The organism is Pseudomonas sp. VS40, from assembly GCF_018587885.1.
GTDB lineage: Bacteria > Pseudomonadota > Gammaproteobacteria > Pseudomonadales > Pseudomonadaceae > Aquipseudomonas > Aquipseudomonas pergaminensis.
Genome location: NZ_JAGYWD010000002.1, coordinates 115344 through 230686, shown reverse-complemented (window position 1 = coordinate 230686; position 115343 = coordinate 115344). Strand labels below are relative to the sequence as shown.

General features: G+C 61.2%; 107 protein-coding genes, 1 tRNA gene and 1 pseudogene (2 of these 109 cut by a window edge). 58 read left to right on the top strand and 51 right to left on the bottom strand.

Annotated features, from left to right (window positions below; all coding sequences use genetic code 11):
* Nucleotides 1-47: the start of a transketolase gene (locus KHP07_RS06130; protein WP_214496786.1), read on the bottom strand. Its footprint begins 790 nt before the window's first position; only the first 47 of its 837 coding nucleotides appear in the window; it begins with the start codon at nt 45-47; the stop codon falls past the left edge of the window.
* Between the two features lie 362 nt (nt 48-409).
* Between KHP07_RS06130 and KHP07_RS06125 the strand changes: the two genes are divergently transcribed.
* The 8 genes and pseudogenes from KHP07_RS06125 to KHP07_RS29455 all read left to right on the top strand — a co-directional run.
* Nucleotides 410-1417: an ABC transporter permease gene (locus tag KHP07_RS06125; RefSeq protein WP_012724867.1), complete on the top strand. Its 1008-nt coding sequence runs from the start codon at nt 410-412 to the stop codon at nt 1415-1417.
* 51 nt (nt 1418-1468) lie between these two features.
* On the top strand, nt 1469-2401 hold the full coding sequence (locus KHP07_RS06120; protein ID WP_034106571.1) for a sugar ABC transporter substrate-binding protein: 933 nt from the start codon (nt 1469-1471) through the stop codon (nt 2399-2401).
* A gap of 15 nt (nt 2402-2416) precedes the next feature.
* Complete coding sequence (locus KHP07_RS06115) at nt 2417-3928, top strand: sugar ABC transporter ATP-binding protein (RefSeq protein WP_214496785.1); 1512 nt, start codon at nt 2417-2419, stop codon at nt 3926-3928.
* A gap of 159 nt (nt 3929-4087) precedes the next feature.
* The gene (locus tag KHP07_RS06110) at nt 4088-4852 is read left to right on the top strand and encodes an SDR family oxidoreductase (protein WP_078048905.1); all 765 of its coding nucleotides are present in this window, start codon (nt 4088-4090) and stop codon (nt 4850-4852) included.
* 17 nt (nt 4853-4869) lie between these two features.
* Nucleotides 4870-5670: an SDR family oxidoreductase gene (locus KHP07_RS06105; protein WP_078048906.1), complete on the top strand. Its 801-nt coding sequence runs from the start codon at nt 4870-4872 to the stop codon at nt 5668-5670.
* A gap of 62 nt (nt 5671-5732) precedes the next feature.
* Complete coding sequence (locus tag KHP07_RS06100) at nt 5733-6686, top strand: sugar-binding transcriptional regulator (protein ID WP_078048907.1); 954 nt, start codon at nt 5733-5735, stop codon at nt 6684-6686.
* Nucleotides 6687-6708: 22 nt separating this feature from the next.
* Nucleotides 6709-7632, top strand: a complete 924-nt coding sequence (gene tal, locus KHP07_RS06095; protein WP_214496784.1) for a transaldolase — start codon at nt 6709-6711, stop codon at nt 7630-7632.
* Nucleotides 7629-7810: pseudogene (locus KHP07_RS29455) on the top strand (AraC family transcriptional regulator); the annotation flags it as partial. The gene tal and the pseudogene KHP07_RS29455, both read left to right, overlap by 4 nt.
* Nucleotides 7811-7877: 67 nt before the next feature.
* Here the strand turns inward: KHP07_RS29455 and aqpZ are convergent.
* From aqpZ to KHP07_RS06075, 4 genes are all read right to left on the bottom strand, one after another.
* Nucleotides 7878-8591 carry an aquaporin Z gene (aqpZ, locus tag KHP07_RS06090; RefSeq protein WP_214496783.1) on the bottom strand — a complete coding sequence of 238 codons (714 nt, stop codon included), beginning with the start codon at nt 8589-8591 and terminating at the stop codon, nt 7878-7880.
* Nucleotides 8592-8725: 134 nt separating this feature from the next.
* On the bottom strand, nt 8726-9910 hold the full coding sequence (locus KHP07_RS06085; protein ID WP_100490431.1) for a sugar transporter: 1185 nt from the start codon (nt 9908-9910) through the stop codon (nt 8726-8728).
* A 140-nt stretch (nt 9911-10050) separates the two neighbouring features.
* A complete protein-coding gene (locus KHP07_RS06080; RefSeq protein ID WP_099491791.1) occupies nt 10051-10410 on the bottom strand; it encodes a hypothetical protein in 360 nt (119 codons plus the stop codon).
* Nucleotides 10411-10496: 86 nt separating this feature from the next.
* Nucleotides 10497-11495: a bile acid:sodium symporter family protein gene (locus KHP07_RS06075; protein WP_099491792.1), complete on the bottom strand. Its 999-nt coding sequence runs from the start codon at nt 11493-11495 to the stop codon at nt 10497-10499.
* A gap of 86 nt (nt 11496-11581) precedes the next feature.
* On the opposite strand from KHP07_RS06075, the gene KHP07_RS06070 reads away from it, so the two are divergent.
* Entirely contained in the window at nt 11582-12370 is a 789-nt protein-coding gene (locus tag KHP07_RS06070) for an AraC family transcriptional regulator (RefSeq protein WP_214496782.1), read from the top strand.
* Nucleotides 12371-12426: 56 nt separating this feature from the next.
* On the opposite strand, the gene KHP07_RS06065 is transcribed toward KHP07_RS06070, so the two are convergent.
* On the bottom strand, nt 12427-13440 hold the full coding sequence (locus KHP07_RS06065) for an ABC transporter substrate-binding protein (RefSeq protein ID WP_214496781.1): 1014 nt from the start codon (nt 13438-13440) through the stop codon (nt 12427-12429).
* Nucleotides 13441-13603: 163 nt separating this feature from the next.
* On the opposite strand from KHP07_RS06065, the gene KHP07_RS06060 reads away from it, so the two are divergent.
* A complete protein-coding gene (locus KHP07_RS06060) occupies nt 13604-14035 on the top strand; it encodes a hypothetical protein (protein ID WP_214496780.1) in 432 nt (143 codons plus the stop codon).
* A 24-nt stretch (nt 14036-14059) separates the two neighbouring features.
* On the opposite strand, the gene KHP07_RS06055 is transcribed toward KHP07_RS06060, so the two are convergent.
* The 9 genes from KHP07_RS06055 to KHP07_RS06015 all read right to left on the bottom strand — a co-directional run bounded on the left by KHP07_RS06055 (nt 14060) and on the right by KHP07_RS06015 (nt 23684).
* Nucleotides 14060-15178 (bottom strand): carboxylate-amine ligase, encoded by a 1119-nt coding sequence (locus KHP07_RS06055; protein WP_214496779.1) that lies wholly within the window; start codon nt 15176-15178, stop codon nt 14060-14062.
* Nucleotides 15179-15183: 5 nt separating this feature from the next.
* The gene (locus KHP07_RS06050) at nt 15184-16128 is read right to left on the bottom strand and encodes a N5-glutamine methyltransferase family protein (protein ID WP_078048917.1); all 945 of its coding nucleotides are present in this window, start codon (nt 16126-16128) and stop codon (nt 15184-15186) included.
* A gap of 10 nt (nt 16129-16138) precedes the next feature.
* Nucleotides 16139-17518, bottom strand: coding sequence for an iron-containing redox enzyme family protein (locus tag KHP07_RS06045; RefSeq protein ID WP_214496778.1), 1380 nt, complete (start codon nt 17516-17518; stop codon nt 16139-16141).
* A gap of 242 nt (nt 17519-17760) precedes the next feature.
* Nucleotides 17761-19503 carry an ABC transporter substrate-binding protein gene (locus KHP07_RS06040; RefSeq protein ID WP_214496777.1) on the bottom strand — a complete coding sequence of 581 codons (1743 nt, stop codon included), beginning with the start codon at nt 19501-19503 and terminating at the stop codon, nt 17761-17763.
* A 32-nt stretch (nt 19504-19535) separates the two neighbouring features.
* Nucleotides 19536-19808, bottom strand: a complete 273-nt coding sequence (locus KHP07_RS06035) for a DUF2160 domain-containing protein (protein ID WP_010209675.1) — start codon at nt 19806-19808, stop codon at nt 19536-19538.
* A gap of 10 nt (nt 19809-19818) precedes the next feature.
* Nucleotides 19819-20619, bottom strand: a complete 801-nt coding sequence (locus KHP07_RS06030; RefSeq protein WP_071491788.1) for a carbohydrate ABC transporter permease — start codon at nt 20617-20619, stop codon at nt 19819-19821.
* 10 nt (nt 20620-20629) lie between these two features.
* Nucleotides 20630-21496, bottom strand: a complete 867-nt coding sequence (locus tag KHP07_RS06025) for a carbohydrate ABC transporter permease (RefSeq protein ID WP_025858174.1) — start codon at nt 21494-21496, stop codon at nt 20630-20632.
* Nucleotides 21493-22590, bottom strand: coding sequence for an ABC transporter ATP-binding protein (locus KHP07_RS06020; protein WP_100490425.1), 1098 nt, complete (start codon nt 22588-22590; stop codon nt 21493-21495). The genes KHP07_RS06025 and KHP07_RS06020 overlap by 4 nt, the downstream gene beginning before the upstream one ends.
* A complete protein-coding gene (locus KHP07_RS06015) occupies nt 22590-23684 on the bottom strand; it encodes an ABC transporter ATP-binding protein (RefSeq protein ID WP_071493336.1) in 1095 nt (364 codons plus the stop codon). The genes KHP07_RS06020 and KHP07_RS06015 overlap by 1 nt, the downstream gene beginning before the upstream one ends.
* A gap of 364 nt (nt 23685-24048) precedes the next feature.
* Here KHP07_RS06015 and KHP07_RS06010 point away from each other — a divergent pair, with 364 nt between their 5' ends.
* Nucleotides 24049-25860 carry a sigma-54-dependent Fis family transcriptional regulator gene (locus KHP07_RS06010; RefSeq protein ID WP_099491798.1) on the top strand — a complete coding sequence of 604 codons (1812 nt, stop codon included), beginning with the start codon at nt 24049-24051 and terminating at the stop codon, nt 25858-25860.
* Here the strand turns inward: KHP07_RS06010 and KHP07_RS06005 are convergent.
* From KHP07_RS06005 to KHP07_RS05995, 3 genes are all read right to left on the bottom strand, one after another.
* On the bottom strand, nt 25857-26789 hold the full coding sequence (locus tag KHP07_RS06005; RefSeq protein WP_214496776.1) for a FecR family protein: 933 nt from the start codon (nt 26787-26789) through the stop codon (nt 25857-25859). The genes KHP07_RS06010 and KHP07_RS06005 overlap by 4 nt on opposite strands.
* The gene (locus KHP07_RS06000) at nt 26786-27328 is read right to left on the bottom strand and encodes a sigma-70 family RNA polymerase sigma factor (protein ID WP_100490423.1); all 543 of its coding nucleotides are present in this window, start codon (nt 27326-27328) and stop codon (nt 26786-26788) included. Before KHP07_RS06000 ends, KHP07_RS06005 begins: the two co-directional genes overlap by 4 nt.
* A 201-nt stretch (nt 27329-27529) precedes the next feature.
* Nucleotides 27530-29647 (bottom strand): TonB-dependent receptor family protein, encoded by a 2118-nt coding sequence (locus KHP07_RS05995; protein WP_214496775.1) that lies wholly within the window; start codon nt 29645-29647, stop codon nt 27530-27532.
* A gap of 223 nt (nt 29648-29870) precedes the next feature.
* Between KHP07_RS05995 and KHP07_RS05990 the strand changes: the two genes are divergently transcribed.
* Complete coding sequence (locus KHP07_RS05990; protein ID WP_177409451.1) at nt 29871-30029, top strand: hypothetical protein; 159 nt, start codon at nt 29871-29873, stop codon at nt 30027-30029.
* A gap of 5 nt (nt 30030-30034) precedes the next feature.
* A complete protein-coding gene (locus KHP07_RS05985; RefSeq protein ID WP_214496774.1) occupies nt 30035-30661 on the top strand; it encodes a helix-turn-helix domain-containing protein in 627 nt (208 codons plus the stop codon).
* Nucleotides 30662-30712: 51 nt separating this feature from the next.
* Here the strand turns inward: KHP07_RS05985 and KHP07_RS29450 are convergent, their stop codons facing one another.
* From KHP07_RS29450 to KHP07_RS05965, 4 genes are all read right to left on the bottom strand, one after another.
* The gene (locus KHP07_RS29450) at nt 30713-31210 is read right to left on the bottom strand and encodes a hypothetical protein (RefSeq protein WP_078048926.1); all 498 of its coding nucleotides are present in this window, start codon (nt 31208-31210) and stop codon (nt 30713-30715) included.
* Between the two features lie 270 nt (nt 31211-31480).
* Nucleotides 31481-31750, bottom strand: a complete 270-nt coding sequence (locus tag KHP07_RS05975; protein ID WP_214496773.1) for a hypothetical protein — start codon at nt 31748-31750, stop codon at nt 31481-31483.
* Nucleotides 31751-31927: 177 nt separating this feature from the next.
* Nucleotides 31928-32641 (bottom strand): hypothetical protein, encoded by a 714-nt coding sequence (locus KHP07_RS05970; RefSeq protein WP_099491802.1) that lies wholly within the window; start codon nt 32639-32641, stop codon nt 31928-31930.
* Between the two features lie 513 nt (nt 32642-33154).
* A complete protein-coding gene (locus KHP07_RS05965; protein WP_177409503.1) occupies nt 33155-33472 on the bottom strand; it encodes a hypothetical protein in 318 nt (105 codons plus the stop codon).
* 358 nt (nt 33473-33830) lie between these two features.
* Between KHP07_RS05965 and KHP07_RS05960 the strand changes: the two genes are divergently transcribed.
* Nucleotides 33831-34697, top strand: coding sequence for a diguanylate cyclase (locus KHP07_RS05960; protein ID WP_214496772.1), 867 nt, complete (start codon nt 33831-33833; stop codon nt 34695-34697).
* Nucleotides 34698-34753: 56 nt separating this feature from the next.
* Here KHP07_RS05960 and KHP07_RS05955 read toward each other — a convergent pair whose 3' ends face one another.
* The 4 genes from KHP07_RS05955 to KHP07_RS05945 all read right to left on the bottom strand — a co-directional run bounded on the left by KHP07_RS05955 (nt 34754) and on the right by KHP07_RS05945 (nt 39078).
* Nucleotides 34754-36763, bottom strand: a complete 2010-nt coding sequence (locus KHP07_RS05955; RefSeq protein ID WP_214496771.1) for an acyltransferase family protein — start codon at nt 36761-36763, stop codon at nt 34754-34756.
* Between the two features lie 671 nt (nt 36764-37434).
* Nucleotides 37435-37614 carry an SGNH hydrolase domain-containing protein gene (locus KHP07_RS29735; protein ID WP_352152393.1) on the bottom strand — a complete coding sequence of 60 codons (180 nt, stop codon included), beginning with the start codon at nt 37612-37614 and terminating at the stop codon, nt 37435-37437.
* Between the two features lie 484 nt (nt 37615-38098).
* Nucleotides 38099-38596 (bottom strand): YuaE family lipoprotein, encoded by a 498-nt coding sequence (locus KHP07_RS29445; RefSeq protein WP_487250806.1) that lies wholly within the window; start codon nt 38594-38596, stop codon nt 38099-38101.
* Nucleotides 38597-38987: 391 nt separating this feature from the next.
* Nucleotides 38988-39078 (bottom strand) — tRNA-Ser (locus KHP07_RS05945).
* A gap of 152 nt (nt 39079-39230) precedes the next feature.
* Between KHP07_RS05945 and KHP07_RS05940 the strand changes: the two genes are divergently transcribed.
* The gene (locus KHP07_RS05940; protein WP_078048997.1) at nt 39231-39902 is read left to right on the top strand and encodes a Bax inhibitor-1/YccA family protein; all 672 of its coding nucleotides are present in this window, start codon (nt 39231-39233) and stop codon (nt 39900-39902) included.
* A gap of 76 nt (nt 39903-39978) precedes the next feature.
* On the opposite strand, the gene murB is transcribed toward KHP07_RS05940, so the two are convergent.
* From murB to KHP07_RS05900, 8 genes are all read right to left on the bottom strand, one after another.
* Nucleotides 39979-40998, bottom strand: coding sequence for a UDP-N-acetylmuramate dehydrogenase (gene murB / locus KHP07_RS05935; protein ID WP_214496770.1), 1020 nt, complete (start codon nt 40996-40998; stop codon nt 39979-39981).
* Nucleotides 40995-41459 (bottom strand): low molecular weight protein-tyrosine-phosphatase, encoded by a 465-nt coding sequence (locus tag KHP07_RS05930; protein ID WP_214496769.1) that lies wholly within the window; start codon nt 41457-41459, stop codon nt 40995-40997. Before KHP07_RS05930 ends, murB begins: the two co-directional genes overlap by 4 nt.
* Nucleotides 41459-42223 carry a 3-deoxy-manno-octulosonate cytidylyltransferase gene (gene kdsB, locus KHP07_RS05925; protein WP_214496768.1) on the bottom strand — a complete coding sequence of 255 codons (765 nt, stop codon included), beginning with the start codon at nt 42221-42223 and terminating at the stop codon, nt 41459-41461. The genes KHP07_RS05930 and kdsB overlap by 1 nt, the downstream gene beginning before the upstream one ends.
* On the bottom strand, nt 42220-42405 hold the full coding sequence (locus KHP07_RS05920) for a Trm112 family protein (protein ID WP_003174668.1): 186 nt from the start codon (nt 42403-42405) through the stop codon (nt 42220-42222). The genes kdsB and KHP07_RS05920 overlap by 4 nt, the downstream gene beginning before the upstream one ends.
* Nucleotides 42406-42429: 24 nt before the next feature.
* Complete coding sequence (lpxK, locus tag KHP07_RS05915; RefSeq protein WP_214496767.1) at nt 42430-43440, bottom strand: tetraacyldisaccharide 4'-kinase; 1011 nt, start codon at nt 43438-43440, stop codon at nt 42430-42432.
* On the bottom strand, nt 43440-43868 hold the full coding sequence (gene pocB, locus KHP07_RS05910; RefSeq protein ID WP_078049001.1) for a flagellar polar localization protein PocB: 429 nt from the start codon (nt 43866-43868) through the stop codon (nt 43440-43442). The genes lpxK and pocB overlap by 1 nt, the downstream gene beginning before the upstream one ends.
* Entirely contained in the window at nt 43865-44500 is a 636-nt protein-coding gene (pocA, locus tag KHP07_RS05905) for a flagellar polar localization protein PocA (RefSeq protein WP_012724911.1), read from the bottom strand. The genes pocB and pocA overlap by 4 nt, the downstream gene beginning before the upstream one ends.
* Nucleotides 44501-44583: 83 nt before the next feature.
* Nucleotides 44584-46809, bottom strand: coding sequence for a DNA internalization-related competence protein ComEC/Rec2 (locus tag KHP07_RS05900; RefSeq protein ID WP_214496766.1), 2226 nt, complete (start codon nt 46807-46809; stop codon nt 44584-44586).
* Between the two features lie 135 nt (nt 46810-46944).
* Here KHP07_RS05900 and KHP07_RS05895 point away from each other — a divergent pair, with 135 nt between their 5' ends.
* Entirely contained in the window at nt 46945-47460 is a 516-nt protein-coding gene (locus KHP07_RS05895; RefSeq protein ID WP_012724913.1) for a DUF2062 domain-containing protein, read from the top strand.
* Here the strand turns inward: KHP07_RS05895 and KHP07_RS05890 are convergent.
* Entirely contained in the window at nt 47457-48827 is a 1371-nt protein-coding gene (locus tag KHP07_RS05890) for a sensor histidine kinase (protein WP_078049003.1), read from the bottom strand. The two genes, KHP07_RS05895 and KHP07_RS05890, sit on opposite strands and share 4 nt — an antisense overlap.
* Nucleotides 48814-49542, bottom strand: a complete 729-nt coding sequence (locus KHP07_RS05885; RefSeq protein WP_099491810.1) for a response regulator transcription factor — start codon at nt 49540-49542, stop codon at nt 48814-48816. Before KHP07_RS05885 ends, KHP07_RS05890 begins: the two co-directional genes overlap by 14 nt.
* Before the next feature lie 205 nt (nt 49543-49747).
* Here KHP07_RS05885 and KHP07_RS05880 point away from each other — a divergent pair, with 205 nt between their 5' ends.
* The 4 genes from KHP07_RS05880 to KHP07_RS05865 all read left to right on the top strand — a co-directional run bounded on the left by KHP07_RS05880 (nt 49748) and on the right by KHP07_RS05865 (nt 54511).
* A complete protein-coding gene (locus KHP07_RS05880; protein ID WP_214496765.1) occupies nt 49748-52501 on the top strand; it encodes a response regulator in 2754 nt (917 codons plus the stop codon).
* A 107-nt stretch (nt 52502-52608) separates the two neighbouring features.
* Entirely contained in the window at nt 52609-53598 is a 990-nt protein-coding gene (locus tag KHP07_RS05875; protein WP_214496764.1) for a 2-hydroxyacid dehydrogenase, read from the top strand.
* A 71-nt stretch (nt 53599-53669) separates the two neighbouring features.
* A complete protein-coding gene (locus tag KHP07_RS05870) occupies nt 53670-54110 on the top strand; it encodes a hypothetical protein (protein ID WP_100490406.1) in 441 nt (146 codons plus the stop codon).
* Nucleotides 54107-54511: an META domain-containing protein gene (locus KHP07_RS05865; RefSeq protein WP_214496763.1), complete on the top strand. Its 405-nt coding sequence runs from the start codon at nt 54107-54109 to the stop codon at nt 54509-54511. Before KHP07_RS05870 ends, KHP07_RS05865 begins: the two co-directional genes overlap by 4 nt.
* Nucleotides 54512-54642: 131 nt before the next feature.
* Here the strand turns inward: KHP07_RS05865 and KHP07_RS05860 are convergent, their stop codons facing one another.
* The gene (locus KHP07_RS05860; RefSeq protein WP_078049009.1) at nt 54643-55104 is read right to left on the bottom strand and encodes a TlpA disulfide reductase family protein; all 462 of its coding nucleotides are present in this window, start codon (nt 55102-55104) and stop codon (nt 54643-54645) included.
* A 115-nt stretch (nt 55105-55219) separates the two neighbouring features.
* On the opposite strand from KHP07_RS05860, the gene arsC reads away from it, so the two are divergent.
* The 3 genes from arsC to KHP07_RS05845 are packed head-to-tail and all read left to right on the top strand — an operon-like array spanning nt 55220 to nt 56584.
* Nucleotides 55220-55573 (top strand): arsenate reductase (glutaredoxin), encoded by a 354-nt coding sequence (gene arsC, locus KHP07_RS05855; RefSeq protein WP_214496762.1) that lies wholly within the window; start codon nt 55220-55222, stop codon nt 55571-55573.
* On the top strand, nt 55570-56184 hold the full coding sequence (gene wrbA / locus KHP07_RS05850) for an NAD(P)H:quinone oxidoreductase (RefSeq protein WP_100490405.1): 615 nt from the start codon (nt 55570-55572) through the stop codon (nt 56182-56184). Before arsC ends, wrbA begins: the two co-directional genes overlap by 4 nt.
* Entirely contained in the window at nt 56168-56584 is a 417-nt protein-coding gene (locus tag KHP07_RS05845) for a DUF2069 domain-containing protein (RefSeq protein ID WP_214496761.1), read from the top strand. Before wrbA ends, KHP07_RS05845 begins: the two co-directional genes overlap by 17 nt.
* A gap of 94 nt (nt 56585-56678) precedes the next feature.
* On the opposite strand, the gene KHP07_RS05840 is transcribed toward KHP07_RS05845, so the two are convergent.
* Nucleotides 56679-57350 carry a DNA-3-methyladenine glycosylase I gene (locus KHP07_RS05840; protein ID WP_105522792.1) on the bottom strand — a complete coding sequence of 224 codons (672 nt, stop codon included), beginning with the start codon at nt 57348-57350 and terminating at the stop codon, nt 56679-56681.
* Between the two features lie 67 nt (nt 57351-57417).
* A complete protein-coding gene (gene ttcA / locus KHP07_RS05835; RefSeq protein WP_014718888.1) occupies nt 57418-58242 on the bottom strand; it encodes a tRNA 2-thiocytidine(32) synthetase TtcA in 825 nt (274 codons plus the stop codon).
* A gap of 261 nt (nt 58243-58503) precedes the next feature.
* Between ttcA and KHP07_RS05830 the strand changes: the two genes are divergently transcribed.
* Nucleotides 58504-59106, top strand: a complete 603-nt coding sequence (locus KHP07_RS05830; RefSeq protein ID WP_078049014.1) for a Yip1 family protein — start codon at nt 58504-58506, stop codon at nt 59104-59106.
* 128 nt (nt 59107-59234) lie between these two features.
* Nucleotides 59235-59729, top strand: a complete 495-nt coding sequence (locus tag KHP07_RS05825; RefSeq protein ID WP_034106983.1) for a SprT family zinc-dependent metalloprotease — start codon at nt 59235-59237, stop codon at nt 59727-59729.
* Between the two features lie 94 nt (nt 59730-59823).
* Here the strand turns inward: KHP07_RS05825 and KHP07_RS05820 are convergent, their stop codons facing one another.
* Nucleotides 59824-61005, bottom strand: coding sequence for a CaiB/BaiF CoA transferase family protein (locus tag KHP07_RS05820; protein ID WP_214496760.1), 1182 nt, complete (start codon nt 61003-61005; stop codon nt 59824-59826).
* A gap of 157 nt (nt 61006-61162) precedes the next feature.
* On the opposite strand from KHP07_RS05820, the gene tusD reads away from it, so the two are divergent.
* The 6 genes from tusD (at nt 61163) to KHP07_RS05790 (ending at nt 64599) form a co-directional block, all read left to right on the top strand.
* Nucleotides 61163-61555 (top strand): sulfurtransferase complex subunit TusD, encoded by a 393-nt coding sequence (gene tusD / locus KHP07_RS05815; protein ID WP_078049016.1) that lies wholly within the window; start codon nt 61163-61165, stop codon nt 61553-61555.
* A gap of 1 nt (nt 61556) precedes the next feature.
* Complete coding sequence (gene tusC, locus KHP07_RS05810; RefSeq protein ID WP_078049017.1) at nt 61557-61907, top strand: sulfurtransferase complex subunit TusC; 351 nt, start codon at nt 61557-61559, stop codon at nt 61905-61907.
* Nucleotides 61907-62185: a sulfurtransferase complex subunit TusB gene (gene tusB, locus KHP07_RS05805; RefSeq protein WP_078049018.1), complete on the top strand. Its 279-nt coding sequence runs from the start codon at nt 61907-61909 to the stop codon at nt 62183-62185. Before tusC ends, tusB begins: the two co-directional genes overlap by 1 nt.
* The gene (locus KHP07_RS05800) at nt 62182-62517 is read left to right on the top strand and encodes a TusE/DsrC/DsvC family sulfur relay protein (RefSeq protein WP_078049019.1); all 336 of its coding nucleotides are present in this window, start codon (nt 62182-62184) and stop codon (nt 62515-62517) included. The genes tusB and KHP07_RS05800 overlap by 4 nt, the downstream gene beginning before the upstream one ends.
* Nucleotides 62514-63515, top strand: a complete 1002-nt coding sequence (locus KHP07_RS05795) for a glycosyl transferase family protein (protein ID WP_214496759.1) — start codon at nt 62514-62516, stop codon at nt 63513-63515. The genes KHP07_RS05800 and KHP07_RS05795 overlap by 4 nt, the downstream gene beginning before the upstream one ends.
* Nucleotides 63516-63603: 88 nt before the next feature.
* Entirely contained in the window at nt 63604-64599 is a 996-nt protein-coding gene (locus KHP07_RS05790) for a glutathione S-transferase family protein (RefSeq protein WP_214496758.1), read from the top strand.
* A gap of 188 nt (nt 64600-64787) precedes the next feature.
* On the opposite strand, the gene cysG is transcribed toward KHP07_RS05790, so the two are convergent.
* From cysG to KHP07_RS05760, 6 genes are read right to left on the bottom strand one after another with little or no spacing between them, the layout of a single operon-like run.
* Entirely contained in the window at nt 64788-66182 is a 1395-nt protein-coding gene (cysG, locus tag KHP07_RS05785) for a siroheme synthase CysG (protein ID WP_028616787.1), read from the bottom strand.
* Complete coding sequence (gene serS, locus KHP07_RS05780; RefSeq protein ID WP_099491822.1) at nt 66183-67463, bottom strand: serine--tRNA ligase; 1281 nt, start codon at nt 67461-67463, stop codon at nt 66183-66185.
* Nucleotides 67464-67479: 16 nt separating this feature from the next.
* Nucleotides 67480-67854 (bottom strand): fluoride efflux transporter CrcB, encoded by a 375-nt coding sequence (gene crcB / locus KHP07_RS05775; protein WP_078049024.1) that lies wholly within the window; start codon nt 67852-67854, stop codon nt 67480-67482.
* Nucleotides 67854-69176: a replication-associated recombination protein A gene (locus KHP07_RS05770; RefSeq protein ID WP_214496757.1), complete on the bottom strand. Its 1323-nt coding sequence runs from the start codon at nt 69174-69176 to the stop codon at nt 67854-67856. Before KHP07_RS05770 ends, crcB begins: the two co-directional genes overlap by 1 nt.
* Nucleotides 69177-69199: 23 nt before the next feature.
* Entirely contained in the window at nt 69200-69823 is a 624-nt protein-coding gene (gene lolA / locus KHP07_RS05765; protein WP_016975527.1) for an outer membrane lipoprotein periplasmic chaperone LolA, read from the bottom strand.
* A gap of 54 nt (nt 69824-69877) precedes the next feature.
* Nucleotides 69878-72286: a DNA translocase FtsK gene (locus tag KHP07_RS05760; RefSeq protein ID WP_099491825.1), complete on the bottom strand. Its 2409-nt coding sequence runs from the start codon at nt 72284-72286 to the stop codon at nt 69878-69880.
* A 497-nt stretch (nt 72287-72783) separates the two neighbouring features.
* On the opposite strand from KHP07_RS05760, the gene aat reads away from it, so the two are divergent.
* The 3 genes from aat to infA all read left to right on the top strand — a co-directional run bounded on the left by aat (nt 72784) and on the right by infA (nt 74546).
* Nucleotides 72784-73464, top strand: a complete 681-nt coding sequence (gene aat, locus KHP07_RS05755) for a leucyl/phenylalanyl-tRNA--protein transferase (RefSeq protein ID WP_078049027.1) — start codon at nt 72784-72786, stop codon at nt 73462-73464.
* Between the two features lie 55 nt (nt 73465-73519).
* The gene (locus KHP07_RS05750; protein WP_078049028.1) at nt 73520-74227 is read left to right on the top strand and encodes an arginyltransferase; all 708 of its coding nucleotides are present in this window, start codon (nt 73520-73522) and stop codon (nt 74225-74227) included.
* A gap of 100 nt (nt 74228-74327) precedes the next feature.
* Nucleotides 74328-74546 (top strand): translation initiation factor IF-1, encoded by a 219-nt coding sequence (gene infA, locus KHP07_RS05745; protein WP_002553999.1) that lies wholly within the window; start codon nt 74328-74330, stop codon nt 74544-74546.
* 258 nt (nt 74547-74804) lie between these two features.
* Here infA and clpA read toward each other — a convergent pair whose 3' ends face one another.
* Nucleotides 74805-77075 carry an ATP-dependent Clp protease ATP-binding subunit ClpA gene (gene clpA / locus KHP07_RS05740; RefSeq protein ID WP_078049029.1) on the bottom strand — a complete coding sequence of 757 codons (2271 nt, stop codon included), beginning with the start codon at nt 77073-77075 and terminating at the stop codon, nt 74805-74807.
* Between the two features lie 29 nt (nt 77076-77104).
* Nucleotides 77105-77473 carry an ATP-dependent Clp protease adapter ClpS gene (clpS, locus tag KHP07_RS05735; RefSeq protein WP_005789091.1) on the bottom strand — a complete coding sequence of 123 codons (369 nt, stop codon included), beginning with the start codon at nt 77471-77473 and terminating at the stop codon, nt 77105-77107.
* Nucleotides 77474-77692: 219 nt separating this feature from the next.
* On the opposite strand from clpS, the gene cspD reads away from it, so the two are divergent.
* Nucleotides 77693-77959, top strand: a complete 267-nt coding sequence (gene cspD / locus KHP07_RS05730) for a cold shock domain-containing protein CspD (protein WP_122683844.1) — start codon at nt 77693-77695, stop codon at nt 77957-77959.
* Between the two features lie 76 nt (nt 77960-78035).
* Here cspD and icd read toward each other — a convergent pair whose 3' ends face one another.
* Nucleotides 78036-79292, bottom strand: a complete 1257-nt coding sequence (gene icd / locus KHP07_RS05725) for an NADP-dependent isocitrate dehydrogenase (protein ID WP_028616796.1) — start codon at nt 79290-79292, stop codon at nt 78036-78038.
* A gap of 493 nt (nt 79293-79785) precedes the next feature.
* Here icd and KHP07_RS05720 point away from each other — a divergent pair, with 493 nt between their 5' ends.
* From KHP07_RS05720 to nuoN, 22 genes are all read left to right on the top strand, one after another.
* Nucleotides 79786-82011, top strand: coding sequence for an NADP-dependent isocitrate dehydrogenase (locus KHP07_RS05720; RefSeq protein WP_078049031.1), 2226 nt, complete (start codon nt 79786-79788; stop codon nt 82009-82011).
* Nucleotides 82012-82233: 222 nt separating this feature from the next.
* Nucleotides 82234-82680, top strand: coding sequence for an NUDIX hydrolase (locus KHP07_RS05715; protein WP_214496756.1), 447 nt, complete (start codon nt 82234-82236; stop codon nt 82678-82680).
* A 59-nt stretch (nt 82681-82739) separates the two neighbouring features.
* Complete coding sequence (mnmA, locus tag KHP07_RS05710; RefSeq protein ID WP_099491827.1) at nt 82740-83864, top strand: tRNA 2-thiouridine(34) synthase MnmA; 1125 nt, start codon at nt 82740-82742, stop codon at nt 83862-83864.
* A complete protein-coding gene (gene hflD, locus KHP07_RS05705) occupies nt 83861-84484 on the top strand; it encodes a high frequency lysogenization protein HflD (protein ID WP_028616800.1) in 624 nt (207 codons plus the stop codon). The genes mnmA and hflD overlap by 4 nt, the downstream gene beginning before the upstream one ends.
* A gap of 125 nt (nt 84485-84609) precedes the next feature.
* The gene (purB, locus tag KHP07_RS05700) at nt 84610-85980 is read left to right on the top strand and encodes an adenylosuccinate lyase (RefSeq protein WP_099491828.1); all 1371 of its coding nucleotides are present in this window, start codon (nt 84610-84612) and stop codon (nt 85978-85980) included.
* Nucleotides 85981-86064: 84 nt separating this feature from the next.
* Nucleotides 86065-87231: a ribosomal protein uL16 3-hydroxylase gene (locus KHP07_RS05695; protein ID WP_099491829.1), complete on the top strand. Its 1167-nt coding sequence runs from the start codon at nt 86065-86067 to the stop codon at nt 87229-87231.
* Nucleotides 87224-87646: a GNAT family N-acetyltransferase gene (locus KHP07_RS05690; RefSeq protein WP_078049035.1), complete on the top strand. Its 423-nt coding sequence runs from the start codon at nt 87224-87226 to the stop codon at nt 87644-87646. Before KHP07_RS05695 ends, KHP07_RS05690 begins: the two co-directional genes overlap by 8 nt.
* Before the next feature lie 228 nt (nt 87647-87874).
* Nucleotides 87875-88612: a secretin N-terminal domain-containing protein gene (locus tag KHP07_RS05685; RefSeq protein ID WP_214496755.1), complete on the top strand. Its 738-nt coding sequence runs from the start codon at nt 87875-87877 to the stop codon at nt 88610-88612.
* 492 nt (nt 88613-89104) lie between these two features.
* Entirely contained in the window at nt 89105-90430 is a 1326-nt protein-coding gene (gene aceA / locus KHP07_RS05680; protein WP_025858968.1) for an isocitrate lyase, read from the top strand.
* 656 nt (nt 90431-91086) lie between these two features.
* Complete coding sequence (locus KHP07_RS05675) at nt 91087-91500, top strand: NADH-quinone oxidoreductase subunit A (protein WP_003219575.1); 414 nt, start codon at nt 91087-91089, stop codon at nt 91498-91500.
* Between the two features lie 10 nt (nt 91501-91510).
* On the top strand, nt 91511-92185 hold the full coding sequence (locus KHP07_RS05670) for a NuoB/complex I 20 kDa subunit family protein (RefSeq protein WP_012724951.1): 675 nt from the start codon (nt 91511-91513) through the stop codon (nt 92183-92185).
* Nucleotides 92186-92257: 72 nt separating this feature from the next.
* Nucleotides 92258-94042: an NADH-quinone oxidoreductase subunit C/D gene (nuoC, locus tag KHP07_RS05665; protein WP_025858969.1), complete on the top strand. Its 1785-nt coding sequence runs from the start codon at nt 92258-92260 to the stop codon at nt 94040-94042.
* 2 nt (nt 94043-94044) lie between these two features.
* Nucleotides 94045-94542 carry an NADH-quinone oxidoreductase subunit NuoE gene (gene nuoE, locus KHP07_RS05660; RefSeq protein WP_003174721.1) on the top strand — a complete coding sequence of 166 codons (498 nt, stop codon included), beginning with the start codon at nt 94045-94047 and terminating at the stop codon, nt 94540-94542.
* The gene (gene nuoF / locus KHP07_RS05655; protein WP_025858970.1) at nt 94539-95894 is read left to right on the top strand and encodes an NADH-quinone oxidoreductase subunit NuoF; all 1356 of its coding nucleotides are present in this window, start codon (nt 94539-94541) and stop codon (nt 95892-95894) included. Before nuoE ends, nuoF begins: the two co-directional genes overlap by 4 nt.
* A 135-nt stretch (nt 95895-96029) precedes the next feature.
* The gene (nuoG, locus tag KHP07_RS05650) at nt 96030-98744 is read left to right on the top strand and encodes an NADH-quinone oxidoreductase subunit NuoG (protein WP_214496754.1); all 2715 of its coding nucleotides are present in this window, start codon (nt 96030-96032) and stop codon (nt 98742-98744) included.
* Nucleotides 98741-99748, top strand: coding sequence for an NADH-quinone oxidoreductase subunit NuoH (nuoH, locus tag KHP07_RS05645; RefSeq protein WP_017137518.1), 1008 nt, complete (start codon nt 98741-98743; stop codon nt 99746-99748). Before nuoG ends, nuoH begins: the two co-directional genes overlap by 4 nt.
* 11 nt (nt 99749-99759) lie before the next feature.
* A complete protein-coding gene (gene nuoI, locus KHP07_RS05640; protein ID WP_003174725.1) occupies nt 99760-100308 on the top strand; it encodes an NADH-quinone oxidoreductase subunit NuoI in 549 nt (182 codons plus the stop codon).
* A 9-nt stretch (nt 100309-100317) separates the two neighbouring features.
* Nucleotides 100318-100821: an NADH-quinone oxidoreductase subunit J gene (nuoJ, locus tag KHP07_RS05635; RefSeq protein WP_017476146.1), complete on the top strand. Its 504-nt coding sequence runs from the start codon at nt 100318-100320 to the stop codon at nt 100819-100821.
* Nucleotides 100822-100823: 2 nt separating this feature from the next.
* Nucleotides 100824-101132 (top strand): NADH-quinone oxidoreductase subunit NuoK, encoded by a 309-nt coding sequence (nuoK, locus tag KHP07_RS05630; protein WP_003174727.1) that lies wholly within the window; start codon nt 100824-100826, stop codon nt 101130-101132.
* Nucleotides 101129-102982 carry an NADH-quinone oxidoreductase subunit L gene (gene nuoL / locus KHP07_RS05625; protein ID WP_214496753.1) on the top strand — a complete coding sequence of 618 codons (1854 nt, stop codon included), beginning with the start codon at nt 101129-101131 and terminating at the stop codon, nt 102980-102982. The genes nuoK and nuoL overlap by 4 nt, the downstream gene beginning before the upstream one ends.
* Before the next feature lie 39 nt (nt 102983-103021).
* On the top strand, nt 103022-104554 hold the full coding sequence (gene nuoM, locus KHP07_RS05620) for an NADH-quinone oxidoreductase subunit M (protein WP_025858974.1): 1533 nt from the start codon (nt 103022-103024) through the stop codon (nt 104552-104554).
* A 7-nt stretch (nt 104555-104561) separates the two neighbouring features.
* On the top strand, nt 104562-106025 hold the full coding sequence (gene nuoN / locus KHP07_RS05615) for an NADH-quinone oxidoreductase subunit NuoN (protein ID WP_028616809.1): 1464 nt from the start codon (nt 104562-104564) through the stop codon (nt 106023-106025).
* A gap of 248 nt (nt 106026-106273) precedes the next feature.
* Here the strand turns inward: nuoN and KHP07_RS05610 are convergent, their stop codons facing one another.
* Nucleotides 106274-107302, bottom strand: a complete 1029-nt coding sequence (locus tag KHP07_RS05610; RefSeq protein ID WP_099491833.1) for an AraC family transcriptional regulator — start codon at nt 107300-107302, stop codon at nt 106274-106276.
* A 203-nt stretch (nt 107303-107505) separates the two neighbouring features.
* Between KHP07_RS05610 and KHP07_RS05605 the strand changes: the two genes are divergently transcribed.
* Nucleotides 107506-108447 carry a SphA family protein gene (locus tag KHP07_RS05605; protein WP_078049040.1) on the top strand — a complete coding sequence of 314 codons (942 nt, stop codon included), beginning with the start codon at nt 107506-107508 and terminating at the stop codon, nt 108445-108447.
* A gap of 196 nt (nt 108448-108643) precedes the next feature.
* Here KHP07_RS05605 and KHP07_RS05600 read toward each other — a convergent pair whose 3' ends face one another.
* Nucleotides 108644-115343, bottom strand: partial view of a filamentous hemagglutinin family protein gene (locus tag KHP07_RS05600; RefSeq protein WP_214496752.1) — the 3' portion only. The gene runs 5345 nt beyond the window's last position; 6700 of the gene's 12045 nt are visible here — the last part of the coding sequence; its start codon lies beyond the right edge, outside the window — the gene reads right to left on this strand; the stop codon is at nt 108644-108646.

The window sequence follows — 115343 nt, the reverse complement described above, 5'->3', positions numbered from 1 at the left end:
CGGGCCTGTTCTTTGATCTGGTGGGCGTCGTACTGGAAGGCATTCATGCAGCGGCTCCTTTGAGGCTGACCACGCGGGGTGAACGTGTGCAAAACTGTGTTTGAATATTTATTCAGCAATGACAATATATTTCTATTTAGACGCCGATCGCTCAGCAGGTCAAGTGAGTGACCGGTGGAAAAATGAAATAAAACCGCGAAATACCCCTCGGACAAACGGCCAAAATCCCACCCGCGCTTATCTATCCCGTGGCTTTGCGCCAGGTGAAAGCAGCGACCTAGAGGCATACTGGAAAAATTAAGCGCTTGACTTTGCCACGGTGTCACTGGAATCTGAATTAACAGTCAAGCACGCATAAATATTCAAGACGCTTGAAAGCACTCCAAAAAAAATAAATCAGGAGAACACTGTGGACGCCAAAGCTATTGTCCAGCACCCGGCCGAACTCAAGCCGCCCCACCGCCCGCGGTTGGTGAAACTGCTTCCCAGCAATATCGGCGGCCCGCTGATCGGCCTGGTGCTGCTGGTGCTGGTTTTCTCCTTCAGTTCCGAATTCTTCTTCTCGCTGCGCAATGGCCTGAACATTCTTGATCAGGTCACGGTGCTGGGCATCCTCGCGATTGGCATGACCGCAGTGATCGTGATCGGCGGCATCGACCTGTCGGTGGGGTCGGTGCTGGCCTTCTCGATGATGATGCTCGGCTGGCTTTACCAGGACCAGGCGGTGCCGCTGGGGTTTGCGATCCCGATCTCGATTGCCAGCGGGATGCTTGCCGGGCTGGTGTCCGGCGGGTTGATCACCTATGCCAAGCTGCCGCCGTTCATTGCCACGCTGACCATGATGTCGGTGGCCCGCGGCCTGGCGAACATCCTCACCGAAGGCCGGCAGATCGTCGGCTACCCGGACTGGTTCACCAGCCTGGCCACGGTGCGTCACTTCGGGTTTCTCTCGGCAACCGTCGGGCTGTTCCTGGTGATGCTGGTGGTGGCCTGGGTGTTCCTGCGCTTTCGCGCCGGCGGCCGTAACCTGTATGCCATGGGCGGCAGCCCGGAGGTGGCGCGCCTGTCCGGCATCAAGGTGCGTGCGATCACCCTGTGGGTGTACGCCATCAGCGGTGCGCTGGCCGGTATCGCCGCCGTGACCCTGGCAGCACGCCTGGACTCTTCCCAACCCAGCGCCGGCCTGAGCCTGGAACTGGACGCCATCGCCGCCGTGGTGATTGGCGGCGCCAGCCTCAGCGGCGGCGTCGGCAGCATCGGCGGCACCCTGGTCGGTGTACTGATCATTGGTGTATTGCGCAATGGTCTGAACCTGCTCGGTGTGTCGCCCTTCATTCAACAAGTGGTGATCGGCGTGGTCATCGCCCTCGCCGTGACCATCGACACCCTGCGACGCCGCTCCAGCACTGCCCGTTAAAACCTGTTCGACAGTTGACACCCTCCAACAATAAAACCAGGAGTCACCGACATGTTCAGCCCCAAGAAACTGCTGTTGGCCACCGCCCTCGCGGCCGCCACCCTCACCGCTGCCGGCACCACCTGGGCCAAGGACCTGACCATCGGCCTGGCCGTGGCCAACCTGCAGGCCGACTTCTTCAACCAGATCAAGCAATCGGTGGAAGCCGAGGGCAAGGCCAAGGGCATCAAGGTGATTACCGTGGATGCCCAGGGCAACTCCTCCACCCAGGTCAGCCAGATTGAAGACCTGATCACCCGCCAGATCGATGTGCTGATCTACATCCCGGCCGGTGCCACCGCCGCCGGTGTGCCGGTCAAGGCTGCGAAAGCCGCCGGTATCCCGGTGATCGCCGTCGACCGCAACGCCCCCGACGCGCCAGGCGATACCTTTATCGCCAGTGACAGCGTGGCCGGGGCCAAGACCCTGGCCGAGTACGTCGGCAAGCTCACCGACGGCAAGGGCCGCATCGCGATCCTGCAAGGCCAGCTTGGCACCACCCCCGAAAATGATCGTGCCAAGGGTTTCGAAGAGGGCTTGAAAGCCTTCCCGGACCTTAAAGTCGTCGCCCAGCAACCCGCCGAATGGGCCCAGGATAAAGGCTTCGCCGTAGCCCAGGACCTGCTCCAGCGTGACCCGAATATCACCGTGTTCTTCGGCCGTGCCGATGCCATGGCCTTGGGTGCCGCCCAGGCGGTGAAAGTCGGCAACCTTGATCACAAGGTCGTGGTGGTCGGTTTTGACGGGGACGTCGCCGGGCTCAAGGCCGTGGAAAGTGGCGTGCTGAACGCGACCATGACCCAGCAGACCCAGAAGATGGGCCGCCTGGCCGTGGCGTCGGCTATCGACCTGAAAGCCGGCAAGGCCGTGCCCAAGGAGCAATTGTTGCCCACCGTGCTGACCACCAAAGAAAACGTCGCGCCGTTCCTGCAACAGCACCCGTAAGCCTTGGAGGTCGTCATGCAAGCAGCAGCCCTGGACACCGCCCACGCCGACGCGGTGCTGTGCCTGCGCAATATCAGCAAGGCCTACGGGCCGGTGCAGGTACTGTCGCAGGTCAACGTGGACATTCGCCCCGGCGAAGTGCTGGCCCTGCTCGGCGAGAACGGTGCGGGCAAGTCAACCTTGTCGTCGATCATCGCCGGGCTGGTACAGCCTGAGGCCGGGGGCAGCATGACCTGGCTCGGCGCGCCTTACGCACCGGCGTCCCCTGGTGCGGCACTGAGCGCCGGGATCGGCCTGATCCACCAGGAAATCCGCCTGCTGCCGCAATTGTCGATCGCCGAGAATATCTTCGTCGGCCGCCTGCCCATGCGTCATGGGCGGGTGGACCGCGAATACATGGAGGCCCAGGCGCAGATCCAGCTGGAGCGCCTGGGGCTCAAGGTGCCGGCGTCGCGCAAGGTCGAAGGCCTGAGCGTGGCGGCCCAGCAATTGGTTGAAATCGCCAAGGCGCTGACCCTCAAGGCCAGCCTGTTGATTCTCGATGAACCCACCGCCGCATTGGGCGGGGAAGAAACCGAGTTGTTGTTCAAACAGGTGGAACGGCTCAAGGCCGAGGGCGTGTCGTTTATCTATATCAGCCATCGCCTGGAAGAAATCGCGCGCATCGCCGACCGCGTGCTGGTGCTGCGCGACGGTCGCCAGATCGCTTTGCACGCCACCGCCCAGGTGCCGGTGCGCGAGCTGGTGGAGCAGATGGTCGGGCGCAGCCTGGAGCGAATTTTCCCAGCCCTGCAAACGCCACAGGAGCGCGTGATGTTGCAGGTCAAGGACCTTACCTGCCGTGAGTTCGCCTTGCACGGCATCGACTTCGACGTGCGCGCCGGCGAAGTGTTTGGCATTGCCGGTGTGGTCGGCGCCGGGCGGACCGAACTGGTGCGCACCATTGCCGGCGCGGCGCGTGATATCCAAGGCCACATGGTGCTGGACGGTGAGGTGCGCCACCTGCGCTCGCCCCACGAGGCGATCCAGGCCGGTGTGGTGCTGGTGCCCGAGGACCGCAAGCAGCAAGGCGTGGTGGTGGAGCACCGCATCGAAGACAACCTGATCTACGGCAACACCGACCTGTTGGATAAACGTGGCTGGGTGTTCCCTGCCCCGCTGCGCGAATTCGCCCGCACGGCGGTGGCGCGGTTGGGGGTGAAGGGTGCGCCGCAGTCGCGAATTTCGAGTTTGTCTGGTGGTAACCAGCAGAAGGTGATCATTGCCAAGTGGCTGGCGCGCAATCCCAAGGTGTTCATCCTTGACGAGCCGACACGCGGCATCGACGTGGGCGCACGGGCGGCGATCTATGAAGTGATCGCGGACCTGGCGGCCAAGGGCATGGCCGTGATTGTGGTGAGCTCGGACCTCGATGAGGTGCTGGGGTTGTCCCATCGGGTGATGGTGATGAGCCGGGGCCGGCAGATGGGGATCCTGGCGCGGGGCGAGGCTACCCCGGTGTCGGTGATGGAAATGGCCACTGCGTAAGTGCCCTGCCCTCATAAACAACGAAGAACCCATGTGGGAGCGGGCTTGCTCGCGAAAGCGGTGTATCAGTCAAAACATCATTAGCTGACCCACTGCTTTCGCGAGCAAGCCCGCTCCCACAGTTTTGATCTGTGGTGTGTTCACTATTGGGAGTCGTTCATGCAACTTTTTAGTCTTCAGGGCCAAGTCGCCTTTGTCACCGGCGCAGGCAGCGGCATTGGCCAGGCGATTGCCGTCGGGCTGGCCGAGGCCGGCGCGGATGTGGCCTGTTTCGATCTACCGGGCAGCCCCGGCATCGCCAGCACCGTCGAACGTATCCAGGCCCTCGGCCGCAAGGCCTTGGCCCTGAGCGGCACGGTCACCGAACGCGCCGCGCTGGATGCAGCGGTAGCGCGCACCGAAGCCGAACTCGGCGCATTGAGCGTCGCCGTCAACTGCGCCGGCATCGCCAATGCCCAGGCCGCCGAAGACCTCGAACTGCAACGCTGGCAAACCACCCTGGACATCAACCTCACCGGCATCTTCCTCAGCTGCCAGGCCCAGGCCGCCGTGATGTTGCCCCGCGGCAAGGGTGCCATCGTCAATATCGCCTCGATGTCCGGCAGCATCGTCAACCGAGGCTTGCTCCAAGCGCACTACAACACCTCCAAGGCCGGCGTGATTCACCTGAGTAAAAGCCTGGCGATGGAATGGGCCGACAAGGGCTTGCGGGTCAATTGCATCAGCCCGGGCTACACCGCCACGCCGATGAACTCGCGCCCGGAAGTCGCCGACCAGGTGAAGATCTTTGAACAGACCACGCCCATGGGCCGCATGGCCAGCGTGGAAGAAATGGTCGGCCCGGCGATTTTCCTGGTCAGCCAGGCCTCGTCCTTCTGCACCGGTGTCGACCTGCTGGTCGATGGCGGCTTTGTCTGCTGGTAACCCTGGGAGCCCTTGTCATGTCGCAACGATTCAGCGGTAAAACTGTCGTGATTACCGGCGCCTGCCGGGGTATCGGCGCCGGCATTGCCGAGCGCTTCGCCCAGGAAGGCGCCCACCTGGTACTGGCTTCCAATGACCTGGAACGCGTGACCTTCACCGCCAACCAACTGGCCCAGGAATACCACGTCGACACCCTGGCCCTGGCCATCGACGTCACCCGTGAAGACGATATCGAAAAGCTCTACCGCGAAGGCCACGCACGGTTCGGCAGCATCGACGTGTCGGTGCAGAACGCCGGCATCATCACCATCGACCACTACGACAAAATGCCTCGCGCCGATTTCGACAAGGTGCTGCAGGTCAACACCACCGGCGTGTGGCTCGGCTGCCGGGAAGCGGCCAAGTACATGGTCAAGCAAGGCAGCGGCCGGCTGATCAACACCTCTTCCGGCCAGGGCCGCCAGGGGTTCATCTACACGCCCCACTACGCCGCGAGCAAAATGGGCGTGATCGGCATCACCCAAAGCCTGGCGCTGGAACTGGCGCGGCATAACATCACGGTGAACGCGTTCTGCCCCGGCATTATCGAAAGCGAGATGTGGGACTACAACGACCGGGTGTGGGGCGAGATCCTCAGCACCGACGAGAAACGCTACGGCAAGGGTGAATTGATGGCCGAATGGGTCAAGAACATCCCCCTGCGCCGCGCCGGCAAACCCTCGGATGTCGCGGGCCTGGTGGCGTTTCTCGCGTCGGACGATGCGGCCTACCTGACCGGCCAGGCGATCAATATCGACGGCGGCCTGATCATGTCGTAAGGGTTTGGTATCCTCATGGCCATTGAGTCATGCCTTTTACTATAAAGAGCCTTGAGGCCTTCATGAGCCAGATCGAAGAACAGCGCCTGATCACCAAGATCGCGAGCCTCTATTACGAAGAAGGGCTCAAGCAGTCCGAGATTTCCGCGCAACTGGACCTGTCCCAATCCTTTATCAGCCGCGCCCTGCGCCGGGCGCTGCAGGACGGCGTGGTGAAGATCACCGTGATGCGCCTGCAAGGCCTGCACCTGGAGCTGGAAACCCAATTGCAACGCCGCTACGGCGTGCGCCGGGTCATCGTGGTGGAAGCCACCGAGCCCGGCAATGACGAGAGCATCAAGCAGGCTATCGGTTCGGCTGCCGCCCACTACCTGGAAACCAGCCTGTCGCCCCAGGACCATATCGGTATTTCGTCGTGGAGCAGCACCATTCGCGCCATGGTTGGCCACTTGCACGCGCAACCCGGCAAACAGGCTGCCCAGGAAGTGGTACAACTGTTGGGTGGCGTCGGCCACAAGGGAGCATTTGAAGCCACCTTGCTCACCCAGCGCCTGGCGACCCTGCTCAACTGCCCGGCGTTTTTGCTGCCCTCGCAAAGCATCGAGCAATCGGTGGAGAGCAAGCAGCGCATCGTGCAGATGGAAGAGGTCAAGGAAGTGCTGCAGCGCTTTGACAGCATCACCCTGGCGATTGTCGGCATCGGTGACCTGGAGCCCTCGCAACTGCTGCGCAACAGCGGCAACTACTACACCGAAGACATGCTGCGCCTGCTTGCCGAACGCGGCGCGGTGGGCGATATCTGCCTGCGCTACTTCGATGCCCAAGGCAAGCCGGTGCTGGAGGAAGACGAAGAATTCGTCGTGTCGGTGGCGCTGCCCAAGCTGCGCGCCATCCACCGTGTGCTCGGCCTGGCCGGTGGGTTGAACAAGGTCCAGGCCATTCGTGGCGCGCTCAAGGGCGGCTACCTGGACATCCTGATCACCGACCTGGACACCGCACAGGCCCTCAACCAATAACCTTTTTTGGAGACCGCCGCTCATGACGTCCAAGCTCGAACAACTCAAGCAATTCACCACCGTGGTCTGCGACACCGGCGACCTGGAAGCCATCAGCCGCCTGCGCCCGGTGGATGCCACCACCAACCCTTCGCTGCTGCTCAAGGCCGCGGCCATCCCGGAGTATGCCGAGTTGCTGCGCGGTGCGGTGAGCCTGTCCAAGGGCGATGTCGACCTGGCCTGTGATCGCTTTGCGGTGTCGGTGGGTTGCGGCATTCTTAACGTGATTCCGGGGCGCATCTCCACCGAGGTCGATGCGCGCCTGTCCTTCGACGAAGAGGCGCTGTGGGCCAAGGCCAACCAGTTGATCGCGCTGTACGACCAGGCCGGCGTGGGTCGCGACCGCGTGCTGATCAAACTGGCCTCCACCTGGGAAGGCATCCGCACCGCCGAGCGCCTGGAAAAGGCCGGGATCCAGACCAACCTGACCCTGTTGTTCTCGTTCGTCCAGGCCGCCGCCTGCGCCGACGCCGGGGTGTTCCTGATTTCGCCGTTCGTGGGCCGCATCTATGACTGGTACCGCAAGCACACCGGCCTGGACTACACCGGTGGCGATGACCCGGGCGTGCAGTCCGTGACGCGGATCTACAACTACTACAAGGCCAATGCCATCAAAACCGTGGTCATGGGCGCCAGCTTCCGTACCCTCAGCCAGATCGAACAACTGGCAGGCTGCGATCGCCTGACCATCAGCCCCGAGTTGCTGCAAAAGCTCGATGAAGACCAGGGCGTGCTGGAACGTCAATTACACCCGGGGGCGGTCGGCGAGTCGCGCCAGCCCCTCAACGAAGCGCAGTTTCGCTGGGGCTCAAACGAGGACGCGATGGCCACCGAGAAACTGGCTGAAGGCATTCGCCAGTTTGCCCGCGACCAGGAAAAACTCGAGGCGGTCCTCGCAGCACTATGAGCCCTGCCCTGCCGCTGAGCCAGCCACGCACCCTGGTGTTCCTGGCCTACCCCCAGATGGCCTGCTCGACCTGACCGGCGCCCAGACGGTGTTCTGGGCCGCCACCAAGGCCATGGCAGAACGCGGCCTGCCGGGTTACGTGATGCACACCGCCAGTCTGGCCGGTGGCCTGACACCCGCCCTCCCTGCGCCGGCCAGCCCACTCCTTGCTGCCCCGGTCAATCCCGAGCGCCCGCCAAAGCTGTTTAGGCGGGCGTTTTTTTGCTGCACTCATCCATAGAGCGTGCGGCTATCGCCCCCATCACCCCGCCCACGATTGGCGCCAGCCAGAACACCCACAGCTGCGCAATGTACTCAGCGCCGGCAAACAGCGCCGGCCCGGTACTGCGGGCAGGGTTCACCGACGTATTGGTCACCGGTATCAGCACCAGGTGAATAAGGGTCAGCGCCAGGCCAATCGCGATCGGCGCAAACCCCGGGACAGCGCCCGGCGCGGTCACGCGCATGATAATGAAGACAAAGAAAAACGTGGCGATCAGTTCGGCCAGCAATGCGGCCTTGATGTCGAAGAGACCGGGGCTGAGCGGGCCATAGCCATTGGCGGCAAAGCCACCCACGGCGAAATCGGGCTGCCCATTGGCGATCAAGTACAACGCAGCCGCGGCGGCAATCGCGCCGGCAACCTGCGCGACGATATACGGCAGCACATCAGTGCCAGGCACGCGGCGCCCCGCCCATAAGCCAATGGTCACCGCCGGGTTGAAGTGGCCGCCGGAAATGCCCCCCACTGCATAGGCCATGGTCAACACCGTGAGACCAAACGCCAGCGCGACCCCCACGAAACCAATGCCCAGGCCGGGAAATGCCGCCGCCAGAATGGCGCTGCCACAGCCGCCGAAGGTCAGCCAGAACGTACCGATAAACTCGGCGGTCAAACGCTTTTGCACAATCGACTCCATTGCTGTTCAAGTGCCGTCACCACAGGGCGTGGGCGGTCCTGGGCGACGGTAGCAATGGGTATCAGAATGGCCTGTAAGACTTGTCTGGCCGTTGAACAGTTGATGCCTGGAACACAAAGCAGATCCAACGCTGCTCAGTCGCGCGCCACGCCCTGGCCATATTTGCGAATCGCCAGGCAGTACCCAATCACTGCCAGCGCCGCCAGCAAACCACCCGCCGCGCCTATCCAGGCGAAGCCGAAGCGGCTGCCAACCCAACTGCCCATAAGGGCGCCGCCGCCGATGCCGATGTTGTAGATGCCGGAGAACATCGCCATGGCCACGTCCGTGGCATCCGGTGCCAGCACCAGCACCTTGGACTGCATGGCCAGGCCGAAGCCCATGATCGCCATGCCCCAGAAAATGCTCAGCACCACCAGGTAGGATTCGGCGCCGCTCAATGGCAGCAGCAACGCCAGGCACGCCGCCAGCAGGAACACTGCGCCGACCACGAACAGGTGCGGGTTGAACCGGTGCACCAGGCTGAACAGCAACGAGCCGATGATGCCCGCACCGCCGAACACCAGCAGGATCAGGGTCACCGCGCTGCCGCTCATGCCGGCCACGCCTTCGACGAACGGTTCGATGTAGCTGTAGGCGGTGAATTGTGCGGTCACGGTCATGGCCGTGAGCACGTACAACGCTACCAGCGCCGGGCGCTTGAACAGCAGCGGCAGGCTGCGCAGCGAGCCGGAGTTCTGGCTCGGCAACAGCGGCAAGGTGCGCGCCAGCCAGAACACCAGCGCGGCAGCGAAGGCGCCGATGACCAGGAACGTGGTGCGCCAGCCCATGGCTTCGCCCAGCAGGCGGCCCAGGGGAATGCCGAGCACCATCGCCAGGGAGGTACCGGTGGCCAGCAGGCCGAGGGCTTGCACTTGCTTGCCTGCCGGCGCCAGGCGTACGGCGAGGGACGCGGTGATCGACCAGAACAGCGCATGGGACAAGGCAATGCCGATACGGCTGACCATCAACAGCCCGAAGCTGGTGGCGACACTGGAGAGGATGTGACTGACGATAAACATGCAGAACAGCACGATCAGCAGCTTGCGCCGTTCGACGTTGCGGGTCAGCAGCATCACCGGCAGCGAAGTCAGGGACACGATCCAGGCGTAGATGGTGAGCATCAGCCCGACGTTGGCAACAGGCATGTCGAAGCTGGCGCCAATGGCGCTGAGCAGCCCGACGGGCACGAATTCGGTGGTATTGAACACAAAGGCGGCCAACGCGAGGGCGATGACCGGTTGCCAATTGGCTTGGGGGGTTGCGGCTGAAATACTCATTGAACGGCGCGGTACTCTGACGTTGATCAAGCGGGAACGGTGATCAAGCGGCCACTCAGGACGAGCGCCGCCGCCGAGCATTCTATAGGTTTCTGGCCCGGCTGTTGACGCTCATCCCGCTCAAAACAACCTCAGTGTTGTCACGGCGCGGTGACAGTCACCACGTAGGCCCCCGATTGAATCGGTTTGTCGAGGGCATCCACCAGCACATACCGTTGGTCGTAATAGCGCCCGTTGCTGCTGTCGGCCACCCACTTGACGTGGGCCGTCGACGTGCCCAGTGCCTGGACGCTGCGCACAGGCTGCACGTCAAGCTGGCTGCCGCGCAGCGCCTGCGGGCACCCCTTCAACTCCAGCGTCGAACCGCCCGACGCGCCCGCGTTGCAACCCGGCTCGACGATGCTGCCGTGAAACTGGATGACGCCTGAGGAGGCTGCCAGGCAAGCCCCCGTCCATAACGCAAGAAAGCCGGTAACCAGTGACAAACGTTTAACGTTCATGACGACACTCCTTCTTGGGCTGTTAAGAAGTAAGTCGTCTGGTCAGACGTTAACTTGAGGTTATTCGTCGCCGTTCGTAAGAAAAATTACGGGTCCACCTGCCCCATCATCTCGGGAATGCTTTCCGGCCGCTTGGCGTAACGCTGGGCCAACGCCGCGCAGACCATCAGTTGGATCTGGTGAAACAGCATCAATGGCAGGATCAGCACGCCCATGGTCGCCCCGGCGAACAGCACCTGGGCCATCGGCACCCCGGTGGCCAGGCTCTTTTTCGAGCCGCAGAACAGGATGGTGATGCGGTCTTCCTGGTTAAAGCCAAAGGCCTTGCCCAGCACGCTGGACGCCACCAGCACCAGGGCGAGCAACACGCAGCAGGCCACCACCAGGCCGCCGAGTTCCCACAATGGGATCTGGTGCCAGATGCCTTCGTTGACCGCTTCGCTGAACGCGCCGTAGACCACCAGCAGGATCGAGCCCTGGTCGACGAATTTCAGCCAGGATTTATTGCGCCCCACCCACTCGCCGATCCAGCGACGGGCGATCTGCCCGGCGATGAAGGGCAGCAGCAACTGCACGCTGATTTTCAGGATTGCGTCGACGGTCGAGCCGCCCTCGCCGTGCACGTTGAGCAGCAGGGTCACCAGCAGCGGCGTGAGGAAAATACCAAACAGGCTGGACGCCGCCGCGCTGCAAATCGCTGCGGGGATATTGCCCCGCGCCAGGGAGGTGAAGGCAATCGCCGATTGCACCGTGGCCGGCAAGGCGCAGAGGTAGAGCATGCCCATGTACAGGTCTTTGCCGATCAACGGCGACAGCACCGGCTTGAGGGCCAGGCCCAGCAGCGGGAACAGCACAAAGGTCAGGCTGAACACCAGCAGGTGCAGGCGCCAGTGGCCGGCACCGGCAACAATCGCCTGACGCGACAGCTTGGCGCCGTGCAAAAAGAACAGCAGCGCAATCGCCAGGTTGGTGACCCAACCGAAGGCCACGGCAGTCTGGCCGCTGGCGGGCAGCAGGGAAGCGAGGATCACCGTGGCGATCAGCGTCAGGGTGAAGTTGTCGGGCAGAAAACGGGGGCGAGTCATAAGCAGGATCTTCCGGGGGTTGCCAAGAGCGTCGTCGCGACTCTAACGTAACGGCTTGTTACCGACTAACGCCAATGAGCCAGTAAATGCCGCCTAAAGGACATGCCAACACCGTGCGCCGCAGCGTGCCCGGGCTTTCCAGCCTGCCACGGCCGGTGTATGGGCGCACCGAATCCTTGCCCAACCGCGCATTGACCCGTCGGCACAGCCACCCGTGGGTGCAATTGTCCTACGCGATCTCCGGGGTGTTGGAGATCCAGACCAGCGTCGGCCGCTTCGTGGCGCCGCCCCAGCGCGCGGTGTGGATCCCGGCGGGTATGCCGCACCGGGTGTTCAGTTCGCCCCACACGGAAATGCGCAGCCTGTACCTGGATTGCAGCGTTACCACCTGGGCGGCCGAGCGCTGTCATGTGTTGGAAGTGAGCAGTTTGCTGCGCGAGCTGATCCGCAGCTTCAGCGAACTGCCGGTGGAATATGCCGAGGACGGGCCGGATGGGCGCTTGGCCCAAGTGGTGCTGGACCAGTTGGCCGCCGCGCCACAGGTGGACCTGATGCTGCCATTGCCGTTGGACCCGCGCTTGCGGCAGATCTACCGCAGCCTGAACCTGCACCCGGAGCAGCAAACCACCTTGGGGCAATGGAGCCAGAAGCTGGGGGTGAGTGAGAAGACCCTCAGTCGGTTGTTCTTGAGTGACACCGGGCTGACGTTCCGGGTATGGCGCCAGCGCTTGCGCCTGCTGACCGCCCTGCCCGCCCTGGAGCAAGGCGAACGGGTGACCGATGTGGCGCTGGGCTGTGGGTATGAATCGACCTCGGCGTTTATCAACGCGTTTCGCCAACAGTTCGACGCCACGCCCGGCGAATTCTTCCGCTGAAACCTGCCCCATTATGTAGGAGCCGGCTTGCCGGCGCCTACAAGTGCGGGGTGGGGTCAGCTGCCGTTGCCGCCGTGGGCTTCTTCGAAGAAGTAGTCTTTCCAGCTCGCGGCCTTGTTTTTCAGCACGCCCAGTGCCTGCAATTGCTCGGCGTAGATGTAGGTACGCTGCGGCACGATGGTGAAGTCGATCTCCGGGTCCTGGACGATTTTCTCCACCAGGTCCAACGGCAGCTTCGACTGTTCTACGCGGATATACGCCTTGGCGGCGGCGGGTTTGTCGGCCTTGATGATCTTCTCGGCTTCGGCCAGGGCGTCGTAAAACGCTTGGTAGGTCTTGGGGTTCTCGTCGTGGAATTTCTGCGTGGTGTACAGCACGTTGAACGTGGCCTGGCCTCCGAGGATGTCGTAGGAACTGAGCACCTTGTGCACGTTCGGATTGAGCAATTCCTGGTACTGGAATGGCGGGCTGGAGAAATGCGCGTTGATTTCCGAGCCCCCGGCAATCAATGCCGCGGTGGCATCGGGGTGGGCCAGGCTGATGGAGATATCGTCAAATTTCTTGTAGTTGGCATCACCGAACTGCTTGGCGGTCTCGATCTGCAGGGTGCGCGACTGGAAACCCACACCGGCGGCGGGCACGGCGATGCGGTCTTTCTCGGTGAAGTCCTTGAGGGTCTTGACGTTGGGGTTGTTGGTCAGCAGGTAGTTGGGCATCGAACCGAGGGAGGCAATGGCCTTGACGTTCTGCTTGCCCTTGGTGCGGTCCCACAGGGTCAGCATCGGCGGCACACCGGCGGAGACCACGTCGAGGGCGCCGGCCAGCAGCGATTCATTCATGGCGGTGGCGCCGGAAATGCTGTTCCACTCCACCTTGATATCCAGGCCCTGTTCCTTGCCGTGCTTTTCGATCAGGTTCTGGTCGCGCACCACGTCTAGGATCAGGTAGCCGATGCCGAATTGCTGGGCGATGCTGATCTTGCCCTCGGCCTGGGCACCGGGGCTGAGCAAGGCACTTGCGGCAGCCAGGGAAGCAGCCAGGAGAGTCAGGGAGGAACGCTTGGAGGTCATGGGGTCTGCCGCGCTTTTGAGAAGGTGAGCGAGGGTAGCCACGATTTTTAAGACAGGAAAAGAATATCGGGTTCTATTGTTATGCAAATAACCCACAAATGGGCGCCCGGCTGTTATTGTGCCGCGCTTTGAAAAGCTACCGAACACTGCGAGGAAATGGCCGTTGAACACTGACGAAAAAATGACCGGGGACCTGTTCGAGGTCGATAAGCGCCTGTCACTCAAGCCCGTGGTGGACCTCAACGCTTATTTGCGCAGCGCGTTCGGCGACGGCCCGTGCACCTGCATTCGCTGCACGGCCAGCCAAGGTGATGAGGCCGGCTATGAGTTTCAGCACACCTTCACCTTCGACGGTAAACCCAGCCAACGCCGCTTCGCCTCCACGGCAGGCAGCGATGTGTTGCAAGCGTTGAAGAAAGCCTGGCTGTCGTACACCAAGGCCGAGCTGCCAAGCAGTGGCTTGTTGACGCTGGATACCGTGAAAGAGTTTGTCGAGCCGCAGTTGCACAAGCGCCTGGCGCCTCTGTTTCTGGCCAGCGGCCTGGTGAAGGACGTGGACGGCGAGCTGCACCTGCAACCCCAAGCCGCCGCCTGATCACACCCCATGTAGGCGCTGGCATCAGTCTCCACCGCAACTCTGGGCCAGCAGGCGGTCGACGACTTGCCGCAGACAGGCTTGCTCATCGGCGCCCGACGCCTGGGCGGTGGCGTGGCAGTGCAGCTGATCGACGGCACTGTTGCCGCACGCCAGCAACCGGCGCAAATCGCCGAATAACGCTGCCTCGCCCATAGACTCGGCGGTGGTCGCGAAGGTGCGTTCCGCCTGTCGCAACCACTGTTCAGCAGTGCCCATTGTGCCCTGGTCATCCAGCGCAAAGGTGCCCGCCGCGCCGTAGCGCTTGGCCTGCCAGCGGTTCTCCTTGAGCAGCCAGCGCGCCTCGGCGGTGAACTCGGCACCGGGCTTCTCCAAGGCGCAGGCGTGGGTGACCATCACCCGAAACAACGTCGCCAGGGCTAAGGCGTCCGCCAGTCGGGGGCAGGCGTCGGTCATGCGCAGTTCCAGGGTTGGATAGCGCGCCGCCGGGCGAATACCCCACCACCCATTGCCATCGGCCTTGATCGCACCGACGCGCTGCAACAAGGCCAGGTAGCGCAAGTACGCCGCCCAATCCGTGAAGTGTTCTGGCACGCCCATGCGCGGCCACTCATCACAGGCCGCTTGGCGATAGCTCATGAAACCCGTGGGCGCGCCGTCCCAGAAGGGCGACGAGCAACTGAGCAGCAGCAATAACGGCAGCCACGGTGAGACCTGGTTCATCACCGCGATGCGGTCGACACTGGCAGGCACCTCGACATGCACATGCAACCCGCAGAGCACACTGCGGCGCGCCACGTATTGGATGTCGTCGAACAACTGCTGGAAATGCGTACGCTCCGTTGACCGTTGCTCACGCCACGCCGCCAGGGGATGGCTGCCGGCACACACCACCCCCAGGCCGAAATCAGCCAGGGATCGGCCCAGGTTGTGGCGCACGGTGGCCAGGTAATCAGCGGCTTCGTTGCTGGCCTTGAACACGGGGGAAGCCACCTCGATCTGGCCCTGGAACATCTCATACGCAAAGCCTTGGCCGATCGCCTGCCGACAGGCCGCCAGCACCGCCGCCGAGGGTTGGCTGACCAGGCTGCGGGTATGCAGATCGGTAATGAAATATTCTTCTTCGATACCAAAGGTGAGCATGGCCGTCAGCGCAAACGGGTGACGGTGAGCGCAACCACGGCAATCCGTTCCACACGTTCGTAGCCGGGCTTGGCCAACTCTTCGCCAAATACGTCGGGGTCCAGTTCGCGGTAGGTCCAGCCAAAGGCATCGCTGCCAAGCAATGGCTTGACCGCCGCCAGGAACGGGTCCTCGCCAGCGACAATCGCCACACCGGTGTACAACACCAGGCTGCCGCCGAGGGCCAGGCGCCCCAGGGACTCGCCGGCGATACGCACCGACAACTGCTCACCCAATGCCCCGCCACCATGGCGATAGGCACGCTGGCGGTCATCATTCATATACGGCGGGTTGGCGACAATCAGGTCGAACTCACCCTCCACGCTCGCCAGCACGTCGCTGTGGTAGGCACTGATATTGGCCAGCCCGGCCAGCTCGGCGTTCACTGCGGTCATGCGCAGGGCGCGCGGGTTGATATCCACCGCGAGCACCTGTGCATCGTGGCGCGCGCGGGCGATCACCAACGCACCGACGCCGGCGCCGCAGCCGATGTCCACGGCGCGCTTGACCGGTTCGAAGCGCTGTTGCAGATGGGCTTCGATTACCTGGGCAAAGCGGTAGCTGTCCGGCCCGAAAAACACTGCATCGGACTGGGTGGTGGGGTACGCGGAATGCGCAAACAGCAGATCGTCCAGGCTCGACCATCGCACCGCACTGCGCCATAACGAATCATGCTTTTCGATGACATCGGCTTGCTGCAATTCCTCACGGAAGGCTTCGGGCAACAGCGTGTGGTCAAACGGCATCGACCAGCCGAACACGTCGCGCAGGTCCGTCGCCAGCGGCGCGGCCAGGCGTTGATAGACACGCTCATGGGTCAAGGGCGTTGGGGTGATGAAACGGTAGCCGCTCTCCTTCAACCCCCGGCCCAGGTTCAACAGGGCGCGGTCGGCAAGTTGTTGTGCAGACATGGGGTATTCCTTAGCGCAAACGCGCGCGCAGTTGAATAAAGCGGCGGGTCGCGTACAACCCGGCGGGCGTGCAATGGCGTCGCGCCGACAGCCACGGGATCAGAGCGTTGAGCTGCTCCTCATCGGACAGCTTCCACAGCGATTCCACCAGCGCCTGGGTGTCGGGATCCGCCGGGCGATGCTGCTCGCGGGAGAACCGGCTACCGCGTCCGGGCCGTACGGGCGGCACGCGTTGGTCGCTGGTCCAATCGCCGGCGATCCAGTCGTGCAGCACCTGCTTTTCATAGCCACTGAACACGCCGAACATCGCCGCGCCCGCCCCTTCGATCAATTGCCAGAAGCGGCTTTCGGCCGGGTCCTGATCGCGCTTGATCCAACCCTTGTCTTCCAGGGCCTGGAGAAAGGCGCCGATCTGCCCCGGCTGGCCCAGCCATTGGTTGACGGTCTTACCTTCGAAGCGGCAATAGTCCGAATGCATGTGCTGGCCGAAGGTGCGCTTGCGCTCAAGCATGGCGACCACTTCGTCCTGCAGGTTGAAGCCGTTGATGACGGCCGTTGTCCCCGGCCCCAGGTCGTTGAGGCGATAACCCTCGGCCACCCGGCGATAGAAGTCCGCCCTGCCCTCGCCCAGCGGCAACAGGTTCAGCACCGACTGCGCCGCCTTGCACGCATGGCCGCTGCTGGCGTTGTCGATGGTCACGTGCAGGGTGAAGTAATAGGGGTCGATGCCCAGTTCGCTCAACTCAAAGGCCGTGATCAACAGGTGCAGGGGTAGCTGCTCATAGCCGAGGTTGTAGCCGATGATCTCCGGCAAGAAGTCTTCAGCGCACAGCCCCAGAGCCATCTGCAGCGCACCTTGCAGGTAATGTGCGTCTTCCAGGCCCGCGTTGCTGTCGGCATCGTGTTCGCTGAGCAACTTGCGGTAGATCACCACATGGTTCTGGGCCGCCTCACCGTCGCCCAGCTCTTCAAGGTAGGTGGTGAGCAGGCCGTCGAAGCGCGGGTCTTGCCAATGGCGCAACAGGCCATTGAGCCAGGCGCCGTCGACCTGTTTGGTCGGGGCCACGCGCTGCAAGAAGTACAGCGCATGCGCCTTGTTCTGGAAGTAGCGACGTGGCTGGCCTTGCTGGCGTTGCTCCAGGTAATCAGCATAGGCCTGGGCCACCTCGGTGCAACGCTGTTCGATCCAGCCGGGCAGTTGCTCGGGCACCGGCGGCAGCTCGCTGGGCGCGTCTTGCACCTGCGCCAACTGCGCCTGCAGGAAATCCCGCGCAGCCTCGTGCGCGCCCTGGCCTTCACCATAGAGCTGCTGGTAAAGCCCGTGGTACTGGCCGCAAACCGAATGAGTGAGAGAGGCCGGCTGGCCCGACAGCGCTGTGAGAAGCGTCATGATGGCAGTTTCCGCAAAGTCCGATACAACCAGGCCTCCCGACAAGGAGGCCCCGCAAGAGCGCTCAGAACCACACGCTTCTAAAGTGAAGAGCATCGGGGTGTGCGGAAAATTCAATCAGGGTTGGGAATGTGCGGATCGGCGGTTGCCGTGTTTGGTTTTTCGCCGGTGCGGATTGGCTGAAAGAACACAAGTGGTGAGGGGGCAAGCCCGCTCACCACAATCAGTAATGACAGGGGTGTTTACTTGCGTGCAGCCTCCCACTGCTTGAGCAGGTCGTTGTAGTTAACGGTTTCGCCTTTGGGCTTCTCGTTGGCCAGTTTCGGTTTAGGTGCGCCCGGCTGGTCGAACCAGTATTGCGCATCACGCTCGGGGTTCATTTTCGGGCCGCACACCGGTTGCACTTTGGAGCGCTCCAGGCGTGTCATGATCGCGTCCTGTTCCTTGGCCAGGTTGTCGAGCGCCTGTTGCGGGGTTTTCTCGCCGCTGGCGGCGGCGGCGATGTTGCTCCACCACAGTTGCGCCAGGCGTGGGTAGTCCGGCACGTTGGTGCCGGTCGGCGACCACTCGGTCCGGGCCGGGCTGCGGTAGAACTCCACCAGGCCACCCAGCTTCGGTGCCATGTCGGTCATGGCCTGGGAGTTGATGTCGGACTCACGAATCGGCGTCAGGCCGACGATGGTTTTCTTCAGCGACACGGTTTTCGAGGTCACGAACTGCGCGTAGAGCCAGGCCGCGAGTTTCTGTTTCTCGGGCGTGGACTTGAGGAAGGTCCAGGAGCCTACGTCCTGATAGCCCTTCTTCATGCCCTTTTCCCAGTAAGGTCCGACAGGCGAAGGCGCCATGCGCCATTTCGGCGTGCCGTCGGCATTCACCACGGGCAGGCCCGGCTTGACCATGTCGGCCGTAAACGCGGTGTACCAGAAGATCTGCTGGGCGATGTTGCCTTGGGACGGCACCGGGCCGGATTCGGAGAAGGTCATGCCCGCCGCTTCCGGTGGCGCGTAGGCTTTCATCCAGTCCACGTATTTCTGGGTGGCGTACACGGCGGCTGGGCCGTTGGTGTCACCGCCGCGGGTGACGCTGGAGCCGACCGGGTGGCAGTCCTCGACGCGAATGCCCCACTCGTCCACCGGCAAGCCGTTCGGCAGGCCCTTGTCGCCACCACCGGCCATGGAGAACCAGGCATCGGTGAAGCGCCAGCCCAGGGACGGGTCTTTCTTGCCGTAGTCCATGTGCCCGTACACGCGCTTGCCGTCGATTTCCTTGACGTCTTCGCTGAAGAACTTGGCGATGTCTTCATAGGCCGACCAGTTCACCGGCACGCCGAGTTCGTAGCCGTATTTTTCCTTGAACTTGGCTTTCAGCTCTGGGCGCTCGAACCAGTCGGCGCGGAACCAGTAGAGGTTGGCGAACTGTTGGTCAGGCAGTTGGTAGATCTTGCCGTCAGGCGCGGTGGTGAAGGAAATGCCGATGAAGTCCTTGATATCCAGGGTCGGCGAGGTGAAATCCTTGCCTTCATTGGCCATCAAGTCCGTGATGGATTCGGTCTTGCCGTAGCGAAAGTGCGTACCGATCAGGTCCGAGTCGTTGACCCAGCCATCGTAGATATTCTTGTCGGACTGCATCTGGGTTTGCAGCTTCTCCACCACGTCGCCTTCTTGCAGCAAGTCATGGGTGAGCTTGATCCCGGTGATGTCACTGAACGCCTTGGCCAGCACCTTGGACTCGTATTCGTGGGTGGTGAGGGTTTCCGACACCACGTTGATCTTCATCCCACGAAAGGGTTCGGCAGCCTTGATGAACCACTTGAGTTCGGCAAGCTGCTGTTCGGCCGTGAGGGTGGACGGTTTGAACTCGCTGCCGATCCATTTTTTCGCGGCATCTTCGTACGCATCGGCCCAGGCCGAGGCGCTCAAACCGCTCAGGGCCAGTACGGCGGCCAATGAAATGCTATGTCGCAGCTTATTGTTCTTATTCAACATAGAGACCTCCAGGTTGTTTATTCACAAGGGCATCAGCCCCAACGCATCACACTCAACAGCCATACCAGGGAGAGCGCGGACGCCACCCAGATGCTCCAGTCGGTAACGCCGATGACCAGCAAATGCAGGTAGGCGCTGCCGAGAAGACCGATAAACAAGCGATCACCACGGGTGGTGCTGATCGGTAAAAAACCACGCCGGGGGATGCTCGGCGAGCGCAGTTCCCAGGTGGTCATGCCCGCGAGGATCAGGGCTATGGCACCAAAGAACAGCGCAGTGGGGGTGGTCCAGGCCATCCATTCCATCATCGACTCCTCAGACCCGGCCGAGGGCAAAGCCCTTGGCCACGTGGTTGCGAACAAACCAGATCACCAGCATGCCGGGAAGGATAGTCAACACCCCCGCCGCCGCCAGCACACCCCAATCGATACCCGACGCCGACACCGTGCGCGTCATCACCGCCGCAATGGGCTTGGCGTTGACCGAGGTCAGGGTGCGCGCGAGCAACAACTCGACCCAGGAAAACATGAAGCAGAAAAACGCCGTCACACCGATGCCGGAGCCGATCAACGGGATAAAAATCTTCACGAAGAACTTGGGAAACGAGTAGCCGTCGATGTAGGCGGTTTCGTCGATTTCCTTGGGCACCCCGGACATGAAGCCTTCGAGGATCCACACCGCCAACGGCACGTTGAACAGGCAGTGCGCCAGGGCCACGGCGATGTGCGTGTCGAACAGGCCGATGGACGAATACAGCTGGAAGAACGGCAGCAGAAACACCGCCGGTGGCGCCATGCGGTTGGTCAGCAGCCAGAAGAACAGGTGCTTGTCACCCAGGAAACGGTAGCGCGAGAACGCATAGGCCGCTGGCAGCGCCACGCTCAGGGAGATCACTGTGTTCAGGCTCACGTAGTACAGCGAGTTGAGGTAGCCGGTGTACCAGCTCGGGTCGGTGAAGATCACCTTATAGTTGGCCAGGGTGAAGTCCTGCGGAAACAGCGTCAGCCCGCCGAGGATTTCGGTGTTGCTCTTGAAGGACATATTCAGCAGCCAGTAGATCGGCACCAGCAGGAACAGGATGTAGATCAGTAGCGGTATCAGCTTTCTCTTGTTCATGTTGGCGGCCTCAGCGGTTGGCGTCGGAGTGGGTCATGGCGGTGTAGAACAGCCAGGACACCAACAGGATGATCAGGAAGTACACCAGCGAAAACGCCGCCGCCGGGCCCAGGTCGAATTGGCCTACGGCCATCTGGGTCAGGGTCTGACTCAAGAACGTGGTGGCGTTACCCGGCCCGCCGCCCGTCAGGACGAAAGGTTCGGTGTAGATCATGAAGCTGTCCATGAACCGCAGCATCACCGCGATCAGCAGCACGCTCTTCATCTTTGGCAACTGGATATGTCGGAACACCGCCCAGGCCGAAGCACGATCGATCCGCGCGGCCTGGTAGTACACATCCGGAATCGCCCGTAGGCCGGAGTAGCACAGCAGCGCCACCAGCGACGTCCAATGCCACACGTCCATCACCAGCACCGTGACCCAGGCGTCCATGGTGTTGGCCGCGTAGTTGTAGCTGATGCCCAACGCATTGAGGCTGTAGCCCAGCAGGCCGATGTCGGCGCGGCCGAAGATCTGCCAGATGGTGCCCACCACGTTCCACGGGATCAGCAGCGGGATGGCGAGGATGATCAGCACCAGCGACGACCAGCGGCCCTTGGTCGGCATGGTCAGGGCGATGGCGATGCCCAGCGGGATCTCGATCAGCAACACGCAGGCTGAGTAGATGAACTGACGCAGCAGCGAATCATGCAGGCGCGGGTCGAGCAGCACCTGCTTGTACCAGTCGGCGCCGACGAAGTAGCGGCTGGACTGGTCGAAGATGTCCTGCACCGAGTAGTTGACCACGGTCATCATCGGGATCACCGCACTGAACGCCACCAGCAGGAACACCGGCAACACCAGCCACCAGGCCTTGTTGTTCTGCACCTTGTTCATGGCTGCACCTCCAGCAGGTAGTCGTCGGCATACACCATCAGCCATTGCGCGGGAAAGCTGATGGAGGCCTTGCCCTCGGGCACCGGTTTGTCTTCGGCCAGGCGCACCTTGAGCAGCGCGCCGTCGAGGTTGAGGGTAATGATCTTGTAGGTGCCGAGGTCTTCCAGGTGTGTGACCTCGGCCTGCAGGGCGTCGGGATTGTGCTCGTCCCACACGTGGATGAATTCCGGACGGATACCAACCTGCAACTTTTTGTACTCGGTGTTGGCAATGCGTTGCTGCAAGGCCTCTGGCAAGGGCAGGTAGGTGTCGGCAAACCGCACCCCGCCCGCCTCGGCCTGCACCTCGATCAGGTTCATCCCAGGGCTGCCGATGAAATAGCCGACAAAGGTGTGGCTCGGCCGTTCGAACAGGTCGCGCGGCGTGCCGAACTGTACGATTTGCCCGCCGTACATCACCGCGATCTTGTCGGCGAAGGTCGAGGCCTCCAGCTGGTCGTGGGTGACGTAGACCATGGTGATGTTGAACTGCTCATGGATCTGCTTGAGCTTGCGCCGCAGCTTCCACTTGAGGTGCGGGTCGATCACCGTCAGCGGCTCATCGAAGAGGATCGCCGACACGTCGTCGCGCACCAGGCCACGGCCCATGGAGACTTTCTGTTTTTCGTCGGCGGTAAGGTTGCGGGCCTTTTTGGTCAGCAGGTTTTGCAGGTCAAGGACCTCGGCAATTTCCTGCACTTTGCTGTGGATCTTCGCCTCGGCCATGCCCTGGTTGCGCAGCGGGAACGCCAGGTTGTCGAACACCGTCATGGTGTCGTACACCACCGGGAACTGGAACACCTGGGCGATGTTGCGTTTTTCCGGGGTGAGGTCGTTGACCACTTTGCTGTCAAACAGCACCTGGCCTTCGGACGGGCTGAGCAGGCCGGAGATGATATTGAGCAAGGTCGACTTGCCGCAGCCCGACGGCCCGAGCAAGGCGTAGGCCCCACCCTGCTCCCACACGTGGTTCATTTCCCGAATGGCGTAGTCCTCGGGGCCGCTCGGCGTAGGGCTATAGCTATGCGCCAGGTTCTGCAAATGGATCTCGGCCATCAGGCAACCCTCGCGACACGGCGCCCGGGGGCCTGGACCAAACGGCCCTGGCCATCGAACACAAACAGTTTATGGGTGGGGATGTACACGCGGATCGGCGCGTCGACGTCGTATTCGTGCACCCCCGGCAGGTGCAGCACCAACAGGAAGTGTTCACTGCGCACGTGCAGGAAGGTTTCCGAACCGCTGATCTCGGCGACCTCCACGGTCACCGCCAGCTCCAAGTCGTCGTCGTTGCTCGGCACCAGGCTGATATGGCTGGGACGTACGCCGAAACGGAACTCGCCTTCGCCGATGGGGCGCAGGTCGACGTTGAGCGGGAAGTGCACGAAATTGGCGAAGCTCACTTCATTGCCGCTGATACGCCCCGGCATCAGGTTGATCGGCGGCTCGGAAAACAGCTCGGCGGCCAGCACGGTCTGCGGCTGGTGATAGACCTCGGCGGCCTTGCCGCTCTGGATCACCCGGCCTTCGTGCAGGATGGTGGTGGTGCCGCCCAAGGCCAGGGCTTCGTTGGGTTCGGTGGTGGCGTAGATGGCGATGGTGTGGCGCGCGGCAAAAAGCTCGCGCATTTCCTGACGCAGCTCTTCGCGCAGTTTGTAGTCCAGGTTCACCAGCGGCTCGTCGAACAGGATCAGCTCGGCGTCCTTGACCAGCGCGCGGGCCATCGCCGTGCGTTGCTGCTGGCCACCGGAGAGTTCCAGCGGGTGACGCTGGAGGAATTTCTCGATGCGCAGCATCCTGGCGGTTTCCAGCACCTTGCTCTGGATCAGCTCGTTGGACACACCGGCCTGGCGCAACGGCGAGGCGATGTTCTCGAACACGGTCATGGTCGGGTAGTTGATGAACTGCTGATAGACCATCGACACGTTGCGCAGGCGCACCGGTTTTTGCGTGACATCCACGCCGTTCATCAGGATGCGACCGCTGTCGGGCTTGTCCAGCCCGGCCATCAGGCGCATCAGGCTGGTCTTGCCGGACAGCGTACGGCCGAGCAAGACGTTGAAGGAACCGGCTTCGAAGCGCAGGTTGGCGTCGTCGATCCAGGTCTGGCCTTCGACAACGCGGGAGACATGTTCCAGGGTCAATGACATGACACGACCTTTTTATTATTGGAATGAATCTGGCCAGCTGTCAGAGCGAGTTTCGTGCCAAAACGGCAAGTGCTTGATGTGCAAGGAAATGGGCTAAACGGGGTGTTCAGGTGTGAACAGAAATGAACATCACAGGCTGAACAACTGAACACTCAGGCCCTTGACAATGAACAGTCCTGAACAACACTCTCATGACCGAAACAGGGCAAATGTGGGAGCGGGCTTGCTCGCGAAAGCAGTGTGTCAGTCAATACATAGGTCGACTGGTCCAACGCATTCGCGAGCAAGCCCGCTCCCACATTTTGATCCGGTTTCGTCAGGTAGATTGTGCAAGCCCAATAACAATAAAAATGAAGGTCGCACCATGGCCGAACCACTGGCTCACGACACCCTTATCCAGGAATCCTGGCGCCGTTGCCGCGCCTTCGGCCTGGACCACCAGAGCACGCCCAGTTTCGACCAGCTTCCCGCCGAGGGCATCAGCCAATTGCTGGAGAGCCAGCACTCGCTGGTACAGACCACGCATCAGGAAGTGCTGCCCTACTACGAAAACATCCTCAGTAATTCCAACTGCCTGATCATGCTGGCCGACAACCAGGGCCAGGTGCTGACCAGTTGGGGCACCCAGCGTTTTATCGAACCCAAGCTGGCCAGGGGCTTCAACCCCGGCGCCAGCTGGATGGAGCGCTCCAGCGGCACCAATGCCATCGGCACCGCGCTGGCCTGCGCCCAGGCGGTGCATATCGAACACGATGAACACTTCCTCAAGGCCAACCGCTTCATGACCGGCTCGGCGGCGCCGATCTTCGATGCCCAGCGCGAGATCATCGCGGTGCTGGACGTGTCCAGCGACAGCTACCTGCCGCCCTCCCACACCCTGGGCATGGTCAAGATGATGAGCCAGACCGTGGAGAACCGGCTGATCCTCAACCTGTTTCGCGGCGAACACTTCCAACTGACCTTCAATACCGGTCTCAGTAACCTGGATAGCCAATGGGCCGGCCTGCTGATCTTTGATGAAAGCGGCCAGGTGCTGTCGGCCAACCGACGTGCCGACAACCTGCTGGGCATCAGCCTGTCGCGGGTGATGATCGACAGCCTGTTCAAAGTGTCGCTGCTGGAGCTGTTGAACCAACCGGAAGGCCTGCCCTTTTCCCTGCAAGCCGCAGGGCGTAATCGCTTCCAGTGCTTGTTGAAGCGGCCCAGGCAAATGCCGGTGCAGGCGCGGGTGTTTACTGAACCGACGCCGCCAAAGCCTGCCTCCATTGGCCTCAAGACGTTGCATTTTGGCGATATGCGCGTAGAGAAAGCCGTGCGCCAGGCCGAGCGGTTGCTGGAAAAAGATATTCCGCTGCTGATCCACGGCGAAACCGGCGTGGGCAAGGAAGTGTTCGTCAAAGCCTTGCACCAGGCCAGTTCGCGCAGCCAGAAGGCGTTTATCGCGGTGAACTGCGCGGCGATTCCGGCCGAGCTGGTGGAGTCGGAACTGTTCGGCTATGAAAAAGGCGCCTTCACCGGCGCCAATCAAAAAGGCAGCATTGGCCTGATCCGCAAGGCCGACAAGGGCACGCTGTTTCTCGACGAGATCGGTGACATGCCACTGCCCACCCAGGCCCGCTTGCTCCGGGTGCTGCAGGAACGTTGCGTACAACCAGTGGGCAGCAGCGAGTTGTTCCCGGTGGATTTGCGCATCATCTCGGCCACCAACCGCGCACTGCGCGAACTGGTGCAGGCCGGACGTTTTCGTGAAGATTTGTACTACCGCATCGGCGGCCTGACCCTGGAACTGCCGCCCCTACGCGAGCGCACCGACAAGCAGGCGCTGTTCCAGCAACTGTGGCAGCAACACCGCGAGCCAACCCAGTGGGCAGGCCTGAGCGCTGACGTGCTGGCGCTGTTCGAGCAGCACCCGTGGCCGGGGAACCTGCGCCAGGTGAGCAGCGTGTTGCAGGTGGCGCTGGCGATGGCCGAAGAACAGCCGATCCGCCCGGAGCACCTGCCGGATGATTTTTTTGTCGACTTGAAAGTGGAACCACCGCAGCCCATCAGTGAGTACCTGGATGACAGCATCGACCTCAACCAGCGCCTGAAGGCCGTCGGTGGGAATATCTCCCACCTGGCGCGCGAACTGGGGGTGAGCCGCAATACCCTGTACAAGCGCCTGCGCCAGCCCTAGCGCGGCTTGACCACCACCAGCAGGTCGGTGAAGTACTCCACCTGGATCGGCAGGTTATCCGCCAATGACGACAGCGCCGCTGCCGTGTCGTCGAGCTTGAACACGCCGGACACCCGCAGGTTCTGCAGGGCCTGTGGATCGAAGCGCAGCATGCCGTGGCGATAGCTGGAGAGGGTTTGCAGGACCTCGCTCAGGGGTTGGTCGTTGACCTTGAGCAGGCCACGGGTCCAGGCGTCGGGGTCGCCATCGTTGACCGCTTGCGGCGGCTGCGCGCGGCCATGGTCGAGGACCGAGCGCTGGCCGGCCTTGACCTTGACCCCATCGAGGGTCTCGCCTTTGACCGCTACCGTGGACTCGATCACCGTCACCACCGTGGTGCCGTCTACCGCGCGCTTGACCAGGTAACGCGTGCCCAGCGCAGTGGCGGTGCCCTGGTCGGTACGCACCACGAAAGGCCGTTGCGTATCCTTGGCCACGTCTACCCAGAGCTCGCCCTGCAGCAGTTCGATCACCCGTTGATGGCCGTCGAACTTCACGTCCACCGCCGAGTTGCTGTTGAGCTGCAACTGGCTGCCGTCTTCGAGGGCGATCTGCCGGCGCTCACCAATGCCGGTGCGCTGGTCAGCCATCCAGAGGGGCAGGTGTTGCAGGCCCAGCCAACCGCACAGGACCACACCGAGCAAGCCCACCACCTGCGTGCCACGTGGACGTCGCGGGGTGAAGGCACGGTTCAGGGCAATGCGCGCGGGCTTGGCGGGCAACGCATCGAGGCTACCCCACAGCGCACTCATGCGCTCGATAGCCACTTCGTGGCGCGGGTCGGCCTGGCGCCAGGCGTTGAAAGCCTGGCGATCGGCGTCGGTGACGGCTTCGTCGTGCAGGCGCGTGAGCCACTGCGCCGCCTGCTGGATGATCTGTTCGGAACTCATGCCAGCGGGTCGGCCGGGTGCAGGCTGTGGTAGCAATGCACCAGGGCGCTGGAGATGTAGTTTTTGACGGTGCTGGACGACACGTCCAGGCGCGTGGCGATCTCGCTGTAGGTCAGGCCATCGAGGCGACTCAGCAGGAACGCTTCGCGGGCCTTGGCCGGCAGGCCGGCGAGCATCTCGGCAATGCGTTCGAGCGCTTGCAGCGCCACGTGAATCGCGGCGGGGTCGGGCATGCCGGCGTCTTCGCACTGGACCGCCAGGGCTTCCATGTAGGCTTTTTCGATACGGCGACGACGGGCGCCGTCGATCAACAGCCGCCCTGCCGTGGTGGCCAGGAAAGCACGAGGTTCCTTGATCGACTGCGGCTCGGCCAGCATCAGCACGCGGATGAACGCGTCATGGGCCAGGTCGGCGGCATGCTGGGAGCATCCGAGTTTCTTGCGCAGCCAGCCGTGCAACCAGCCGTGGTGCTCGCTGTACATCGCCGTGAGGGTCTGCTGCCGGACGGAGTCGCCCAGCGCGGCCGGAATGTCATGCATGCGCAAAAAGATCTCAAATGGGAAATGTTACCAATTGCGCAAACAATGCCAGTAAAACGGTGTAGGAGCAAGTGTCACTCCTATGTCGGATGCTGCCCATTGTAGGAGCCCGGCTTGCCGGCGATGGCGCCCTTAAGATCGCCTTCGCCGGCAAGCCGGGCTCCTACAGTGGAACGGAGGTGTTTTAAAAATTACGTTCCTTTAGCGCCAGCTCCAGGACACGCCGGTGTAGATGCCACGGCCATCCGCCGGCGTGGAGCGCGCGACGTCCAGCCCCTTGTCGTCGTAACCCGGCGTGACGGTATTGGCGTAGCGCCGGTTGGTCAGGTTGCGCAGGTCGACCCAGGCTTGCCAGTCTTGCTTGGGTGCGTCGTAGCCGAAGGTAGCGCCGAGAATGGTGTAGGACGCGGCGTAGTAGGAATTGGCGTAGTCCACCGCCACCCTGGAGGAATGCTCGGTGTTGAGGCTGGTGTAGAAGCCTGTCGGGTGGCTGTAGCGCACTTGGGCCTGGTAATAGTGCTTGGGAATGCCGGGCAAGGTGTTGTCGCCGAAGCGGTCATCGTCACGGTAGTGGAAGTCACTGAAGGTGTAGGCCTGGCGCACGGCGACCTGGCCGTTGCGGCCACCGTCCCACAACGGGCTGAGCAGGCTCAGCTCAACGCCTTGGTGCACGGTGGGGCTGGCGTTGGACTCGGCGACGATGGCATTGCTGGTGGAGGTCTGTGCCTGGGTTTCCACGGTGAGCAGTTCGTGGCGCACTTCGGAGCGGTACAGCGCCAGGTCCCACTGGCCGAGCCAGGCTTCGCCACGGCCACCGATCTCCAGGGTGGTGGCGGTCTGGTTTTTCAGGCTCACGCCTTCGCGCTGCAAACCGGTGGCCGGTCCACTGCCTGTGGGGAAATATTTGTTGGAGCCCCAGATCATCGACCAGGCGTGCGGCGGCTCCACCGAGCGGCTCAGGTTGCCGTACACCTGCAATTGCGGGGTGAAGTCGTAACGCAGGCCGACGCGCGGCGCGTAGTCCCAGTCGTGTTGGCTGAGCGGTGCCTGGCCTTCGGGATAAGTGACCTGGGTTTCGCGACGGGTATAGATCGCCGCCAGGCCGGTGGTCAGCCACAGGTCAGGCACCAGTTCCAGGTCGTTGCCGATATGCAGCACGGTGTCGGAGCCCAGGTAGCTGTAGTCACGGGTCTTGGTGCCAGGCGTGTAGCCGGCAGTGTTACCGGAAGGCGTGCGTACATACTCCGAAGCGCCGTTGTTGGGCATCGCCTGGGTGGTGCGCAGGCCGAGCGTGGTCTTGCTGTCGTGGCCGAACAGCGTGTCCTGGCGGATGTAGTTGAGGGTGCTACTGATGTCGGTGTAGGCGACTTTCAGGCGGTTGGTGCCTTCGCGCAGGTCCATCGGGTAATCGTGGTAGGCCAGGCCGACTTCGACCCGGGCATTGTCATCCAGCTGCAGGGTGGTCTTGTTGGCGATCCAGGTGGAACCCGGCTGCAGGCGCTTGGAGTCGCGGGCGGCGTTGAGGCTGTTGGCCGCGCGTGGGTCATGGCTGATCTGGGCACGGGTGAGCTTGCCGGGGGTGTCGTTGGTGGTTTCGCGGTAGCGGAAATAGAAACGGGTTTCCAGGTCCGGGTTGAAGCGGTAGCCGAAGTTGGCCGCCACGCCCTTGCCAGTGCCGGCGCTCTGGCGCTGGTAACCGTCGGACTCGGAGTCGGTAAGGCTGATGTAGTAGTCGGCATCCCCCAGCACCTGGCCCGAACTGATCTCGCGCTGGGCATAGCCTTTGCTGCCCGCTTCGTAACGCAATTGCAGCTTGGGAGCGTCGTAACCGGTGCGTGTCACGTAGTTGACTGCGCCACCCAGGGCCAACGCGCCCTGATCGAAACCATTGGCGCCGCGCAGTACTTCCACCCGGCTTTGCCACAACGGGTCTTTGAGTTCATAGGGCGTACCGCCGGGGCCGGTGAGTGGCAGGCCGTCGAACATTTCGTACAGGCCGGAGGCATGGGCACCGGGGCTGCGGTTCAGGCCCGAGCCGCGAATCGAGAGTTTTACCCCTTCATTATTCGCCGCCTTGGCATACACCCCGGCCTGGTACTTGAACACGTCTTCGTTGGTGCTCACCCTGCCCTGCTGCACGTTGTCCATGTCGATGTAATGGGTGCCGCCGGGCACGCTCTTGAGCTGCGCCTGGGCCACTTCACCGGCGCTGGCTTCGCTGCTGGTGACTTCGACCGGGGCCAATTGCAGGTCTTCGGCGTGCACCAGCGAGCTTAACGTCAGGGCGGCAAGAAGGAACGGAGGTTGGCGCAGCAGCATGGGGCGGGTCCTTGGAATTCGGGGGGCACGTGGTGGGAAGACAGGCACGCCCGCCAAGTCACTCCTTATTAACGGACCAGACCTTTCCCACAACAGCGTCGGACGTGGATTCTTTTCTAAGTCCGAAATCGAATTAACACATGCAAACTCAGTATTTAAAGAAATAACCCCCAAGCATTACTGTGGAGCCACTGAGTCAACCACGTACCATGAGACCGCCCCCATGCAGACATCCGCCACGATCATCGACTTCACGCTCCACCGTAAACGCCGCCAGGCGCGTGCAGCGGCCGAGTTGATGTGGGCGATGTACGCAGCGCGTGCCGGGCTGGCGGTGTTTACTGCCCAGGCTGCTGCGTCCAGCGATACTCGCCGGGCGTAAGGCCGATGAATTTCCTGCACGTGCTTCCCGAACCGCCTGCCCCCCTGCCCAAACCCAGCACTGACGACGACGTGATCAGCCTGTGCGTCGCCCACAACCTGCAACGCCTGCGCAGCAAACGCCACTTGTCCCTGGATGGGTTGGCGCGTGCCTGTGGCGTGAGCCGGGCAATGCTGGCGCAGATCGAATCCGGGCGCAGCGTGCCGTCAATCAAGGTGCTGTGCAAGATTGCCAAGGGCTTGAAGGTGTCCGTAGCGGCGTTCCTGGAGGACCGAGCCTTCGAGGGGGTGGAAGTGCTGCCGGCGCAACAGAGCAAGCGCCTGGTGAGTGCCGATGGCGCGTTTATCAGCCGGGCATTGTTTCCCTACGATACCGCGCGCCAGTCCGAGTTTTACGAGATCCGCCTGCGCGCATTGGGCGAGGAAGTTTCCGAAGGCCATGGTCCCGGCATCCAGGAAAACCTGGTGGTGGCCCAAGGCGTGCTGGAAGTCAGCGTCAACGACGCGCGCTATTTGCTTTCAACCGGCGACTCGATCCTGTTCTATGCCGACCAGCCCCACCGCTACCGCAACCCGGCAGACAGCGAGGCCGTGGCGTTCCTGGTGATTACCTACCCCGAACGCCTGGATTGAAACGCAAAACGCCCCGAATAATCGGGGCGTTTTTTTTGAGTGCGGGACCTATCAGCAGGTGCAGCACATCATCGGCATGCCGTTGCAGCTCATCATCATCGGCATGGCGCAGTCGTTCATCATTTTGTTCATGAGCATGCAGCAGTTTTCCATCATGGCCATGCTCATGCCTGGCATCGGCATCATTTTGCACATCATGCTGTCGCCCATCAGGGTGCATTCCATCACGCACTTCATCATCGGCATTGGCATGCCCATCATCGGCATCATGTTCATGCCGGTCATCATGGCCATGGCGTCGGCCGACATGCACATCATCGACATGTTGGCGCACTGCATCATCATCGGCATGCCGCAGTTCATCATCATCGCCATCATTTCAGCGTTGGTCTTGAACTGAGCCATGTCCATACCGGCAGCCGGCTTCATGGTGCACATCATGGCGTCCGCAGCCATTTCGCACTTCATGGTGGCCATCATCATCGGCATGCCCATCATCGGCATCATGGGCATGGAGGTGTTCATCGGCATCTGCATGGCATTCATCATCTTCGAAACTCCGTAATCGACAGGAAATGAGTAAGTTCTGGGGCCGATTCTAGAGACGCCGGAGGGCGGCGCAAGACGGCAGCAGAGCAGCAGGAATGGATGTTCGGGGGGAAGCTTAGCGGAAGAAAACAGCTGCGCTGGATGTGATGATGAGGATTTCGTCGTTATGGCATTCATCCTGATTGTTGAACGATGCAAAACGACTCTATGGATATTCGATCCTGGATTCTCGACCAACCTTATGGAAATAAACGATCTAACAGGGCGCAACTAGTGCTCAGTTTTCCTTAACGTGTGCATCAACTCTTCCGCTTCCGACCCAGGCGGGAGCCGAAAACCATACATTTCATCAGTGTCCAGTATCTCACCCAGCACCTCGAGCAACTGCGCCTCGGTCGGTGATTCGCGCAGCAGCTTGTGTGCCGGCAGCAACACGTCGGCGGAAACGCCCTGGACACTCGCTGCATCGATCACGGCGAAGAGGATAAAGCGCAAACGTATTTCGCGATCAGTAGGCCAAACCGTTTTTTGCTTACCCATGCTGGAGGCCTCTCTCTTTCGGAAAAATCCGAGGCTATTGATGACCGCAGGGTGTTTCAAGCACGGGGAGGCAAGATAGGCCACTTCCTACAGAGGAAAGGGAAACACCGCACCCATCATCAGGGATAAACAAGCGTTCAGGGGAATGAATGACGGTGTTGCGTGCCCGTACACGGGTCACTGCACTGGCAGGAAATTCATCAGCAACAAGCTCTGCGCATAGTTCAGGCCAATGCGGCGGTAGCGCTCGTCGAGCATCTGGGTCAGCAGGTCGAGGCGCGCGACAATCTTGCCGAACTCCACCGCAAAACTCAGGTTGCTGCCCTCCTCCGATATCTCATTGGAAAACAGCAGCAGCACGCCATTCGCATCCTGGCGTTTGCTTAACAGCCAGGTGGCCTTCTCGATATTGCGCGCGGCATTGCTGACGAACTGCGGGTTGATCGAGTCGGTGATGTAGAACTCGGTGCGCCCGCCGTGGGCGGTGACGATCATGCTGCCGATCGCATAGATAAACGCGCCAACCCGATCGCCCTTGAATTCCGGGCTCAAGGAATAGCTCAGCGCCACCAAATCACGACGCTCCCCAAGGGCGGGTAGCGCGCGCCGTTGCTCGATGGCCTGGCGAATCTCCCGCGCCGCCGTAACCGCATCCGGATAACCCGACTGGCGCCATTGGCTGGGATTGCGCAGGTAGAGTTTATTCATCAGCAAATACAGGCTTTGCAGGTTGTCACGCATGCCCAGCGTCGCCATGCGATCCACACTGGTCTGGAAGAACTCATCGGGCTTGCCATTGCTGAACTGCTTGGCGATATCGCGCCCCTGCTGCTGGCTGCAACCGCTGGCACAGAGCATTAACACGGCCGCCAGCAACAAGGGCTGGCGCATCCGTCGAAGGTTGAAACAAGGAAACGTGCGATCCATCGGCACCCGATCTGGCTCATCTGCCCACGCGGGGATCGGCGGGGCTGGGACAAGGATAGAGCGGAGAAATCCAGAAAAGTGCAATGGCGGTGGGGAGATAGTTGTAAGCAGAAGCCGCCGGGGCGGTGAAAAGGCGCAGCCGCCACGAATATTTTCCAGGGTCTATACTGTTTGTAACAGTTGCGTGTGTTGTCGGCGATCCAGGGTGGCAGTTCAACCTTTGAGGGGCTGACGCGGTTGTCTCCATCACCGACGGCATACCCATCAGCAGCTGTAATTGAGGGAGACGGCAATGAAACATCCAATTCGAGCACAAATGGTTGTTCAGGTGATTTGCCTGCTTTCGGTGGCGCAGCTGTTTTGCTGAGCTGAGTATCACTGCCTTAACACCCAACCGCAGGCGCGGTAGTGGAAGGTATTGCCCGTGATAAACCGGCAAACTGGCCCGACATCCCAATGCCGGGCCAGAACGTGCAGCTACAGCAAGACCGTGGCGAGCATGCCCAAGGCGCCCAGGCAAAAGCCGATCAACGCGCCCCGCCCGGGGACTTCATGGAACAATGCCCAAATCACCACAGGCTCCAGCAGCAATAACGATGTGATGGACACCACCGTGACCACCCAAATGTCACCGACCGCCAGATACCCCAGCCAGTAAGCCCCCAACAGACAAAGGCCGGCAAAGCACATCACCACCACCGGCATGATGAACCCTTGCCACGAACCATCGCCTGCCTGAGCCAGCCTGGCGGTAACTACCTCACTGTAGATCGCACAAAACTCACCGATTACCATCAACCCTAGAGCAGAAACTCCGAGTAATTCTTTGGACATATCAAAAACTCCTTCGTATTCAACGCACTGTTTTTCAACTCCCAGCGGGCAATGCTGCTGCCGAGGGTTTCGTTGCAGAGATACGAAGCAGCCTTGAACAGGCCTGAATTACCGAAGTGCTTTTGCATGCTCATGTCCTTTTTGGGGGTGAGGCTTGGCGACCAGGCAGGTCGCTCGTTGCGATCATACGTTTCGTCAGCGGCCTTGCACAACCAAGGCCCGGCTGGCGAACACGCCATAAAAAATAGGCCGCGCCGTCGCCGCCGCTCCGCATGATCGGGCTATGATCGACCCATACGAACCGGACGCCTGATGCCCCATGCCCGTCGACTTGCAAGCCCTTTATCCCAAACTGATCCACCTGATGCTGGATACAGTCTTCGTCGTCGACAGCGATAACGTGATTGTCTTCGTCAGCGATGCCTGTGAGGCACTGCTCGGCTACCGTGCCGAAGAGCTGACGGGCACGCAGATCACCCACTACATGCACCCGCAAGACCTGGCGCGCACCCGAGCCTCCATTGTCCGGGTCATGAATGGCCAACCCCACGTCGACTTTCGCAATCGCTACATCCGCAAGGATGGCAGCGTCGTGCACATCCTATGGGCGGCCTTCTGGTCCGAAGAGGTGGGGGCACGAATCGGCGTCGCGCGGGACGTCACTGCGCTCACCCAGGCCGAGGAGGAGCTGCGCTTCCTCGCCCATCATGACCCGCTGACCGCCCTCACCAACCGATCACTGTTCAACGATCGGTTGGACCAGGCCCTGCAAGCCGCACGCAGTCACAACCACACCCTCGCGTTACTGTTTCTGGACATCAATGACTTCAAGGGCATCAACGACGTGCACGGCCATGCCATGGGTGATCGCGTGCTGTGTGTGATTGCACGACGACTGGAGCGCTGCGTGCGCGACACCGACCTGGTGGCCCGGATGGGCGGTGACGAATTCACGGTGCTGATCACCGATATCCAGTCGCCGGACGCGGTTGCCGGCAAGGTGGCGCAGATACTCGCGGCCATGGCCGAGCCGCTGGGCGCTGAATTTGGCGGGGTGAAGATGCCGTCCTGCAGTGTTGGTGTGGCGTTTTACCCGGGGGATGGGGAGGATGCGGATACGCTGTTGAGTCATGCGGATGGCGAGATGTATCGGGTGAAACGCTTGCGGGTTGCAAGCGAGCGATGAGACGCGCATAAAACGGCCACTTTATCCAAGCGGCCACTTCATACAAAAAAGCAGTATCACTCTTTATTTTTAAATACCGTTGAAAACATTGGCGCCAACAATGCAGCACCTCGCAGATTCAAATGATCATCATCGTAATAGATGGGCAATCCCCCATTTGAACCATGACATGCACGCTCTTCGCACAGAAATGGCAGAGGGTCGAGAACCTTAACGCCACATGCGGCCACCGCTGCATCCTGCGCCTCCCAAACAAACGCATTACGCTTTTTGTATTCCTCCATGGAAACGGAAATATCTCGCTCTACCCCGAATAGTAACGCTCGGCCGGTGAATTTCGGCACATTGATACGTTGCTCTGGTATGGGCCTGACTAAATACACTTCCCGGTCTGCTTTGAATGCACACGCCGTGTCTATAATTCCAGCACGCATTTTTTCCAGATGCTCTGGCAGCCCATGGGAATCGGGCGATTCAAAATACATGGGTGCTAGCAGTCGCTTAAGGATATCATCGGACTCGTTGGGTCCAAACGCATACAGTGAAGTCCTATTCACAATGATCAGGGGTACGTTTTTCGGTAATACTTTCTGTTGCTCTAACGCCCAGGCGACAAACTTACCACACTCGTCAAGCCCATCCGTCGTTTTACTCGACAGTACCGTAGGGCACGCATCCAGCGTCCATTGCAAGACATGATCGTTTTTACTCGGCAGCGCAAACTCCACGGCTTTTACCAGCGCCCCAGCATGGCTATCACCTATTGTGATCGCTGCCAAGTGTTCGCCTCCAAAAGTGCAACCCGTGATGGAGGCCGCGTCGTATATTTTAGAATGATCGAAATGCTTACACAGCTCATGTCGGGCATCCACATTATTCGCTTGCTCGAACGCGGCATTCGCTCGAGGCGGAATCCTGCCTTCAACATTCGCACCGACAAAGCTAACAAAAAGACCTACACCCGCGAAAACGGCAGAAAGAATCACAAAGACGATCAACGTCACCAGGGACGAAAAACGGCTGAACAGGAACAGCTTGCTTTTCTCAATCATTGAATAGGACAGGCTGCCCAAAACGAATGTGCCTAACAATCCTAAACCGATAGCGACTGCGGAACTCTGATATTCGGTATAGACCAGCGCTACTACGATGGGCCAGTGCCACAAATAGATAGAATAAGAACGACTCCCCAACCATTGAGCGATTGCAGTCGATGTCAATATCGAACGTTCCCTGGAAGCAATCAAAACCATCATTGTTCCAAGCACAGGAATCAATGCGAGCGAACCGGGCCATACATCAGTGACATCCAGCATCGCCACCGAAACAACTATCAGGCTAAACCCAATTAGCTCAATACATTGACGCATCCTCTGAGGGAGGTCGCATTTTTCCGCCGTTAGATAAACCAAGCCGCCTGCTGCCATCTCCCACCCTCTCGTGGGCAATAGATAAAACGCGGCTGACGGGTAAGAGATGGAAAAAATCACTGAAATACAGAGTGACATAACAAACAATGTAGCCAGACCGAACGTCATCACTGCTTTACTGGGCCTGAGCTTCCAGAGCACAGCCATGAATAATGGAAGTAAAATATAAAATTGCCACTCTACCGAAAGAGACCAGGTATGAAGCAACCATTTGTCGTAAGACTCAGCATCAAAATACCGGGCCTCACTCAAAAACTGAAAATTAGAATAAAACCCCAACGCACTCGCGACATGCTTGCCTAACACACCATAATCAACAGCGGGCAAATAAAACCATCCTGCAATCAGAAGTGCTATACACACCGCTAACAAGGCAGGAATTATTCTGCGAGCCCGGGCCAAATAAAAGTTGATAAAGGAAAACTGAGAGCCTCCCGGAGCGCTCAATGCTCTGTATATAATCCCCGTCATCAAAAATCCGGAAATGACAAAGAACACATCAACGCCGATGAATCCACCTCTAAAACCGAAAACGGAAAAATGGTAGAGTACAACGGTAAGGACAGCCCAAGCGCGAAGCCCATTGATATCCTTTCTAAACGCTTGCTGCTTTTTTGGTAACATTCCAAGGCTCACGATTTAATATCGACTCAATACTTCTTTCACACTTAAGAAAGATCAACAATACAGAGCAACGATGACTTAAAGCACTGGTAACCGAGACACGATGTGCACCCGATCAAACAATTTTCACCTATAGCAGCGCCTAAAAATGACTTTAACTGCCTGCCCGTCACCTCAATAACTCGCCCTTGCCGCGACCAAAATAGAAAATGCAATTACATGGCTATCGAAAAGCTGCGAAGAATGAACTACCACCTGTACGCCTGTCAATTTGATACCAGAAGAATTGCGTGATTTACCGTATTTTTAGTACAGACACTGCACAGTCTTTCTCGACCCTTGCTTTTTTTGGAAACCACGACGCTGTCAACCCATTTTTTGGGCATCGGCTATTCCACTTATGGATTCAGGTGCTTCTTCCTTGGGGGCTACGCCGCTCACTTTTTTGCATGGAGCACAGCATGCCCCTTGCAGGATTATTCGTGAGAAGTGGTCTCTGACGGTATGATGCGTGATTCAATGAGTGGGCGCCTTGACTTAAGTGCGAAAACTTCTTTCGCGTAACCCTGACTGGCTGGCAAGGTATTCACTCCTTGGCTACCGGCATCGATTGTGCACCAAGGATTGATCGCGCTGAGCACCTACAACCGTACGTGCCCCCCTATCAACGCACTGATTGCTACCTAAGGTTGCTCATCTCTGATGAGAAGGCTATCGATGTAAAGCTTACTGCCATGTTTTGAAAGATGGTCAAAATCATTTAGCAGTAACTTTCTATCTTTAAATAGCGAGCATTTTCCGCTTGGGCAGAAGCAAGGTTCAGGGTCAAAAACCACAAGATCAGGATGGTTTCTCTTTAGCACTCCAATAAACTTAATACACTAAATTGCTCATTTTTGTCGGAGGAGGCAGCGCGTCACTGCGGGTCTCAACCTACGCAAGGCACTGCCTCGCGTTTCAACACCGAAGGTCCAACCAGCGTTGACATGGTTATTGGGTGTACGTCGAGACGTCGCGTCGCACATACGTCGGTTGGCCGGATGTTTCGCAAACCTTAGGCATAAATGTACATAAGCCTGCAGTTTTCGCCACGCTTCGACTCAACCCCAGAAACACCAAAGCTGCGCAATTCTGGCTGTGTGAAAACGCAGTCCGCGCCGGCTCAAAGTAAAGGCCCCGACTAGTCGGGGCCTTTACTTTCGCGGTCTTGTATAAATAAAGCGCGCTTTCCCGCCGAACGAGTGAAAACTATTTGCTGAATGCCGCATGAAACGAGCATTTCACCAGACATAGATGCCATATTCAGAGCTTCGTTGACGCGTAAAGACGCACCCTGACGCGGAATACTTACTTGGCTTGGCGAAGCACCAGCTCCGACAGACGAGTCTTGACGCGGAAGCAGAACTCACGAATTTGGAATTGATAGGCGGGCATTACCATGTAGTTCAGATCGGGACCCAACGAGTCTTTGACTTCCATGTATTTGGCAGTCTTGACAGCAATGGTCTGGTATTCCGCTTCGTATTTGGCATAAGACGCTTTGTTGTAGAGCCTCAAGACATCCAGCTCTTTACGGCATTGCTCAGCGCGATTCTGGTTCAGGCCTGTCTCTGATTCCGCCGGAGCGGCTTTGGGATAGGTAGCGATTGGGACGTCAGCACTGGCGTTAGCAGGGACGGCCTCATAGCCCTCAGGCGATTTTGCGGGTGTCGAAGGTGCGACTTCAGAGGGTGCTTGCTGGACGACGGCAGGAGGGGGAGCCACTTTAGGTTTTTCTGGAGTTTTAGTAACGCATCCCGAGAGAGCAAGGCCTACCACTACAACGACGCCACACATTTTATCCATCGGTTTCACCAAGAGGTCTTTATGGTTGGCTGAGTCGTTAGGTTCTGGGTAAAAGTCATGACACCGTCAATGATCAAGTGTGAATTTTCTACCAGTCTCAAGGCGCTCAGCCTCTCTTCCTTGAGTTCGCAGATGGACGATAATAGTAAAAAAACAATGAGATGACGAGAAAAAGCTCGTCAGAAAAGTCACAAAATTGATGGGGTAATGACCGTGGGATCGCGCTGCGCATGCGCCCTGATTGTGTTGCGCTTGCGCCGGGACAAGGCATCAAGATAGGAAAGTTCTGGAACACCTCAAGCGTTATGGACGCCCAATGGAAAGCCGTCGAACCCCACCCAAACCCCAGAAACACAAAAGCCCCGCATTCGCGGGGCTTTCGTTTGAATCTTGGCGGGAAACCAGGGATTCGAACCCTGGAGACGCTCTTAACGTCCGCCGGTTTTCAAGACCGGTGCATTCAACCACTCTGCCAATTTCCCTTGTGCGTCACAGGATTATAGTAGCCTATCCCGTCTCAGCGGGCGCCATAATACCCGAATGAAACACACTGTCAAACACTCGGCATCGCTTGTTACAGAGCGTCTGTTATGATCTTTGCGACTGAACGTTTCAAAACCGAAGGAGTGTCGCCATGCGCGAACAGAATTACGCAGTGAATGGTAACGCGCAGGCTGAGCAGCTTGAAGTCAGCCGCGTGTTGCGCAATACCTATGGCTTGCTCGCCCTTACCCTCGCATTCAGCGGCGTGATGGCGTTCGTGGCCCAACAGATGCGCGTCGGCTACCCGAATATCTTTGTCGTGCTGATTGGCTTCTATGGCCTGTTCTTCCTGACCAACAAGCTGCGTGACTCGGCCTGGGGTCTGGTGTCGGCGTTTGCCTTGACCGGTTTCATGGGCTTTATCCTCGGCCCGATCCTCAACCGTTACCTCGGCATGGCCGGTGGTGCGGAAGTGGTCAGCTCGGCGTTTGCCATGACGGCCCTGGTGTTTGGTGGTCTGTCGGCCTACGTGCTGATCACCCGCAAGGACATGAGCTTCCTGGGTGGCTTCATCACCGCCGGCTTCTTCGTGCTGCTGGCAGCCGTGGTTGCAGGCATGTTCTTCCAGATCAGCGGGCTGCAACTGGCGATCAGCGCAGGTTTTGTGCTGTTCTCCTCGGTGTGCATCCTGTTCCAGACCAGCGCGATCATCCACGGTGGTGAGCGTAACTACATCATGGCGACCGTCAGCCTGTATGTGTCGATCTACAACTTGTTCGTCAGCCTGCTGCAGATCTTCGGCATCATGAGCCGCGACGACTGATCGCTGGTGCAATAAAAAATGCCCCGTATCGAAAGATACGGGGCATTTTTGTTTCTAACGCTCCGAGAGCAACCGGTCAGTACTGGTTGGGTTCCATTTCCAGATCAACCTTGAAGCGCTGTGCAATGTCTTGCTGGATACGCCGGGCCAGATTGGCAATGTCGTGCCCCGTGGCACCGCCATAGTTGACCAACACCAGCGCCTGCAGCTTGTGCACGCCGGCATCCCCGTCACGGAAGCCCTTCCAGCCGGCCTTGTCGATCAGCCAGCCGGCCGCAAGCTTCATCTGCCCATCGGCTTGCGGGTAGGCCACCAGGTCTGGGTACAGCGCTTGCAATTCAGCCGCCAGTACTTGGGACACCAGTGGGTTCTTGAAGAAGCTCCCAGCATTGCCCAGTTCTGCCGGGTCAGGCAGTTTTTCCCGGCGTATGCTGCAGATGGCACGGCTGACGTCGCTTGGCGTCGCGTCGGTGATCCCCTGCCCCGCCAAGCGCTGTTGCACCGGACCGTAGTCGAGCTTGAGGTGGCTGGCGCGGCTCAGGGCAAAACGCACCCGCAAAATCAGCCAGCGTCCGGTCTCGTGCTTGAACAGGCTGTCGCGGTAGGCGAAGTTGCATTCTTCCAGAGTGAAGTCACGCAGTTTGCCAGTGTGGCGGTCCAGCGCAGTGAGGCCGGCAAATACGTCCTTGATCTCCACCCCGTAGGCGCCGATGTTCTGCATGGGGGCTGCGCCAACGGTGCCGGGGATGAGGCTGAGGTTTTCCAGGCCGCAGAAGCCCTGCTCCAGTGTCCACAGCACGAAGGGGTGCCAGGCTTCGCCCGCCTCAGCTTCGACCACCACCTGCGTGCCGTCATCGTGCAGCACGCGGATACCTCGGGTAGCCATGCGCAGCACCAGCGCCGGGATGTCCTGGGTCAGTAGCAAGTTGCTGCCACCGCCAATCACCAACAACGGCACCGCGTGGGCGGCCGAATAGGCCAAGGCCTCACGGACGTCGTCGTCGCTATGGGCCTCGGCGAACAGCTGGGCACGTACATCAATGCCAAAGCTGTTGAATGGCTTGAGCGATACCTGCGCAAGCACTTGCAAGGTCATAACCGCCCCTTCAATTCGATCACCAATAAATCACAGGCACGCTCGATCAGGTCCAGGACCCGTTCGAAGCCTTGTTCACCTTCGTAATACGGGTCTGGCACTTCGTCCACTTCAGCGTCGTAACGGCGCAGGAACAGGTCCAGCTCCGCCTTGCCCTGGCTTGGCTGCATAGCCTTGAGGTTGCGCAGGTTGCTGTGGTCCATGGCCAGGATCAAGTCATAGCGGGCAAAATCAGCACGGGACACCTGCTGGGCACGCTGGGCCGACAGATCGTAACCGCGCACCAGCGCCGCGCGCTGGCTGCGTTGGTCTGGCGGGTTGCCGATATGCCATTCACCTGTACCGGCGGACGCTACGTCGACCTGCCCCGCCAGCCCGGCTTCGCGCAACTTATTGCGCAGTACGCCTTCGGCGGTAGGCGAGCGGCAGATATTGCCCAGGCAGACAAACAGGACCTCCATCAGGCCCCCAGCAGGCGACGGACGCGCTCAAGGTCTTCCAGGGTATCGACACCCGCCGGCGGCGCTTCCAGCGCATCGCCCACGTGGATGCGCACGCCATGCCACAGCGCCCGCAGTTGCTCCAATGATTCGGTATTTTCCAGCCAGCACGGGCCCCAGCTGACGAAGTCGTGCAGGAAGCCTGCGCGGTAGGCGTAGATGCCGATATGGCGACGGTAAGGCACGCCTTCTGGCAACACGTCAGGTTGCTTGGCAAAGGCGTCGCGGGCCCATGGCAAGGTCGAGCGGCTAAATGTCAGTGCCAGGCCGTTGATGTCACTGACCACCTTCACCACGTTCGGGTTGAACAGGGCCTCGATGTCTTCGATCGGCTCGGCCAGGGTGGCCATGCGCGCTTCGCCATGGGCGGCCAGGTTGGCGGCGACTTGGTCGATCACGCTCGGCGGGATCAGCGGCTCGTCACCTTGCACGTTGACCACGATGGCGTCGGGCGCCAAGCCCAGCTGGGTGGCGACTTCGGCCAATCGGTCGGTACCGGAATTGTGGTCTTCGCGCGTCAGCACGGCCTCAGCGCCGAAGCCTTTGCAGGCTTCGATGATGCGCGGGTCATCGGTGGCCACCACCACGCGCTCGGCGCTGCTTTTGCAGGCCTGTTCCCACACCCGCTGGATCATTGGCTTGTCGCCGATCAGCTGCAGCGGCTTGCCCGGCAGGCGGGTCGATGCATAGCGGGAGGGGATGACTACGGTAAAGGCTGTGGTCATTTATCCAGGCGCTCATCAGTGGTCAGGGTGCGGGCTTCGCTTTCGAGCATCACCGGGATGCCATCACGGATCGGGTAGGCCAGGCCTGCGCCTTTGCTGATCAGCTCGGTCTTGTCGGCGCTGAGCTTGAGCGGGCCTTTGCAGATCGGGCAAGCGAGGATATCGAGCAGTTTGGTGTCCATGAGTGTTTCCTGGAAAAAAGCGGTTTAAGGCAAGAGACGGGCAGGCAGCAGGCGCATCAACTGCGTGTCGAACCAGGCGACGAACGCCGGCGACGGCAGCGCATCCACCGTAAGGTACCACCAGTCAGGCTGGGCAAAAGCGCGGCACTTGACCGCGTCCTTCTCGGTCATGACCAGCGGCAATGACGGCGTAAAATTCAAGACCTCGGCGCTGTAGGGCGCGTGGTCGGCAAATGCATGGGGTATCGGCTGCCAGTGTAGCGTTTCAAGGGTATTGAAGAAACGTTGCGGGTTACCGATGCCGGCAACCGCATGCACCTGCTGGCCCGGCGCAAAGTGGTTCACCGGCTGGCGCTCGCCAGTCTGCAGATTGACCAGTGCGGTGGGCTGCAAACGAAAGGCAAAGCCGTCCTCGCGGTCGCTGGCGGCGCCGTTATATAACAGCGCATCGACACTTTGCAGGCGCTCCACCGGTTCACGCAACGGCCCCGCAGGCAGGCAACGGCGGTTGCCCAGGCCACGGGCCGCGTCGATCAGCACCAGTTCGAGGTCACGGGCCAGACGGTAATGTTGCAGACCGTCGTCGGAGAGAATCAGGTCCAGGGTGTCACTGGCCAGCAACGCCTTGACTGCACGGCTGCGATCGGGGTCGATCATCAGCGGTACACCGCAGCGCTGCACGATCAATAAAGGCTCGTCACCTGCGACGTCGGCGCTCTGGCTGGCTTCGACCCGCCACGGCAACTGCGGGGGCTCGGCGCCATAGCCACGACTGACCACCCCCACGCGCAGGCCGCTGCGCCGGCAGTGTTCGATCAGCCAGAGAATCAACGGCGTCTTGCCGGTGCCGCCGACGGTGATATTCCCGACGACTACCACCGGCACCGGTGATTGGTAAATGCCGCCCTCACCTGCCAGGAAGCGTGCGCGCTTGCGCTGTACCACCCGGCGATACAGGGACTCCAACGGCCGCAACAGCGTGAGTGCCGGATGGCCCTCGTACCAGGCCTTGAGCAAACGATCGGACATGGCCATCAGGGTTGGCTCGCCGCCTCGACGGTGGTCATGCGCAGATGGCTGAAGCCGAGCTTACCGGCGGCATCCATCGCGGTAATCACAGCCTGGTGTTGGGTCTTGCCATCGGCACTGATGGAGAGCGGCAGCTTGGTGTCGCCGCCGGACTCTTTCTGCAAGGCATCCATCAGGCTGGCGAGGTCGTTTTTCTCGAGCAACTGATTATTCACCGAAAACACCCCTTCGGCGCTGATGGCGATGTCCAGTTGCTTGACTTCCTGGTCTTCGGCCGGCGAACCGCTCACGGCTTCCGGCAGGTCGACGCGCAGCTCGGTTTGCCGGGTGAAGGTGGTGGTGACGACAAAAAACAGCAGCAGGATAAACACCACGTCGATCAGCGACGCGAGGTTGATATCGACATTTTCCCGTTGCTTGCGGCGAAATTTCACGCTTTGCCCCCAACCAGGTCGACGTCACGGTCGCCTTGCACCACTTCCACCAGCTTGATGGCTTCCTGCTCCATACCGACCACCAGCTCATCAATGCGACGTTGCAGGAAACGGTGAAAGAACACCGAAGGAATACCCACCATCAAGCCCGCCGCCGTGGTGATCAGCGCCTTGGAAATACCCCCGGCCAGCACGGCCGCGTTGGTGGTCATGCCAGAGCCCATGAACGAGCTGAAAATATCGATCATGCCCAGCACGGTACCCAGCAAGCCAAGCAATGGCGCCATGGCGGCGATGGTGCCGAGGGCATTGATGTAGCGCTCCAGTTCATGGATGACGCGGGCGGCAGCCTCTTCAATGCACTCTTTCATGATCTCGCGACCATGCTTGGAGTTGGCCAGGCCCGCAGCAAGGATTTCACCCAACGGGGAGTTGGCGCGCAGTTCCTTGAGTTTGTCCTTGTCCAACTGCTTGTTCTTGATCCAGCTCCAGACCTGCCCCAGCAGATGCTCGGGGGTAACGCGACTGGCACGCAGGGTCCACAGGCGTTCGGCGACGATGCCGAGTGCGGCGATAGAACTCATGATGATCGGCAACATCATCCAGCCGCCGGATTTGACCAATTCCCACACAGTGAATGTCCCCTCGAAAAAGTGCGCCACTTTACCATATAGGTTCGCAGGCCACAGACCCCATCGACCGCAGCCATCCGCGCCTAAGGTAGCCGCTCGCGCCAGAACCTGCGTTGACTGCGCGCAACAACCGGTGGCGCGAAAGCGCCCAATTGCAGGCGCACCGCCCCCTGCTCGGCGCTGTCATACACCTGGCTACCCAGCCGCTGGTAACGCGCCATCACCTGAGGATGGGGATGGCCGAACGCATTGCTACGCCCCCGCGAAATAAGCACGGAACGCAGCGCGAGGCGCTCCAGGAACGCCCAGGACGAAGAGCTGCGACTGCCATGGTGCGGCGCTTGCAACCAATCGGTCGGCACCGCCAGGGGTGAGGCGAGCATGGCCTGTTCGGCGGCGCGGTCGATGTCGCCGGTCAGCAACAGACGCTCGCCATTGGCCTGCACCCGCAACACACAGGACTTCGGGTTGCCGGTAATAGCATCAGGCCACTGCCAGAGTTCGAAGGTCACACCGTCCCAGGTCCAGCGCTCGCCACTGATACACGGCTGAGTGCCGAGAAAGGCCGGCAGCCCGTCGGTTTCTCCACCCACCACGCGCTTGATCGGCAGGCCCTTGGCAATCGCCGCCGCACCGCCGGCATGATCTGCGTCGGCATGGCTGAGCAGCATCAGGTCCAACGCCCCTACCCCCAGTTTTCGCAGCGATGGCAGCACCACCCGCGCGCCGAGGTCAAAGGTTCCGGAGCGCGGGCCAGCGTCATACAGCAAGGTATGGTGCCGGGTGCGCAAGATCAGCGACTGCCCCTGCCCGACGTCCAACTGCACCACGTCGACCTGCCCATGGGGCACCCATTCACGTGGTGGAAACACCGCCAGCAACAGCATCGGCCAGCCCAGCACACGAAACGGCACGCCCTTGGGCAGCAGGAGCAGCACGGCGCCGAGCAGACTCACCAGCCAATAGCCCAACGGCACATCGGCCGGAATCCACGCCGGCACCTGCCCGGCCAACCAGCCCAAGCCCTTGAATAACCCATCCAGTGCACCGCCCGCCAGCCACAGCAAGCCTTCACCCACAAACGGCAGCGGCAGCAACGCCGTCCCGAGCAACGCCAGCGGCAGTACCACCAGGCTGATCCACGGCACCGCCGCCAGGTTGGCGAACGGTGCACTCAGGCTGATGGGCAGCCCCAACACCAGCAGCACCGGGAACAACCCAATAGCAATCAGCCATTGCGGCCGGGTCCACGCCTGCCACGCGCGCCAGGGGCCCAGCCGCCCACCGAACGCCAGGATTAACACCGCCACCGCCGCAAACGACAGCCAGAAACCGGGTTGCAGGCTCGCCAACGGCTCCAGGACCAGCACCCCATTGAGTGCCAGCAGCAAAGGCCACCACAGTCCGAGATGCCGGAATCGCAACCGCCACAACAACACCAACCCCACCATCACGCAGGCGCGCTGCACCGGCACGCCAAAGCCTGCCAGCAAGCCATACCCCAGCGCGGCGCCGAACGCCAGGCCACACGCCCAAGGCAACCAAGGCCAGCTGCGGGGCCAGCAGCCGTAGCGCGCCAACCCGGCGATCAAGGCGTAGATCAAGCCCGCCAGCAAACCGATGTGTTGGCCGGAGATGACCAGCAGGTGCACAGTGCCCGTGTCCTGCAAGACCTGCCAATCGGCGGCGGCCAATCCAGAGCCATCACCCAGTACCAGCGCAATCAGGCCCGCCTCCCGGCCCTGGGCATCCACCGCCATCAGGCGCTGGCGCACACTGTCGCGCCAGGCATTGCGTGCGGGTGCCAAGCGCTCGCCGTCCTTTACCGTGCCGGTGGCACCGATACGCTGGGCCAGCAGCCAGGCCTCCTGATCAAAGCCGTGGAAATTCAATAGCCCGGCTGGTCGCTTGAGGGTGACCGCCAGGCGCCAGCGCTCGCCACTGCGCACCGACGGCCCGCCACGCCAGGAGACGCGAATGCGTGTGGGCAAGCGGGCATTACGCGACCGACTGTCGGTCAGCACGAAACGCACGCCCTCGCTCGTCTGTTGCGGCAACCCGGTCACCCACCCTTCCACCCAGCGTGTCTGGCCGTCCAATGCTGGCCGTAGGCGATCTTCCAGTGCCCACTGTGCGCTGATGCAGGCCCAGCTCAGCCCCACCAAGAAAAACGCCAAGGGGTAAGTGCGAAACGGCAACAGCATCAATGCCAGCACCAGCAAGGCGATCAGCCAGCCGGTAGCGGGCAACGCGGGTAAAAAACGCAGCGCCAGCAGCCCCAGCGCAAACGCGAACATCCCTGTCCTCATGGATCATCCTTTTCAAGTGATCCACTCAGTCTTAGCCGAGCGCCGAGCACGGCCTATGATGTTTTGTCACAAAGTCTGAATTTTCTGTTTATAGAATGCGGGCATACTTGCCCCTCGAATTGATCTGGACCCCTTATGCCCCGGCGCCTATTCAAACGGTACATGCCCGACCCCAGCAGTATCCGGGAACACAAGTCATTACAGTTTCTCGGCACGTTGCTGCATGACCCGAACCTCTGGCACCTCAACCGGCACTCGGTCGCACGCGCGATGGCCGTGGGTTTGTTCGCGGCTTTTATTCCGATTCCCTTGCAGATGCTGCTGGCGGCGGTGCTGGCGATCACAGTGCGCGGCAATATGCCGATCGCGGTCAGTCTGGTGTGGCTGACCAACCCGATTACCATGCCGGTGGTGTTTATCTGCACTTACATGACCGGCGCCTGGCTGATGAATGTGCCGCCCCGCAGCCTGCCCGACGATTTGACCTGGGAATGGATCAGCGGCCAATTGAGCACATTGTGGCAGCCGTTCCTGCTGGGTTCAGTGGTGCTGGGGCTGGTGCTGGGCGCCCTCGCCTATTGCCTGACCATGGGTTATTGGCGCTGGTGGGTGGCCCACCAATGGAAAAAACGCAAACAGCGTCGCGCTTAGCAGGCCCGCAAGCGCACATGCACCCGCAGCCCTTGCCCGGTATTTTCCGCCCACAGGCTACCGTCCTGGCGCTGCACGGCATTGCGCGCGATGCTCAAGCCCAGGCCGAAGCCACCATCGCCGGGGCGTGAACCGTCCAGGCGGGTAAAAGGCGCAAAGATCCGTTCCAGGTCGCCTTCATCTATTCCGCCGCCCTGGTCCTCCAGCCACAGGTGCCAGAAATCCCCCTCACGACGCCCATCCAGGCTGACCATGCCGCCCACCGGCGAATGGCGGATGGCATTGCGCAAAATGTTTTCCAGCGCCTGGGCCAACGCATTCAGATTGCCGCGCACCCAACACTCCGCGCCCAACAGGCATGGTAGGCGCGACGGCGGCCAGTCGCTCTCGAAACAGGCGTTTTCGCGCAGCATGTCCCACAGCGCCTGAACCTGGATATCTTCCCGGGGCAGCGGCGCCCGCTCAGTGTCCAGCCAGGCCAGTTGCAGGCTGTCTTCCACCAGGCGCTGCATGGCGTCGATCTCACGGCTGAGCCGCTCGCGCAGTTGCGCCAGGTCTTGCTCGCTGTCACAGGCCACCCGTAAGCGGCTCAAGGGCGTGCGCAGTTCATGGGACATGTCCCGCAGCAACTGCTGCTGCAATACCACGGTGCCCTGTAGACGCTCGGACATGTGATCGAATGCGCGGCCCAGCTCGCCCAGTTCATCCTGGCGGCTGGTGGCATCGTCGGACAGCCGTGTATTCAACTGATCGGCACGCCAGGCATTGGCCTGCTCGCGCAGTTGATTGAGGGGCATGATCAGCAATCGATACAACCCCACGCAGAGCAACAGGGTAAACAGGCCAGGGATCACGCCATTGGTCACCACCCGCCAGAACAGTTGGTAACGCCCCGGCATGAAGCGCTGCGGCAACTCAATCACCAGCGAACCCGCGTTGGGGTCGACGGGAAACGGGATTTTCAGCCACGGCAGGCCTTTGACATGCCGACTCACCGGCCAGTCCAGGCCCCGCAGAAAGGTCAGGCGCTGGCTTTCCCTATCGGTCAGCGGGTAGCTGCTCAGCGACTGCAGGTCATTGCCGATCACGCCTATCCAGGTGCTTTCACGCTTGCCCATCGCCTGCAACCAGGCGTCCACGCCAGCATGGCCGCCGCGATTCCACGCTTGCTCAGCACCGACCGCATACCCACTCAAGGTGATCCGCGCCTCGTCGGACAAATAGGCGTTCTTCTGCTCCATGTACCGGCCCCATGACCAACTGAGCCAGATCATCAGCAAACAGAAGGCGATCAGCAGGCAGGCCAGTTTCCAGAACAACGAGTGCTTGCCCGGCAGCCGTTTCAAGGGGCGTTCAAAGGCTGTCATCGAGACCGCTCAGCACATAGCCCTTGCCCCACACCGTGCGCACTTCGCGCTCGGTGTAGCCGATGGCCTTGAGCTTGCGGCGGATCTGGCTGATATGCATGTCGAGGCTGCGGTCGTGGGGGGCATAACCGCGTTGCAGCACGTGCTGGTAAAGGAAGGCCTTGCTGAGGACTTCCTCGCTGTTGCGGTGCAGGGTTTCGAGCAGGCGGTATTCGCTGCGGGTCAAGCCGGCCCAGTGTTCCAGGTAGAAGACATCGCACAGTTCATCGTCAAAGCGCAGGGTGCGGGCGTCGTCGCGCACCGCTGCCAGGGTCGGCAGCGGGCGGCGGTCGAGGGCCACCCGACGCAGGATCGCCTCAATGCGCACACGCAACTCGACCATGCTGAACGGCTTGGGCAGGTAGTCATCGGCGCCCAGGCGAAAACCACTGACGCGATCGGCTTCGGCGCCCAGCGCGGACATCAGGATAACCGGGATCGAATGGCTCTGGCGCAAATGGGTGAGGATCGACAGGCCGTCCATCCCCGGCAGCAAAATATCCATCAACACCACATCGAACACCTGGTCGCGCGCCATCTGCAGGCCTTGCTGGCCGTTCTGGCACCAAGTGACATGGAAACCACAGCGGCCCAGGTGCTCATGGACATAGGCGCCCAGCACGGGGTCATCTTCGATGGTCAGGATACTGGGTAGGCCGATTGCTGCGGGATTCATTAGTATCTGCAAGTCATTCTCAATCGCTGATTATTCAAGATTACCCCGCCCCAGGCAATCGCCACCGGGCGCCAAATGGCTTGATGATTGCCGTATGTCATTAATTTGCAAGATTACTCCCCGCGCAAATGGCTACACTGCGCAGGTGGCCGGGCCGGATGCCCGCGCAATTCCGTAGATATCAATGTGGTAGCAGGAGAGTGGCGTGCTGACAAGAATGGGGATAAAAGGCCGCGTACTGTTGCTGACCTTATTACCGACCAGCCTGATGGCCTCGCTGTTGGGGGGCTATTTCACCTGGATGCAGCTCTCGGAACTGCAGTCGCAATTGCTGCAACGCGGCGAAATGATCGCCGAACAACTGGCACCCCTGGTGGCGCCTGCCTTGAGTGCGCGCAATACCGACCTGCTGGAGCGCATTGCCACCCAGTCGCTGGAACAGCCGGACGTGCGCGCCGTGTCCTTCCTCAGCCCGGACCGCGCGCCCCTCGCCCATGCCGGCCCGACCATGCTCAACCAGCCGCCCATCGGCAACAGCTCTCACCTGCTGCAGCGTACCGGCAATGACGCCACCCGCTACTTGCTGCCGGTGTTTGGACGCCATCGCAACCTCGCCGGCGACCTGATCCCGGACGAAGCCGATCGCCTGCTGGGTTGGGTCGAGGTGGAACTGTCCCACAACGGCATGTTGCTGCGGGGCTACCGCAGCCTGTTCGCCAGCCTGCTGCTGATTGCCATCGGCCTGATCTGCACCGCGGCCCTGGCCCTGCGCATCAGCCGTACGATCAATTCGCCGATCGGCCAGATCAAGCAAGCTGTGGCCCAGCTCAAGGACGGCAACCTGGAAACCCGCTTGCCACTGCTGGGCAGCCAGGAACTGGATCAGCTCGCCTCGGGCATCAACCGCATGGCCGAAACCCTGCAGAACGCCCAGGAAGAATTGCAGCACAGCATCGACCAGGCCACGGAAGACGTGCGCCAGAACCTGGAAACCATCGAGATCCAGAACATCGAGCTGGACCTGGCGCGCAAGGAAGCCCTGGAGGCCAGCCGCATCAAGTCGGAGTTCCTGGCCAACATGAGCCACGAGATCCGCACGCCGCTCAACGGTATCCTGGGCTTCACCCACCTGCTCCAAAAGAGCGAGCTGACCCCACGCCAGCTCGACTACTTAGGCACCATCGAGAAGTCCGCCGACAACCTACTGGGCATCATCAACGAGATCCTCGACTTCTCGAAAATCGAGGCCGGCAAACTGGTCCTCGACAGTATCCCGTTCAACCTGCGCGACTTGCTGCAAGACACGTTGACCATCCTCGCCCCCGCCGCCCATGCCAAACAGCTCGAACTGGTGAGCCTGGTGTACCGCGACACGCCGCTGGCGCTGGTGGGTGATCCGTTGCGCCTCAAGCAGATCCTTACCAACCTGATCAGCAACGCGATCAAGTTCACCCGCGAAGGCACCATCGTGGCCCGCGCGATGATCGAGGACGAGCAGGAAGACAGCGTGCAATTGCGCATCAGCGTGCAGGACACCGGCATCGGCCTGTCCAGCCAGGACGTGCGCGCGCTGTTCCAGGCCTTCAGCCAGGCCGACAACTCACTGTCGCGCCAACCTGGCGGTACCGGGTTGGGGCTGGTGATTTCCAAGCGCCTGATCGAGCAGATGGGCGGTGAAATCGGCGTCGACAGCACACCAGGCGAAGGCTCGGAGTTCTGGATCAGCCTGAACCTGCCCAAGACCCGCGACGATGTCGAAGACCTGCCGTCCGCGCCGCTGCTGGGCCATCGCGTGGCGGTGCTGGAAAACCACGAACTGGCACGCCAGGCCCTGCAACATCAACTGGAAGACTGTGGCCTGGAAGTCACGCCATTCAATAGCCTGGAAAGCCTGACCAACGGCATCACCAGCGCCCATCAGACTGAGCAGGCCATTGACCTTGCGGTGCTCGGCGTGACCGCCAATGACATCCCGCCCGAGCGCCTCAACCAACACCTGTGGGACCTCGAACACCTGGGCTGCAAGGTGCTGGTGCTGTGCCCCACCACCGAGCAGATGCTGTTCAACCAATCCGTGCCCAACCCCAACAGCCAGTTGCAGGCCAAGCCGGCGTGCACGCGCAAACTGCGCCGTGCGCTGTCCGACCTGATCAGCCCGCGCCCGGCGCGCAGCGACCCGGGCGAGCCGTTGTCCAGCCGTGCGCCACGCGTGCTGTGCGTGGACGATAACCCGGCGAACCTGTTGCTGGTCCAGACCCTGCTGGAAGACATGGGCGCACGGGTGCGCGCGGTGGAAAGCGGATATGCGGCCATCGACGCGGTGAAACAGGACACCTTCGACCTGGTATTGATGGACGTGCAGATGCCTGGCATGGACGGCCGCCAAAGCACCGAGGCAATCCGCCAATGGGAAAGCGAACGCAGCGGCACGCCCCTGCCGGTGGTCGCCCTGACCGCCCACGCCATGGCCAATGAAAAACGCGCGTTGCTGCAAAGCGGCATGGATGACTACCTGACCAAACCCATCAGCGAGCGGCAACTGGCCCAGGTGGTGCTGAAATGGACCGGCCTGGCCCTGCGCAATCAAGGTCCGGAACGTGCCACCGACGGCCTCGGCCCCGGCGTGCAATTTCCGGTGCTCGATCACGAAGAAGGGCTGCGCCTGGCCGCCGGCAAGGCTGACCTGGCGGCGGATATGCTGGCGATGCTACTGGCATCGCTTGAGGCCGATCGCCTGGCAATTACCCTCGCCCGTGACGCCAATGACAACAATGCGCTGATCGAACGTGTTCACCGCCTGCACGGCGCAACCCGTTACTGCGGCGTGCCACAACTGCGGGCGGCCTGCCACCGCGCCGAAACCCTGCTCAAGCAGGACGACGCCAAGGCCCAGCACGCGCTGGACGAACTGGACATGGCCATTGCCCGGCTTGCCAGTGAAGCGCGAGTAAACGCCTGACTGTGCACAGGAACAGGCTTTTCTGGTGAACGACCTGGCTTCGCGTTGGGCAGGCCCGCTCACCACAAAAGCCTGATTCTTCATTTGTAATTGCAGGGAGCATTTCCATGCGTGTCATTCTTTTCAGTAGCCAGACCTACGACCGCGACAGCTTTCTCGGCGAGCCGTTGCCGCCAGGTCTGGAGCTGCAGTTCCAGCCCGCGCGGCTCAACCTCGACACCGTGGCCCTGGCCGAACATCACGAGGTGGTCTGCGCCTTTATCAACGACGACCTCAGCGCCCCGGTGCTGGAACAGTTGGCCAAGGGCGGCACGCGGCTGATTGCCTTGCGCTCGGCGGGCTACAACCATGTGGACCTGCTTGCCGCCAAGCGCCTGGGCCTGACGATCGTGCGCGTGCCGGCCTATTCGCCCCATGCGGTGGCCGAACACGCTGTCGCACTGATCCTCGCCCTTAACCGTCGCCTGCACCGCGCCTATAACCGTACCCGCGATGGCGATTTCAGCCTGCATGGCCTCACCGGTTTCGACTTGGTGGGCAAGACGGTCGGCGTGGTCGGCACCGGCCAGATCGGCGCTACCTTCGCCAAAATCATGGCCGGCTTCGGTTGCCAGTTGCTCGCCTACGACCCCCTCCCCAACCCGCAGGTCCAGGCCCTGGGCGCGCGCTATGTGAGCCTGCCTGAACTGCTCGCAAAGGCGCAGATCATCAGCCTGCACTGCCCGCTCACCGCCGACAGCAAACACTTGATCAACGCCCGCTCCCTGGCGCAGATGCAGCCTGGCGCGATGCTGATCAACACCGGTCGCGGGGGGCTGGTCGACACCCCGGCGCTGATCGAAGCGCTCAAGGACGGCCAGCTCGGCTACCTCGGACTGGATGTGTATGAGGAAGAAGCTCAGCTGTTCTTCGAAGACCGCTCCGACCTGCCGCTGCAAGACGACGTGCTCGCGCGCCTGCTGACGTTACCCAATGTGATCATCACCGCCCACCAGGCGTTTCTGACCCGCGAAGCCCTGGCGGCCATCGCCGGCACCACCTTGGCCAACATCGCGGCCTGGGCCGACGGCCAGGCGCAGAACCTTGTCGAAGGATGATCAGTGGTCACATACCAGGCTCATGATGAGCCAGCACCCGTGATAGGATGCCGCGCCTATTTGGAGGATCCATGGCCGAACACGATTTCCGCTTTAGTTTGCTGAGCCCGCAACACACCCTGATCGAATGCCGCGCCCTGGTGCCGGGCCGTTACCAGGTCACTGGCAACGGTGGTTCGATCAAGCACGGCGACGTTTTGATCGTCTCCCTGCGCGGCAGTAAAACCCTGTCGATGCGCCTCACCGTCGAAGGTGATGCGCGCTACTCCATCCGCCCGGCGGGCCAGTGGGTCGCCATGGCCCAGGGGCCGAAATTCGGCGAGTTGGAGATTCATACCTGGAAAGTCAACTGCGACAGCTGCGATGCGGTGTTGGAGTTCGAGTTTGCGGTGGAAACCAAGCTGAGCAAAGAGCCGCTGCAACCGGCCGCCAATGCGCGGATCGCCGAGTTGGGCTGGGCCAGCGAGGGCGACAAGCACCGCTGCCCTAAATGCCAGAAGGCCGCGCAATGAGAGGCCTGCTTCTGCTCGCCTCCGTCGGGGCGGCCTTGACGGGCTGCGCGGGGGACTCGGCCAAGCTCAAGCAGGATCACAGCTACGTGGTGGAATGGATCGGTGAACGGCCGCTGATGGATTACGCGCACCTGACCGTCACCCTCGGCGCCGATGGCCGCGCCTACGGCAATGGCGGTTGCAACCATTGGTTCGCACCGTACACCGTCGAGGGCGACAAGCTCAGCTTCGGCAAGATCGGCAGCACCCGCAAACTCTGCGCCGAGGCCTTGATGGAGCAGGAACACCGCTTCTTCCAGGCCCTGCAAGGGGTGCAGCGCTGGGACATCTCGCCGATCGAACAGACGCGCTTCTGGCCGGCCGATGGCCTGCCGATTCGCCTGTGGCTGGAAGAAGGCTAACCCTAGCCTTTCGCAATCAAAATGTGGGAGCGGGTTTGCTCGCGAAGGCGGTCGTTCAGCCGGCATATCCGGTGACTGACACACCGCCTTCGCGAGCAAGCCCGCTCCTACATTTGTTTTGAGTGGCTGCTTTAGCCGCGCAAGGCCTTGAGTTTTGCCAATACGCCTTCCGCCGTTTGCTCACCCATCAACTGCTCGCGCACCTTGCCCTTGTCGTCAATGATGTAGGTCACTGGCAACGCTTCGCTGCGCGGGATGTCGAAGATCTCTTCCGGGTTCTGCGCCAGCACCGTGAACTTGATGCCCAGCTTGTCGCTGGCAGCCTTCAGTTCTTCACCTTGCACATTGTCAAAGTTGACCCCGAACACACCGACATTCTGCGCCTTCAACTGTTCGGCCAAGGCATTGAGCTCGGGGATTTCCGTGCGGCACGGGCCACACCACTCAGCCCAGTAATTGACCACCAGCCACTGCTTGTCCAAGCGTTCGGAAGCCACTTTCTGGCCATATTGGTCAACGCCGTAATCGTTACCGCAGCCGCTGAGCAGCAGGGTTGTGATGATCGCCAATGCACCGATCAGTCGCCTTGTCATGGGGTAATCCTTCGCAAAAATGAACGTTGGCTGCGACCTATCGCCTCTTACGGTTTAAGGACAGGTCGCTGCGCGGGTAGAATACCCGCCACCTTACGCAAGATGCGACCCGCACATGACCGATCTGACGCTTTATCACAACCCGCGCTGCTCGAAATCCCGCGGTGCGCTGGAACTGCTCGAAGCCCGCGGCCTCACGCCCACCGTGGTGCGCTACCTGGAAACCCCACTGGACGCCGCGCATTTGAAGGCGTTGCTGGGCAAACTGGGCATCAGTGCACGCCAATTGCTGCGCAGCGGTGAAGACGAATACAAAACCCTCAACCTCGCCGACGCCAGCCTCAGCGAAGCGCAGTTGATTGCCGCCATCGCCGAGCACCCGAAGCTGATGGAACGCCCGATCCTGGAAACCGCCGACAAAGCCATCATTGGCCGTCCGCCGGAAAACGTGCTGGAGATCCTGCCGTGACGTCGCCCTATGTGCTGGTGCTGTATTACAGCCGCAACGGCTCGGTCAGCGAAATGGCCCGGCAGATCGCCCGGGGCATCGAGCAAGGCGGTATGGAAGCGCGACTGCGCACCGTGCCGGCGATCTCCACCGAGTGCGAAGCCGTGGCGCCAAGCATCCCGGACGAAGGCGCGCTGTATGCCAGCCTGGATGACCTGAAGCACTGCTCCGGCCTGGCCCTCGGCAGCCCGACCCGTTTCGGCAACATGGCAGCGCCGCTCAAGTATTTCATCGACGGCACCAGCAACCTATGGCTCACCGGAGCCCTCGTCGGCAAGCCAGCCGGGGTCTTCACCTCCACCGCCAGCCTGCACGGCGGCCAGGAAACCACGCTGATGTCGATGCTGTTGCCGTTGCTGCACCACGGCATGCTAATCACCGGCCTGCCCTACAGCGAACAGGCGTTGCTCGACACCCAGGGTGGCGGCACGCCCTATGGCGCCAGCCACCATGCCGGGCCTGACGGCAAGCGCCTGCTCGATCAACATGAAATCGCCCTGTGCCGCGCCCTCGGCCTGCGCCTGGCCACCACCGCCACGCTGCTGGAGAACGGCCGTGGCCAGAAAGCCTAAGGTCCTGCCGCCCCAGGCGTGGCTGGAGCCACGGGTCAGAATGGCCCGCGCGCTGAGCCTGCTGGCGTTTTTCGCCTTGGCGGGGTTGCTGTGCGTGTATTACCTGTTCGTTGCTGACCTGCACGGCGCACGGCCGTGGGTGATCCTGCTGATCGAACTGGTGCCCTTGCTGGTGCTGGCGCCAGGCATGCTGCTGGGCAGCGCGCGCGGGCATTCGTGGATGTGCTTTGTGGTGAACCTGTATTTCATCAAGGGCGCGCTGGCGGCGTATGACCCGAACCGGCAGTGGTTCGGGGTGTTGGAGATGCTGGCGAGTTTGGCGGTGTTTTGTACCGCGTTGTTGTATGTGCGGTGGCGGCATCAATTAAATCGCCGCCTGGCGGAGCCTGTGGCGGCCTGAAGACCGCCATCGCAGGCAAGCCAGCTCCCACATTTGATCGGCGGCACGGTCAAAATGTGGGAGCTGGCTTGCCTGCGATAAGGCCGCCTCGGTCTCAATGATTCACGGTGTAGGCCAGCATCATCGACAACTGACACATCGGCCGCCCACTCTCGGCATGCCACTGGTTGAACGCCCCCTGCACCGTCGCCAGGTCACGCAGGCTGGTCGGCGCCTTGTCGACGATCTTCTGCGCGTTCAGCGCGGCCACCACGTCATAACTCGGCACAAAGGTGTCCTTGCCGACCATGCGCAAAAAGCGCGGCGCGGACAGCCCGCCAAGTTGATGGCCGTGCTTGCTCAGGTACTTCCATAGCCCGACGATATCAGTCACCGGCCAATCGGCAATAAACGCGCCGAAGCTGCCCTTCTCCTGCTCGATGTCGAGGATCATCTGCGCATTGCGCGGCACGCTCTTGAGCTTGCCCAGGTGACGGATGATGCTGGTGTCCTGCATCAAGCGCTCCAGGTGCTCAGCGCCCATCAACACGACTTTTTCCGGGTCGAAGCCGAAAAACACCTTTTCGAATGCCGGCCACTTGGCATCCACCACGCTGTGCTTCAAGCCCGCACGAAACACGCGCAGCGCCAGGGTCGACAGGTAGCGATCATCGCTGATCTTGCGCAACTGCGCCGGGGTCTTGGGTACAGGCAGATGGGCTTCCAGCTCGGCCGCCGAACCGAAGCGGTTCAGACAATATTCGTGCAGCCACTTGTAATCGCGCATGCCCTCTCCTGGGAATTGAATTGAAAACGGCGCCCGCGAGCGCCGTGTGTCAGAGCGTTGAATCGGCTCAGAGGTTCACAACATTGACGAAGCGCGAGGCGGCGGTTTCATCAATCTTCAAGCTGGTGAAGTCGAACAGGTTGCGGTCGGCCAGCTGCGACGGGATCACATTCTGCAGGCTGCGGAAGATGCTTTCGGTACGGCCCGGGGTCTTGCGCTCCCAGTCCACCAGCATTTCCTTGACCACCTGGCGCTGCAGGTTTTCCTGGGAGCCGCACAGGTTGCAGGGGATGATCGGGAATTGCTTGAAGTCGGAGTAGGCCTGGATGTCCTTCTCGTTGCAGTACGCCAGCGGGCGGATCACCACGTTGCGCCCATCGTCGGCACGCAGCTTGGGCGGCATGGCTTTGAGGGAGCCGTTGAAGAACATATTGAGGAAGAAGGTTTCAACGATGTCATCGCGATGATGTCCGAGGGCCATCTTGGTCGCGCCAATCTCATCGGCGAAGGTGTACAGCGTGCCACGGCGCAGGCGCGAGCACAGCGAGCAAGTAGTCTTGCCTTCCGGAATCAGTTCCTTGACCACCGAATAGGTGTCTTTTTCGACGATGTGGTACTCGACACCCAACTCTTTGAGGTAGGCCGGCAGCACGTGCTCGGGGAAACCCGGTTGTTTCTGGTCCATGTTGACGGCGACGATCTCGAACTTGATCGGTGCGACCTTTTGCAGGTGCAGCAACACGTCGAGCATGGTGTAGCTGTCTTTGCCGCCGGAGAGGCAGACCATGACCTTGTCGCCGTCCTCGATCATATTGAAATCGGCGACCGCTTCACCGGCCAGGCGACGCAGGCGTTTTTGCAGTTTGTTCTGGTTGACCGTAAGAGTGCCCATGGCGCTTGGATCCGCTAGAGGTGTGTGACGAAAAGCCGGGTATTTTACGCAAAAAAACCATCAAAAGGGCTAGCGGTAAAAGACTCCGCCGCGATTAGGGCCAATGTTTACAGCGCAATTCGCTCTAAAGCCTTACAGTTTTTCCGGTCATCACTTCCTATACTGCGACTAGAGGTCGCATATCTATCCAGACCTTTGAGGCCATTTGGCCCGTGGGCGCTCCGATGGGGGGCGATGGTAATAACGACAGGAGTGACTGGCATGATCCATCACGTCGTGGGGCTTTTTACCCATCCCGACCAGGAATGGCGGGAAATCCGTGGCGATAAAGAAGAAAGCATCGGCCACATGTACCTCACCCATACCTTGATTCTTGCGGCGATCCCCGCCGTTTCCGCCTTTATCGGCACCACCCAAGTCGGCTGGGTCATTGGCAACCGCGCGCCGGTGATGCTGACCCAGGAAAGCGCTTTGTGGATGACCATCATGTCCTACGCCGCCATGCTCGGCGGCGTGGCAGTGATGGGTGCGTTCATTCATTGGATGGCCCGTACCTACGATGCCAACCCCAGCATGGCGCGCTGCGTTGCGTTTGCCACCTACACCGCCACACCTCTGTTCATCGGCGGGCTGGCCGCACTGTACCCACATATGTGGCTGGGCATGGTCGTGGGCACGGCCGCCATCTGTTACACGGTGTACCTGCTGTATGTGGGGCTGCCGACCTTCATGGGCATCGATCCGGATGAGGGCTTCCTGTTTTCCAGCTCGGTCCTGGCCGTGGGCCTGGTGGTACTGGTGGCGATCATGGCGTTTACCGTGATCGTCTGGGGCCTGGGCGTGGGCCCGATCTACACCAACTGAGCGGATAAAACCGTGGGCAAGGCCACCGCAAGGTGGCTTTGTGCGTTATGCATGACCATTCGGCGCCTGACAGATTCGGAAACACCCAGCTTTGCGGCATACTGGGCGTCTCTGGAGATATGTACAGCATGCCCGAGCAACTCAATACCCGCGTCGAAGATTGTTTCCTACAAGCCGAATCCTTTTTCAAACGAAGCTTCAAACGCCCCCAGGTGAGTCTCAAGCTGCGGGGCCAAAAGGCCGGTGTCGCGCATTTGCACGAGAACCTGCTGCGTTTCAACCCACAGTTGTACCGTGAAAACAGCCAACACTTCCTCAAGCAGACCGTGGCCCATGAAGTGGCGCATTTGATCGCCCACCAATTGTTCGGCGAGCGCATCCAGCCCCATGGCGAGGAATGGCAATTGATCATGCGCGGGGTCTACGAACTGCCGCCGGACCGTTGCCATACCTATGAAGTGAAGCGCCGCCAGGTGACCCGCTATATCTACCGCTGCCCGTGCGCAGACAGTGACTTTCCGTTCTCACCCCAGCGCCATGGCATGGTGGCTCAAGGCCGAAGGTATTTGTGCAGGCGGTGCCGCCAGACCTTGGTGTTTACCGGCGAAACCCGGGTGGAGTGAGGGCCTCTTCGCAGGCAAGCCAGCGCCCACCTTTGATAGGCGGCGCGGTCAACAGGTGGGAGCTGGCTTGCCTGCGATGGCGGCCGCCCAGTCACTATCCAACTGTCTTGGCCTGGCGCAAATCCGCTATGCGCTGAGCACCAAAGCCCAACTCCGCCAACACCTCATCCGTGTGCGCCCCCACCGCTACACCTATATGCCTGGGCGCCGGCAACCCGTCGGAGAACTTCAACGGGCAAGCCAGTTGCGCCTGGGTCGAACCATCGCCCCTCGGCACCTGGCTGACCAGTTCCCGTGTCTTCAACTGCGGATGCTCCACGGCTTCACTGAGGCTCAACACCGGCTCCACACAGGCATCGACCCCGGCAAACAACGCACACAGCTCATCAAAGCTGCGTTTCTCGAACTCGACCTGCAGCGCTTGCTTCAGGGCTTTTTGCTGCTCAGCCTTGGGCGACAAGCCTTGCGCCGCCAACTCCGGGCGGCCAAAGGCGGTGCAGAGTTGCTGCATGAACGCCGGCTCCAGGCTGCCCACCGACATCCAGCGTCCATCCCGCGAGCGGTAATAGTCGTAGAAACTGCCACCATTGAGCACGTGCCCTTCCCACTCCGGCTCCACCCCGCACGCCAGGTAACCCGCACCGGCCATGGCGTTCAGGCTGAACGAGCAGTCGGTCATGCTCACGTCCAGGTATTGGCCGACCCCGCTCTGCTGCCGCGCAATGACTGCCGCGAGCAGCCCTACCACCGCATGCAGCGAGCCCCCACCCACGTCCGCCAACTGCACGCCGAGGGGCAACGGCCCGCTGTCCTGGCGCCCGGTGTAACTGGCCACCCCGGCCAGCGCCAGGTAATTGATGTCGTGCCCGGCGCGGTCCTTATAGGGCCCGGTCTGGCCGTACCCAGTGATCGACACATAGATCAGCCGGGGGTTGATCGCCTTCAATGCCTCATACCCCAGCCCCAGCCGCTCCATTACCCCCGGCCGGAACTGTTCGAGCACAATGTCGTAGTCTTTCACCAGCGCCCGTACGATCTCCAGGGCCTCGGCCTGCTTGAGGTCCAACGCCAGGCTGCGCTTGTTGCGGTTAAGGTAGGCGTGGCTGGCCGACGTACCTTGGTCATGGGGCGGCAACACCCGCAACAAGTCCATGCGCGTGGGCGATTCGATGCGCAGCACCTCGGCGCCCATGTCCGCCAGCATCAACGAGGCGAACGGGCCAGGCAGCAGGGTGGAAAAATCCAGCACTTTGAGGGACGCCAAGGGACCTGACATGTGCACTCCATTTCCGTTGTGAATGCCCACAGACTAGGCAGCCTTGCGCCGACCGGCAATCGCCGGAACGGTCACATACAGTGACCGTTTTGATCACGGCGGGCTTTTTCGTGGCGGCGGCTTTATCATTGACCCACGTTTGCTTGCAGAGTGTTCCATGAAGTTTGCGATTGCACTGTTTTCCGCCGCTCACGCGCCCTCCTCGCGCCGCGCCCTGCTGTTCGCCCAGGCGGCGCTGGCCGGTGGCCATGAGATTGTGCGGCTGTTTTTCTATCAGGACGGTGTCTACAGCGCCTCCAATTCCATCGTCGCACCTCAGGATGAGCAGGACATCGCCCGCCAATGGCGCGAGTTTGTCAGCGACCACCAGCTCGACAGCGTGGTGTGCATCGCCGCCGCCTTGCGCCGTGGCGTGCTCAACCAGGAGGAAGCCACGCGCTATCAACGCAGCGCGGTCAACCTCGATGCGCCGTGGGAATTGTCCGGCCTGGGGCAACTGCACGACGCCGCCCAGGCCGCCGACCGCCTGATCTGTTTTGGAGGGCCGTGACATGTCCAAATCCTTATTGGTGATCAGCCGCCAGGCGCCGTGGTCCGGGCCAAGCGCCCGCGAAGCGCTGGACATCGTGTTGGCCGGCGGTGCCTTCGATCTGCCGATCGGCCTGCTGTTCCTGGATGACGGCGTGTTCCAACTGGCGCCGCACCAGGACGCCAAAGCCGTGCAGCAAAAAGACCTCGGCGCCAACCTCCAGGCACTGGGCCTGTTTGGCATTGATGAGGTGTTCGCCTGCAGCCACAGCCTGGCCGCGCGCGGCCTCACCACGCCCGCTAATGCCGAGCCGCTCGACAGCGCAGCGATATCAACGCTGATTGACCGTTACGACCAGGTGATTACCCTCTGATGTCGACTCTCCATGTGGTTTCCCATTCCCCGTTTACCGACAGCCGCCTCGACAGCTGCCTGCGCATCTGTGGCGCCGAGGACGCCATCCTGCTCTGCGGCGATGGCGCCTACGGGCTGCATAACCCGGCCCTGCACACCCAAGGCGTGAAAGTCTTTGTGCTGGCCGAAGACATGCAGGCGCGCAACCTGCCTCTGCCGGACTGGGCCGATAGCGTCGATTACCCAGGCTTCGTGCAGTTGTCGCTCGATTACGACAAGGTCAACAGCTGGCTATGAACACCCTGACCGTAGGCGCACGCACCCTGGAACTGGACAAGGACGGTTACCTCGTTGACCTGGACGCGTGGTCCGAGGAAGTCGCCAACGCCCTGGCCGCCGCCGAACCCCTGGCGTTGACCGCGGACCATTGGGAAATCCTCACGCTGCTGCGCCAGTTCTATGCCGAATTCCAGCTGTCCCCCGCCACGCGCCCGTTGATCAAGTACACCGCCTTGAAACTGGGCCCGGAAAAGGGCAACAGCCTGCACCTCAACAAATTGTTCAACGGCACTCCCGCCAAACTCGCCGCCAAGCTGGCGGGCCTGCCTAGGCCGACGAATTGCTTATGACCGACTTTGCCCCACTGACCCTTGAAACCCCTGCCGAGCACCCCTTCGCGCAGTTCGTGCGCATCCTGGGCAAAGGCAAGCGCGGCGCGCGCAACCTCACCCGTGAAGAGGCCCGCGAAGCCATGGGCATGTTGCTCGACGAAAAAGTCGAAGACACCCAGCTCGGCGCCTTCCTGATGCTGTTGCGCCACAAGGAAGAAAGCCCGGAAGAACTCGCCGGTTTCACCGAAGCCGTACGTGAACGCCTGGATGCCCCGGCGCTGAACGTGGATGTCGACTGGCCGACCTATGCCGGCAAGAAGCGCCACCTGCCGTGGTACCTGCTGGCGGCAAAGTGCCTGGCGCAGAATGGCGTGCGTACCCTGATGCACGGCGGGGGTGCCCACACGGCTGGGCGTCTTTACACCGAACAATTGCTCGAAGGTTTGCAGATCCCGCTGTGCCGCAACTGGCAGCAGGTCGAGGCCGCCTATGCGCACGGCAACCTGGCGTTCATCCCGCTGGGTGATTGGGCGCCGCAACTGCAGCGCATGATCGACCTGCGCAACACCCTGGGCCTGCGCTCGCCGATCCACTCCCTGGCGCGCCTGCTCAACCCGCTCAATGCACGCCTGGGTCTGCAAAGCATTTTCCACCCGGGTTACCAGGGCGTGCACCGTGATGCCAGCGGCCTGCTCGGCGATAACGTGATCGTGGTGAAGGGAGATGGCGGCGAAGTCGAGATCAACCCCGACACCCTCAGCCATCTGTACGGCACCACCGCTGGCGAAAGCTGGGACGAAGAATGGCCGGCCCTCTCCGCCCAGCGCCACGTCAAGCCGGCCACGCTCGAACCTGAACACCTGAAGGCCGTGTGGCGCGGTGACGTCGAGGACAGCTACCCGCAACTGGCGCTGGTCGCCACCATGGCCCTGGCCTTGCGCGGCCTGGGCCACCCGCGGGAACAGGCCTTTGAGTTGGCCCAGCAGTACTGGGCGGCACGAGACAAATCGATTTAATCGATCATTAACGCCCGGTCTTTGCGCTTTTAGTTCGAACTCATCCCTTTAGACTGGGCTCCAACGCTTATTAGCCAAGGAGCCAGTCATGGGTTTGCTGATCGAAGGACACTGGAAAGACCAGTGGTACGAAAGTAGCGCAGACGGCGCGTTCCAGCGCGAACAGGCGCAACGCCGCCACTGGGTAACCGCCGATGGCGCGCCGGGCCCGAGTGGCGAAGGCGGCTTCAAGGCCGAGGCCGGTCGCTACCACCTCTACGTCTCCCTGGCCTGCCCGTGGGCCCATCGCACGCTGATCCTGCGCAAGCTCAAGGGCCTGGAAAGCCTGATCGATGTGTCCGTGGTCAGTTGGCTGATGCTGGAAAACGGCTGGACCTTCGACAAGGCTCACGGCTCCACCGGCGACAAGCTGGATGATTTCGACTTCATGCACCAGCGCTACACGGCTGACACGGCCGACTACACCGGGCGCGTCACCGTGCCGGTACTGTGGGACAAGAAGCTCAAGCGCATCGTCAGCAATGAACCGGCGGAGATCATCCGCATGTTCAACAGTGCCTTCAACGAACTGACCGGCAACACCCTGGATTTCTACCCCGAGCCGCTGCGCGCGACCATCGACGCGTTGAACGAGCGCATTTACCCCGCCGTGAACAACGGCGTGTATCGCGCAGGCTTTGCCACCTCGCAGCAGGCGTATGAACGTGCGTTCGATGATGTGTTTGCGGAGCTGGATCATCTGGAACAGCACCTAAGCGACCACCGTTACCTGGCCGGCGAATACCTGACCGAGGCGGATGTGCGGCTGTTCACCACACTGATTCGCTTTGATGCGGTGTATTACAGCCACTTCAAATGCAACCTGCGCAGGATTGCGGATTATCCGACCCTGTCGAATTGGTTGAGGGAGATGTACCAGTGGCCGGGCGTGGCCGAGACGGTGGATTTCGCGCACATCAAAGGGCATTACTATGCCAGCCACCGTACGATCAACCCGACGGGGATTGTGCCGAAGGGGCCATTGCAGCGATTTGATGGACAGCATGATCGGGCACAACTGAACGGCAAAAGTGTCTGGAGCTGATCAGTCACTGTGGTGAGCGGGCTTGCCCCGCGCCGGGCTGCGCAGCAGCCCCAAAACCAGACGCCGAGTTCTTTCTGAAAGAACTCGGCGTTTTTTAGTAGGGCTGCTTCGCAGCCCAGCGCGGGGCAAGCCCGCTCACCACAGAAAGCCTGCTCTCCACAGCAGGCTTAACGGCCACCCTAGCGTTCTCAGACCTGGGACTGTGCGCCTTCAAACCACTTCAGCTTCTCGCGCAACACCACCACCTCACCCACGATCACCAGCGTCGGCGCATGCACTTCATGCTCCGCCACCATGCGTGGCAGATCCGCCAGAGTGCCGGTAAACACGCGCTGGTTGGACGTGGTGCCCTGCTGGATCAACGCTGCAGGGGTATCCGATGCACGGCCATGCTTGATCAGTTGTTCGCAGATGATCGGCAAGCCAATCAAGCCCATGTAGAACACCAGGGTCTGCGAGGGGCCCACCAGGTCATCCCAAGGCAGGTCCGAGGTCCCGTCCTTTAAATGCCCGGTAATGAAACGTACCGACTGCGCATAGTCACGGTGAGTCAGCGGAATCCCGGCATACGCCGCGCAACCGCTGGCCGCCGTGATCCCTGGCACCACCTGGAACGGAATGCCGTGGGCCGCCAGTTCTTCGATCTCTTCGCCACCACGGCCAAAGATGAACGGATCGCCACCCTTGAGACGCAGCACGCGCTTGCCTTGCTTGGCCAGGTCCACCAATTGCTGGTTGATCTGGTCTTGCGGCACGGCGTGATCGGCGCGGCGTTTGCCGACGTAGACACGCTCGGCGTCACGGCGGCACAGCTCGAGAATCGCAGGAGCTACGAGGCGGTCATACAGCACCACATCGGCTTGCTGCATCAGGCGCAGGGCGCGGAAGGTCAGCAGGTCGGGATCACCCGGGCCTGCACCCACCAAGTAGACTTCGCCCGGTGCGTTCGGCGGTGCGCCGTTGACCTTTTCGATCAACAGGCGCTCAGCTTCATCGCCCTGTCCAGCCAATTGGCGGTCGGCAATCGGGCCTTGGAAGACCTCTTCCCAGAATGCGCGGCGCTGCTGCACATCCGGGTACAAACCTTTGACCTGAGCTCGAAACCGCGCCGCCAACCCGGCCAACTGGCCGTAAGTGGACGGAATCCAGGTTTCCAGCTTGGCGCGGATCAGGCGCGCCAGCACCGGCGCATCGCCGCCGCTGGACACCGCGATCACCAAGGGTGAACGGTCGACAATCGCCGGGAAGATCACGCTGCACAAGGCCGGCGCATCCACCACATTGACCGGCACGCAACGGCGCTTGGCATCGCTGGACACTTGCGCATTCAACGGCTCGTCGTCGGTGGCCGCGATGATCAGGGTGCAACCGTCGAGGTCGGCCTCCTGATAACCGCGCAAAATCAGTTCCCCGCCACTGCCCAGTACCAGCTCTTTGAGCTGGTCTTCGATCTGGGGAGCAACCACCCGCAGCAACGCACCGGCATCGGCCAGCAGCCGGGATTTGCGCAAGGCAATCTCCCCGCCACCGACGACCAACACACGACTGCCGCGCAGGTTATGAAACAGCGGCAGAAATTCCATTTAGCGGATGACCTCAACGCCCGCCATGTAAGGCTTGAGCACTTCCGGCACACGGATCGAGCCGTCAGCCTGCTGGTAGTTTTCCAGCACGGCCACCAGGGTACGGCCTACCGCCAGACCGGAACCGTTGAGGGTGTGGACCAGTTCCGGCTTGCCGGTTTCCGGGTTGCGGAAACGCGCCTGCATGCGACGGGCCTGGAAGTCACCGCAGTTGGAGCACGACGAAATCTCGCGGTACTTGTCCTGGCTCGGCACCCACACTTCGAGGTCGTAGGTCTTCACGGCGCTGAAGCCCATGTCGCCGGTGCACAGCGCCAGGACGCGGTACGGCAGCTCCAGCAGTTGCAGGACGCGCTCGGCGTTGGCGGTCAGGCCTTCCAGGGCTTCCATCGACGTCGACGGCTCGACCACTTGCACCATCTCGACCTTGTCGAACTGGTGCTGGCGGATCATGCCGCGGGTATCGCGACCCGACGCACCGGCTTCACTGCGGAAGCATGGGCTGTGGGCCACGAACTTGATCGGCAGTTGCTTGGCATCGAGGATCTCGCCGGCGACGATGTTGGTCAGCGACACTTCGGCGGTCGGGATCAGGTACAGGTCGGCTTCGCCGTCGCGGCTGATCTTGAACAGGTCTTCTTCGAATTTTGGCAACTGGCTGGTGCCCATCAGCGCCGGTGCCTGCACCAGGTAAGGGGTGTAGGCTTCTTCGTAACCGTGCTCGCCGGTGTGCAGGTTGATCATGAACTGCGCCAGGGCACGGTGCATGCGCGCGATCGGACCGCGCAGCAAGGCAAAGCGCGCGCCGGACATCTTGGCGGCAGTTTCGAAATCCAGGCCGCCGGTCAATTCGCCCAGGGCAACGTGGTCCTTGATCTCGAAATCAAAGGTGGTTGGCGTACCCCAACGGCGCACTTCGACGTTGCCGTCTTCGTCTGCGCCAATCGGCACGGACTCGTGCGGGATGTTGGGAATGCCGAGCAGGATCGAATCCAGCTCGGTCTGGATCTTGTCCAGCTCGACCTTGCCGTCGGACAGCTCGGTGCCCATGCGCTCGACGTCCGCCATCAGCGGCGCGATGTCTTCGCCGCGCTGCTTGGCCTGACCGATGGATTTGGAACGCGCATTCCGCTCAGCCTGCAGTGCTTCGGTGCGGGTCTGGACGGTCTTGCGCTGTTCTTCCAGCGCTTCGATGCGCGCAACATCCAAGGCAAAGCCACGGGATGCCAGGCGGTCCGCTACGTCCTGAAGGTTGCTACGTAACAGTTTGGAATCGAGCATGTCGGTCTCTCGTTTATCAAAGTTTGGTCAAGGACAGGCCAGCCCAGGTGGCGAGCAGCCCGCCGAACACGCTGATGCCCAGGTACCCGAAGGCGACCAGGGCCTGCCCGCTTTCCAGCAGGCGCAGCGTATCCAGTGAAAAGGATGAAAAGGTCGTCAGACCGCCTACAAAGCCGACAATCAAGCCGGCACGAATTTCAATCGGTACTTCCGGGCGCAACAGGAACCAGCCGTATAACAGCCCGATAATCAGGCAGCCCACCAGGTTGACCGCCAGGGTCGCCGCATAAAAATGCTTCGGCCAGTTGGCGCTGACCCAGGTGCCAGCGGCGAAACGCAATAATGTACCAGCGATGCCGGCTGCGGACACGGCAAGAATCGTCTTGAGCACTACTTTCTCCGCTGTTTGGGGCTGAGTCGATCGAGTTGGGCGAGGTGATTGAGCTTTTCGCCGATCTTCAGCTCCAGGCCACGGGGCACCGGCTGATAGAGCGGGAGTGGCTCAAGGTCATCGGGAAAATAGTCTTCACCGGCCGCATAGGCATCCGGTTCATCGTGGGCGTAGCGGTATTCATCACCGTAGCCCAACTGTTTCATCAGCTTGGTCGGCGCGTTGCGCAAGTGCATCGGCACTTCGAGAGAGCCGTATTCGGCGGCGGCGCGCAGGGCGGACTTGAAGCCCACGTACACCGCATTGCTCTTGGGCGCGCAGGCCAGGTAGGTGATGGCCTGGGCCACGGCCAACTCGCCTTCCGGACTGCCGAGGCGCTCCTGCACGTCCCACGCGGCCAGGCACAGGCTCAGTGCACGCGGGTCGGCGTTGCCGATGTCTTCGCTGGCCATGCGCACCACGCGGCGGGCGAGGTAGAGCGGGTCGCAACCGCCGTCGATCATCCGCGCAAACCAGTACAGCGCGCCGTCCGGGTTGGAACCGCGCACGGATTTATGCAGCGCCGATATCTGGTCGTAGAAGGCTTCGCCGCCCTTGTCAAAGCGTCGACGCGTATCGCCGAGCAGGCTTTGCAAGAGGTCGACGCCAATCTCACCGCCGTCTTCGGCCAGGTCGGAAGCGTTCTCCAGCAGGTTGAGAAAGCGACGACCGTCACCGTCGGCGGCGGTCAGCAGGATCTTGAAGCCCTCTTCGCTCACGCTGAGTTGCCGCTTGCCCAGGCCCTTGTCTTCATTCAGGGCCCGCTGCAGCAGCTTCTGCATGGCGGCCTCGTCCAGGCTTTTCAGCACATAGACCCGCGCCCGCGACAGCAAGGCGTTGTTCAGTTCGAACGATGGGTTTTCGGTGGTGGCGCCGATAAAGATCAGCGTGCCGTCTTCGACATAAGGCAGGAACGCATCCTGCTGGGACTTGTTGAAGCGGTGCACTTCATCGACGAACAGGATGGTGCGCTTGCCGTACTGCCCGGCCTGTTGCTTGGCGACTTCCACCGCCTGGCGGATCTCCTTGACCCCGGCGAGTACCGCCGAGACCGTTTCGAAGTGCGCATTTGAGACCTTCGCCAGCAGGCGCGCCAGGGTGGTCTTGCCCACCCCCGGCGGCCCCCAGAAAATCATCGAGTGCAGCGCACCCTGCTCCAGGGCTTCGCGCAACGGCTTGCCGCGAGCGAGCAGGTGTTCCTGACCGACGTACTCATCCAGGTTGGTCGAACGCAAGCGCGCGGCCAATGGCTGGGCAATCGGGTCACTTCGAAACAGATCCATGGGCAGCGTTTGAAACCTCTAGATTATTCCTGGATCACGTCGGCACCCTTGGGGATGTCGAACTTGAACTTGGATGCCGGTACCGGCTGGTTGGCCTTGACCCCGGAGAACAGGATATCGGTGCGCTGGCCGACGCTGTCGACCAGGCGCATGTTGTTGATCACGCCGTTGCCAAACGACAGGGACAGCGTGTCGAACAGCGTGTCCTTGGATTTGGGCTTGAGGGTGAACTCGATCACGTTGCTGGTCTGCTTGGAGGTGATGTCGAAGCTGTCGTTGATTTTCGACACATCACCCGACAGCAGCAGGGCCGGGGTCTGGTTCAGGCGCGGGTCGAGCTTCTTGATGGTGGCCTGTTCCAGGTCCGGGTCCCACAGGGTGACCTTCTGGCCGTCGGAAACAATGGTCTGCTCAGCCTTGCCTTCGGTGTGCCAGTAGAACAGCCCAGGGCGCTGCACGGCCATTTCGCCGGCAGTTTCCTGCAACTGGGTGCCACCGGCATCCAGGGTCAGCTGGGAGAAGCGCGCGGTCAGGGTCTGGGATTTGTCCAGCAGGTTCTTCAAGCTGGCGACGGAGGCCGGGTCAGCATGGGCCGAAACAGCGGTCAGGGCCAGTGCCGGCAACAACAGCATGCGGATAAGACGCATGGGAGTCCTCATTGAGTGGTCAGGGCGCGCCGCATGCTGCCACGCGGCGCGGGATCAGTCGCGCATCTGCCCGGGGGCAATGACTTCGCGCGAGCCGTTGGTGTTCATTGCGGTGACGACGCCGGCCATTTCCATGGCTTCGATCATGCGGGCGGCGCGGTTGTAGCCGATCTTCAGCTTGCGCTGCACCGCCGAGATGGAGGCACGACGGCTTTCCAGTACAAAAGCCACGGCCTCGTCGTACAGCGCGTCGGTTTCGGCATCATCGTCGCCACCGCTGCTGCCGCCGTCGAAGCCACTGCCGGCTTCTTCCACACCGGCCAGAATGTCGTCGTTGTATTCCGGCGCGCCGCGCAGCTTCCAGGCTTCCACCACACGGTGGACTTCATCGTCGGAAACAAAGGCGCCGTGAACCCGGATCGGCAGGCTGGTGCCCGGCGGCATATAGAGCATGTCGCCGTGGCCCAGTAGCTGTTCGGCGCCGCCCTGGTCGATGATGGTCCGCGAGTCGATCTTGCTCGACACCTGGAACGCCATGCGGGTCGGGATGTTGGCCTTGATCAGGCCGGTGATCACGTCCACCGACGGACGCTGGGTGGCGAGGATCAAGTGAATACCGGCGGCACGGGCCTTCTGGGCGATACGGGCGATCAGTTCTTCGACCTTCTTGCCGACGATCATCATCATGTCGGCGAATTCGTCGACCACCACCACGATGGTCGGCAGCTTGCTCAGCAGCGGCGCTTCGTCGTGAATGCTTTCGCGCTTGTACAACGGGTCGGTCAGCGGTGTGCCGGCGTCCTGGGCTTCCTTGACCTTGGCGTTGAAGCCCGACAGGTTACGCACGCCCATCTTCGCCATCAGCTTGTAGCGGCGCTCCATTTCGGCGACGCTCCAGCGCAGGGCGTTGGCGGCGTCCTTCATGTCGGTGACCACCGGGCACAGCAAGTGCGGAATGCCCTCGTAGATCGACAGTTCGAGCATCTTCGGGTCGATCATGATCAGCTTGGCGTCTTCCGGGCCGGACTTGAACAGGATCGACAGGATCATCGCGTTCACACCCACCGACTTACCGGAACCGGTGGTACCGGCCACCAGCAAGTGGGGCATCTTCGCCAGGTCGGTGATCACCGGCTTGCCGCCGATGTCGTGACCCAGGGCCAGGGTGACCGGCGACTTGAAGTTGTCGTACTCAGGGGTCGACAGCACTTCGGAGAAGCGCACGATCTGGCGGTCTTCGTTGGGAATCTCGATGCCCACGGTGGTCTTGCCGGGAATCACTTCCACGACACGCACACTGGTCACGGCCAGGGAACGGGCCAAATCCTTCGCCAGGTTGGCGATACGGCTGACCTTCACGCCGGCAGCCGGCTGGATTTCGTAACGGGTGATCACCGGGCCGGGGTGAATGGAATCCACCGAGACTTCGACGCCGAATTCCTTGAGCTTGATTTCCAGCAGGTGGCCGACGGCCGCCAGGGATTCAGGCGAATAGTTGAGTTGTTTCTTTTCGGCCGGGTCGAGGATCGAGATCGGCGGCAAGGTGCCTTCGACGGCGCTGTCGACGAACAGCGGCGCCTGTTTCTCTTTCTGAACGCGATGGCTTGGTTCGGCCGGCTTGGGCGGCGCGGGGGCAATGACAGGCGGCACCTGCTTCTCGCGGTCCGACATGTGCTTGCTCAGCGCCTGCTCGCGCTCGATCAGGCGCTCCTTGACCTTGGCCTGCTCGCGCCGGTCCGGTGTGCTCGGGGCCACTACTTCGTTGACACGGGTATCGACTTCACGCAACTGGGCGACCATGCGCTTGCGGTCGACACGGGCAGCCCACCAGCGGTTGGCGGCGCCCTGGAACAGTTCCAGCAGGTCGAGGGTGATCTTGCCGGTCACGTCCATCACCTTGAACCAGGACAGGTCGGTGAACACGGTGAGGCCGAACAGGAACAGCGCGATGAACATCAAGGTGCTGCCCTGGATATTCAGGGTCTTGCGCGCCAGGTCGCCGAGGCTTTCGCCCAGCGCCCCGCCCGCGCCCGCTGGCAAGCCAGTCGGCGCATGGAAATGGATATGGGCCAGGGCCGCGCCGGACAGCACCAGGAACACCAGGCCGATCAGGCGCCATGAAAACAGCCAGCCGCTCCACTGCCACGGCTCGTGGCGCTGGCGGAAGATCTGCCAGGTCTTGATCGCCAGCAGCAACGGGAAGATATAGGCGAAGTAACCCAGCACCATGAACAGGATATCGGCGCTGTAGGAACCGGCAGGCCCGCCGAAGTTCTGCACGTCTTCGATCTTGCTGTTGTGGCTCCAGCCCGGATCGTCCTTGCCATACGTCAGCAAGGCCATCATCAGGAACAGGCACAGGGCGCCGATCGCGATCAGCGCGCCTTCCTTGAGACGATAATGCAGGTGCTGGCGCCAGGCCGGCACGACTGCTGCTTTAGGTGTTGCGGCGGATTTCTTCAAAACGGGTCTTTTCCTGCGCCTTTAGCGCGTCCATCTGTTGAATGACTGCAAATACTGCCCAATCCGAGCAGCTGAAAAATGAACGAGCGTCGTTGAATCTACTTTTAACACTGGGCGATTGCTGGATGAAATGGCGATAACGCCACAATGGCCGCATTGTACGGGTTTGTGCCCCTGATGCCACGCCACTTGGCGTTCTTCAAGCAGCATCGCCAGTGGTGTGTCACAAGATGTTCAATTTGAGCATGCATTGTCTTTGCTGACAAAGGCTTATGAGCTGTTTTTACTCATCCAGGCAAGCTTGGCAAAAGGCCTGCATGGCCTAGCCCCGATTACGACCACGCCTGATGCACAGAGTTGCAGAAACACCTGCTCACGCTAATCCACTCCAACGGCCGATTCGGGCTGGCCCCATGGCGCCATGTCGACAATAATCAGCACTGCGCACGCAGGTGTCATACCTGCCACTCCCCTCCCCTTCCGTAAGCCTGGATGCCATGCTGACCTGGTTACAACGCGATTCACTCACATTCCCTCCATTGGCCAAGGCCATGCGCGAACCCAATGGCTTGCTGGCCGCCGGTGGCGATCTTTCGGCCGAGCGGCTGATCCAGGCCTACCGCCATGGCTGCTTTCCGTGGTTCTCGGAGGGTCAGCCGATCCTCTGGTGGTCGCCCGACCCGCGCACCGTGATATTCCCCGACGAACTGCATGTATCGCGCAGCCTGGCCAAACTGTTGCGCCAGCAGCGCTACAGCGTGACCTTCGACAGGGACTTTGCCGCCGTCATCCAGGCCTGCGCAGCACCGCGTGCCTATGCCGATGGCACCTGGATTACCGAAAGCATCCAGGGCGCCTATCTGGAGCTGCACCAGCGCGGTTATGCGCACTCGGTAGAGGTCTGGGACGACGGCGAACTGGTAGGTGGCCTGTATGGCCTGGCGATGGGCCAGCTGTTTTTTGGCGAATCCATGTTCAGCCGCGCCGACAACGCCTCGAAATTCGGCTTCGCCACATTGACCCGTCAATTGCAGGCCTGGGGTTTTGTACTGATCGACTGCCAGATGCCCAACGATCACCTGCACAGCCTGGGTGCCCGCGCCATATCCCGCAGCGACTTCGCAGGTTTCCTGCGCGACCATCTGGACCAGCCCAACGCTGGACCGTGGGTTTCCTAGGCGACTTCCGCGCTCCTGGCTTACACTTATTTCAAAGCTTACCCGAGGGTTGATCATGACCGAGTTGGCGCGTTTGAAGTTTTATGCCACTCAACCCCACTCTTGCAGCTATCTGCCCGACGAGCAGGCCACCACGCTGTTCCTCGACCCCAGCCAGCCGATGGACGTGCATGTGTATGCCGACCTGTCGGAGATGGGCTTTCGGCGCAGCGGCGATCACTTGTACCGGCCTCACTGCCAGAACTGCAATGCCTGCGTACCGGCACGCATCCCCGTGGCGCAGTTTCTGCCGGACCGCAACCAGAAGCGCATCCTCAAGCGCAACGCCGACCTGACGGTGACGCCGGCCAAGCCACGCTTCACCGAAGAATACTTCGACCTCTACCAGCGCTATATCGAGGAACGGCACGCCGACGGCGATATGTTCCCACCCAGTCGCGACCAGTTTTCCACGTTCCTGGTGCGCGACCTGCCCTTCTCGCGCTTCTACGAGTTTCGTGCAGACGGTCGATTGGTGGCCGTCGCCGTGACCGACCTGCTGCCTAACGGGCTGTCGGCGGTGTATACCTTCTATGAGCCCACCGAAGAACGTCGCAGCCTGGGACGCTTCGCGATCCTCTGGCAGATTGGCGAAGCACTGCGCCTGGAACTGGAGGCGGTGTACCTCGGATACTGGATCAAGAACTGCAAAAAGATGAATTACAAGACCCAATATCGGCCCATCGAACTGCTGATTAATCAAAGATGGGTCACGCTTAACTAGAACCCCTTGGCTTGAACACCCTTTTTCGGGCACAATGCACGCCGCTTTTGCCTGGCGCAGTTGCACCGGGCCATTCACTGGATACCGAGGGCTTTACTGCATGTCGAAAGAAGACAGCTTCGAAATGGAAGGCACTGTCGTCGACACCCTGCCCAACACCATGTTTCGTGTGGAGTTGGAAAATGGGCACGTCGTAACCGCGCATATCTCCGGCAAGATGCGCAAGAACTACATTCGTATTCTTACCGGTGACAAAGTGCGCGTCGAGCTGACGCCCTATGACTTGAGCAAAGGGCGCATCACTTACCGCGCTCGCTAAGCAAGTCAATACAAAACGCCCGGTTATGCCGGGCGTTTTTGTGTGTGCGCCATTTAACAGTCGCCACTTGACCCTGTGGGAGCTGGCTTGCCTGCGATAGCGGTGTGTCAGTGACTGCATGCTTGGCTGGCCCACCGCTATCGCAGGCAAGCTAGCTCCCACAGCTGATCTTCACCGGTCAACAGATAGCAACCCACCGATTTATCCACGCAGCAAAAAGGCGCCTTTCGGCGCCTTTTGCTTTGTTGCGGTCAGCTATCAGGCCATTTCAGCCGTGGTTTCGAACTCGAAGGTCAGCTCGCCGTCCTTCAGGTCGATGTGCACCACGCCACCATGGTCGGAGAGTTCGCCGAACAGGATCTCTTCGGCCAACGGCCGCTTGATCTTGTCCTGGATCAGACGTGCCATTGGGCGAGCGCCCATCGCTGCGTCGTAGCCACCCTCTGCCAGCCAGTTGCGCGCCGCGTCCGTTACGTCCAGCTGCACGCGCTTGTCTTCCAACTGCGCCTGAAGCTCGGTAAGGAACTTGTCCACCACGCTTTTGATGACCTCATGGCTGAGGCGACCAAACTGGATAATGGTATCCAGGCGGTTACGGAACTCCGGCGTGAAGCTCTTCTTGATCACTTCCATGGCATCAGACGAGTGATCCTGATGCGCGAAGCCGATAGAAGCCCGCGCGGCCGTTTCGGCACCGGCGTTGGTGGTCATGATCACGATCACGTTGCGGAAGTCCGCCTTGCGCCCGTTGTTGTCGGTCAGGGTGCCGTGGTCCATCACCTGCAGCAGCAGGTTAAAGACTTCAGGGTGGGCCTTCTCGATTTCATCGAGCAGCAATACGCAATGCGGCTGCTTGGTGATCGCCTCGGTCAACAGGCCGCCCTGGTCGAAACCTACATAGCCCGGAGGCGCACCGATCAGGCGCGACACGGTGTGGCGCTCCATGTACTCGGACATGTCGAACCGCACCAGCTCAATACCCATGGCCTTGGCCAACTGCCGCGCCGCCTCGGTCTTGCCGACACCGGTCGGGCCGGCGAACAGGAACGAACCAACAGGCTTGTCCGGCGACTTGAGGCCCGCACGCGACAGCTTGATCGCAGTGGACAGCGAATCGATGGCAGCATCCTGGCCGAACACGGTGAGCTTGAGGTCGCGCTCCAAGTTACGCAGCAGCTCCTTGTCGGAACTGGTGACGTGTTTTGGCGGAATCCGCGCAATCTTCGCCACGATGTCCTCGACCTGAGGCACGTCGATGCGTTTGACCCGCTTCTCGACCGGCTGCAGGCGCTGATAGGCGCCTGCCTCGTCGATCACGTCGATGGCTTTGTCAGGCATGTGGCGATCGTTGATGTAGCGTGACGCCAGCTCGGCGGCTGAACGCAAGGCCTCATCGGTGTACTCGATGCCGTGGTGCGCTTCGAAACGCCCCTTGAGCCCGCGCAGGATGCCGATGGTGTCTTCAACCGAAGGCTCGGACACGTCGACCTTCTGGAAGCGCCGCGCCAAGGCACGATCTTTCTCGAAGATGCCACGGAATTCCTGGAACGTTGTGGAACCGATGCAGCGGATATCACCCGACGACAGCAGCGGCTTGAGCAGGTTGGAGGCGTCCATCACCCCACCGGATGCCGCACCGGCACCAATGATGGTGTGGATTTCGTCGATGAAGAGGATCGCCTGCGGGCGTTTTTTCAGTTCGCCAAGCAACGCCTTGAAGCGCTTCTCGAAATCGCCACGGTACTTGGTCCCGGCGAGCAAGGCGCCCAGGTCCAGGGAGTAGACGACGCTGTTGGCCAGCAGGTCCGGGACCTGGTTATCGACGATACGCTTGGCCAGGCCCTCGGCGATCGCGGTCTTGCCCACGCCCGCCTCACCCACCAGCAACGGGTTGTTCTTGCGACGGCGTGCAAGGATCTGCGCTACACGCTCAACTTCAAGCTCTCGCCCCACCAGCGGATCGATCCGCCCTTGGCGCGCCAGTTCATTGAGGTTGCTGGCATAGGCATCCAGTGGATTGCCCGAAGAAGAAGACTCACCGCCCTCGTCGTCCTGCATATCCTGCTCACCCTCGGAATGATCGCCGTGCCCAGGCACCTTGGAGATACCATGGGCGATGTAGTTGACGACATCGATACGGGCAACGCTCTGCTGTTTAAGCAGGAACACTGCCTGGCTTTCCTGTTCGCTGAAAATCGCCACAAGCACATTGGCGCCCGTGACCTCACGCTTACCGGAGCTCTGAACGTGGAAAACAGCACGCTGCAATACCCGCTGGAAGCCCAGGGTTGGCTGGGTCTCACGGTCCTCGTCGTGCACGGGGATCAGTGGCGTGGTGGAGTCGATAAACTCCTGCAGGTCGTGCTTGAGTTTGTCGAGGTTGGCGCCGCACGCACGTAGAACGGTGGCGGCAGCTTCGTTATCCAAAAGTGCCAGCAGCAGGTGTTCGACGGTCATGAATTCATGACGCTTCGAACGGGCCTCCTTGAAGGCAAGATTGAGGGTGACTTCGAGCTCGCGGTTTAACATAGCTTCACCTCATACCCAAGTGGTCGGCGTTAACCGTCCTTCTCGATTTCACAGAGTAGCGGATGCTGGCTTTCCCTGGCGTACTGGTTGACCTGCATGGCCTTTGTCTCGGCGATGTCGCGGGTAAACACTCCACATACTGCCCGTCCTTCTGTGTGAACGGCCAGCATTACCTTGGTCGCCAACTCGCGGTTCAGGTTAAAAAACACCTCGAGCACTTCGACCACGAAATCCATCGGTGTGTAGTCATCATTGAACAAAACCACCTTGTACATCGGCGGCGCCTGGAGAGCAGGCTTGGCCTCCTGAACAGCAATGCCTGCAGAACCGTCGTCATCATGTTCCTGATCCGGTCGATCCTGATTGAATGTTAGTCGAATCTGGCTGTTTGCATGCATGGAAAGAAAGGTTCGTCAGTGGTTCAAATACAGTGGTGGGGGCGACCTGTCAGAATTTCAACTCCTGACTGATCGGTCGCCTTGACTATCGGCGAAACGGTGTTACAACCAATAGAACCCACAGTGGGTAAAAAAGGTCCGCGCAGTCAACCTTATTTATTCGGGTTAGGACGGATAAACTGGATGATACTCCAGTGATGGAGTCTGGTGCAGAGGGATATGGGCATGGCAAGCGGTAAGGTCAAGTGGTTCAACAATGCCAAAGGGTACGGCTTCATTATTGAAGACGGCAAGGATGAAGACCTTTTTGCGCATTACTCAGCGATCAAAATGGAAGGTTATAAAACGCTGAAGGCGGGGCAGCCGGTCTCCTTTGACATTATTCAGGGGCCCAAAGGCAAGCACGCAGTCGAAATCAGTGCGCCAGTCACCATCGGCACAGCCAAAGAGGGCGTCGCTCAAAAATCAAAAGAGCAATTAGCCTAATCGGCCACCGAGCAGGCGCCCAATAAAAAACCGACCATTCCATTGACGGTATGGCCGGTTTTTTTACCCCCGTCGCTTACATGTGCGAGATCAGCGCATCACCGAAGCCAGACGAAGACACCAGGGTGGCACCGTCCATCAGACGCTCGAAGTCATAGGTCACAGTCTTGGCAGAAATCGCGCCATTGGTGCCCTTGATGATCAAATCCGCCGCCTCGGTCCAACCCATGTGACGCAACATCATCTCGGCTGACAGAATCAGCGAACCCGGGTTGACCTGATCCTTGCCCGCATATTTAGGCGCAGTACCGTGGGTCGCTTCGAACATCGCCACGGTGTCCGACAGGTTGGCACCCGGCGCAATACCGATGCCGCCCACTTCCGCCGCCAGGGCGTCAGACAGGTAGTCGCCGTTCAGGTTGAGGGTGGCGATCACATCATACTCAGCCGGACGCAGCAGGATCTGCTGGAGCATGGCGTCGGCAATGGCGTCCTTGACCACCACATTCTTGCCGGTCTTAGGGTTCTTGAACTGCATCCACGGGCCGCCGTCGAGCAGTGTGGCACCAAATTCTTCGGCCGCCACTTCGTAGGCCCATTCCTTGAAGGCACCTTCGGTGAACTTCATGATGTTGCCTTTGTGCACGATGGTCAGTGAGTCGCGGTCGTTATCCACTACATATTGCAGGGCTTTACGCGCCAGGCGCTTGGTCCCTTCCTTGGAGACCGGCTTCACGCCAATCCCGCAATCCTGGTCGAAACGAATCTTGGTGACGCCCATTTCCTCTTTAAGGAACTTGATTACCTTGATCGCTTCGGGCGAACCGGCCTTCCATTCGATCCCAGCATAAATGTCTTCTGAGTTTTCACGGAAAATGGTCATGTCCACGTCGCCAGGCTTCTTGACCGGGCTGGGCACGCCTTCGAACCAGCGCACCGGGCGCAGGCATACATAGAGGTCGAGTTGTTGACGCAGGGCCACGTTCAACGAACGGATGCCGCCACCGACCGGCGTGGTCAGCGGGCCCTTGATGGACACCACGTAATCCTTGACCGCGTCCAGGGTTTCCTGGGGCAGCCAGGTGTCCTGGTCGTAGACTTGAGTCGCTTTCTCGCCGGCATAAACCTCCATCCACGAGATTTTGCGCTTGCCGCCGTAGGCCTTTTCAACAGCTGCGTCGACCACCTTGATCATCACCGGGCTGATGTCGACGCCGATACCGTCACCTTCGATGTAAGGGATGATCGGTTGGTCAGGAACATTGAGAGAATGGTCTGCATTGACGGTGATTTTGTCGCCGACTGCCGGAACCTGAATCTTCTTGTATCCCATGCTGAACTCCATCTATGGATTGAACATCTGGCTGCGTTCGAGCCTACTCCAGATAAATGGCGACTGAAACCTCACGCCATGCTCATTTGCCTCGAAAACAGCATAATTTGTCGCCTACAAGCCTGAAAGCAAAGGCAAAATCGCCAATCTTGAGCACATCGTGCGACTTTGGTCGCAACCTGGGCCCTGCGACCTTTAGACCAATGGACGACACACCTTTTGTATGAAGGCTCGGCGCAAGCATAGCGACCTATGTATAATGCCGCCGCTGACCAAAGAGTCACGACGGCCGACCGCTCTATAACAGTGCCCTCCGCCAGAAAAGCCGGACTAAACAATAGTCCACCCGCTTGACGCTCGACTGATGCAACCCAACATCACCGCGAAGAAACCTCGACATTTCGCTCATGGATGACTTTGAACGAACGCGCTCCACCCGGCGCATCTCGAGTTTCTGCGCACGCTTTCAGCAAAGAAGAGAGTTAATCCGAATATGCCCACCCGCTCGAAGATCATCTACACCTTCACCGACGAAGCCCCAGCCCTCGCCACCTATTCATTGCTGCCTATCGTAGAGGCCTTCACCGCTTCCGCTGATATTGCCGTGGAAACCCGCGACATCTCCCTCGCCGCGCGCATCCTCGCAAGCTTCCCCGAGCAACTGGGCACCAAGGCTATCCCGGACCACCTCGCCGAACTGGGCGACCTGGCCGTTACGCCTGAAGCCAACATCATCAAACTGCCTAACATCAGTGCCTCGACCCCGCAGCTGCAAGCCGCGATCAAGGAACTGCAGGCCCAGGGCTATGCCCTGCCGGACTACCCGGAAACTGTAACCACCGACGCGGAAAAAGAAACCCGTGCACGTTACGACAAGGTCAAGGGCAGCGCCGTAAACCCGGTACTGCGCGAAGGCAACTCCGACCGCCGCGCACCGCTGTCGGTCAAGAACTACGCACGCAAGCACCCGCACAAGATGGGCGCCTGGGCTGCCGACTCCAAGTCGCACATCGCCCACATGAGCAACGGCGACTTCTACGGCAGCGAAAAAGCCGTGCAGATCGAAGCCGCTGATGCTGTCAAAATCGAGCTGATTGCGCAGGATGGCACCGCCACTGTCCTGAAGGAAAAGACCTCGGTACAGGCCGGCGAAATCATCGACACCGCCGTACTGAGCAAGAAAGCCCTGCGCGCGTTCATCGCCGCTGAAATCGAAGACGCCAAGCAACAAGGCGTGCTGCTGTCGGTTCACCTGAAAGCCACCATGATGAAGGTCTCCGACCCGATCATGTTCGGCCAGATCGTTGCCGAGTTCTACAAAGACGCCCTGACCAAGCACGCCACCGTGCTGGAACAGATCGGCTTCAACCTGAACAACGGCATCGGCGACCTGTACGCTCGCATCAAGGCCCTGCCGGCCGAGCAGCAAGCGCAGATCGAAGCGGACATCCAGGCGGTCTACGCCGCTCGCCCTTCCCTGGCGATGGTCAACTCCGACAAAGGCATCACCAACCTGCACGTGCCGAGCGACGTAATCGTCGACGCCTCGATGCCAGCCATGATCCGTGACTCCGGCAAGATGTGGGGCACCGACGGCCAGCTGCACGACACCAAGGCCGTGATCCCGGATCGCTGCTACGCCACCATCTACCAGGCAGTCATCGAAGACTGCAAGGCCAATGGCGCCTTCGACCCAACCACCATGGGCAGCGTGCCAAACGTCGGCCTGATGGCGAAGAAAGCCGAAGAGTACGGCTCCCACGACAAGACCTTCCAGATCAAGGCTGACGGCGTAGTCCGCGTCACCGACAGCAAGGGCAACCTGCTGATGGAACAGAAAGTCGAAGCCGGCGACATCTTCCGCATGTGCCAGACCAAAGACGCGCCGATCCAGGACTGGGTCAAACTGGCCGTCAACCGTGCCCGCGCCAGCAACACCCCGGCCATTTTCTGGCTGGACCCTAAACGTGCGCACGACGGCGTCGTGGTCGAGAAGGTTCAGGCTTACCTGAAAGACCACAACACCGAAGGCCTGGACATCCGCATCATGTCGCCGGTCGACGCGATGAAGTTCACCCTGGAGCGCACCCGCAAGGGCCTGGACACCATCTCGGTGACCGGTAACGTGCTGCGTGACTACCTGACCGACCTGTTCCCGATCATGGAACTGGGCACCAGCGCCAAGATGCTGTCGATCGTGCCGCTGATGAACGGCGGTGGCCTGTTCGAAACCGGCGCCGGCGGCTCGGCTCCAAAGCACGTGCAGCAATTGGTTGAAGAAAACTTCCTGCGCTGGGATTCCCTGGGCGAGTTCCTGGCCCTGGCCGCGTCCCTTGAGCATTTGGGTGTGACGTACAACAACCCGAAAGCCCTGGTACTGTCCAAGACCCTGGACCAGGCTACCGGCCAGTTCCTCGACAACAACAAGTCGCCATCGCGCAAAGTCGGCAACATCGACAACCGCGGCAGCCACTTCTACCTGGCGCTGTACTGGGCTCAAGCCCTGGCCGCCCAGACTGAAGACACTGCACTGCAAGCGCAATTTGGCGAATTGGCCAAGACCCTGACCGAGAACGAAGCGACCATCGTTGCCGAACTCAATGCCGTACAGGGCAAGCCAGTGGACATCGGCGGCTACTACGCGCCGAACCCAGAGCTGACCAGCAAGGCCATGCGCCCAAGCAACACCCTCAATGCGGCGATTGCCAAGTTGAAGTAAGGTTGTAAGGCTGCAAAAAAGCCCCGGCCCTGTGCCGGGGTTTCTGTTTTTACTCTTTAACTGAAAAAACTGAATCAAAATGTGGGAGCGGGCTTGCTCGCGAATGCGGTGGGTCAGCCTACACCTGCAGCGACTGACACTCTGCATTCGCGAGCAAGCCCGCTCCCACATTGACTGCAATCCTGCCCAAAGACCGCGTCGCATTCTTCATTGAGGCTTTCCATGACCTGGCAACCCCACATCACTGTCGCCACCATCGTCGAAGACAACGGCCGCTTCCTGATGGTCGAAGAGCTCAAAGGCGGTCGCGCCGTGCTCAATCAGCCTGCCGGCCACCTCGACCCGGATGAAACCCTCATCCAAGCCGCGGTTCGCGAAACCCTCGAAGAAACCGGCTGGGACGTCGAAGCCAGCGGCATCGTCGGCATCTACCTGTACACCGCCCCCAGCAATGGTGTGACCTACCAGCGTGTGTGCTTCATCGCCAAAGCCCTGAAACACCACCCTGACTATCAACTCGACGAAGGGATCCTGCGTGCCCGCTGGCTGACCCGCGACGAACTGATGGAGCTGCGCGACGACTGGCGCAGCGAGCTGATCATCCGCTGTATCGATGATTATCTGGCCGGCCACTGCCACAGTCTCGAATTGATCCGACCTTCTCTTTAGCCTTGAAGGCCTGAGCCTGATAGAATCGCGTCCTTTTTCAAGACACCCGTTGAAACCCTATGCGTGATCCAGCCCCTTCTGACACACAAAAGAAGCGCGTCATCGTCGGCATGTCCGGCGGCGTGGATTCTTCCGTTTCCGCCGTTCTGCTCATGGAGCAGGGTTATGAGGTGGAAGGCCTGTTCATGAAGAACTGGGAAGAAGACGATGGAACGGAATATTGCACCGCGATGGACGACCTGGCAGACGCCCAGGCCGTGTGCGACAAGATTGGCATCAAGCTGCACACCGCCAACTTCGCCGCCGAGTACTGGGACAACGTGTTCGAGCACTTCCTGGCCGAATACAAGGCCGGCCGCACGCCCAACCCGGACATCCTGTGCAACCGCGAGATCAAGTTCAAGGCGTTCCTCGACTACGCCATGATGCTCGGCGCCGACCTGATCGCCACTGGCCACTACGTGCGCCGCCGCGATATCGATGGCCGCACCGAGCTGCTCAAGGGCCTGGACCCGAACAAGGACCAGAGCTACTTCCTGCACGCCGTCGGCGGTGAACAGATCGCCAAGACCCTGTTCCCGGTGGGTGAGCTGGAAAAACCCGAAGTGCGCAGGATCGCCGAGCAACACGGCCTGGCCACCGCCAAGAAGAAGGATTCCACCGGGATCTGCTTTATCGGCGAGCGCCGCTTCAGCGACTTCCTCAAACAATACCTGCCGGCACAACCGGGCGAGATAAAGACCACTGAAGGTGAAGTCATCGGCCGCCACCATGGCCTGATGTACCACACCATCGGCCAGCGCCAGGGCCTGGGCATCGGCGGCTTGAAAGACGCCGGCGAAGAGCCGTGGTACGTGCTGGTCAAGGACCTGGAGCACAACGTGCTGATCGTCGGCCAGGGCAACGAACATCCGCTGCTGTTCTCCGGCGCCCTGCTCGCCTCCGAGATCTATTGGGTCAACCCGATCGACCTGAGCACGCCGCGTCGTCTGACCGCCAAAGTGCGCTATCGCCAGGGCGACCAGCCCTGCACCCTGGAAAAAACCGCCACTGGCTACCGCGCCACCTTCGATGACCCGCAACGCGCGGTCACCCCTGGCCAGTCCGTGGTGTTCTATGACGGTGAAATCTGCCTGGGCGGCGGCGTCATTGAAGTGGCCGAAGCCTGGAGCAACCCGGCATGAGCCCGACCCAGGAGCAATTGACGGCACTCGGCGGGGTATTCCTCGCCGCGGTACTGGTGGACAAGATCGCCAAGACCGGCCAGGTCACCGAGGCGGGCCTGACCTGCATGCTCGGCAGCCTGCTGATCCGCGACCCCAAGGACACCCTGGAGGTCTACGGGGGCGACGACCTCGCGCTGCGTGAAGGCTACCGCGCGCTGATCGGCGCACTGGAACGCGACCCCAGCACCCTGCAGCGCGAGCCGCTGCGCTACGCCCTGTCGATGCTCGGCCTGGAGCGTCAACTGGCCAAGCGTGACGACATGCTGGAGGTCATCGGCAAGCGTCTGCCGCAGATCCAGTCCCAAGTGGAACACTTCGGCCCGGCCCACGAAAACGTGATCGCAGCCTGTGGCGCGCTGTACCAGGACACCTTGAGCACCTTGCGCCAGCGGATCCAGGTCCACGGCGACATGCGCAACCTGCAGCAACCGAACAACGCCTCGAAAATCCGCGCCCTGCTCCTGGCCGGTATTCGTTCGGCACGGTTGTGGCGCCAGTTGGGCGGTCATCGTTGGCAATTGGTGATCAGCCGTCGCAAATTGCTCAAAGAACTTTACCCGTTGATGCGCAACGAATAAGTCGCACCAGCAGGCCTTTTTCAAGCCGTTACGCGTAATACGCCGGTCAGTTGGCAACGGACCGGCGGATTTTTTCATGTATGATACGCGCCCCATTTCGTTGCCCGACTGTCCGAGAACACCCCATGCAGCTCTCTTCGCTCACTGCGGTTTCCCCTGTAGACGGCCGCTACGCCGGCAAAACCCAGGCCCTGCGCCCTATTTTCAGCGAATACGGCCTGATCCGTGCTCGTGTACTGGTTGAAGTGCGTTGGCTCCAGCGCCTGGCCGCTCACCCCGCCATCAGCGAAGTGCCGGTTTTTTCCGCCGAAGCCAACGCTGTGCTCAACACCCTGGCGGAAAACTTCTCCCTGGAGCACGCCGAGCGTGTGAAAGAGATCGAGCGCACCACCAACCACGACGTCAAAGCCATCGAATACCTGCTCAAAGAGCAAGCGGCCAAGCTGCCGGAACTGGCCCAGGTCAGCGAATTCATCCACTTTGCCTGCACCAGCGAGGACATCAACAACCTGTCCCACGCCCTGATGCTGCGCGAAGGCCGTGATGATGTGATGCTGCCGCTGATGCGCCAGACCGCCAACGCCATCCGCGAACTGGCTATCCGTTTTGCCGACGTGCCGATGCTGTCGCGCACCCACGGCCAACCGGCTTCGCCGACGACCCTGGGCAAAGAACTGGCCAACGTGGTGTACCGCCTGGAGCGCCAGATCGCTCAAGTCGCCGCCGTACCGCTGCTGGGCAAGATCAACGGCGCCGTGGGCAACTACAACGCCCACCTGTCGGCCTACCCTGAGATCGACTGGGAAGCCAACGCCCGCGCCTTCATCGAAGACGAGCTGGGCCTGGGCTTCAACCCGTACACCACGCAGATCGAACCGCACGACTACATCGCCGAGCTGTTCGACGCCATTGCGCGCTTCAACACCATCCTGATCGACTTCGATCGCGATATCTGGGGCTACATCTCCCTGGGCTACTTCAAGCAGCGCACCATTGCCGGTGAAATCGGTTCGTCGACCATGCCGCACAAGGTCAACCCGATCGACTTCGAAAACTCCGAAGGCAACCTCGGCATCGCCAACGCCCTGTTCCAGCACCTGGCCAGCAAGTTGCCGATCTCCCGCTGGCAGCGCGACCTGACCGACTCCACCGTACTGCGCAACCTCGGCGTGGGCTTTGCCCATAGCGTGATCGCGTACGAAGCCAGCCTCAAAGGCATCAGCAAGCTTGAGCTCAACGAGCAGAAGATCGCCGCTGACCTGGACGCGTGCTGGGAAGTCTTGGCCGAGCCGATCCAGACCGTGATGCGTCGCTACAACATCGAAAACCCGTACGAGAAGCTGAAAGAATTGACGCGCGGCAAGGGCATCAGCCCTGAAGCACTGCAGACTTTCATCGACGGCCTGGACATGCCAGCCGCGGCCAAGGCCGAGCTGAAACTGCTCACCCCGGCCAACTACATCGGCAACGCTGTAGAGCAAGCCAAGCGCATCTGATCATCGCTCGACCCTTTGAGACGCCCGGCCGCGCCGGGCGTTTTTATTCCAGTCTGAAAAGTGCTTTTTTTCAATAGGTTACACATGAATCCTGATATCCCTCTTCAACTTCTGGGCGGCATCACGGCACGGGAATTCCTGCGCGACTACTGGCAGAAAAAGCCGCTGCTGATCCGCCAGGCCATCCCTGATTTCGAAAGCCCGATCGACGCCGACGAACTGGCCGGCCTGGCGCTGGAAGAAGAAGTCGAGTCGCGCCTGGTGATCGAACACGGCGAGCGTCCGTGGGAACTGCGTCGCGGCCCGTTCGCCGAAGATGCGTTCAGCACCCTGCCCGAGCGCGAGTGGACCCTGCTGGTGCAAGCGGTCGACCAGTTCGTGCCAGAAGTCGCCGAGCTGCTGGAGCAGTTCCGCTTCCTGCCAAGCTGGCGCATCGACGACGTAATGATCAGCTTTGCCGCGCCGGGTGGTAGCGTCGGCCCGCACTTCGATAACTACGACGTGTTCCTGCTGCAGGCCCAGGGCAAGCGCAACTGGAAGATCGGCCAGATGTGCAGCTCGGAAAGCCCGCTACTGCAACACGCCGACCTGCGCATCCTCGCCGAATTCGAAGAAAGCGCCGAATGGGTGCTGGAACCGGGCGACATGCTCTACCTGCCACCGCGGCTGGCGCACTTCGGTATTGCCGAAGATGACTGCATGACCTACTCCGTGGGTTTCCGTGCACCGAGCGCCGCCGAAGTGCTGACCCACTTCACCGACTTCCTCAGCCAGTACCTGACGGACGAAGAGCGCTACACCGACGCCGACGCCCAGCCGGTCAGCGACCCGCACCAGATCCAGGGCGATGCGCTGGACCGCCTCAAGAGCCTGTTGGCCGAACACATGAGCGACGAGCGCATGCTGCTGACCTGGTTCGGCCAGTTCATGACCGAGCCGCGCTACCCGGAACTGGTGGCCGGCGAAGAGCTGGGCGAAGAAGACTTCCTCAGCAGCCTGCAAGACGGCGCGATCCTGGTGCGCAACCCAAGCGCGCGCCTGGCCTGGTCCGAAGTCGACGACGACGTACTGCTGTTCGCCAGCGGCCAGAGCCGTTACCTGCCCGGCAAGCTGCGTGAACTGCTGAAGCTGGTGTGCTCGGCCGATGCGCTGCACAGCGAAAACCTCGGCGACTGGCTGGCTGACGAAGACGGCCGCGACCTGCTGTGCGAACTGGTCAAGCAAGGAAGCCTGGGATTTGCCGATGAATAGGATTCACGTAAGTGTCGCGGACTGGCAAAAGGATATCGCCGAGATTCGGCGCATTCGTGAAGCCGTCTTTATCGCTGAACAATCGGTTCCACCGGAGTTGGAATGGGACGCGGATGACGCCGGCGCGGTGCATTTCCTTGCATTCGAAGGCGATTTTCCGATTGGCACTGCGCGCCTGCTGCCCAGCGGCGAGATCGGACGCGTGTCGGTCCTCAAGGACTGGCGCGGGCTGAAGGTCGGCGACAAGCTGATGGAAGCGGTGATCGGCGTGGCCGAGAAACGTGGCCAGACCCGGCAGTTCCTGAGTGCGCAGGTTTATGCTGCACCGTTCTATGAGCGACTGGGCTTCAAGATCGTCAGTGATGAGTTCCTTGAAGTCGGGATTCCGCATGTGGATATGGTGCGCGGGGACTGATCCGACACCGCGTCGCCTGCATCGCAGGCAAGCCAGCTCCCACATTTGACCGAGTACACTCCTTGGAATGCGGTCAAATGTGGGAGCTGGCTTGCCTGCGAAAGCGATATCAGCAGCACCATAAATGCCCTGCACTGCCAGGGCATTTTGCCGTCTACGATTCAATTTGCGACCTGCCAGGCCGACAAACTGGCACTATCCAGCCTTTGACTCGCAGAGATAACGGACATGTCCCTACGCACCCTGCTCACCGCCCTCCTCCTGACCGCCAGCGTCTCGGCCATGGCCGACACCGAAGTCGTCAACCTGAGCAACCGCACCAGCGCCGACCTGCTCCCCGTGGCGCAGAATTTCATCGGCAAGGACGGTACCGTCAGCGCCTACGGTAACCAACTGATCGTGAATGCCGACCCTGGCAAGATCCAGGACCTGCGCGCCCTGCTCTCCCAGTTGGACACTCCCGCCAAACGCCTGCTGATCACCGTCGACACCAACGAAAACAACCAGCAGAACAGCGGCGACAGCCAGACCCGCATCATCAGCTATGGCACCACTAGCCGAGACGGCGGTATCCAGCAGATCCAGGCCAGCGAAGGTGTGCCCGCGCTGATCCAGGTCGGCCAGAGCGTACCGCTGACCACTACCCAACAGGACAGCTACGGCCGCCTGCAAAACCAGACCCAGTATCGCAACGTAACCCAAGGCTTCTACGTGACGGCGAGCGTCACCGGTGAGACCGTACACCTGGCGATCAGTACCAACCGTGACCGCATGAGCCAGGAACGTCCTGATGTAGTGAATGTACAAAGCACCGACACAACTGTCAGCGGACGCTTGGGCGAATGGATCACCCTGGCCGGCATCAATCGCGAGACCCAGGCCGACAAATCCGCTACAACCCGCAGCTACTCTACTCAGGGCCGCGATGACCTGACTGTGCGGGTCAAGGTCGACACCCTGAACTGAAGCACCAAAAACTGACTGATGAGTCGTATTAGACTAAAGATGTAGTGCTCGAAAAAAAGCACTACAAAACATTTGACGATCCAAAAAAGCATGGGCATGATGGCCTCGCTCCCGCTAATCAGGGGCCCTGGCAAGGGCCTTCGGATCGCCGCTCCAAGCTACCCACCCGAGCCGATTCGTGTCTGTACCGCCCACAAGGCGTGTTTGACGAGGTTGCGACTGGAACGAAGTTGTCCCGAGGGACGGAAGCTAACCAGGTAACCCGGCTACACGCTGTTGAACACCCGAGGGCCCACGACGCCCGGAGACTGTTCTCGGTCCGCCTGTACCTACTCCACCCTCTCGCCACTCGTTCATCCCGTCGCATTCCCCGCCAGACCCGACATGACCGCCTAAGCTTCTGGTCAGCGAGCAGCCCTGCCCACGCATTTGAATGCAGGGCTGGCAAATGGATTTTTTCCACCACAAGAACACGCGACGAGGTTTACTTCCATGGCACTGACACGCGAACAGCAAATTGCAGCCCTCGAGAAAGACTGGGCTGAAAACCCACGTTGGAAAGGCGTGACCCGCGCTTATTCCGCTGCTGACGTCGTCCGCCTGCGTGGCTCGGTCCAACCTGAGCACACCTTTGCAAAACTCGGCGCCGAGAAGCTGTGGAACCTGGTGACCCAAGGTGCCAAGCCTTCCTTCCGTCCCGACAAAGATTTCGTCAACTGCATGGGCGCCCTCACTGGCGGCCAGGCAGTCCAGCAGGTGAAAGCCGGTATCCAGGCGATCTACCTGTCCGGCTGGCAAGTGGCGGCGGACAACAACTCCGCTGAATCCATGTACCCCGACCAATCGCTGTACCCGGTGGATTCGGTTCCGACCGTGGTCAAGCGCATCAACAACTCGTTCCGCCGTGCCGACCAGATCCAGTGGAAAGCCGGTAAAGGCCCGGGTGATGAAGGCTACATCGACTACTTCGCGCCTATCGTGGCCGACGCAGAAGCCGGTTTCGGCGGTGTCCTCAACGCCTACGAACTGATGAAGAGCATGATCGAAGCAGGCGCTGCCGGCGTGCACTTCGAAGACCAACTGGCGTCCGTGAAGAAATGCGGCCACATGGGCGGCAAGGTACTGGTTCCGACCCAGGAAGCCGTACAGAAGCTGACCGCCGCCCGCCTGGCTGCTGACGTTGCCGGCACGCCGACCATCATCCTGGCCCGTACCGACGCCAACGCCGCCGACCTGCTGACCTCGGACTGCGATCCGTACGACCAGCCGTTCGTAACCGGCGAACGTACCCAGGAAGGCTTCTATAAAGTGCGCGCCGGTCTCGACCAGGCCATCGCTCGTGGCCTGGCCTACGCGCCATACGCCGACCTGATCTGGTGCGAAACCGCCAAGCCAGACCTGGACGAAGCCCGTCGCTTCGCCGAAGCGATCAAGAAGGAATACCCGGACCAACTGCTGTCCTACAACTGCTCGCCTTCCTTTAACTGGAAGAAGAACCTGGATGACGCGACCATCGCCAAGTTCCAGCGCGAACTGTCCGCCATGGGCTACAAGCACCAGTTCATCACCCTGGCCGGCATTCACAACATGTGGCACAGCATGTTCAACCTGGCGCACGACTACGCCCGCAACGACATGACCGCCTACGTGAAGCTGCAAGAGCAAGAGTTCGCTGACGCCGCCAAGGGCTACACCTTCGTGGCTCACCAGCAGGAAGTGGGCACCGGCTACTTCGACGACATGACCACCGTGATCCAGGGCGGCACCTCGTCCGTGACCGCGCTGACCGGTTCGACCGAAGAAGAGCAGTTCCACTAAACACCGCGTACACGGCCACTGCGGCCCCAAGGAAGACCTAACCGCAGTGCCGCACAACAATCACGCCCCGACTGGTTCGGGGCGTTTTTTTTGCGCTGGTAAACATTCGACTGACACAACACCGATCAAAATGTGGGAGCTGGCTTGCCTGCGATAGCGTTGGGTCAGACACCACATTCATATCTGATGCACCGCCATCGCGGGCAAGCCCGGCTCCCACAGGGAACGCGCCGAGTTGAAGGTTTTGCGCAAAACATTGATCCAGAGCGGTATTTGCCTGATTCAAATGGGTTAAAAGATCTGTTGCAGCAACTAGCGGCATTCAAGCAAGTAACGGCAACTTCCCCCGCCACACGAGAACCATTCGCTTAAACCCCACGCAAACAATAGTCATTATCATTTGGCGCATAAAAACTTCGTTACCTATGAAACAAAACTTAATTGTTCAAAAGCGCGCTAATGCCCACACCGCAAGGGCTGCAGCCCCAAGAAGGTGCACTATGTCCTTATTCCATCGAATAATTTCGCTATCGGAATTTTACTTGCCCGGTGTTTAGCCATAAAATCACCGCGATTGATTGCAGTGCGACATATCGTCACTGCATCGTTACTTTTTCGAGCTCAGAGACCTTTGCTCTCTGTTAAGGATTTCCAGCATGACCGAAGCGACAGGACTCATGGCCCACAACTGGGGCTTTGCCATTTTCCTCCTCGGTGTTGTCGGCCTTTGCGCCTTCATGCTCGGTGTTTCCAGCCTCCTCGGGTCAAAAGCCTGGGGCCGCAGCAAAAATGAACCGTTCGAGTCCGGCATGCTGCCTACAGGTGGCGCCCGCTTGCGGCTCTCAGCCAAATTCTATCTGGTCGCGATGCTGTTTGTGATCTTCGATATCGAAGCCCTCTTTCTCTTTGCCTGGTCTGTGTCCGTCCGCGAAAGCGGCTGGACCGGATTCGTCGAAGCCCTCGTTTTCATAGCAATTCTGTTGGCAGGCCTTGTCTACCTATTCCGAGTGGGCGCCCTTGACTGGGCTCCGGAAGCTCGTCGTAAGCGGCAAGCGAAGCTGAAACAATGAGGCTTTGGCGATGCAATACAATCTCACCAGGATCGACCCGGATGCTCCTAACGATCAGTACCCTATCGGCGAACGGGAAACCGTTTCCGATCCGTTAGAAGATCAAGTCCACAAAAACATCTACATGGGCAAGCTGGAAGACGTGCTGAGTGGCGCGGTCAACTGGGGACGTAAGAACTCCCTGTGGCCGTACAACTTCGGTCTTTCGTGCTGCTACGTGGAAATGACCACCGCCTTCACGGCGCCCCACGACATCGCGCGCTTTGGCGCCGAGGTTATCCGGGCATCGCCGCGCCAGGCGGATTTCATGGTTATCGCCGGAACCTGCTTTATCAAGATGGCGCCGATCATTCAGCGTCTCTACGAGCAAATGCTCGAGCCAAAGTGGGTTATCTCCATGGGTTCGTGCGCCAACTCCGGTGGCATGTACGACATCTACTCCGTCGTTCAAGGGGTGGACAAGTTCCTGCCCGTGGACGTCTACGTGCCTGGCTGCCCGCCCCGCCCTGAAGCATTCCTGCAAGGCTTGATGCTGTTGCAAGAATCGATTGGCAAGGAGCGTCGCCCGCTTTCCTGGGTCGTCGGTGATCAAGGCGTGTACCGCGCCGAGATGCCTTCGCAAAAGGAACAGCGCCGCGAACAGCGAATCGCAGTCACCAACCTGCGCAGCCCCGACGAAGTCTGATCCAGCACCGCTTCTTTTATAGAACGAAAACCTGGCTTCATTCTTTACGTTGACCGAAAGCGATAAAAAACCATGACTACAGGCAGTGCTCTGTACATCCCGCCTTATAAGGCAGACGACCAGGATGTGGTCGTCGAACTCAATAACCGTTTTGGCCCTGACGCCTTCACCGCCCAGGCCACACGCACCGGTATGCCGGTGCTGTGGGTGGCGCGTGCCAAGCTTGTCGAAGTCCTGACCTTCCTGCGCAACCTGCCCAAGCCGTACGTCATGCTCTATGACCTGCATGGCGTGGACGAGCGTCTGCGCACCAAGCGCCAGGGGCTGCCGAGCGGCGCCGATTTCACCGTGTTCTACCACCTGCTGTCGATCGAACGTAACAGCGACGTGATGATCAAGGTCGCCCTGTCCGAGAGCGACCTGAGCGTGCCGACCGTGACCGGTATCTGGCCGAACGCCAGTTGGTACGAACGCGAAGTCTGGGACATGTTCGGGATCGACTTCCCGGGCCACCCGCACCTGACGCGCATCATGATGCCGCCGACCTGGGAAGGTCACCCGCTGCGCAAGGACTTCCCTGCGCGCGCCACCGAATTCGATCCGTTCAGCCTCAACCTCGCCAAGCAGCAGCTTGAAGAAGAGGCTGCACGCTTCCGTCCGGAAGACTGGGGCATGAAGCGCTCCGGCACCAACGAGGACTACATGTTCCTCAACCTGGGCCCGAACCACCCTTCGGCTCACGGTGCCTTCCGTATCATCCTGCAACTGGACGGCGAAGAAATCGTCGACTGTGTCCCGGACATCGGCTACCACCACCGTGGTGCCGAGAAAATGGCCGAGCGCCAGTCGTGGCACAGCTTCATCCCGTACACCGACCGTATCGACTACCTCGGCGGCGTGATGAACAACCTGCCGTACGTGCTCTCGGTCGAGAAGCTGGCCGGCATCAAGGTGCCCGACCGCGTCGACACCATCCGCATCATGATGGCCGAGTTCTTCCGGATCACCAGCCACCTGCTGTTCCTGGGTACCTATATCCAGGACGTCGGCGCCATGACCCCGGTGTTCTTCACCTTCACCGACCGTCAGCGCGCCTACAAAGTCATCGAAGCCATCACCGGCTTCCGCCTGCACCCGGCCTGGTACCGCATCGGCGGTGTTGCCCACGACCTGCCCAATGGCTGGGAACGTCTGGTCAAGGAATTCATCGACTGGATGCCCAAGCGTCTGGACGAGTACCAAAAGGCTGCGCTGGATAACAGCATCCTCAAGGGTCGTACCATTGGCGTCGCCCAGTACAACACCAAAGAAGCCCTGGAATGGGGCGTCACCGGTGCTGGCCTGCGTTCCACCGGTTGCGACTTCGACTTGCGTAAAGCGCGTCCGTACTCGGGCTACGAAAACTTCGAATTCGAAGTCCCGCTGGCCGCCAATGGCGATGCCTACGACCGTTGCATCGTGCGCGTCGAAGAAATGCGCCAGAGCCTGAAGATCATCGAGCAGTGCATGCGCAACATGCCGGCCGGCCCGTACAAGGCGGATCACCCGCTGACCACGCCGCCGCCCAAAGAGCGCACGCTGCAGCACATCGAAACCCTGATCACGCACTTCCTGCAGGTTTCGTGGGGCCCGGTCATGCCGGCCAACGAGTCCTTCCAGATGATCGAAGCGACCAAGGGTATCAACAGTTATTACCTGACGAGCGATGGCGGCACCATGAGCTACCGCACCCGGATTCGTACCCCAAGCTTTGCCCACTTGCAGCAGATCCCTTCGGTGATCAAAGGCGAGATGGTCGCGGACTTGATTGCGTACCTGGGTAGTATCGATTTCGTTATGGCCGACGTGGACCGCTAAGCATGAACAGCACGCTTATCCAGACAGACCGTTTCACCCTCAGTGAAACCGAGCGCTCGGCCATCGAGCACGAGCTGCATCACTACGAAGACCCGCGCGCGGCGTCGATCGAAGCCCTGAAGATCGTCCAGAAGGAACGTGGCTGGGTGCCGGACGGCGCGCTCTACGCCATCGGCGAGATCCTCGGCATCCCTGCCAGCGACGTTGAAGGCGTGGCCACGTTCTACAGCCAGATCTTCCGTCAGCCAGTGGGTCGCCACATCATTCGCGTGTGCGACAGCATGGTCTGCTACATCGGCGGCCACGAATCCGTGGTCAGCGAAATCCAGAACAAGCTGGGCATCGGCCTCGGCCAGACCACCCCGGACGGCCGCTTCACGCTGCTGCCGGTGTGCTGCCTGGGCAACTGCGACAAGGCGCCGGCGTTGATGATCGATGACGACACATTCGGTGACGTGCAGCCTGCTGGCGTGACCCAATTGCTCGAGGGCTACCCATGACCCTGACTTCTTTCGGCCCGGCCAACCTGATCAAGCGTTCGCCCGAGACCCATCCCCTGACCTGGCGCCTGCGTGACGATGCCGAGCCTGTATGGTTCGACGAGTACCAGGCCAAGAACGGTTACGCCGCTGCGCGCAAAGCCTTTGCCGACATGGCCCAGGACGACATCGTCCAGACCGTGAAAGACGCCGGCCTCAAAGGCCGCGGCGGTGCAGGCTTCCCCACGGGCGTGAAGTGGGGCCTGATGCCCAAGGACGAATCCATCAACATCCGCTACCTGCTGTGCAACGCGGATGAAATGGAGCCGAACACCTGGAAAGACCGCATGCTGATGGAGCAACTGCCCCATCTGCTGATCGAAGGCATGCTGATCAGCGCCCGCGCGCTGAAAACCTACCGTGGCTACATCTTCCTGCGTGGCGAATACACCACCGCCGCCAAGCACCTCAACCGTGCCGTGGAAGAAGCCAAGGCAGCGGGCCTGCTGGGCAAGAATATCCTCGGTTCGGGTTTTGACTTCGAACTGTTCGTGCACACCGGCGCCGGGCGTTATATCTGCGGTGAAGAAACCGCACTGATCAACTCCCTCGAAGGCCGCCGCGCCAACCCGCGCTCCAAGCCGCCCTTCCCTGCCGCCGTGGGCGTTTGGGGCAAGCCGACGTGCGTGAACAACGTCGAGACCCTGTGCAACGTGCCGGCAATCATTGCCGACGGCGTGGACTGGTACAAATCGCTGGCCCGCGAAGGCAGCGAAGACATGGGCACCAAGCTCATGGGCTTCTCCGGCAAGGTCAAGAACCCTGGCCTGTGGGAACTGCCGTTCGGCGTGACCGCACGCGAGCTGTTCGAGGACTACGCCGGCGGCATGCGCGACGGCTACACCTTGAAAGCCTGGCAGCCAGGCGGCGCCGGCACCGGTTTCCTGTTGCCCGAGCACCTCGACGCACAAATGTATGCCGGCGGCATCGGCAAGGTGGGCACCCGGATGGGTACCGGCCTGGCAATGGCGGTCGACAACACCGTGAACATGGTCTCGTTGCTGCGCAACATGGAGCAGTTCTTTGCCCGTGAATCGTGCGGTTTCTGCACCCCATGCCGCGACGGTTTGCCGTGGAGCGTCAAGCTGCTGATGGCCCTGGAAAACGGCGAAGGCCGCGAGGGTGACATCGAGACCCTGCTGGGTCTGGTCGGTTTCCTCGGCCCAGGCAAGACCTTCTGTGCTCACGCACCGGGCGCCGTGGAGCCATTGGGCAGCGCAATCAAATACTTCCGCTCGGAGTTCGAAGCCGGCATCGCGCCTACCAGCGCCGCCGTCCCGCCTCTGGCGAGGCCGATCGTAGTCGGCGCGTAACGCTTTAACAGGTGAAGGGTCCGTGCCCTTCACCTGCTCATGGGCTGACGCCGTACAGGCTGTGTTGACGCCCATGAATAACAAGATTCCATTAGCCACGCCCGCTGACAACGGGCCAACGAAGAACTTTGAACCATGGCCACTATCCACGTAGACGGCAAAGCGCTCGAAGTCGATGGGGCAGACAACCTGTTACAGGCATGTCTCTCACTAGGCCTCGACATCCCGTATTTCTGCTGGCACCCCGCGCTTGGTAGCGTCGGTGCCTGTCGCCAGTGTGCGGTCAAGCAATACACCGACGAGAACGACACCCGTGGTCGTATCGTCATGTCCTGCATGACCCCAGCCACCGACAACACCTGGATCTCCATCGACGATGATGAATCCAAGGCGTTCCGCGCCAGCGTTGTCGAATGGCTGATGACCAACCACCCTCACGACTGCCCGGTCTGTGAGGAAGGCGGTCACTGCCACCTGCAAGACATGACGGTGATGACCGGCCATAACGAGCGCCGTTATCGCTTCACCAAGCGTACCCACCAGAACCAGGACCTCGGCCCGTTCATTTCCCACGAAATGAACCGCTGCATCGCCTGCTACCGTTGCGTGCGCTTCTATAAAGACTACGCCGGCGGCACCGACCTCGGCGTATTCGGCGCCCACGACAACGTGTACTTCGGTCGCGTTGAAGACGGCGTGCTCGAAAGCGAGTTCTCCGGCAACCTCACCGAGGTCTGCCCGACCGGTGTATTCACCGACAAGACTCACTCCGAGCGCTACAACCGTAAGTGGGACATGCAATTCGCCCCGAGCATCTGCCATGGTTGCTCCAGCGGTTGCAACATCTCCCCGGGTGAGCGCTACGGTGAACTGCGTCGGATCGAAAACCGCTTCAACGGTTCGGTCAACCAGTACTTCCTGTGCGACCGTGGCCGTTTCGGCTATGGCTACGTCAACCGCGAAGACCGCCCTCGCCAGCCACTGTTGGCCGATGGCGCCAAGCTGAGCCTGGACGCCGCGCTGGATAAAGCCGCCGACCTGCTGCGCGGGCGCAACATCGTCGGTATCGGTTCGCCGCGTGCCAGCCTCGAAAGCAACTACGCGTTGCGCGAGCTGGTCGGCGCCGAGCACTTCTACTCCGGCATCGAAGCCGGTGAGCTGGAGCGCATCCGCCTGGTCCTGCAAGTGCTGAACGACAGCCCGCTGCCGGTTCCAAACATGCGCGACATCGAAGACCACGACGCCATCTTCGTGCTCGGTGAAGACCTGACCCAGACCGCCGCACGTATCGCCCTGTCGCTGCGCCAGTCGGTCAAAGGCAAGGCCGAAGACATGGCCGACGCCATGCGCGTCCAGCCTTGGCTCGACGCCGCCGTGAAAAACATCGGCCAGCACGCGCTGAACCCGCTGTTTATCGCCAGCCTGGCTGAAACCAAGCTCGACGACATCGCCGAAGAATGTGTGCACGCGGCACCGGATGACCTGGCGCGCATCGGTTTCGCCGTGGCCCACGCCCTCGATGCCAGCGCACCGGCCGTCGAAGGCCTGGACACTGAAGCCGCCGAACTGGCCCAGCGCATCGCTGACGCCCTGCTGGCCGCCAAGCGTCCGTTGATCATTGCCGGCACCTCCTTGGGTTCCAAGGCGCTGATCGAAGCCGCCGCCAACATCGCCAAGGCCCTGAAGCTGCGCGACAAGAACGGTTCCATCAGCCTGGTCGTGCCAGAGGCCAACAGCCTCGGCCTGGCCATGCTCGGTGGCGAGTCCCTGGACTCGGCCTTGCAGGCCGTGACCGACGGCAACGCCGACGCCATCGTGGTGCTGGAAAACGACCTGTACACCCGCACCGATGCCGCCAAGGTTGACGCTGCACTGAACGCCGCCAAGGTCCTGATCGTCGCCGATCACCAGAAGACCGCTACCAGCGATCGCGCCCACCTGGTGCTGCCAGCCGCCACCTTCGCCGAAGGCGACGGCACCTTGGTCAGCCAGGAAGGCCGCGCCCAGCGCTTCTTCCAGGTGTTCGATCCGAAGTACATGGATGCCAGCATCCTGGTTCACGAAGGCTGGCGCTGGCTGCATGCCCTGCGCGCTACCTTGCTGAACCAGCCGATCGACTGGACCCAGCTCGACCACGTGACCGCCGCTACCGCCGCGAGCGCGCCGCAACTGGCCCGTATCGTCGACGCTGCACCGTCTGCCGCGTTCCGCATCAAGGGTATGAAACTGGCCCGTGAGCCGCTGCGCTACTCCGGTCGTACCGCCATGCGCGCTGATATCAGCGTGCACGAACCGCGTACCCCGCAAGACAACGACACCGCGTTCGCCTTCTCCATGGAAGGTTACTCGGGCTCCGCCGAACCGCGCCAACAGGTGCCGTTCGCTTGGTCGCCGGGCTGGAACTCGCCGCAGGCCTGGAACAAGTTCCAGGACGAAGTCGGTGGTCACATCCGTGCTGGCGACCCGGGCACCCGCCTGATCGAAAGCACCGGTGACTCGCTGAACTGGTTCTCTGCCGTACCGCGTCCGTTCAACCCGGCCCAGGGCACCTGGCAGGTCGTGCCGTTCTTCCACCTGTTCGGCAGCGAAGAGAACTCTTCGAAAGCCGCACCGGTTCAAGAGCGCATCCCAGCCGCCTACGTGTCCGTGGCCAAGTCCGAAGCCGACCGCCTGGGCGTCAACGACGGTGCCCTGCTCAGCCTCAACGTGGCTGGTCAGACCCTGCGTCTGCCGCTGCGCATCAACGACGAGTTGGGCGCTGGCCTGGTTGCACTGCCTAAAGGCATCGCCGGCATTCCAGCGGCGATCTTTGGCAAAACCGTTGACGGTCTGCAGGAGGCAGCGCAATGACTTGGTTCACCCCTGAAGTGATCGACGTGATCATCTCGGTCGTCAAGGCCATCGTGATCCTGTTGGCCGTGGTCGTCGCGGGCGCCCTGCTCAGCTTCGTCGAACGTCGCCTGCTGGGCTGGTGGCAGGACCGTTACGGTCCGAACCGCGTTGGCCCGTTCGGTATGTTCCAGATCGCCGCCGACATGCTGAAAATGTTCTTCAAGGAAGACTGGACCCCGCCGTTTGCCGACAAGGTGATCTTCACCCTGGCACCGGTCGTGGCCATGAGCGCCTTGCTGATCGCCTTCGCGATCATCCCGATCACCCCGACCTGGGGCGTGGCGGACCTGAACATCGGCTTGCTGTTCTTCTTCGCCATGGCCGGCTTGTCGGTGTACGCGGTGCTGTTCGCCGGTTGGTCGAGCAACAACAAGTTCGCCCTGCTGGGCAGCTTGCGGGCCTCGGCCCAGACCGTGTCCTACGAAGTGTTCATGGGCCTCGCGCTGATGGGCATCGTGGTGCAGGTGGGCTCGTTCAACATGCGCGACATCGTCGAGTACCAGGCGCAGAACCTGTGGTTCATCATTCCGCAGTTCTTCGGCTTCTGTACTTTCTTCATCGCTGGCGTCGCCGTGACTCACCGTCACCCGTTCGACCAGCCGGAAGCGGAACAAGAACTGGCCGACGGTTACCACATCGAATACGCCGGCATGAAATGGGGCATGTTCTTCGTCGGTGAATACATCGGCATCATCTTGATCTCGGCCCTGCTGGTCACGCTGTTCTTCGGCGGCTGGCACGGTCCATTCGGCATCCTGCCGCAGTTGGCGTTCTTCTGGTTCTTCCTGAAGACCGCGTTCTTCATCATGTTGTTTATCCTGCTGCGCGCTTCCATTCCGCGTCCACGATACGACCAGGTGATGGATTTCAGCTGGCGCTTCTGCCTGCCGCTGACCCTGATCAATTTGCTGGTGACTGCTGCCGTTGTGTTGTTGAACACGCCAGCGGGCGCGGTTCAGTGAGGATTTGACCCATGTTCAAATATATTGGCGACATCGTTAAGGGTACCGGTACCCAATTGCGAAGCCTGGTGATGGTGTTCGGTCACGGCTTCCGCAAACGCGACACCCTGCAATACCCGGAAGAAGCGGTGTACCTGCCGCCGCGCTATCGCGGCCGCATCGTGCTGACCCGCGACCCCGATGGCGAAGAGCGTTGCGTAGCCTGCAACCTGTGCGCCGTGGCGTGCCCGGTGGGTTGCATCTCCCTGCAGAAAGCTGAAACCGAAGACGGTCGCTGGTACCCGGACTTCTTCCGCATCAACTTCTCGCGCTGCATTTTCTGCGGCCTCTGCGAGGAAGCTTGCCCGACCACCGCGATCCAGCTCACACCGGATTTCGAGATGGCCGAGTTCAAACGTCAGGACCTGGTGTACGAGAAAGAAGATCTGCTGATCTCTGGTCCCGGTAAAAACCCTGATTACAACTTCTATCGTGTTGCAGGTATGGCCGTTGCCGGTAAGCCGAAAGGCGCCGCACAAAACGAAGCCGAGCCGATCAACGTGAAGAGCTTGCTGCCTTAAGGAAGAAAGATGGAATTCGCTTTCTATTTCGCATCGGGTATCGCGGTTGTGTCCACGCTTCGCGTGATCACCAACACCAACCCCGTGCACGCCCTGCTCTACCTGATCATTTCGCTGATCGCCGTGGCCATGACCTTCTTCAGCCTCGGCGCACCGTTCGCCGGTGTGCTGGAAGTGATCGCCTACGCCGGCGCCATCATGGTGCTGTTCGTGTTTGTGGTGATGATGCTCAACCTGGGGCCGGCTTCGGTCGCCCAGGAACGCGTCTGGCTCAAGCCCGGCATCTGGCTCGGCCCGGTGATCCTGGCAGCGCTGCTGCTGGCTGAACTGCTGTATGTGCTGTTCGCTCACCAGAGCGGCCAGGCCATCGGCCACACCACCGTAGACGCAAAAGCCGTGGGCATCAGCCTGTTCGGCCCGTACCTGCTGGTGGTCGAACTGGCTTCGATGCTGCTGCTCGCCGCAGCCATCACTGCCTTCCACTTGGGCCGCAACGAAGCCAAGGAGCAATGACGATGCCTGCTATCCCTTTGGAGCATGGTCTGGCGGTCGCCGGCATCCTGTTCTGCCTTGGCCTGGTCGGCCTGATGGTCCGCCGTAATATTCTGTTCGTGTTGATGAGCCTGGAAATCATGATGAACGCCGCGGCACTGGCGTTCATCGTAGCGGGTGCACGTTGGGGCCAGCCGGATGGACAAGTCATGTTCATCCTGGTGATCAGCCTGGCAGCCGCCGAGGCCAGTATTGGCCTGGCGATCCTGCTGCAACTGTATCGTCGCTTCCACACGCTTGATATCGACGCTGCCAGTGAGATGCGCGGATGAACATGATCTTTCTGACTTTCGTATTCCCCCTGATCGGTTTCCTGCTGCTGTCGTTCTCCCGTGGACGCTGGTCGGAAAACCTCTCGGCCCTGGTGGGTGTGGGTTCCATTGGCCTGTCGGCGATCGTTGCCGCCTACGTCATCTGGCAATTCAACGTGGCGCCGCCAGAAGGCGGTCACTACACCCTGGTGCTGTGGCAGTGGATATCGGTGGAGGGCTTCAAGCCCAACTTCGCCCTCTACGTCGACGGCCTCTCGATCACCATGCTCGGCGTGGTGGTGGGCGTGGGCTTCCTGATCCACCTGTTCGCGTCCTGGTACATGCGCGGTGAAGCCGGTTACTCGCGCTTCTTCTCGTACACCAACCTGTTTATCGCCAGCATGCTGTTCCTGGTGCTCGGCGATAACCTGTTGTTCCTGTACTTCGGCTGGGAAGGCGTGGGCCTGTGCTCGTACCTGTTGATCGGTTTCTACTACAGCAACCGCAACAACGGTAACGCAGCACTCAAGGCCTTTATCGTCACCCGCATCGGCGACGTGTTCATGGCCATCGGCCTGTTCATCCTGTTCCAACAAGTGGGCACGCTGAACATTCAGGAACTGCTGGTGCTGGCACCGCAGAAATTCCAGGTCGGTGACTTCTGGATCACCCTGGCGACCCTGATGCTGCTGGGCGGCGCCGTGGGTAAATCCGCGCAACTGCCACTGCAAACCTGGCTGGCGGACGCAATGGCTGGCCCTACCCCGGTTTCTGCACTGATCCACGCGGCAACCATGGTTACCGCCGGTGTCTACCTGATCGCGCGTACCCACGGCCTGTTCACCCTGGCGCCGGATATCCTGCATCTGGTGGGCATCGTTGGCGGCGTGACCCTGGTCCTGGCCGGCTTCGCCGCGCTGGTGCAGACCGACATCAAGCGGATCCTCGCCTACTCGACCATGAGCCAGATCGGCTACATGTTCCTGGCCCTGGGCGTTGGCGCCTGGGACGCGGCGATCTTCCACCTGATGACCCACGCGTTCTTCAAGGCCCTGCTGTTCCTTGCTTCCGGTGCGGTGATCGTTGCCTGCCACCACGAGCAGAACATCTTCAAGATGGGCGGCCTGTGGAAGAAACTGCCACTGGCCTACGCCAGCTTCATCGTCGGTGGTGCCGCCTTGGCCGCCCTGCCACTGGTGACCGCCGGTTTCTACTCGAAAGATGAAATCCTCTGGGAAGCCTTTGCCAGCGGTAACCAGAACCTGCTGTACGCAGGCCTGGTGGGTGCGTTCATGACCTCGCTGTACACCTTCCGCCTGATCTTCATCACCTTCCACGGTGAAGCCAAGACCGAAGCACATGCAGGCCACGGCATTTCGCACTGGTTGCCATTGTCGGTGCTGATCGTGCTGTCGACCTTCGTCGGCGCCATGATCACCCCGCCTCTGCACGGTGTACTGCCGCAAAGCGTCGGCCATGCCGGCGGCGAAGCCCAGCACAGCCTGGAAATCGCCTCGGGCGCCATCGCCATTGCCGGTATCCTCCTGGCGGCCCTGCTGTTCCTCGGCAAGCGCCGTTTCGTGACGGCCGTTGCCAACAGTGGCATTGGCCGCTTCCTCTCGGCCTGGTGGTTCGCTGCCTGGGGCTTCGATTGGCTCTACGACAAACTGTTCGTCAAGCCTTACCTGGCCATCAGCCACATTCTGCGTAAAGACCCGCTCGACCAGACCATCGGTTTGATCCCGCGTGCTGCCAAGGCCGGTCACACCGCCCTGAGCCGCAGCGAGACGGGCCAATTGCGTTGGTATGCAGCTTCCATGGCTGCTGGTGCCGTGCTGGTGATCGGCGCCATCGTAGTGGTAGCGGTCTGATATGAACTTTGCGAACTTGCGAAAGGAAACGAGCCCGTCATGATTCTGCCCTGGCTAATCCTGATCCCCTTTATCGGCGGCCTGCTCTGCTGGATGGGTGAACGCTTCGGCGCCACCCTCCCCCGCTGGATTGCGTTGCTGACCATGTCCCTGGAACTCGCACTCGGCCTCTGGCTGTGGGCCCATGGCGACTATTCATTTGCTCCGGCACCGGGTGTCGATCCGACCTTCGCGCTTGAATTCAAGCACGTGTGGATCCAACGCTTCGGCATCAACGTGCACCTGGCCCTCGACGGCCTGTCGCTGTTGATGATCCTGCTGACCGGCCTGCTGGGTATCCTTTCGGTACTCTGCTCCTGGAAAGAGATCCAGCGTCACGTGGGCTTCTTCCACCTGAACCTGATGTGGATCCTGGGCGGTGTCGTCGGCGTGTTCCTCGCCCTCGACCTGTTCATGTTCTTCTTCTTCTGGGAAATGATGCTGGTGCCGATGTACTTCCTCATCGCGCTCTGGGGTCACAGTTCTTCGGACGGCAAGAAAACCCGGATCTACGCGGCGACCAAGTTCTTCATCTTCACCCAGGCTTCCGGCCTGATCATGTTGGTGGCGATCCTGGGCCTGGTACTGGTCAACTTCAACAACACCGGCGTGATTACCTTCAACTACGCCGACCTGTTGAAGACCAAGATGTCGCTGACCACCGAGTACGTGCTGATGCTGGGCTTCTTCATCGCCTTCGCGGTGAAGCTGCCGGTGGTGCCGTTCCACTCCTGGCTGCCTGACGCTCACGCCCAGGCGCCGACCGCAGGTTCTGTGGACCTGGCCGGTATCCTGTTGAAGACAGCTGCCTACGGCCTGCTGCGTTTCGCCCTGCCGCTGTTCCCGAATGCCTCGGCGGAGTTCGCGCCGATCGCCATGACCCTGGGTCTGATCGGGATCTTCTACGGTGCGTTCCTGGCGTTCGCGCAAACCGATATCAAGCGTCTGATTGCCTTCTCGTCCGTTTCCCACATGGGTTTCGTACTGATCGGCATCTACTCCGGCAGCCAACTGGCGTTGCAGGGTGCAGTCATCCAGATGCTGGCCCACGGTGTCTCGGCCGCTGCCCTCTTTATCCTGAGTGGCCAGTTGTACGAGCGCCTGCACACCCGTGACATGCGTGAAATGGGTGGCGTGTGGTCGCGCATCGCGTACCTGCCGGCGATCAGCCTGTTCTTCGCCGCCGCGTCCCTGGGCTTGCCAGGCACCGGCAACTTCATCGGCGAGTTCTTGATCCTGATGGGTGCATTCGTGCAAACACCGTGGATCAGTGCGATTGCTACCTCCGGCCTGGTGTTTGGTTCGGTTTACTCGCTGATCATGATCCACCGCGCCTACTTCGGCCCGGCCAAGTCCGACACCGTCCTGCAAGGGATGGATGCTCGCGAACTGATCATGGTGCTCGGCCTTGCGGTGCTGCTGATCTACATCGGCGTGTACCCGCAACCGTTCCTGGACACTTCTGCCGCGACGATGCATGGCGTGCAGCAGTGGTTCGGCACCGCCTTCTCTCAACTCGCTTCGGCCCGGTAAGAGCGCTATGGAATTCACGATCCAACACTTTATCGCGCTTGCGCCGCTGCTGATCACCAGCCTCACCATCGTGGTGGTGATGCTGGCGATCGCCTGGCGCCGCAATCACTCGCAAACGTTCCTGCTGTCCTGTGCCGGTCTGAACCTGGCCCTGCTGTCGATCATCCCGGCCCTCAAGGTCGCGCCACTGGCGGTCACGCCATTGATGATGGTGGATGACTTCGCGTTGCTGTACATCGCGCTGATCCTGGTCGCGACCCTGGCGTGCGTAACCCTCGCCCACGCCTACATGGGCGAAGGCGGCACCGGTTACCCAGGCAACAAGGAAGAGCTGTACCTGCTGATCCTGCTGGCCGCGGCCGGTGGCATCGTGCTGGTCAGCGCACAGCACCTGGCGGGCCTGTTCATCGGCCTGGAACTGCTGTCGATCCCGACCTACGGCTTGGTGGCCTACGCCTTCTTCAACAAGCGCTCCCTGGAAGCCGGCATCAAGTACATGGTGCTGTCGGCCGCCGGTTCCGCGTTCCTGTTGTTCGGTATGGCCCTGCTCTACGCCGAAGCCGGCAGCCTGAGCTTCACCGGTATCGGTCACGCCCTGGCCACCACCAACATGCCTGCGCCAATCGCCCAACTGGGCCTGGCCATGATGCTGATCGGCCTGGCGTTCAAGCTGTCGCTGGTGCCCTTCCACCTGTGGACCCCGGACGTGTACGAAGGCGCCCCGGCGCCAGTGGCTGCGTTCCTGGCCACCGCGTCGAAAGTGGCAGTGTTCGCGGTAATGGTGCGTCTGTTCCAGATCTCCCCTGCCGCCAACACCGGTGTGCTGAGCACCGTACTGACCGTGATCGCCATCGCGTCGATCCTGTTCGGTAACCTGCTGGCCCTGACCCAGAACAACCTCAAGCGTCTGCTGGGTTACTCGTCCATCGCTCACTTCGGCTACCTGCTGATCGCCCTGGTGGCGAGCAAAGGCCTGGCCGTGGAAGCCATGGGCGTGTACCTGGTCACCTACGTGATCACCAGCCTCGGCGCGTTCGGCGTGATCACGCTGATGTCATCGCCGTTCAAAGGCCGTGACGCCGACGCCCTGTACGAATACCGTGGCCTGTTCTGGCGCCGTCCGTACCTGACCGCCGTACTGACCGTGATGATGCTGTCCCTGGCCGGTATCCCGCTGACTGCCGGCTTTATCGGCAAGTTCTACATCGTCGCCACCGGCGTCGAAGCGCACGAGTGGTGGTTGGTGGCGTCCCTGGTGTTGGGCAGCGCTATCGGCGTGTTCTACTACCTGCGCGTGATGGTCACCCTGTACCTGATCGAGCCAAACCTGCGCCGCGTGGATGCCGAGCTGCACTGGGAACAGAAGGCAGGCGGCGTGATGCTGCTGGCCATCGCCCTGCTCGCGTTCTTCCTGGGCGTGTACCCACAACCGTTGCTCACCCTGGTGCAGCACGCGGTGCTGGGCGTTTGATCGCTTAGCGGGATGCGGTAAACAGAACGGCGCCTTCGGGCGCCGTTTTGCGTTTCTGGGACTGAATACATGTCCAGAGGACATGCCTCGTGGTGAGCGGGGTTCTGTGGTGAGCGGGCTTGCCCCGCGCTGGGGCGCGGAGCGGCCCCAAAAACCGGCTATAGCGTTATACCTCAACGTACCCTGTGATCTTACTGGGGCTGCTTCGCAGCCCAGCGCGGGGCAAGCCCGCTCACCACAGTGTCGGCCTATAACGCCCCCCCGCGAAATGCGCTGGGGCTCACCCCCGTCCACCGTTTGAACGCCCGCCGAAAACTGCGCACATCGCTGTAACCCACCTCTTCCGTGATCCGTTCGATAGACAACCCCGGGTTGCCCAGCAGGCCCATGGTCCGCGCGCGTCGTACTTGCTCCAGCAAGGCTTCGAAGGTCAGGCCATGCTCGGTCAAGCGCCGGCGCAGGGTGCGGCCACTCATGTTCAAGTCGCTGGCGACCTTCTCCAGTTGACTGCCCTGCAGGTCGCGGGAAATCGCGCGTTCGACCGCCTGGATAAGGTCCATCTTCTGGTGCAGCTGGGCGCTTTCCAGCTCCAGCAATTCCAGGGCCTGGCGCAATGCGAGGGCGTGATGGTTGGGCAAGCGCGCATCCATCCAGTGCGGCGCCAGCACCATGCGGTTGTGCAGGCAGCCAAAGCGCACATCGTCACCAAACAGGCGCCGGTACTCGGCGGCATAAGGCGGTGGCGCATGCACGAACTCCATGCGCAGCGGCATGAATGCCGGCCCCACCAGCGTACGGCCATACACCATGAGGCTGGCGAAGAATTCTTCTGCGGCAAACACCTGCACCTCGGCATAGGGCAACAGGCACTCGACGTCGACAAACACCTCATCGGCGCCCTCAAGGGTGCGGGTGGTGGCGATGCCGCCGGAGGTGTGCTGGTGGCGCTCGCCGATCGCGAAGGCATCGCGCAAGGTCTTGCACAGGGAAATCACATGACCGAGCAACCCCAGGGTGCCGAGCACATTCTGGTTGCCCACCCACAGGCCCAGTCCCTGATCAGGCAGAACCTTGAGCGCACGCTGAATCATCGCCACAGCCTGGCGATAGGAGATGCGTTGGGCCGGGTCGTCCAGGTCGCCCAGGGTAAACCCCAGGCCACGGCACAGGGCGTCGGCACTGGCGCCCTTTTGCGCCACCACCTGCCCAAGGGTCTGCAACAGGAACGGCGACACAAGCGCCAGCTCGAATTGCGGGTCTACGGCTTTCCTTTGCATAGATCAAGGGTTCCCGACTGAGTACTTCAGTTCTTGTTTTAGAAACATTCTGACAATCATAGGCGCTTGCAAGATTCGCTGCACCCTGAGTGAAACCTGTCCGGCAAAGTCCCCCTATCTGGCCGCCAAAACCCTGCCCTGCGGGGCGTACAGGGCTTATTTCTATGGCCTGCGGTGCCCTAACAATAATAATGAGGCCAGACATGAACCCCACCCGTGCGCTTCACCCGCTGCAATTCGCCCTGTTGAGCCTGATCAGCTTGCCCACCCTGGCCACCGAAGGCGGCGTCGACAACATCGGTCCCGGCACCGATGGGTTCTACATCCTGCCGCTGGATGTGAACAACCTGCCGGACCATATGTTCGCCTTCAACCTCTACTACAACCACTACGAGGCCAGGAAGTTGGACATCAGCTCCCTGGGCGGCAAGGTCTCCGAGGTGCGCATCAAGTCGGACGCGATCATCCCGCGCCTGGACTACCTGAGCCCCGTGCGTATTTTCGGCGGGCGCCTAGGTGGCTATGTCGCGCAGCCGTACCTCAAGCAGCAGGTGGCGCTGTTCGGAATGTCCGACACGCGAGAAAGCATGGGCGACACCACGGTGGCGCCGATCATCCTGTGGGACCTGGGACCCAGCCTGACCTTGGGCGCCGCAGTGGAAATCACCCTGCCCACCGGCGAGTACGACGCTTCGCGGCTGGCCAATACCAGCAACAATTTCTACACCTACAAGCCGTTGGTGTCGGCGACCTGGATGCCTACTGCGCGTACTGAGTTGTCGATCAAGACCACTTACAGTTTCAACAAGGAAAACCACGATACCGACTACCGGTCCGGGCAGATTTTTCACTTCGATTATTCGGCCAGCTACAAGGTCACCGATAACCTGAGCCTGGGTGTGAATGGCTATTACCTCAAGCAGACGACCGACGATAAGCAGTACGGGCATACGGTGGTGAATATCTTGGGTGAAGAGGTGGATGATGGAGTGCGGGGGCAGGTGTTTGCGATTGGGCCGGCGGTGTATTTCACCTTTTTGAAGTACGCGAGTGCGGAGGTGCGGTGGGCCAAGGAGTTTGATGTGGAGAATCGGCCGGAGGGGGATATGTTGTGGGCTAAGTTGACGATTCCTTTTGCTTTGTGAGGCTTGAGGTTCTGTTGGTGTACATATCCGTTTCTTCGGTAACGGCTGGTATGGGTTCCGCATTTACAGCGGGTCGCTATGGAAAAGAGCGGGAATGCCGGCAAGCCAGCTCCCACATCGGATCGAGCAATGCCCCAAAAAAAGGGGCGATCATTGATCGCCCCGAACGGTACATCGAGAGGTCCTTTCCCAAGCCTTACAAGCTGATCTGCTTACGCTCCTCATCCGTCAACCGCGCCCGCGCCTGCTCGCTCAGCGGCCCCGCGCCCAGCACTTGCACCGGGCTGTCAGGGTTGTAGCCAGAGGTTTTCTGCGCCGGTTCCGGCTCCCGTGGCAATGGCTCGCTGCCCAGGCTCAATACCTCGACCGTCATGATCGAAGGCCGACCTTGCTTGGCCGCCGCCTGCTGACTGCGCGCTGCGTCTTCCGCCGCCTGGGACGCCGCCGCCCCGGCCGCACTGGCCGAACTCATGGCGCCGGTGTTGACGGTGGCGGAGACCGGCACCCCGGACGACTTGCCCTGGGTCTGGATGTTCGCTGCGTTCACCACGCGCAAGGCTGCGATGTTGACGTTGCCCGACACACGAATGCCCGCCTCGCCCGCGTCGATGGTGCCCAGCGGCGCGATGAGATCGATGTCCCCGGCCGGCACTTCCGGAATCGGGTTGAGCGTGGCGATCCCCGCGCCAGTACTTGGCACCGACGGCGACAGGCCGACGTTGCCCCAGTTGTCATAGACACGCTTGGGCGGCGTATACACCACGGTGGTCTTGGAGCCACGGCCGGCGTTGATGTCGCCTTCGCTGGTCCAGCCCATGATCGAGCCGCCAAAGGTGGTCATGATGCGGCTCTGGCCGAGCAAAATGCTGCCCAGGGAATACAGTTGGATATCCCCCGCGCCCTGGGTGATCACACCCGCCGTCGACGGTGGCGCCGCGCCTTCGATGCCGAAGGTCTGGCTGCCGCCTGGGGTGAGCATCTGGATCGAGCCACCGAAGTTGGTGTGCACCCCGGCGCCGCCGAACAGGGTGATATCGCCTTTGTAGCTGATCGGGTTGCCGGCCACGTCCTTGTCCGGGAACAGCGCCGCGATGGCCGCACGCCCCCGCACATAACTGCCCTCACGCACGCCGCCGTCCCTGTTGTACTCGCGGCCAGCGGCCTTGAGCTCGGCGAAGTACACGTCACGGGCGAACACCCGTTGTTGCTCGGCGGGCAACGCCGCGTAGTAGGTGCGGGCCTGCTCGGGGCTGCCGATGAAACCGAAGCGCTCGGCGAGCCAGCCGACCAGCTCGTTTTCGTAGGTCTTGGCGACCTTGCCGCCCTGGATCGACTCGCCGGGTTGCGCCAGGTTGACCGGGTTGAGGTAGGCCTGGACAAAACGCAGGTAATCCGGGCCATTGGGGCCGACGCCGGCTTGCATCACGATACTGGCGCCGAGGCGCGTGTCGCCCGCCGCCACGGCACCCAGGCTGGTAATGCCGACCCTGTCGTCCATCAGGATATTGTGGCCGGCGGTGATTTCCAGGTTGCCGGGACCGGCGACGTTGAAGCTGCTGTAGAGGATGTCGCGACCGGCACTGACGATGGAGACATCGGTGGCGCCTTTGTGCACGAACAGGTTGCCGGCGAGGGTGTACTGCCCCGTCGCGAAGTCACCGCCGCTGGCACCGCTCAAGCCTGTACCACTGCTGACGATGTCTCGGCCCGCACGCATCCACACCGCGCCCGCGCCTTCGTAGTAGGTCTGGCCCAGACGCGGGTCATCGGCGCCGGTCAAGGTGATAGTGCGCCCACTGCTGACCCCCAGCAGATCGCCCGTCAGGGCATAGAAGCGTGCGGGTTCCAGGCTATTGCCCCACGCCGTGCTGGCGGTGTTGGGACCAAAAGCAAACAACGGGAGGGCATTGCCCAGGCGGGCCAGGTTGCCATCGGCAGAAACAGTGCCGCTGCCCTCCACCCGAACCCCACCGATAAACCCTTGGACGGCTGGCTTGAAGACAGTCGCCAGGCTGTCCGGCGCTGCGCTGGAGCGGCTGATGATCAGGTCGCCGCCGTAGATCGAGTCCGCCGCCAGCAATTGCAGTTGCCCCTTGGCCGATGGCGCCAAGACCATCGACTTGAGTGGCTGCGGCGTCTCCGGGTTGTTGGTGGAGGCACTGCCGTAATACAAGCTGCCGCTGGCGGCCACGGCACGCAAAGTCGCGGGATAGACCGCCGCCATGTCGGTTTCCACCGCCTGGGTCAACGGCGTGAGGTTGCCACCGGCTGAAAAGAGGTCGATGGCCGTGCGATCGGTCCACAGGCTGAACCAGGTCTGCCCGACACCCGTGACCCCGTCTTCCTGGTAGGCCCACAGGTTCATCTGCGGTGCGCGACCAGGGTCGGCCACTTCCTGCAGCACCAGGTCTCCACGGGTGGAGACGCTGAAGGTCGCGTCGCCCGGCAACAGGCTCCAACCACCCGCCGCGCTCGCAGACGTCGAGCGCATCGCATCATAGGCGCGGACCTCGCTGGGGCTGTGATCCACCGCTCGCGAGCCGTAACGCAACGCCAGGCTACCGAGGCTGCCGCCGGTCAGTTGAACGTGCCCGCGCAGGTCCACCACCGCACCGTTAAGCTGCCCCAGAACGATTTGGCTGCCAGGGTTTACCGCCCCACCGACCCGAACGTTCATATCGCCGCCGCCGGTAAGTTGCAGGCTGCCATCCGCCGCGACCCGGCCGGTGCTGCCGACCGCCAGCACCAAGCCTGTGCTGCGGGGGCTGACATTGCGTGCCACGTAGCCGGCAGCCAGCGGCGCGATAATGCCCGCGTCCCCCCCGACGTCGACATTCAGGTTGCCACCGCCCAATGTTCCGAACCCGGTAAAGCCCACCATCTGGTCGGCGGCGCCCGGTACAGGCGCGAATGAGCCGAAGTTGATCCACCAGGCAGTGCCTTGTGCCTGGCTGCCGCTCAAGCCGTTGCCCTGGCGCCACAGCCAATTGCCGACGTTGGTCGAATCCTGGCCAATATCCAAGGTTACCGGGCGCCCGGCACCGCTCCCCGCCTTGCTGGTGACGTTGCCGGTGAGATTGCCACCCGCCTTCACCAGCAAATTGCCGCCGTTCTCTGGGTACCAGGCGCCGGCAGGGCTACCCGGTGTTGCGGCGGCAGAAGTGCCAGCGGTGTAGACACCGAACAGCGACTCCATGCTCAAGTTGCCTGCGGCCAGCAGTTCCAAGTCCGCCGCGCCGGTACGGATCACGCTGAAGCGCGTGCTGCCGCCAACGATCTTGCTCGGGCCGTAGACGCCGTAATGGCTGTCGGCCAGGCGCAGATTACCGGCCTGCGGTTGCGACTGCAGCGCACGGCTGTCGGCCGCCTGGGTGTCGGCACCCGCCAGCAGGCGCATCGACCAGGCTTGGGAACCGTCGGGCAGCATCGGCGCCGCCGCCCACGACTTGCCTTGCCCATTCGCCCCCGGCACGCGCAATTGCACCGAAGTGGCGTTGCCCGGCAACTTGACGTTGGTGCCCACCGGCAACAACGCGCCACGGGGCAGCAGTTTGGTGCCACTGAGAATGACCGTGCCAGTAGTGCCCAGCTTGCCGGGCAATGGCACGCCCGCAGGCCAGGTCATGATCCGCACACTGGTGAGACTCACCAGCACGTTGCCCGCGTCCAGGATGCTGCCGTTCGCCAAGTCCAGAGGTTCGGTCAGGCGTGTGCCGGCCGGGTGTATTACGTTGCCTGCGGCATCGCGTACCGCACCCGCCAAGACCGTGCCGGCAGGCAGTGTCAACGCCGCATTGAGGGTCACCGCCGTCGGTAACCGAGTACCGGCAGGCAAGCTGCGAGCCTTGATCGTCACGTCGAAATTCAGCGTCACGCCAGCGGGGAATGTCGTGCCGTCCGCCAGCGTCACGCCGTTGCCTGGCACCACCACGGTACCGCCGGTGAAATCGATGCCGGCGCGCAGTACCCAGCCATTGTCATCATTGGAGGCCGCGGGCGCGGCGAAGCCGTCGTTGATACTGCCGTAGATGTTCAGGTCGCCACCGGCGCGCAGGGTCAGGCTGCCGGCTTCGGTCACTGCGTGAGTCGGCGACTTGAGACTGGCGTAGCGATAGCCGGACAGGTCCAGATCACCCTGGACGACCAGGTCGCCGTCAGGGGTTTTGCTGATGATCTCGACGCCCGGACGCAGGTGGAACGTGTCGCCGTAGGTGGCGTTGTTCAGGCCGGCCAATTTGTTTTGCACCAGGTCATTGTTGAGCAGTGCCGCATTGATGAACGCCGTGCTCAGCGCGTGTTTCTGATCCAGGTAGGCCTGGGTGATTTCCTGGTACGGCCTGCCACTGGCTGTCGCATCGGTCTTGGCCGGGGCATCGTCATACGTGACCATGCCGTTAAGGGCGATGGAGCGCGCGCCCTCGATTGTCAGGCGCCCACTGGCGTCGATGGCAATGTCATTGCTGCCCAGTCGCGGCGCATTCAGCTCCAGCGTGCCACGGTTGCGCCCATCGTTGCCGGTGGCGTCGGTGCCATGGCGCAGGTCGATGTGCACGCCATCGGCCAGGGTCAGTTGGCCGGTGCCGGACCCGAGCATCACGATAGCGCGGTTGGGCGAGTCGATGATCTTGCCGTAGCTGTCCACGCGCAACTGCGTGCCGTGGGCGTCGAGTACGGCGCTGCCGTCCAGGGTCAGGCCGTTCTTGCCTGCCAGGTTGATGCTGCCGACGCGCTCGCCGCTGGCATCCACCCGGCCCGTCACGCGCAGACTGCCGTTGTCGACCGAGACGTTGACGGTGTTGGCCTTGACGTCGCTGCCGATGATCAGGTCGCCCTGCTTGAGCTGGAAGCTGCGCGCACCAAAGACCTGCCCCTGGTTGAGGCGCTGGTTGAGCGCCGCGAACTGGTCGCTGAGGCTACCGCTGCCGCCCAGGTGCTGGGCCTGTATTTCCACCGCACCGGCCAGGTACGGCACCCGCGTGCCACCGGCGTCGTAGTCTCCGCTGCTGCCGGCAAGGACCTTGCCCGCCAGGTCGACGCTACCCGCCGCACCGCCCACCGCGACGGCGCGCAGTTTGCCGGCCTGGTTGTACTGTGCCGACAGGTCGATGGTGGAGCCCGCACTCTGCCGCACATCCCCTTCGCGACTTTCCAGCAGCACCTCACCGCCTGCGCTGTATTGGGTCAGGTCGTTGAACGCGATCGCGTGGCCGGACACATCAACCAACGCGGCGTCGGTCAACACCACATCACCACGGGCACCGAGGGTGACCTTGCCGCTGGGCAGGACCACCGCACTCGCCAAGCGCAGGCTGTCGCCCTGCAGCGACAACTCGCCGCCAAGGCCGTCGACCTTGCCCACCGGGCCGCCCGACGCGCTGATATCGATGGCGCTCCCGGCGGTGATTTTATTCACCGAACCCGCTGCGCCGGTCATCAGCGGCGTCAGGATACTCAGGTTCCCGCCACTGTAGGCAAAGCCCTTGATGGCGTCGTAGGCGCCCTGGCTCTGGTACACCGAAAGGCTGCCCTTATGGTTCGCGGTGATGCGGTCGCTGGCCTTCAGGTTGACGTTGGCAAACCCCAGGGCCAAGCGGTTGAGGCTGGCGGTGGTGCTCGCCTGGGCGAACTCGCCATACCCGAATTCAATGCGCTCGGCGTTGATATCCAGGCGCCCGCTACCGGTGCCCGCCCCCCCCGCCACCACGGTGCCAGGCGCTGCTTCGGCGCCCTGCCAGATCAGGTTGGCGGTATGAATGGTCGCCACGTCATTGGCACCGCCAGCGCCGTAGACGGCTGGCGTGGAGAGCATCAGGTTATTGAGCAGGGACTTGCCGGTCACCACGTCATAAGTGTCCAGGGTGGTGGTGCCGTAGAAGTTGAAGCTGTCCCGCGCCGACAATTGCAGGGTTTCCAGGCCAGGAGCGCCGAATTGAGTGTCGCCGCGCAGCAGGCGGTCGAGTACGGCTTGAGTCAGGGTCAGGCCCGCGGGCAGACGGTTGGCCGCGGCGGCGGCAGCGAGCGCCTCGGGGCTGCCGACGTTGATGCTGCTCAGACCCAGGTTGAGATGGCGGGTGCCGTAGCGCACCTGGTCGCCCATTTGCAGGGTGCTGTCGGTCAAGACGGCGATGGTGCCTTCCGAATACAAGGCTGTTGGCCCACTGCACGGCGCGCTGTTGCACACACCTATCTGGATGCCTTGGCCCACTTCCGATTGCTTGGCGGCGACGACGTTGAGCAGGCCGTTGGACACCGCCAACACGTTGGCCATGTTGTAGACAAAACCGTCACGTGCGTCATAACCGACCTTGCCGCGCCCGATGGTGTTGATCGAAGCGCCTTGCTCCACCACGATACTGCCGGTGGAAGCAACCAGGAACACTTCCGGCGCCGCCAGGGTTGCGCCATCGCGAAGAATCAGCGCACCCGTGGTGCCAGCCGCCAGGTTGATGTAGTTACCGCCCTGGCCATAGTTGACCACCGTCATCCCACCGACCAGCAAGCGCGAAGCGCCCAGCGCATTGAGGCTGTCCGCATTCAGGGTGACACCATTGAAACCACTGGTGACACCGCGCCCTGCCCCGACGATTTCAATGTCGGTGTCGACGCTGCTTGAGTTCCTCACGGAAACGCTGCCGCCGTAACCGCCGGCAGCCGCCTCAAAGCGCCCGATGCCCTGGAACGAGAAGGCGTCCTCACCCGCGCCCGAACGCAGCACCAATTGCAAGGTCTTGGCGTCCACCGGCAGCAATGCCCGAGGTACGCCGAGCCGGGCGGCATCCGCTACAGCAAATTGCGCGTAGCCGGTCTCGTTGTACTGCGAGTAACGGCGCAACGTATCGGCGGAGGTCAGGATCACTTGGCTGTTGAGGCTGTTGGCGATACCCGTGTTGGCAATC

Bases quoted from the DNA above. Each gene is read 5' to 3' on its own strand.
- lpxK (WP_214496767.1), bottom strand. From the start codon at position 43,440: ATGGCCATGTCCGATCGTTTGCTCAAGGCCTGGTACGAGGGCCATCCG.
- KHP07_RS05860 (WP_078049009.1), bottom strand. From the start codon at position 55,104: ATGACAAGGCGACTGATCGGTGCATTGGCGATCATCACAACCCTGCTG.
- tusC (WP_078049017.1), top strand. From the start codon at position 61,557: ATGTCCAAATCCTTATTGGTGATCAGCCGCCAGGCGCCGTGGTCCGGG.
- KHP07_RS29445 (WP_487250806.1), bottom strand. From the start codon at position 38,596: ATGGATAAAATGTGTGGCGTCGTTGTAGTGGTAGGCCTTGCTCTCTCG.
- clpS (WP_005789091.1), bottom strand. From the start codon at position 77,473: ATGCATGCAAACAGCCAGATTCGACTAACATTCAATCAGGATCGACCG.
- tal (WP_214496784.1), top strand. From the start codon at position 6,709: ATGACGTCCAAGCTCGAACAACTCAAGCAATTCACCACCGTGGTCTGC.
- KHP07_RS05790 (WP_214496758.1), top strand. From the start codon at position 63,604: ATGGGTTTGCTGATCGAAGGACACTGGAAAGACCAGTGGTACGAAAGT.
- serS (WP_099491822.1), bottom strand. From the start codon at position 67,463: ATGCTCGATTCCAAACTGTTACGTAGCAACCTTCAGGACGTAGCGGAC.
- KHP07_RS05610 (WP_099491833.1), bottom strand. From the start codon at position 107,302: ATGCAAAGGAAAGCCGTAGACCCGCAATTCGAGCTGGCGCTTGTGTCG.
- KHP07_RS06015 (WP_071493336.1), bottom strand. From the start codon at position 23,684: ATGTCATTGACCCTGGAACATGTCTCCCGCGTTGTCGAAGGCCAGACC.
- KHP07_RS05965 (WP_177409503.1), bottom strand. From the start codon at position 33,472: ATGGTAATCGGTGAGTTTTGTGCGATCTACAGTGAGGTAGTTACCGCC.
- nuoN (WP_028616809.1), top strand. From the start codon at position 104,562: ATGGAATTCACGATCCAACACTTTATCGCGCTTGCGCCGCTGCTGATC.
- KHP07_RS29450 (WP_078048926.1), bottom strand. From the start codon at position 31,210: ATGATGAATGCCATGCAGATGCCGATGAACACCTCCATGCCCATGATG.
- KHP07_RS05605 (WP_078049040.1), top strand. From the start codon at position 107,506: ATGAACCCCACCCGTGCGCTTCACCCGCTGCAATTCGCCCTGTTGAGC.
- nuoG (WP_214496754.1), top strand. From the start codon at position 96,030: ATGGCCACTATCCACGTAGACGGCAAAGCGCTCGAAGTCGATGGGGCA.
- cysG (WP_028616787.1), bottom strand. From the start codon at position 66,182: ATGGAATTTCTGCCGCTGTTTCATAACCTGCGCGGCAGTCGTGTGTTG.
- ttcA (WP_014718888.1), bottom strand. From the start codon at position 58,242: ATGGGCACTCTTACGGTCAACCAGAACAAACTGCAAAAACGCCTGCGT.
- KHP07_RS06055 (WP_214496779.1), bottom strand. From the start codon at position 15,178: ATGCTCACCTTTGGTATCGAAGAAGAATATTTCATTACCGATCTGCAT.
- KHP07_RS05675 (WP_003219575.1), top strand. From the start codon at position 91,087: ATGACCGAAGCGACAGGACTCATGGCCCACAACTGGGGCTTTGCCATT.
- nuoF (WP_025858970.1), top strand. From the start codon at position 94,539: ATGACCCTGACTTCTTTCGGCCCGGCCAACCTGATCAAGCGTTCGCCC.
- KHP07_RS06065 (WP_214496781.1), bottom strand. From the start codon at position 13,440: ATGACCTCCAAGCGTTCCTCCCTGACTCTCCTGGCTGCTTCCCTGGCT.
- KHP07_RS05920 (WP_003174668.1), bottom strand. From the start codon at position 42,405: ATGGACACCAAACTGCTCGATATCCTCGCTTGCCCGATCTGCAAAGGC.
- KHP07_RS06020 (WP_100490425.1), bottom strand. From the start codon at position 22,590: ATGGCCGAGATCCATTTGCAGAACCTGGCGCATAGCTATAGCCCTACG.
- KHP07_RS06080 (WP_099491791.1), bottom strand. From the start codon at position 10,410: ATGAACGTTAAACGTTTGTCACTGGTTACCGGCTTTCTTGCGTTATGG.
- infA (WP_002553999.1), top strand. From the start codon at position 74,328: ATGTCGAAAGAAGACAGCTTCGAAATGGAAGGCACTGTCGTCGACACC.
- icd (WP_028616796.1), bottom strand. From the start codon at position 79,292: ATGGGATACAAGAAGATTCAGGTTCCGGCAGTCGGCGACAAAATCACC.
- KHP07_RS05685 (WP_214496755.1), top strand. From the start codon at position 87,875: ATGTCCCTACGCACCCTGCTCACCGCCCTCCTCCTGACCGCCAGCGTC.
- KHP07_RS06025 (WP_025858174.1), bottom strand. From the start codon at position 21,496: ATGAACAAGGTGCAGAACAACAAGGCCTGGTGGCTGGTGTTGCCGGTG.
- KHP07_RS05795 (WP_214496759.1), top strand. From the start codon at position 62,514: ATGACCGACTTTGCCCCACTGACCCTTGAAACCCCTGCCGAGCACCCC.
- KHP07_RS05750 (WP_078049028.1), top strand. From the start codon at position 73,520: ATGACCGAGTTGGCGCGTTTGAAGTTTTATGCCACTCAACCCCACTCT.
- nuoH (WP_017137518.1), top strand. From the start codon at position 98,741: ATGACTTGGTTCACCCCTGAAGTGATCGACGTGATCATCTCGGTCGTC.
- KHP07_RS06070 (WP_214496782.1), top strand. From the start codon at position 11,582: ATGCCGCCTAAAGGACATGCCAACACCGTGCGCCGCAGCGTGCCCGGG.
- KHP07_RS06000 (WP_100490423.1), bottom strand. From the start codon at position 27,328: ATGCATGACATTCCGGCCGCGCTGGGCGACTCCGTCCGGCAGCAGACC.
- KHP07_RS06045 (WP_214496778.1), bottom strand. From the start codon at position 17,518: ATGACGCTTCTCACAGCGCTGTCGGGCCAGCCGGCCTCTCTCACTCAT.
- KHP07_RS05840 (WP_105522792.1), bottom strand. From the start codon at position 57,350: ATGCGCGATTACAAGTGGCTGCACGAATATTGTCTGAACCGCTTCGGT.
- KHP07_RS05900 (WP_214496766.1), bottom strand. From the start codon at position 46,809: ATGAGGACAGGGATGTTCGCGTTTGCGCTGGGGCTGCTGGCGCTGCGT.
- nuoM (WP_025858974.1), top strand. From the start codon at position 103,022: ATGATTCTGCCCTGGCTAATCCTGATCCCCTTTATCGGCGGCCTGCTC.
- KHP07_RS05990 (WP_177409451.1), top strand. From the start codon at position 29,871: ATGCAGACATCCGCCACGATCATCGACTTCACGCTCCACCGTAAACGC.
- KHP07_RS05890 (WP_078049003.1), bottom strand. From the start codon at position 48,827: ATGACAGCCTTTGAACGCCCCTTGAAACGGCTGCCGGGCAAGCACTCG.
- KHP07_RS05960 (WP_214496772.1), top strand. From the start codon at position 33,831: ATGCCCGTCGACTTGCAAGCCCTTTATCCCAAACTGATCCACCTGATG.
- KHP07_RS05875 (WP_214496764.1), top strand. From the start codon at position 52,609: ATGCGTGTCATTCTTTTCAGTAGCCAGACCTACGACCGCGACAGCTTT.
- aceA (WP_025858968.1), top strand. From the start codon at position 89,105: ATGGCACTGACACGCGAACAGCAAATTGCAGCCCTCGAGAAAGACTGG.
- KHP07_RS05885 (WP_099491810.1), bottom strand. From the start codon at position 49,542: ATGAATCCCGCAGCAATCGGCCTACCCAGTATCCTGACCATCGAAGAT.
- KHP07_RS06005 (WP_214496776.1), bottom strand. From the start codon at position 26,789: ATGAGTTCCGAACAGATCATCCAGCAGGCGGCGCAGTGGCTCACGCGC.
- nuoE (WP_003174721.1), top strand. From the start codon at position 94,045: ATGAACAGCACGCTTATCCAGACAGACCGTTTCACCCTCAGTGAAACC.
- murB (WP_214496770.1), bottom strand. From the start codon at position 40,998: ATGACCTTGCAAGTGCTTGCGCAGGTATCGCTCAAGCCATTCAACAGC.
- nuoC (WP_025858969.1), top strand. From the start codon at position 92,258: ATGACTACAGGCAGTGCTCTGTACATCCCGCCTTATAAGGCAGACGAC.
- KHP07_RS05820 (WP_214496760.1), bottom strand. From the start codon at position 61,005: ATGTCAGGTCCCTTGGCGTCCCTCAAAGTGCTGGATTTTTCCACCCTG.
- KHP07_RS06035 (WP_010209675.1), bottom strand. From the start codon at position 19,808: ATGGAATGGATGGCCTGGACCACCCCCACTGCGCTGTTCTTTGGTGCC.
- KHP07_RS06115 (WP_214496785.1), top strand. From the start codon at position 2,417: ATGCAAGCAGCAGCCCTGGACACCGCCCACGCCGACGCGGTGCTGTGC.
- nuoJ (WP_017476146.1), top strand. From the start codon at position 100,318: ATGGAATTCGCTTTCTATTTCGCATCGGGTATCGCGGTTGTGTCCACG.
- KHP07_RS05670 (WP_012724951.1), top strand. From the start codon at position 91,511: ATGCAATACAATCTCACCAGGATCGACCCGGATGCTCCTAACGATCAG.
- KHP07_RS06075 (WP_099491792.1), bottom strand. From the start codon at position 11,495: ATGACTCGCCCCCGTTTTCTGCCCGACAACTTCACCCTGACGCTGATC.
- KHP07_RS05940 (WP_078048997.1), top strand. From the start codon at position 39,231: ATGCGCGAACAGAATTACGCAGTGAATGGTAACGCGCAGGCTGAGCAG.
- clpA (WP_078049029.1), bottom strand. From the start codon at position 77,075: ATGTTAAACCGCGAGCTCGAAGTCACCCTCAATCTTGCCTTCAAGGAG.
- arsC (WP_214496762.1), top strand. From the start codon at position 55,220: ATGACCGATCTGACGCTTTATCACAACCCGCGCTGCTCGAAATCCCGC.
- KHP07_RS05895 (WP_012724913.1), top strand. From the start codon at position 46,945: ATGCCCCGGCGCCTATTCAAACGGTACATGCCCGACCCCAGCAGTATC.
- tusB (WP_078049018.1), top strand. From the start codon at position 61,907: ATGTCGACTCTCCATGTGGTTTCCCATTCCCCGTTTACCGACAGCCGC.
- nuoL (WP_214496753.1), top strand. From the start codon at position 101,129: ATGAACATGATCTTTCTGACTTTCGTATTCCCCCTGATCGGTTTCCTG.
- mnmA (WP_099491827.1), top strand. From the start codon at position 82,740: ATGCGTGATCCAGCCCCTTCTGACACACAAAAGAAGCGCGTCATCGTC.
- KHP07_RS06100 (WP_078048907.1), top strand. From the start codon at position 5,733: ATGAGCCAGATCGAAGAACAGCGCCTGATCACCAAGATCGCGAGCCTC.
- KHP07_RS05825 (WP_034106983.1), top strand. From the start codon at position 59,235: ATGCCCGAGCAACTCAATACCCGCGTCGAAGATTGTTTCCTACAAGCC.
- KHP07_RS05770 (WP_214496757.1), bottom strand. From the start codon at position 69,176: ATGGATCTGTTTCGAAGTGACCCGATTGCCCAGCCATTGGCCGCGCGC.
- KHP07_RS05995 (WP_214496775.1), bottom strand. From the start codon at position 29,647: ATGCTGCTGCGCCAACCTCCGTTCCTTCTTGCCGCCCTGACGTTAAGC.
- KHP07_RS06050 (WP_078048917.1), bottom strand. From the start codon at position 16,128: ATGTCTGCACAACAACTTGCCGACCGCGCCCTGTTGAACCTGGGCCGG.
- KHP07_RS06085 (WP_100490431.1), bottom strand. From the start codon at position 9,910: ATGAGTATTTCAGCCGCAACCCCCCAAGCCAATTGGCAACCGGTCATC.
- KHP07_RS05695 (WP_099491829.1), top strand. From the start codon at position 86,065: ATGAATCCTGATATCCCTCTTCAACTTCTGGGCGGCATCACGGCACGG.
- KHP07_RS06120 (WP_034106571.1), top strand. From the start codon at position 1,469: ATGTTCAGCCCCAAGAAACTGCTGTTGGCCACCGCCCTCGCGGCCGCC.
- hflD (WP_028616800.1), top strand. From the start codon at position 83,861: ATGAGCCCGACCCAGGAGCAATTGACGGCACTCGGCGGGGTATTCCTC.
- KHP07_RS06040 (WP_214496777.1), bottom strand. From the start codon at position 19,503: ATGTTGAATAAGAACAATAAGCTGCGACATAGCATTTCATTGGCCGCC.
- KHP07_RS06010 (WP_099491798.1), top strand. From the start codon at position 24,049: ATGGCCGAACCACTGGCTCACGACACCCTTATCCAGGAATCCTGGCGC.
- KHP07_RS05870 (WP_100490406.1), top strand. From the start codon at position 53,670: ATGGCCGAACACGATTTCCGCTTTAGTTTGCTGAGCCCGCAACACACC.
- KHP07_RS05830 (WP_078049014.1), top strand. From the start codon at position 58,504: ATGATCCATCACGTCGTGGGGCTTTTTACCCATCCCGACCAGGAATGG.
- KHP07_RS05715 (WP_214496756.1), top strand. From the start codon at position 82,234: ATGACCTGGCAACCCCACATCACTGTCGCCACCATCGTCGAAGACAAC.
- kdsB (WP_214496768.1), bottom strand. From the start codon at position 42,223: ATGACCACAGCCTTTACCGTAGTCATCCCCTCCCGCTATGCATCGACC.
- nuoK (WP_003174727.1), top strand. From the start codon at position 100,824: ATGCCTGCTATCCCTTTGGAGCATGGTCTGGCGGTCGCCGGCATCCTG.
- nuoI (WP_003174725.1), top strand. From the start codon at position 99,760: ATGTTCAAATATATTGGCGACATCGTTAAGGGTACCGGTACCCAATTG.
- purB (WP_099491828.1), top strand. From the start codon at position 84,610: ATGCAGCTCTCTTCGCTCACTGCGGTTTCCCCTGTAGACGGCCGCTAC.
- KHP07_RS06110 (WP_078048905.1), top strand. From the start codon at position 4,088: ATGCAACTTTTTAGTCTTCAGGGCCAAGTCGCCTTTGTCACCGGCGCA.
- KHP07_RS05800 (WP_078049019.1), top strand. From the start codon at position 62,182: ATGAACACCCTGACCGTAGGCGCACGCACCCTGGAACTGGACAAGGAC.
- aqpZ (WP_214496783.1), bottom strand. From the start codon at position 8,591: ATGGAGTCGATTGTGCAAAAGCGTTTGACCGCCGAGTTTATCGGTACG.
- KHP07_RS05970 (WP_099491802.1), bottom strand. From the start codon at position 32,641: ATGCGCCAGCCCTTGTTGCTGGCGGCCGTGTTAATGCTCTGTGCCAGC.
- KHP07_RS06105 (WP_078048906.1), top strand. From the start codon at position 4,870: ATGTCGCAACGATTCAGCGGTAAAACTGTCGTGATTACCGGCGCCTGC.
- KHP07_RS05975 (WP_214496773.1), bottom strand. From the start codon at position 31,750: ATGGGTAAGCAAAAAACGGTTTGGCCTACTGATCGCGAAATACGTTTG.
- aat (WP_078049027.1), top strand. From the start codon at position 72,784: ATGCTGACCTGGTTACAACGCGATTCACTCACATTCCCTCCATTGGCC.
- KHP07_RS05720 (WP_078049031.1), top strand. From the start codon at position 79,786: ATGCCCACCCGCTCGAAGATCATCTACACCTTCACCGACGAAGCCCCA.
- lolA (WP_016975527.1), bottom strand. From the start codon at position 69,823: ATGCGTCTTATCCGCATGCTGTTGTTGCCGGCACTGGCCCTGACCGCT.
- KHP07_RS06030 (WP_071491788.1), bottom strand. From the start codon at position 20,619: ATGAACAAGAGAAAGCTGATACCGCTACTGATCTACATCCTGTTCCTG.
- KHP07_RS05690 (WP_078049035.1), top strand. From the start codon at position 87,224: ATGAATAGGATTCACGTAAGTGTCGCGGACTGGCAAAAGGATATCGCC.
- cspD (WP_122683844.1), top strand. From the start codon at position 77,693: ATGGGCATGGCAAGCGGTAAGGTCAAGTGGTTCAACAATGCCAAAGGG.
- KHP07_RS05865 (WP_214496763.1), top strand. From the start codon at position 54,107: ATGAGAGGCCTGCTTCTGCTCGCCTCCGTCGGGGCGGCCTTGACGGGC.
- KHP07_RS05930 (WP_214496769.1), bottom strand. From the start codon at position 41,459: ATGGAGGTCCTGTTTGTCTGCCTGGGCAATATCTGCCGCTCGCCTACC.
- KHP07_RS05985 (WP_214496774.1), top strand. From the start codon at position 30,035: ATGAATTTCCTGCACGTGCTTCCCGAACCGCCTGCCCCCCTGCCCAAA.
- tusD (WP_078049016.1), top strand. From the start codon at position 61,163: ATGAAGTTTGCGATTGCACTGTTTTCCGCCGCTCACGCGCCCTCCTCG.